Source organism: Kitasatospora sp. NPDC056181, from assembly GCF_042266225.1.
Classification (GTDB): Bacteria; Actinomycetota; Actinomycetes; order Streptomycetales; family Streptomycetaceae; genus Kitasatospora.
The window spans coordinates 1-85911 of the sequence record NZ_JBHJUK010000022.1; the positions used below are offsets into that span (position 1 = coordinate 1).

An 85911-nucleotide genomic window follows, 5' to 3' on the forward strand; every position below is an offset into this window, starting at 1 on the left:
CGAAGAGCCGGGTGGAGTGGTTCAGGTAGACGCCGTCGGAGGCGGCCAGCAGGTCCGCCACGCCGACGGGCGTCCCGGCGGGGATGCGAGGACGTCCAGGCCGAGGCCCGGGTCGGCGTCCTCCGGGAGGCTGACGGAGATGCGGGTGACCAGGCCGGCGTACCGGCGGTGGATCTCGCGGGCGACCTCGTCCACCGGGCCGGTGACCGCGAAGGCGTCCAGCACCTCGTCGTCGACCAGCGCGGCCATCTCCTGCCACCGGCCCCGTACCGACAGGTGGTGCAGCTGCTCCTGGAGGTCCTCCCAGCCGTGCCGGGCCAGCACGGGGCGGTAGGCGGGCGTGGAGGCGTAGAAGGCCAGCCGCTCGCGCACGGCGGCCAGGTTGGCGGTCAGCTCCTCCTCCGTCCGGCCGGTGGCGGTGAGCACGTTGGCGGTGGTCTCGAAGGGGCGGTCGGTCCAGGCGGCGCCCTGCGCCTCGGCATTGGCCCGGGCCTCGGTCAGGCCGGGCAGCACCTGTTCGGTGAGGTAGGCGACCGAGGTGAACGGGTGGCTGAGGAACCCGTCGGCCACCGCCCCGGCGGTGCGGGTCATGAGCGGGCCGACGCCTGCCAGCAGGATGCGGGGCGGGCCGGAGGGGACCGGGTCGGGGGAGAACACCGGGGTCATCACGGTGTGCGTGTAGAAGTCACCGCGGAAGCGCAGCCGTTCACCGGTCTGCCAGCTGTGCCAGATCGCCCGCACCGCGTGGACGTACTCGCGCATCCGGGCGGCCGGGCGGTCCCAGGGCATCCCGAAGCGCTTCTCGACGTGCGGCTTGACCTGCGAGCCGAGGCCGATGACGGCGCGCCCTCCGGAGGCCGCGTGCAGGCCCCAGGCCTGGTAGGCCAGCGTCATCGGGGTGCGGGCGAAGGCGACCGCGATGCCGGTGGCCAGCTCGATCGTGCTGGTCCGGTCGGCGGCACGGGCCAGCTGGAGGAACGGGTCGTAGGCGGTCTCGGCGACCACCAGCCGGTCCATGCCCCGGAGTTCGGCCCGCTCGGCGGCGTCGAGGATCCCCGCGGGGTGCCCGGACGCCTGGGCGTCGATCCCGAGGGCGGCGCGCGGGCGGTCCGGCAGGCGCCCGGGCACCTGTCCAGGCATCTGTCCGGGCGGGTGCTCCGTCGGACGGGTCGGCGCGTGGTCCGGTGACTGGTTCGGCGGGCGGTTCACGGCGGGTACTCCTGGCGCGGGCGGGCGGTGCCTGCGTAGCCTCCCACGTCCCGGCCGGTGCGGGCATCGGGCGGGACGCGGGAGGCGCGGACGGGACGGCCGGCGTGTGCGCCGTCACCCGAAAGGGTTGAGTCGGCGGCCGGGACGCCCGGCGGGGGCGGAAGTGGTGTCCGAACGGTGCGGATCCCGGTGGAGGATGGCGGCAGCGCAGGTGAAGCCGCGACCGAGGCGAGTGCGAGGGCGGGCCCATGGAGAAGCCGCAGGACCACTGGGAACTCCGGCTGTTCGACGGGTTCGAGCTGCGGTCCGGGGCCGAGCGGCTGGTGCTGCCGCTGAACAGCCAACGCCTCATCGCGCTGCTGGCACTGCGCGTGACCACCACCCGGGGGCAGGCCGGCGGGATCCTCTGGCCGGAGGCGCCCGAGCGGCAGGCGGGCGGGCGGCTGCGGACCACCCTCTGGCGGGTCCGGAGCACCGGGCCGGCGATCGTGGAGCGTCGCGGCGGCCAGCTGTCGCTCGCCGCCGGGGTGGACGTCGACGTCCGCACCTGGCTGCGCAGTGCCCGGCGGGCGCTCGACGGGCAGGCGCTCGACGGGCAGGCGCTCGACGGGCAGGGTCCGGCCGGCCCCCTGGACGCCCGGACGGTGCCGCTGGTGGGCGACCTGCTGCCGGGGTGGTACGAGGACTGGGTGCTGGTGGAGCGCGAACGGCTGCGCCAGCTCCAGCTGCACGCCCTGGAGGAGGTGTCCGCGCAGCTGCTCGGGCAGGGGCGGCACGCCGCGGCGCTGGAGGCGGCGCTGAGCGTCCTGCACCTCGATCCGATCAGGGAGAGCGCGCACCGGGCGGTGATCGCCGTCCACCTGGCGGAGGGCAACCTCGGGGAGGCCCGGCGCCAGTCCGAGGCGTGCCGGGCGATCCTGCTGCGCGAGCTCGGGGTGGGGCCGTCGCCGCTGCTGCGGGCCCTGCTGGACGGCGCGGAGGACGCGGGGCACCGGCAGGCGGGCGCGGCGCCGCAGGCGGGTGCGTTGTCCCCGGCGGGTGCGGTGACCCCGTCGGGCGCGTTGTCCCCGTCGGGCGCGGTCGGGACCGGCGTGCCGGGTGGCGTGCCCGCGGCGCGTTCGCCGGAGCGGCCTCGGGCGGACCGCTGAGCGGGTGCCGCAGGTCCGCAGCTGGCCACCCTCCGGCACCGTCCGGCCTCGTCCGGCACCGTCTGGGCTCGTCCGGTCTCGTTCCGGGTCGCCGCAGGCAGATCGCCGGCGTCCTCAGGCTGCTGGTGTCCTCGGCTCTCCGGCGTCCTCCGCCGGTGGGAATCGACTGATCGAGTGGTTTGAGCGGGGCGGCACCCTTGCCGCGGTCAGTGGTGACGGCTCGGTGACACCCCGGTGACGGGAAGTCTGTGACCGTACGACCGTCTGCTGCGAGAGGGGGCGGTCATGGCTGCCGAGCTGAAGTATCCCGGGGTGTACGTCGAGGAGATCCCGAGCGGAGTGCGCACCATCACCGGCGTCGCCACGTCGGTGACCGCGTTCGTCGGGCGGGCTTCGCGCGGGCCGGTGCACGAGCCCGTCGTCGTCTTCGGCTTCGAGGAGTTCGCCCGGCGGTTCGGCGGGCTCTGGCGCGACAGCACCCTCGGCTACGCCGTGCAGGACTTCTTCGCCAACGGCGGCGGTCAGGCGGTCGTCGTCCGGCTGGCCGACAGCACGACGACGCCCGCGCGGTTCGGGGTCGGCGGGCTGCCCCTGGTCGCGGTCGACCCCGGCACCTGGGGCGTCTCCCTCCGGGCGGTGGTCGACAAGAACGACACCGACCAGCAGGTCGCCGACGAGCTGAAGGTGCCCAAGGACTCGCTGTTCAACCTGACCGTCCGGGAGTCGGCCCCGGGCGGGCGCACCGAGACCTTCCACAACCTCTCCACCGGGCAGAACGCCCGCAACGTCGTCAGCGTGCTGGCGGCGCAGTCCGCGCTGGTCAGGGTCGACGGGAACCTGCCCGGCGGAACACCGTCCGCGGACCAGGACCGGCTGGGCAAGGCCGAGGCGGACGTCGGCCGGGCGCGGGCCGGTTACCAGCAGGGGACGGTCACCAAGGACGTGCTGGACGCCGCGGAACAGGCCCTGCGCAAGGCCGTCGACGACGCACTCGCCGCCGTGAGTGACGGAGCGGCGCTGACCGCGGCGGACTTCCTGCCGCAGCACGGCGAGGCCGAGCACACCGGCCTGTACGCCCTCGACCACGCGGACCTCTTCAACCTGCTCTGCATCCCGCCGCACAAGCGGGAGAACGGCGACATCGAGCCGGGGCTGCTCTCGGCCGCGCTGGCCTACTGCAAGAAGCGTCGCGCGGTGCTCCTGGTCGACCCGCGGGACGACTGGAAGGACCCGATCCAGCAGCCCGAGACGTGGCTCGCCCCGATCGATGGCCCGCGCGAGAACGCCGCGGCCTACTTCCCCCGGCTGCGCCGGGCCGATCCCGAACAGAGCGGCCGGATCCTCGACTTCGCGCCGTGTGGTGCGGTGGCGGGGGTGTTGGCGCGGACGGATGCGGTGCGTGGGGTGTGGAAGGCGGGGGCGGGGTTGGAGGCGGGTTTGGTGGGGGTGCCGGATTTGGCGGTGCGGTTGTCGGACGGGGAGAACGGGTTGCTGAATCCGTTGGGGGTGAATTGTCTGCGGTCGTTTCCGGTGGTGGGTCGGGTGGTGTGGGGGGCGCGGACGTTGGCGGGGGCGGATGTGTTGGCGTCGGAGTGGAAGTATCTGCCGGTTCGGCGGTTGGCGTTGTTCATTGAGGAGAGTTTGTTCCGGGGGACTCAGTGGGTGGTGTTCGAGCCGAATGGTGAGGCGTTGTGGGCGCAGGTTCGGTTGAACGTGGGGTCGTTCATGCAGGAGTTGTTCCGGCAGGGGGCGTTGCAGGGGAGTTCGCCGCGGGAGGCGTATTTCGTGAAGTGTGATGCGGAGACGACGACGCAGGCGGACCGGGATCTGGGGGTGGTGAACATCCGGGTGGGTTTCGCGCCGTTGAAGCCGGCGGAGTTCGTGGTGGTGCAGGTGCAGCAGTTGTCGGAGCAACTCCCGTCCTGACCGGGCCGGGGACGATCAGGAGGCGCAGGACACATGGCCCAGTTCACTGTCAACACCCAGCGGTTCGACCCCTACAAGAACTTCAAGTTCCGTGTGCGCTGGGACGGCCGGTACGTCCTCGGGGTCAGCAAGGTGAGCTCCCTGAAGCGCACCACCGAGGTGGTCAGGCACCGGGAGGGCGGCGACCCGTCCAGCAGCCGCAAGTCGCCCGGCCGGACGGAGTTCGAGGCGATCACGCTCGAACGCGGCGTCACCCACGACCCGGAGTTCGAGCAGTGGGCCAACAAGGTCTGGAACTACGGAACGGTGGGAGCCGAGTCCGCGCTGAAAAGCTTCCGCAAGGACATCATCATCGAGCTCTACAACGAGTCCGGGCAGCTCGTCATCGCCTACAAGGTCTACCGCTGCTGGGTCTCCGAGTACCAGGCGCTCCCGGACCTCGACGCCAACGCCAACGCCGTCGCCATCCAGCACCTCAAGCTGGAGAACGAGGGCTGGGAACGTGACGCCGAGGTCACCGAACCCACCGAGCTGGGGTGAGGCCGTGACCACGCCGGGTACCGCGCGTCGGGCCGTTCCCGCACGACGGGGGGCGGTTCCCGAACTGCGCCCCATGACGGACGGAGCACTGCTCAACCTCTGGGAGTCGGCGAGTGCGGTGGCCCCGGTCGGCCGCCCGCTCGCGCTCCTCACCGCGGCCTTCCCGCACTGCCGGATCGAGGACCTGGCCGCCGAGCCGCTCGGGCGCTGCGACGCGCTGCTCGCCGAGCTGCGCGCCTCGCTGGTCGGGGACGGTGTCGAGGCGGTCGCGGGCTGCCCGTCCTGCGGCGGCCTGGTGGAAACCGCCTTCTCGCTGGACGCCCTGGGCGGCGACGGCGGGCCGGACACCGAGGCGGTGCTGACCACGACCGTGGCGGGGTACGAAGTGCGCTGCCGGCCGGTGACGCTGGGCGACCTGATCGCGGTGTGCGGGCTGGCCGATGCCGAGTCATCCCTGATCGCCCGTTGCGCCGAGATCCGCCGGGCCGGGGCGGCGGTACCACCGGAGCACCTTCCGCAGGAGGTCCGGGTGGCGGTGGAGGAGGCCATGGCGGCGGTCGACCCGCGCGCCGAGACCCTGCTCGGCCTGAGCTGCCCGGCCTGCGACACGCAGTGGTGGGCCGCTTTCGACCTCGCGGCGTTCCTCTGGACGGAGGTCGAGCGGCTGGCGCAGTGCCTGCTCGTCGAGGTGGACACACTGGCACGGGCGTACGGCTGGCGGGAGTCGGACATCCTGGCCCTCGGGGCGCTCCGGCGCCGCCGCTACCTGGACCTGGTGACGTCGTGAACGCGCAGACGGGCGGGCCGGCCGGGCCCGTCCAGCCGTCTCCGCCCACCGCCGGCGGTTTCCTGGGCCGGCTCGCCGTGCGGGCCGGCGGTGGTGGCGAGCCGGGCCGGCTAAAGCCGAGGCCGCTCTCGCGCTTCGAGCCGGTGCGGAACGACCGCACGCCCGGCGAGGACGGGGATTCCCCGTCCCGGACCGGGTCGGTGGGCGGAAGTGGGGGCAGCCCGAGGGCAGGTTCGGCGTCGGCGCCGACAGCGGTGGCCGAGGCGTTCGGTGTCGGCCGTGGGCGGCCCGCGGCGGAGTGGGCGCGGTCCGTCCGCCCGGGGGCCGTCCCCGGCGGGGTACGCGGTGCGTCGTCCGCGCGGGTGCTGGCAGCCGGTGCGGGTCCGGGGCCGGGGGAGGGACCGGCCGGTTCCCCGCCGGGACAGGCCGCCGAGACGGCGGACGGGAGTTGGGCCGGTGAGCGGGCACCGGCTGACGGACCCGCAGCCGGTCCGGTGTCAGCAGCTCAGGCGTCTGCAGCTCTGGTGGCAGCAGCTCAGGTGGCGTCTGCGGCGGGCGAGGCGGTCGGCGTGGCAAGCGGAACGCACCGGTCGCACGGTGGGCCCCGTCTGCCCGTGGACCACGGCCCTTCCGCCCGGCGGCCCGGGCCCGGGCCTGGAGCCACCCGCCCGGGCGAGGGCGAGGTCGGGCCTGCGGAGCCGGTGAGGCTGCCGGAGGCCGGCGGGGGCCTGCCGGCCGATGACCGCTCCCGGGCCGAGGTCGATAGCCGGGCACCGGACCGTGCCTGGGCCGACCGGGCGCGGGCGGCGGCGGGCCGCCACCCCGCACCCGCGCCCGCGCCGACCCCGGTGGTCAACGTCTCCATCGGCCGGATCGAGGTGCGTGCCGTTCCGAGCACGTCCGCGGCCGACCGGCGGGACCGCTCCGAGGAGCCCGCCGTCACCACGCTGGACCAGTACCTGCGCCGCCGCTCCGGGGGCCGGACATGAACGGGCCCGCCTGCCGCCGGCAGGCCGCACGCGAACCCGTCCGGGGCGGGAAGGCCGTCCGCGGGCCGGCCCGGCGAGGCCACACCGGGCACGGGGCGATCCGGTGCGCGGTGCTCTGGTCCGCGTCGATGCGGCCCGCGGTGGCGAGGCCCGCGCTGCCCCGGTTCGTGCCGCTTCCGTGTGGGGCGCGTCGGCGCGGCTCCCGTTCGAGGAGGAGGTGGGGCGGGTGAGCACAGGACGCGCGATCGAAGCGGTCACCCAGGCGCTGCGCGCCGGGCTCGCGTCGCTCGCGCCGGTCACGGCGCGCCCGCTCGACCGGGCCAGGACCGGCGCCGCCAACGGCCCTCAGCTCAACCTCTACCTCTACGACGTCGCGCCGAACGCCGCCTGGCGCAACCTCGAACCCCCGACCCAGGCCGGCGGTGGCGCCGGCCTGCACCCGCCGCTCGCCCTCGATCTGCGGTACCTGCTGACGGCCTACGGCGACGGCGACGACGAGATCGCCGCCCACAGGCTGCTGGGCGAGGCCATGCAGGTGCTGCACCACGGGGCCGTCCTCGCGCGGGCCGGCCTCAAGGGCGTGCTGGCCGAGGCGGGGGTCCACCTCCAGCCGGACCGGGTCCGGCTGACGCCCGTCCATCTGGGCACCGACGAGCAGTCCCGGCTCTGGACGGCCTTCCAGACCAACTACCGGATCTCGGTGGCCTATCAGGTGTCCGTGGTCCTGATCGACACCCTCGACCCGCCGGCCGCCCCGCTGCCGGTCCTCAAGCGCGGACGTGCGCCGGTCGACGAGCAGGGGCGGGACGAGGGCGTGCCGGCCGGCGCGTCGGCGGGCCCCCGGCTGGACCGGGTCACGGTGGAGGCCTGGCGCGGGAACGACTCCGTCCCGGCCCGGACCGGCGACCGGCTCGTGGTCGAGGGCGCGGGGCTGACGGGCGGTCCGGTGCGCGCGCGGTTCGCCCACCCCCGGCTGGCGCAGCCGATCTGGGCGGACGCGGCACCCGGCTCCACCGCCGAGCGCGTACTGCTGTCGGTCCCGGCCGCGCTCCCGGCCGGCTTCGCCACCCTCGTGCTGGCGGTCGGCCCGCCGGAGGGGCCGCGGATCACCAGCAACGCCCTGCCGTTGCCGGTCGCGGTCCGGCTCGGCCGTCCGTCCGTGCTGCCGGTCCCCGGTCGGCCGGGGACGGTCCGGGTCACCGTGCCGTCCGACCGTCTGCTCGTCGACGACCAGGCGGTGCTGCTGTTGGCCGGTGGGCGGCAGACCGCACCCAACACGCGGGTCCGGGCGGGCGCCGTCCTCTCGTTCGACCTCCCGCACCCAGGGGCGGCCGGAGCGGTCGTCACGCTGCGGCTCAGGGTCGACGGGGTCGACTCCGTGCCGCTGCCCGAGCCGGACCCGGCGAAGCCTCTGCCCACCCGGTTCGACCCCGTCCAACAGGTGGTGCTGCCGTGACCGGTACTACCGAAACGAGCGGCTCCACCACGTCCTCGGGTTCCACCATGCCGTCGGGCTTGACGGCACCGACCGGTGCCACGACACAGCCCGGTGCCGCCGTGGCGGTTGGTGCCACCACGGCGACCTGGGAGGAGCGGAACAACGCGTACCTTGGTGCGGCCCTGCACTGGCTTCGCGAGCGCCTCCGGGCTCTGGCCGAGGAGGTGCACGGCCCGGGCGGTATTCCGGAGGCCGCCCCGGCCCCGACCGGCGCGGGAACGGCGGCCGAGGCAGGGGCGGTCGAGGCAAGTACGGCCGAGGCATGGGCGGCCGAGGAAACGGCAGCGGCGGGTATCGCCGCCGGGGGTACTGCCGCACCTGCGGGGGGCTCGGAAGGCCACATCCGGGGGTTGTTCCACCGCCGCTCGAAGAGAGCCCGCCCGGCGGCACCCCACCCGAAGGCCACCCGTCGGACGGCAGCCCGCTCCGGGACCGCCCACCCGGCGGCCGACACCCCTCATGCCCCGGCCGTTCCTGGCCCACCGGCCGCAGTCGGCGACGGCTCACCCGGTTCGCCCGATCCATCCGACCCGTCCGGCTCGCCCGGCCGGGATGACCCGGCGAGCGCGCTCGCGCGGGCGGCGCTGGCCCGTGACGAGGCGGCCGCCGCCGTGGTCTCGGCCCACGACCAGCTCGCCGAGCTGCTCGGCCTGACGCCGTTCGAGCGGGATGTCGTCCTGCTCGCGGCCGCCCGTGAACTCGATCCGGCGGTGGACTGGTTGAGCGCCGTGGCCGGAGCCGGTGGCCAACTGCCCGGCCCGACCTTCGGCCTGGCCCTGCGCCTGTTCGACCACGCGGCCTGGGACGCGCTCTCGCCCGAGCGGCCGCTGCGCCGCCTGCGGCTCGTCCGGCTGGAGGGCTCCGGAGGGCTGACCGCGTGCTCGCTCCGGGCGGACGAACGCGTCGTCAACTACCTGAAGGGGCTGGACCACCTCGACGAGCGGCTCGCCGACACGGTCGTCCCGCTGGAGGACGGCGGCGGGTCCGTCGAGCCGTCGCCGTCCCAGCGGGAGACGGCGCGGGCGCTGCGCGCCGGAATGCGTGCGATGGCCGCCGACGGCCGCCCGCCGGTGGTGAACCTGGTGGGCCCCGACGGGCCGAGCAAGCAGCTGGTGGCGCGCGAGGTCGCGGCGGCGCTCGGCCGGAGGCTGCTCAGGGTGCCGCTGCCGGCCCTCGCGGCTTCGGCGACGGCGGCCACGGCAGCCGGGGCGGCCGGCGCGACCGCGAGGCTCTGGGAGCGGGAGGTCCTGCTCTCCCCGGTGGCCCTCTACCTGGACGCGGGGGACGAGGCCGGCGACCACGGTCCCGAGGCCGTCGCGGAAGCGGTCCGGCTGATGACGCGACTGCCGGGGCCGGTGTTCCTGGACAGCCGCGAGGTCTGGCCGCACCTGGGCCCCGGTGCCCTGGCGGTGGACGTCGCCGGGCCCACCACGGCCGAGCAGCGCGCGGTCTGGACGGAGGCCCTCGGGCCGGGCGGGGCGCAGCTCGCGGGCGAGCTCGCCGCCCAGTTCGACCTCGACCCGGTCGCCCTGGCCGGGGTTGCGGGGTCCGTCGCCGGCGGACCGCCGGGCGAGTCCGTGCAGCAGCGCGGGCACCGGGTGTGGGGCGCCTGCCTCGCGGTGTCCCGGCCGCGCCTGGACCTGCTGGCGCAGCGGCTGGAGCTGCGGGCGCGGCGCGAGGACCTTGTCCTCCCCGAGGACGTGACGGAGCAGCTGGACCGGATCCGCGACCAGGTGCGCCGGCGCACGCTGGTCCACGAGGACTGGGGGGTGGCGGGCCGGACCAGCCGCGGCCTCGGAATCACCGCGCTGTTCGCGGGCGAGAGCGGCACCGGCAAGACCATGACCGCCGAGGTGCTGGCCCGCGAGCTCGCCCTCGACCTCTACCGGATCGATCTCTCCGCGGTGGTGAGCAAGTACATCGGCGAGACCGAGAAGAACCTGCGCCGGCTCTTCGACGCGGCCGAGCACGGTGGCGCGATCCTCCTGTTCGACGAGGCCGATGCGCTGTTCGGCCGCCGCAGCGAGGTGCGGGACAGCCATGACCGGTACGCCAACATCGAGGTCAACTACCTGCTCCAGCGCATGGAGTCGTACCGGGGCCTGGCGGTTCTGGCGACCAACATGAAGGGCGCACTGGACCACGCCTTCAGCCGCCGACTCCGGTTCGTACTGGACTTCCCGTTCCCCGGGCCGGTGGAGCGCGAGGCGATCTGGCAGCGGGCCTTCGCCCCGGGGGTGCGCTGCGAGCTCGACCACGCCCGGCTGGCCCGGTTCGGGCTGACCGGCGGCAGCATCCACAACATCGCGCTCAACGCCACCTTCGCGGCCGCGGCCACGTCCGAACAGGTGGCCACCATGCCGCTGGTGCTGGCCGCGGTCCGGATGGAGTGCCGGAAGCTCGGTTTCGTCGTGGACGAGCGCGAGTTCGCGTGGGACGGGCCCGCGCCCGTCGCCGCGGCATCGTCCCTGAACAGGGTGGGCGGGACGCTGGACGGCTCACCGGGCACGACGCCGGACGGTACGGCGGTGGTCGCGGCGACGTGGGGCACAGCGACGTGGGAGGCGGCGGCACGGGAGGCGGCGGCACCGGGGACGGCGCTCCCGGGGACGGCGACGGAGGAGACGGCGGACGAGGGGAGCGGACCGTGGACGTGACCGTGCGGATCGAGCGACTGGTTCTGGAGGGCTTGGAGCCGGCACCGGGAGCGGCCGACCGGCTGCGGACGGCACTGGAGCAGGCACTGGCCGAGCGGCTCACCGAGGCGCTGGCGGCGGGCGGGCGCGTCGGCCGGCCCGAGGTCGACGCGGCCCTGACGACCGGGCCGGTGGCGGTGACGGTGACCGTGCCGGGGCCGCCGGGCGGGGCGCTGAGCCCTGGGGCGGCCGCCGCCCTGGGCGGGCACACCGGCCGCGCGCTGGCGGCCGGGCTCACCGGAACAGGAGGGGCGCCATGACCGGATTCCCGCGCTCGCCGCGGCTGATGCGCGGCGGCATCGTCGAACTCGACCCGGGGTCGGGCTCGGTGCTGCGGATCATCGCGCTGCAGTACAACCCCGACAGCCTGACCCGCAGCTTCCAGGTGCAGGACACCGGTGAGGAGAAGCACCAGCGGTCCCAGCCGCTCCGCTTCAAGGCCCCGCCCGTGGAGACCGTCAAGGTGGAGGCGGAGCTGGACGCGGCCGACCAGCTGGAGTTCCCGGACCGGTTCCCGGACGCGGGCCAGGTCGGGGTGCACCCCCAACTCGCCGCCCTGGAGCTGCTGGTCTACCCGACGGTGGGGCAGCTCGTCGGGGCGGACCAGTCGGCCGCGGCCGGCTCGCTGGAGATCCTGCCGATGGAGGCGCCGGTGACCGTCTTCGTCTGGAGCCCGAGCCGGATCATGCCGGTCCGGATCACCGAGCTGTCCGTGACCGAGGAGGCCTTCGATCCGGCCCTCAACCCGCTCCGGGCCAAGGTGCAGCTGGGCATGCGGGTGCTCTCGGTGAACGACGTCGGCTTCGACCACCGGGCCGGCGGGCTGTACCTGGCCCACCAGCGCCGGCTGGAGGCCCTGGCCGCCCGGGCCGGCGGCGGCAGCTTCGCGGCACTCGGCATCGGAGGGCTGACATGACGACACCCCCCTTCCAACCGTCGGGCGTCCCCGGTCTCCCGCCGCCGGGCGCACCGGCCGGCCCGCCGCAGCCGCCCGAGGCGCCCGCCTTCCCGGCAGGCAGCCGCTACGCCGGGCTGCCACTGGCCGTCGCCGAGCTGGACGGGCGTCAGGTGCGCTACGTCACCCGCCGGTTCGTGCCGCAGCCGGACCGCTTCGCGCTGCTGCGCGAGCACACCGTCGCCGAGGGGGAGCGCCCCGACACCGTGGCGGCGGCCGAGCTCGGCGATCCGGAGCGGTCCTGGCTGCTCTGCGACGCCAACGGGGTCCTCGACCCGGCGGAGCTGACGGCCACCGTCGGCCGCCGGCTGCGCATCACGCTGCCCGAGGGCGTGCCGGGGGTGGCCGATGCTTAGCGGACCGGTCCACCTCACCCTGCTGGCCGGTCCCGCGGTGCCGGTGCCGGTGCCCCGCTTCGTCCTGGACTCGCTCACCGGGGTGACGGTCCGCAGCACGGCCGAGCCGGGCCGGCAGAGCGCCTTCGAGCTCACCTTCGAGCTGGAGAAGAACTCGCCGGTGCCCACGGTCTTCCTGCTGGTGGGCGGGAGCCTGCCGCCGGTGCTCCGGGTCGTGGTCGCGGTGACCGTGGGCGGCACGCCCGACGTGCTGATCGACGGGGTCGTCACCTCCACCGGCCTGGTACCGGGAGCGGACGGCGGCCCGTCCGTGCTCACCGTCCACGGTATGGACCTGACCGCGCTGATGGAACGGATCGACGGTACCGGGACGCCCTTCCCGGCGCTGCCGGTGGCCGCCCGGGTGCTCACGGTGCTGGCCAAGTACGCCGCGCTCGGCGTCGTTCCGGCGGTCGTCCCGAGCCTGGTCGCCGACGTGCCCAACCCGCTGGAGCGGATCCCCGTCCAGCACGGCACGGACCTCGCCTACCTGCGGAGGATGGCCGCCCGCTCCGGCTACGTCTTCACCCACATCCCCGGGCCCGTCCCGGGCGCCAGCATCGCCTACTGGGGCCCGCAGGCCAAGATCGGCCTGCCGCAGCCCGCGCTCACCGTCGACTCGGACGTGCAGACCAACGTCGAGTCGCTCAGCTTCAGTTACGACGCGGAGAGTGCCACGCTTCCGGTGATCTTCATCCAGAACCAGCAGACCAAGGCGGTCGTCCCGGTCCCGATCCCGGACGTCTCGCCGCTCAACCCGCCGCTGGGGCTGGTCCCGCCCCCGCCCACCCGGCTCCGCTACATCCGGGAGACCGCCAAGCTCGGCGTCGCCGAGGCCGTGCTGCTCGGCATGGCAAAGGCCGCCACCTCGGCGGACGCGGTCAAGGCCGAGGGCAGCCTGGACGTCCAGCGGTACGGGCAGGTCCTCAAGCCCCGGTCGCTGGTCGGCGTCCGGGGTGCCGGGACGGCGTTCGACGGGCTCTACTTCGTCCAGTCGGTGGACCACCGGCTCCGACGCGGGTCCTTCACCCAGCAGTTCAGCCTCGTCCGCAACGGACTCGTTTCGACCCTTCCGGTGGTGCCGGTATGACCATGTCCGACGACAGCGACCTCGTCGTCCCGGCCGGCGGCGCCGACGACTCCGCAGGGAGTGGGGGCACCCGGTTCTACGGCAAGTACCGCGGGACCGTCGTCGGCAACGTCGACCCGCTCGGGATCGGCCGGATCCAGGCCCTGGTACCGGACGTCTCCGCCGTCCTCCCGTCCTCCTGGGCGATGCCCTGCGTCCCCGTCGCCGGCCCGCAGAGCGGCGTCTTCGTGCTGCCGCCGATCGGCGCCGGGGTCTGGGTGGAGTTCGAGCAGGGCGACCCGGACTACCCGGTCTGGACCGGCGGGTTCTGGGGCAGCCCAGCCGAGACGCCCGCGCTCGCCCGGGCCGGAAATCCGGCGAGCCCGAGCATCGTCCTGCAGACCGTCGGCCAGAACACGATCTCCGTCTCCGACGCGCCCGGCGCGGCCGGCGGGATCCTCCTCAAGTCCGGCCTCGCCTCGATCATGGTCAACCAGCAGGGCATCACCATCCAGAACGGCCAGGGGGCCAGCCTCGTGCTCACCGGCCCGCAGGTCAACGTCAACCTCGGCGCACTCACCGTGCAGTGACCCGGGTCCGGAGGGGAGACACCCATGCCAGGAGCGATCCTGCACCAGGGCGCGGTCGTCCAGTGTCCGCACGGCGGACGCGCGAACCCGCCGAGCGCCGACCCGCGCGTGTGCGTCGGCGGCCTGCCGGTCTGGCTGCAACCGGTACCGGCCCTCGTCGTCGGCTGCGCCCTGCCACCGCCGCCCGCCGCCAACGGCCCCTGCGTGACCGCTCCCTGGTCGACGGGATCGCTGCGGGTCCACGCCGACGGGGTGCCCCTGCTGCTCCTCGACAGCCAGGCCACCACCGTGCCGAGCGGCACACCGCTGATCCCGGTCTCGGCGCAGCAGCGGGTGATCGCCGTATGAGCTCTCCCACGCCCGGCCGGGTCGACGTGGCGTTCCCGTTCCGCTTCGACGAGCGCGGCCGCACCGCCGCGCCCGCCGACGACGACCGGCACGTCCGCGACCTTCTCGAACAGCTCCTCTTCACCGCCCCCGGCGAACGGGTCAACCGGCCGGACTTCGGCTGTGGGCTGAACCAGCTCCTCTTCGGCCCCAACAGCCCCGAACTGGCCGCCACCGTCGAGTACACCGCCCGGGCGGCGGTCCAGCGCTGGCTCGGCGACGTGCTCGACCTGGTCGAACTGCGCGCCACCGCCGTCGAGTCGGTGCTCACCGTCGAGGTCCGCTACGTGGTGCGCCGCACCCGGCAGGCGGCCGAGGCCCGCTTCGCCCGGGAGGTCCCGCGATGACCGGCCACCCGGGAACGAACCGCCCGGAAGCGACCGGCCCGGAAGCGACCGGCCCGGAAGCGACCGGTCCCGCAGCGAACCACCCGGCGTCGAACCACCCGGCGTCGAACCACCCGGCGTCGAACCGCACGGCAAGGAACAGCCCGGCAAGGAACAGCCCGGCAAGGAACAGCCTGGCAACGAACGCCACGGCAACGAACCGCCCGGCCGGGACCACCGGTCCGCCCGCCGCGAACGGCCCCGCCACCGTGCCCGGGACGGACTGCGCCGTGGAGTGCACCGTCGACCACCGCCGCGAGCTGGTGATCGCCCACGGTCTCAACGGGATCGACGGGATCGAGGTCGCCGACCCCAACCCCGTCGACGGCACGGTGGCGCTCTGCGTCGGTCTGCTCGGCCCGGTCCCGGACGACCTGACGGTGGCCAACCTGCGGATCGACGCCGAGCCGGGCGCCCGGCGGGTGCGGGTGCTCGGCGTCCGCGCCCGGCCACCGCACGCGGAGGACGAGGACGGCTGCCTGGAGGTCACCCTCGACCGGCCCGGCGACACCAGCACCTACCACCTCGCCGTCGTCGAACCGGGGCCGCACGGCCACCCCGGCCGGCAGCCCCGGCACGGCTTCGACCTCCGCCACCACCGCGCGCCGTTCGGCTTCTGCGCGGGCCGCGCCGCCGAGGCCGCCTGCCCCACCGGGCCCGCCTGCCCGCCCGTCCCGGTGACCCCTGCCGCGCTCGACTACCTCGCCAAGGACTACGCCTCCTTCCGCCGTCTCGTCCTCGACCGGCTCGGGCTGCTCGTCCCGGGTTGGCGGGAGCGCCACGTCCCCGACCTCGGCGTCACCCTGGCCGAGCTGATCGCCTACGCCGCCGACCGGCTCAGCTACTACCAGGACGCCGTCGCCACCGAGGCCTACCTGGGCACCGCCCGGCGCCGCATCTCCGTGCGCCGCCACGCCCGACTGGTCGACTACCGGCTGCACGAGGGCTGCAACGCACGGGCCTTCGTCACCGTCGAGGTCGGACGCGAGCCCTCCCCGCCCTGGCGTGCCGACCAGGTCGCCCTGCTCACCGGCTACCCGGGGGCCCCGCCCCCCGGCCTCCCGCTGCGCTGGGAGGACCTGCCCCCGCAGGCCCTCGACGGCGGCCACGTCTTCGAACCGCTGGCCGCCGACCCCGCCGCCCCGCTGCGGCTCTTCCCCGGGCACGGCCGGATCCGCATCCACGACTGGGGCGACGGCCAGTGCTGCCTGCCGGCCAGCGCCACCTCCGTGACCCTGGTCGACCGGACCCCGGCCGGCCCGCTGCGCCTGGCCGCCGGGGACTTCCTGGTGCTGGAGGAGGTCCTCGGTCCCCGCACCGGCCGCCCGGGCGATGCCGACCCGGCCCACCGGCACGTCGTCCGGCTCGCCTGGGTGCGGCGCGCGCACGACGAGGTGCTCGACACCCCGCTCCTGGAGGCGGGCTGGGCCACGGCGGACGCCCTGCCGTTCCCGCTCTGCGTCTCCGCCCTCGGGCCCGCCCCGGACTGCCGGCCGCTGGGCGACGTCAGCGTCGCCCGCGGCAACGTCCTCCTGGTCGACCACGGAACCCGGACGGAGGAGCCGCTCGGCCCGGTGCCGGGCACGACCGAACCCCCGCGCTGCGCGGGGGAGTGCCGCCCGGCCGAGGAGCCGCCCGCCCCGGCCCGCTTCCGCCCCCGGCTCGGTCGGCCGGGCGTCACCCACGCCGAACCGCTGCCCGGCCCGTCGGGCTGCGGCTGCCCGGCCACCGCCGCCGAGCTGCTGCGCCGAGACCCACGCCGCGCAGCGCCCGCGGTCGCGCTCACCGAGACCGTCGGGCAGGCCGGCTGGCAGCCGGTGCCCGACCTCCTCGCGGCCGGGCCGGACGACCGGGTGTTCTCCGTCGAGACGGACGACGAGCGGGTCTCCTGGCTGCGCTTCGGCGACGACCGCACCGGCCGCCGGCCCGGGCCCGGCAGCTCCTTCACCGCCCGCTACCGGGTGGGCGGCGGGCCGGAGGGCAACGTCGGGGCGGAGACGATCGTGCACCTGGCGCTGCGCCCCGGCGTGGGCGGGCAGGACATCGTCACCCGGCCGCGGAACCCGCTGCCCGCGGTCGGCGGCGCCGCTCCCGAAACGCCGGCCGAGGCCCGGGCGGCCATCCCGGTCGCCTTCCGCGCCATCCGCGAACGGGCCGTCATCGCCGACGACTACGCCGAGCTGGCCCGGCGGGCGGGCGGCGACCGGCTCCAGGGCGCGGCCGCCGAGCTGGTCTGGACGGGCAGCTGGTACGAGGCCGACGTCGCGCTCGACCCGCGCGCCGGCGGCGGCCCCGCGGACTGCGGGTGCGGAGCGCCGCCGGGCTGCGACGACGTGGCCTGCACCGTGCACGAGGCCACCGAGGCCCTGGAACGGGCCCGCCGGCTCGGCCACGAGCTGCGGGTCACCTTGGCCACCGAGGTGCCCGTCGAGATCGAACTCACCGTCTGCGTCCAGCCCTTCCACGTCCGGGCACAGGTCGCGCAGGCATTGCGTGAGGAGTTCTCGGCCGACGTCCTGCCGGACGGCCGGCCCGCCTTCTTCCACCCGGACCGGTGGGGCTTCGGCGACGGCGTCCACGTCAGCCGGGTCCTCGCCGCCGCCCAGGCGGTGCCCGGGGTCGCCTCCGCCGAGGTCACCCGGCTGCTCCGGCAGGGCGAGCCGGACCAGGGCGCCCTAGCCCGGGGCGTCCTTGCGGTCGGCCCGCACGAGGTCGTCGTCGTGGACAACACCCGGCCGCGCAGCGGCCGGTTCACCGTCGTCGCGGGAGGCGGCCGGTGAACGGGCGGACCACCACGTGGTGCGCCGAGGCCGAGCCCGGAGAGGGGTGCGCATGAGTACCTGTACCTGTGGCTGCTGCGCCGGCGGCGCGGCAGCGCCCCCGTCCGTGGCCAACCCACCCGGGCAGGCCGCGCTGCGGCTGCGCACGGGCACCCACGCCACCTTCCTGGCCGCCATGCTCGGCCGGCTCTCGGCCGCCGACCTGCCCGGCCTCGCCGGGCTCACCACCCGTGACCCGGGCGACCCGGCGATCGCGCTCTGCGACGCCGGCGCGGCCGTCTGCGACGTGCTGACCTTCTACCAGGAGCGCATCGGCAACGAGGGCTACCTGCGGACCGCGACCGAGGCCCGCTCGGTGCACGAGCTGACCGCACTCGTCGGCTACCGCGCCCGCCCCGGCGTCGCCGCCGGCACCCACCTCGCCTTCACCCTGGAGGCCGGCCACCGCGAGGTGATCCCGGCCGGGACCAGGGCGCAGAGCCTGCCCGGCCCGGGTGAGCTGCCCCAGGCCTACGAGACCGGCGCACCACTGCCCGCCCTGGCGGACGCCAACCGGCTGCCGGTCCGGACGACCCGGCCGCAGCCGGTCACCGCCGCCGACGTCCACCGGCTGCCGGAACTCTGGCTCGCCGGCACCGCCACCCGGCTGGGGCCGAACGACCTGCTGCTCATCGGGATCGGACCTCCCGGCCGGGTCAAGCACTTCGTGCGGTCGGTCGACGGCGTCGAGGAGGACCTCGAACACCGGCGGACCAGGGTCCTGCTCGCCGGGGGCCGGCCGACGGAACCCCCGGAGTGGGAGCAGGTCGACGGCTTGGGCGGGCTGATCGACCTGCTCACCGCACCGCCGTCGGAGCCGGCGCCCGACGTCCCCGTCCCCGACGCCTCGGCGGCCGACGCCCGCCTCAGGCGCGAGGAACTGCTGCACCCCGGGCTGTCCGGGCTGCTCCACGGCGCGTGGGCGGGTGCCACCGTCAGCGGGCGGCCGACCGTGCAGGTCTACGCCCTGCGGGTGGCCGCGCCGCTGTTCGGCCACAACGCCGGCCGCAAGCCCGCGTTCGGCGAGGACGGAAGGCCGCTGCCGATGGAGCAGTGGTCCGAGTGGAGGGTGGCGGAGGACGAGGCGGCCGTCTACCTCGACAACCCGTACCCGTCCATCCGCAGCGGCACCGTCGCGGTGATCGCCCTGGCGGCCGACCTCGCCGCTGACGATGCGCCGACGGGCGGGCGCGGGCGGGCGCGGGCAGCGTCCGAGCGCTTCCGCATCATCGGCGACCGCCGCGGGCGCCCCCTCGCCGTGTCGCCGGTCTCCCGGGCGGAGTACGGCCTCTCGACCCGGACCACCAGGATCGACCTCGGCGGGAAGCCGGTCTGGGAGGTGCCGGGGAGCATGGACGAACTGCGCCGGATCACCGTCCACGCCGCCCCCGAACCGCTGCCCCTCGCCGAACTCCCCATCACCGATCCGGTGCAGGGCGCGGTGCTCGAACTCGACGGCGTACTCGACGGGCTGGAGTCCGGGCGGCTGCTGGTGGTCTCCGGGGAGCGCGCCGACCTCCCCGGCGTCGCGGGTGTCGCCGCCGCCGAACTCGTCAAGGTCGCCGAGGTCCGCCAGGGTACGGTCACCCGGCCCGCCCCCACCCGGGAGCCCGCGACGGCCGGGCCGGCGACGGCCGAGCCCGCCGCCCCAGCCGTCTCCGCCCCAGCCGTCTCCGCCACCCCCTCCACCGCCACCGTGGTGCCGGGCGAGCACAACCACAGCTTCCTGATCCTCGAAGCCCCGCTGCTGCACAGCTACAAGCGCGACACCGTCACGGTCTACGGCAACGTCGTCCACGCCACCCACGGCGAGACCCGCGTCGACGTCCTGGGCAGCGGCGACGCCTCCGCCGCGCACCAGACCTTCCCCCTGCGCGGCGCCCCGCTGACCTACGTCTCCGCGCCCACCCCCACCGGCGTCGAGAGCACCCTCGACGTCACCGTCGACGCCGTCCGCTGGCCCGAACGCCCGTGGTTCGCCGGCCTCGGACCGGACGACCGCGGCTACGTCACCAGCACCGACGAGACCGGAACCACCTCCGTCACGTTCCCCGACGGCACCTCGGGGCACCGGCCGGCCACCGGCAGCGAGAACATCAGGGCCCGCTACCGGACCGGGACCGGCACGGCCGGCAACACCGACGCCGGCCGGATCACCCTGCTCGCCGCCAAGCCGCTGTCCGTGCGCGAGGTCGTCAACCCGCTGCCCGCCACCGGCGGCGCCGACCCCGAACGCCCCGACCAGGCCCGGACCGGCGCGCCGCTGCCGCTGAAGACCCTGGACCGACTGGTCTCCCTGCCGGACTACGCCGACTTCGCCCGGGCCTTCGCCGGAGTCGGCAAGGCCACCGCGGACCGGCTCTCGGACGGCCGCGGCGGCGTCGTCGTGGTCACCGTCGCGGGCGCGGACGGCACCCTGCTGTCCCGCGAGTCCGACGTCGTCCGGAACCTGCGCACCGCGCTGCGCCGCTTCGGCGACCCGGCCGTCCGGATCCGGGTGCTGCCGGCCGAGCGGCTGGTGCTCTCCGTGGACGCGGAGGTCCGCCTGCTCCCCGACCGGCAGTGGGCGGCGGTGGAGCCCCTGCTCAGGGCGGCCCTGCTGGACGCCTTCGGGCCGGTCCGCCGCGACCTGGCCCAGGGCGTGCCGGGCTCCGAGGTGGTGGCGCTCCTGCAGTCCGTGCCGGGCGTGCACTCGGTGCGCGGCCTCGCGCTGACGTCGGTACCGGAAGGAGCGGAGCCACCGCCGGGGCAGCACCCGGGCCCGTGGCTGCCCGCCCTCGGTGCCCGCCGTGTCGGGAACGACATCGTCGAGGCCCAACACCTCTGCACAGCGGCCGAGTTGCCCGAACTCATCAAACTCAGGGAGGGCGTCGCATGACGCAGCCCGACCGGCTCTTCGACCTGCTCCCGCTGGTCCACCGGATGCGCGACGCGGAGGCCGGGCACCCCCTGCGCGACCTGCTGCGGGTCATCACCGAGCAGCTCCAGGTGGTCGAGGACGACATCACGCGCGGCTACGACAACTGGTTCGTGGAGACCGCCGAGGACTGGGTGGTGCCCTACCTCGCCGACCTGGTGGGCTGGTCGCCCGTCCCCGACGCCGGCTGGACGGCCGCCGGGACGGCCGGCCGCGACCTGGCCCGCCGCTCGGCGCTCGCGCCCCGCCAGGACGTCGCCAACACCCTGCGCCACCGGCGCCGCAAGGGCACCAGAGCACTGCTCGAAGACCTCGCCCGGGACGTCGCCGGACTCCCCGGGCACGCCGTCGAGGGATTCCGGCTGCTCGCCCGGCACCAGCAACTGAACCACCTCCGTCCGGGCCGCTCCGGCACCGCAGACCTGCGCGACGGCGAACTGCTCGGCCGGCTCGGGGGGCCGTTCGACGAGGAGGCGCACACCGTCGACGTCCGCCGGCCCGGCTCGCACCGCACGAGCGGCCTGCACAACATCCCGGACGTCGGTCTCTTCGTCTGGCGGCTGCACGCCTACCCGGTGACCGGCACCCGGGCCGGGCAGGTCGAACGGGTCGGGCGGTGGGCGTTCACCTTCGACCCGGTGGGCTTCGACGTCCAGCTGTTCGGCCGGGGCGCGGACGGCGACCGCGGGCTCCACCCGCAGGGACCCGCCGACGTGCCCGCGCCGATCGGCCGCCGTGCATTCGCCGCGCCCGGGACCGCATCCCCGCCGCAGCACGCGCCCCTGCCGTCCCCGCCGGTCCACGCCTCTCCGCCGTCCCATGCCGCGCCGCCGTCCCATGCCTCGCCGCTGTACTACGGGGAGGGGCGCTCGATGGTGATCCACGCGCCCGGCTGGCCCGCCCGCGGGCAGGGCGCCCCCGTCCCCGCCGAGCGGGTGATCCCGGCCGACCTGAGCGACTGGGAGTCCTACCGTCCGCTGCCCGGCACCGTCGCGGTGGACCCGGTGCTCGGCCGGATGCTGTTCCCGCGCCGCAACCCGCCGCAGCGGGTCCGGGTGAGCTACCACTACGGCTTCGGCGCCGACCTGGGCGGCGGAGAGTACCGGCGCCCGATGCCCGAGCCCCCGGAGGCCGACACCCACCGCTGCCGGGCGCAGGACCTGACCGACCCCGACGCCCTGCGCCACGCCGTCCTGACCGGGCAGGGGCCGGCCGCGTCGCTGGTCCTGCGGCACTGGCCGGGCGGCGCACCCGGCCCCGGCGGCGGCACCGACGACGAACTGGTCGAGGCGCTCGACGGGGCGCTCCTGGACGAGGACCTCTACGCGCTCGCCCGGCCCGGCCGACCGGTCCCGGCGGGGGTTCCGCGGCTGGTCGCGAACCGGCAGTACCTGGAGACGCTCTGGCCGGACTGGATCAGGCCCGCCCGTTGGTACCGGGCGGTGCGCTCCGCCGCCGAGTTCCGGCAGGCACTGCACGGCTGGGAGCACGACCGGCCCCGCTACGCCGTCATCGAGATCACCGGCAGCGAGGTGCTCGGCGTCACCGCCGACCTCACCCTGGAGCCCTGGCAGACCCTGCTCGTCCGGGCCGCCGAGCGCACCCGCCCGGTGCTCTGGCTCGCCGACCGCCGGGCGGACGGCCCCGACGCGTTCGCCGTCGCCCTCTCCGGCGGCAGCCGGCTCATCCTGGACGGCCTGGTGATCGGCGGCCGGGCCGTCCACCTCTCCGGCGCACCCGTGGACGCCGGCCCGGAGCCGGGTGACGAGGCCTGCAACGACGATGACCCGCAGGGTGGGGGCCCCGACGGCGACGAGCCGCAGGGTGGGGTCCCGAACGGTGACGACTCGCAGGGCGGGGCCCCGAACGGCGACGAGAGCCAGGGCGGGGACGACCGCGCCCCGGCCCCCGGGGCCGCCCGCCACACCGCCCACGGTTGCCGCCCACCCGCCCGCGTCGTCATCCGGCACTGCACCCTGGTGCCCGGCTGGGGACCCCACCACGTCTGCGGCCCCGAGCGGCCGGCGCCGCCCTCACTGGAACTGGCCGCCCTGCCCGGCGCCGAGGTGGAGATCAGCCACTCGATCGTGGGGCCGGTCCGGATCGAGGCCGCCGCGCGGGGCGGCGTACCGCTGCGGCTGGCCGTGAACGACAGCATCCTCGACGCCACCCACCCGGATCTCGAAGCCGTCGGCGGGGGAGGCCCCGGCGTCGCCCCGGCGGTCCTGGAGGTCGCCCGGACGACCGTCCTGGGCAGCCTCCAGGTGCACGCGATCGAGCACGGCGAGAACACGGTCTTCCTCGGTGAGGTCCTGGCCGCCCGGCGCTCGACCGGCTGTCTGCGGTTCTGCTGGGTGCCCACCGGCTCCCGCACGCCGCGCCGCTTCCACTGCCAGCCGGACACCGCCCTGGCGGCCCTCGGCGACGCGCCGTCACCCGACCTGGCCGCCGCCGTCGAACGCAGGCTCCGCCCCCGGTTCACCTCCGTCCGCCACCCCGACGCGGGGTACGCCCAGCTCGCCCCCGACTGCCCGGACGAGATCCGCACGGGAGCGGACGACGGCTCCGAACTCGGCGCCTTCCACGACCTCTTCCTGCCCCAGCGGCTGGCCGCCCTGCGCGCCCGGGCGGCCGAGTACACCCCGGCGGGCGTGGACACCGGAGTCGTCCCCGTGAACTGACACCCCGCCCGACGACCGACCACCGCGACCAGCACGAGAACAGGTGAGGACCAGCATGCACGCCGACGTCGAGCGGTTCAGCTTCGATCAGGGCAAGCACTTCCTGCGGGTGATCCAGCAGCAGGGCCGGGTGACCCTGCCGGCCGACGGCAACGAGCAGGTCGCCATCCTGTTGCACCACCTCCAGGCCCTCGCCGAGGACGTCATCGGCCCGTACGGCACGCCGTCCCCCCGCACGGGCGGGATCGGCCCCGGCTTCCGGATCGAGGCGCCCCCGGCCGGGCAGGAGGCCGGGGTCTTCAGGATCGGCCAGGGCCGCTACTGGGTGCGCGGCCGGGCCTGCGAGAACGACACCGACGGCCTGCTCTACACCGCTCAGCCCGACCTCCCCGGTCCGGCCACCCCGGCGACCGGAACCTGGCTCGCCTACCTCGACGTCTGGGAGCGCCACCTCTCCGCCGCCGAGGACGACTCCATCCGCGAGGTCGCGCTCGGCGGCCCCGACACCTGCACCCGCACCCGCCTGGTCTGGCAGGTCCGGCTGACGGACACCGCCCCACCCGGCCGCCAGTTCGACAAGGACGACATCCGCGCCCACTGGGACGCCTGGGAGGCCTTCCTCCAGCCCGCCGGGCGCGGGCTGCTCGCCGCCCGGGCCCGGCGGGGCAAGGGTCCGCTGGAGCCCTGCGTCGCCGATCCGGCGGCCGGCTACCTCGGCCCCGAGAACCAGCTCTACCGCGTCCAGATCCACCGCGGTTCCGGTGAGGAGGGCGGCCCCACCTTCACCTGGTCCAGGGACAACGGTTCGGTCGTCCACCCGCTGCTGCGGCTCAACGGGACGGCGGCCGTCCTGCGCGACCCGCCCCGGGACCGGCGCACCGCGCTGCCCGTCGGCACCCTGGTCGAGGTGGTCGACGACCGGAGCACCCTGCTCGGCCGGCCCGGCACCCTCGCCCGGGTCAAGGACGTCGACGACGAGGGCGACGACTACACCGTCGTCCTCGACACCGACGCCGGGACCATCCAGGCCGACCGCCACCCCCTGCTCCGCCGCTGGGACCACCCCGACGTCGAGGGCGGGGGAGACCTGCCCCGCCGCGCCGCCGACGGCGCGCTGCTCCTGACCGCGCAGGACCCCACCGGCTGGTTCACCCTGGAAGACGGCATCCAGATCCGCTTCCAGCCGCCGGACACCGCCGACGTCCACTACCGCACCGGCGACTACTGGACCTTCCCCGCCCGTACCGCAACCGGGGAGATCACCTGGCCCGCAGACCCGTCCGGCGGTCCCGCCGACCTCCCCCCGCAGGGCGTCGAGCACTTCTACGCCCCGCTGGCCCTGCTCTCCCTCGTCCCCGGCCAGCCCGCGGCCGTCACCGCCGATCTGCGCACCGGCTTCCATCCCGTCCGGGTGGAGTGAGCCGTCGGCGGCCCCGGCAGGACGGTCCCGTCACCGCGACCGGTCCGCCGCCGCGACCGGTCCGCTGCCGCGACCCGAGGAGCCCGCCGTTCCAACCGGAAACCGGAAACCGGAAACCGGAAACCGGAAACCGGAAACCGGAAACCGGATCCGAGGAGCCCGCCGTTCCAACCGGAAAGGAGCGTGGGATGCACGACCGGTCCCGCAGCCACTCGAAGCCCGCGCCCGCGCCCACGCCCTCGCCCCCGGTGCCCGGCGGTGCCCGGGCCGGCCACGACCGTCCCGACACCGCCGACCTCCAGCAGCCCGCCACCCCGTCGGCGGGGCAGCCGGACCTGAGCCACGTCCCGCTACGGGGGCACGCAGAGGGAGAAGAAGGGGAGACGACCGGTGAAGCGGCCGACAGGGGATCCGGTCGAGCGTCCGCCACGGCGGGCGAGGGCGCCGAGCGGCAGGCCGACGCGGCGGCCACGGTCGGCGGCGCGGTCCTCAGCACGCCGGCGCCGGTGGAGCCGGGCGAGGCGTCGCACGTCCAGCACCTGGTGCCGCGTTCCCCTGGAGCGCCGCTCGACGCCGGGACCGGGCAGGAGATGAGCGCGCGCTTCGGGCACGACTTCAGCGGGGTGCGGGTGCACACCGATGCGCAGGCGGCCGGCCTGGCCGCGGGGCAGCATGCCAAGGCCTACACGGTCGGGAACGACATCGTCTTCGGCGCCGGCCGTTACGCCCCGCAGAGCGAGGCCGGGCAGGGCCTGCTCGCCCACGAGCTCGGCCACGTGGTGCAGCAGTCGGCGGCCGGCGGGCTCGCCGTCCAGTGCGACGACCTGGACAACCCGGACAGGACCGGTCCCGCTGCGCCCGCCGATCCCGAGGCGGTGCTCGGACAGCGGCTGGCCAAGGACTTCCCGGCGGGCGTGGCGCTCGCCTTCTACGCCCCGATGCCGTCCCCCAAGGACCGTGAGGAGGCGCGGAACGCCGCCCGGAAGTGGGCCAGGCGGGAGAAGGCTCTGGCTCTCACGGGCAAGAAGGCCACCGCCTCGAACGTCGTGTTCGGCGAGGCGATGTCGGATGCGGACCACCCGCTGACCGCCACCGTCCGGGCGCTCGGTGCCCTGCTCCCCGCAGCCGTGGCGAAGGCGCCGACCCCCGAGGGACCGGTGCCCCCGGGGACCGGCCCGAACACCGTGCGGACCCTCGCCGTGTTCGCCCACGGGGCCAGCAACTGGTGCGGCCTCGGCTCGATCAGCAGTTCCACGGCGGCGTCGGTCATCAAGCAGATCGCCCCCGCGCTGGCACCGAACGTGACCGTCGTCCTGTACTCCTGCAACGGGGGGCGCGAACCGGACGCGAGCGAGGACTGGGTGAAGGGCACGATGGAGCCGGGCGGAAGGCACTCGCTGGCGGCCGTCGTCCGCGACTCGCTCATCGCGGAGGGCAAGGGGGGCTCCGTCTGGGGCCACACGACGACGGGCCACGTCTCGGAGAACTTCGCCCTCCGCGAGTTCGACACGGTGTCCGGCAAGGGCAGCGAGGGCGCCTCGTTCGTCACCCGGTACGTCTTCTCACCCGCGGACAAGCTCACCGGCGCAGGCCAACTGCTCGACGGCGCGGTGGCCGAGGGGTACGAGGTCGGCCCGAAGGGTGCGGCCCGCGCCGACCAGGCCGTGGAACACGAGATGTACGCCTGCTACGCGGAGGCCAACCGCGAACTGAACCTCGGCGGTGGCAAATTGGCGGAGGTTGCGCCGGTGCACCCGGTCGAGGTGGGCCGACTGGTCCACGACTACTGGCTGACGACCTACTGGCCTCGCCGGAAGGACGCGGCCGTCGCCGCGCTCGTCAAGCAGCTGGTCTCGTCCGGACTGGCCAAGAAGACGGGAACGAGGTAGCACGTGGGCGGGTTCGAGGCGGGCGCAGCAGGTCCGGGGAGAAGCCCGGGACCGGTTCCGAGGGCCGCGGCGCCCGCCCGGCAGCCGTCGCGGGCGCCGTCCGCGGTCCCCCCGATCGTCCACGAGGTGCTCCGCTCGCCGGGGCAGCCGCTCGACACCGGCGCCCGGAGGACGATGGAGAGCAGGTTCGGGGCCGACTTCAGCGGTGTCCGCGTGCACGCCGACGGCCGGGCCGCCAGGTCGGCGGCGGCGGTGGGCGCCCAGGCCTACACCAGCGGGCCGGACCTGGTCTTCGGCGAGGGCGCGTACGTGCCGCACAGCCCGCGGGGACTCGGGCTGATCGCCCACGAGTTGGCGCACTCGCTCCAGCAGTCGGGGTCGCCGCCGCGGACCGGCGAACTCTCGCTCGGGGGCGTCGGCGACGCCCGCGAGGCCGAGGCCGACCAGTGCTCCCGGGCGCCGCACGAGCCGGCCCGCACGGCCGGCGCCGGACGTCCCCGCGCGGGGCAGGACAGCAGCAGGGTGATCCGGCGCAGCGTCGGGGACTGGCTGCGCAGCCACGACCCGCGTCCGTTCCTCCGGGATGCGTACGCGTCGATCGAGGAGTCCCCGCAGCACGTCATGGAGTTCTTCGAGGACGAGGTCTGGGAGGCCATCAAGGCGCACTGGGTCCGGATCACGCTGATCACGGGTGCGTTCCTCGCGGCCGAGGCCGTGATCGGGGCGGCGGAGGCGGCGCCGACCGGGATCACCCAGGTCGTCGGGGCGATCCTCCAGGTGATCACGCTCGCCGTGCTGGGCTACTTCGCGGCCGTCGAGACGAAGGACGCGGTGGCGGAGGCCCTGCGCTGGTGGTCGCTGTGCCGCGCCGCGCACGGGGACAAGGCGCGGATCACGGAGGCGTCCCGGTCCTTCGTCCGGGTGATCTGGCACCTCGTCATGGCGGTCCTCGCGGTCGCCGGTGCCCGGGCGAGGCTTCGCGGGCTCGGGGCCGCCGGTCGCGGAGCCGCGGCGGGTGCCGGGGCCGGGGCTGGTGCGGGCGCCGGTGCTGGTGCCGGTGCTGGTGTCGGGGTGGCCGCGGGTGGCGGCGAGGTCGTCGACATCGCCTCGCACCCGGGATTCCGGCCCAAGGTGCAGCCGTCGTCGGGTGGTGGCTCCGGAGGCACGGTGGCCTCGGGCTTCGACGGCAACGCGGCGGTCGACCTCGCCCCGGCGGAGCCGCTGCCGGTGCCGGAACCGCCCGCCCCCGCCCCGGCGCCCGTGCCCGCCCCACGGCCGGCCGCCGGCCAGGCCGCCTCTCCCGGTACGGGCACGTCGCCCGCCACGGAGGCCGCCAGGGCCGGGGCGCTCGCCGCGAGCCCGAAACGGGACGGCGGCGAGAAGAAGGACCCGTCGCTCGTCTACCGCAGCATGATCGAGCAGGGCGGGTCCCCCAAGCCCGAGCCCACCGCCCGCGGACTCGGGGTCCGGGTAGGGGGCGCGAACCCCGACGTGGAGGTCGTCGGCGGGCTCGCCCAGCCCGGCGGCGGCATGTCGGTGGCCCCGGACACGCCGCTGAACCTCCTGCCGCACCGCCGGCCGCCGGAGTGGGGCAAGGACGGCACGGGCAAGGACGGCACGGGAAAGGACCCGGTCTGGGCCATCAGCCCCACGGTCTTCGCCGGGGTGCTGCACTACGTCAGGGACAAGAGGACGCACGGCTACGTCGGCCCCCGGGCCCCCGTTCCGGTGGACGAGCTCCAGGCGGCGCTCGCCCGGACCAGGCCGCTCTGGGTGAAGGCCACGCCGCCGGGAGAGAAGGAAGGACCGTGACATGGCCTGGATCTTCAGCCTGAGCGCCGAGTGCGGGCCGTCGCAGGCGGACGCGCTGGCGGTGGCCGGCCACTTCGCCGCCCGGCAGGGCACCGGGCAGGACGTCGGGCAGGACGTCGGGCAGGGTGCTGGGCAGAGCACCGGGCAGGACACCGGGTGGGCCGCGGGGTGGGTTGCCGACGTGGTCCGCGACGACCGGGGCAACTGGTGGGCGTGGGCCGTCCCCGGAGGGCTGAGCCGGACGGGGAGCGGCTCCGACGCGGACGCCCGTGCGATGACCGAGGCCGGCCACCACCTCTACGCGTGCCTGCGCTCGGCGCCCGCCCGGTACCGGTACGCCCTGGCCGGGGTCGAGGCCGACATGTTCCGCTTCTTCGACGAGTTGACGGCGGACGAGGACCTCGGCGCGTTCCCGGGCCTGGTCCTCGCCGACGGCGTCTGGGAACTGGTCGGCCGCCCGCCGGGGTTCACCACCTTCTCCCCGGGCTACCGCTGGCTGCCCTACCCGGGGGAGGGCCACCCGGCATAGCGGGCCCGGTCCGGTGCCGGCCGGGCGTCGGGGGCTACCCGATCTCGACGACCCGCGCCCACGCGGGCGGCGAGTCGGGCACGTGGTCGGGATCGTCCTCGTTCCACGACCGTGCCGGCCGCCTCCGGGGGAACAGGCCGACCACCGTCCGGCACGGTGGCCGGCTGCTCGGCCACGGAGTCTGGCCGTCGGTCAGGACCACGACGACGTCCGGCCGGGGCCGGGCCCGGAGCGCCCTCGCGAAGCCCGTGCGCAGATCCGTGCCCCCGCCGCCCACCAGCGGGATTCCCCCGGCCTGGCAGAGCGGGTGCACGATCCGGGCCGCCGCGTCGCAGCACAGCACGGTGACCAGGTCGCGGCGGCCGCCCACCGCACGGGTGATCGCGGCGACCTCCAGGAGCGCACTGCCCAGCTCGGTGTCACTGACCGACCCGGAGGTGTCGATGACCACGGAGACCCGGGGCGGCCTGCGCCGCAGGCTCGGCAACACGGCACCGGGCACCCCGGCTGAGCGCCGCGACGGCCGCCCGTAGCTGTAGTCCTCGCCCGCACCGGGGGCGGAGGCCGCCGAGCGGACCGCCGCCCCCAGCAGGTCCCGCCAGGGCTGCGGCGGGTGGAACGCCTCCTCCGCCCACCGCTGCCACCCCTTCGGGGCGTTCCCGGGGCGGCCGGTGATGCCCTGCGCCACCCGGAACCGGACGGCGTCCCGCTCCTGGGCACTGAGGCCGTGCGCGCCGTCCGGCCCTTCGTCCCACGCCCGGTCCAGCCCGTCGGCGCCACTGCCGCAGTCCAGCCACGCCAGGGCCTCGGTGAACGGTCCGAGCCTGAACTGCCGCAGGTAGTCCTCCATGAGCTCGCCCTCGGGCAGCCCCAGCGTGCCTGGGCCGACAGCGCCTTCGGGCCGGACCAGCCCGTCACCGAACACGTCGTCGTTGATCTCGCAGTCCGCCGCGATGTTCATCCGCAGCCGTTCCCCCGGGCCGGTCAGGCCACGCTCCCGCGCGACCCGGTCGCTGCGCCCGTGATGGTCGCGCAGCAGGTGCGACACCTCGTGCACCCAGACACCGGCCAGTTCCTCCACCGGCGTCCGGGCGACGAACGCCGGTGAGACGTAGCACCGCCAGTGCCGGTCGACGGCCATCGTGGGCACCAGCCGTGACTCCACGGGGTGGAGGGCGAACAGCGCCGTCGCCAGGTAGGGCCGTGCCCGGGCGGCCTGCAGCCGGGAGGCGAACAGCTTGTCGAAGTCCAGTTCCGGCTCCGGTCGCCCGGCGTCCATGGCCCCGGGTGTGCCCGTGGCCACGGGTGTGCCCGTGACCCTCGGCGCGCCCGTCACCCTCGGGTTGCCCGGGCCCTGCGGGCCCTGCCGGGTGTCCGGGGCCCGCGGGATGCCCGGGGCCCGCGGGGCGTCGGCGGTCACCGGCCGGCCTTCGTGGCGACCGTGGCGACCCGCGCCGCCGCCCGGTCGGCGGCCCGGTCCGCGCGCCGGGAGAGCGACACCGCGCCCGCGAGCCGCTCGATGGCCGCGGGGACGTCCCAGTCCTCCTGGCGCAGCGAGGCGAGCGTGGTCGCCGGGACGACCACCAGGTCCGGGGCCCCGGTCTCCAACGCCCGGACCAGCAGCGCCCAGGCGGCGTCCCAGCGGGCCCGGTCCGGGCGCGCACGGACCGCCGCCACCACGCCGTCGAGCACGGCCTGGCGCAGGTCCCCCCGTTCGGGCAGCGCGGCACCCGCCGGGTCGGCGAGGAGCAGTTCGGGGTCGGGGAGGTCCATCCGGTCCAGGCTCGCCAGCAGCTCAAGCCCGGGGCCGTCCCCCACGGTGCCCCGCACCAGGAGGGAGAGCACCTCCCGGGAGGAGCCGGCCGCGGTCGCGAAGGCGATCAGGTGCAGCGTCATCTCCCAGCTCCGCGGCGAGGGCCAGGCGCCTCCCCGGCGGGTCTCGCTGCCGGGCAGCCGGTGCACGAGTCCGGGGCGGGCGGCCAGGAGCCCGCACACCGCACGGCGGGCGAAGGCGACGGCCTCCGGCAGCGCCTCGGGGGCGAGCCGTGGCAGGGTGGCGCGGGGCCACGTTCCGCCGAGGCCGCGCACCACGACCTCGGTGTCGTGGGTCCACTGGAGGTGGACGAACCGGTTGGCCAGCGGCGGGCTCAGCTCCCAGCCGTCGGCCGCCGAGGAGCGGGGGTTGGCCGCGGCCACGATCCTGACCCCGGGGGGTAGTTGGAGGGTGCCGATGCGCCGCTCCAGCACCAGGCGGAGCAGGGCGGCCTGCACGGCCGGCGGTGCGGTGGACAGCTCGTCGAGGAAGAGCAGCCCCCGGCCGGCCCGGACCAGCCGGACCGCCCAGTCCGGCGGGGCCATCGGGACGCCCTGCTGGGCGGGATCGTCCCCGAGGATGGGCAGGCCCGAGAAGTCGGAGGGTTCGTGCACGCTGGCGATCACCGTGGTCAGCGGGAGGTCCAGCGCCTCGGCGAGCTGTGTCAGGGCCGCGGTCTTGCCGATCCCGGGCTCGCCCCAGAGGAGTACGGGCAGGTCGGCGGCGACGGCCAGGGTCAGCGCCTCCAGCTGGATGTCGGGGCGGGGTTCGGTCGTGGTGGTCCGCAGCAGGGTCAGCAACTCGCCGGCCACGTCGAGCCGGCGGACGTCGTGCCGGGGGGCGTCGTGCAGGGGACCGTCGTGCAGGGGGGCGTCGAGGTGGAGGAGGTCGTGGTGGGAGGTGCGGGTGGCCGGGTTCGGCAGGGCGTGCGTGGGCGTGTCTGATGGCATGTTCGATCACCTGTGGGTTCGTGCGCCGGGACGGTTCGCGTACGGGACAGCTCGTGTACGGGACGGTTCGCGTACGGGGCGGCCCGTGTGGAGGGCGGTTCGGGTGGGTGGCGGTTCGCGTGCCGGGATGGCGCGCGTGAGGCGGTGGTGCGCGTAAGGGACGGCAGGTGTGACGGTTCGGGGCCGGTTCGGGGCCGGTCCGGGACCGGGTCGGAGGTCCGGGTCGGAGGCCGGGTCAGCAGGAGGCGGCGAGGCGCGGGCGCGAGCGGCGGTCGCGGCGAGGGCTGCGCTGCGGATGCGGCCGGCCGTCGGCCAGGCCGGCCCGGAACATCCCGTAGGCGATCCGGCGCAGGGCGGCCGCCTCCAGTTCGTCCCGCAGCGGGCCGGTGCGCAGCAGTGCCTCGGGGCCGAGCAGGCCCTCGACGACGGCCAGTGCACCGGCGGTGTCGCCGTGGTCGAGGCGTTCCCGGACGCCGGTGAGGCAGTCCGGCCGGCGGTGCGCCTCGTCGATCGCTCGGAGGCAGGGGAGCGGGGTGCCGGTCAGGGCGACCAGCAGCTCCTCGCGGCGGATCTCGGCCGGGTCGTGGTCCAGCGGGGCGAGTACCCCGTCGACCAGGCCGATCCGGTGCCGGGCGCCCCGGCACTCCACGATGCGCGGCTCTCCCGGCCGGTCCGGACTCCGGAGCGGGCCGGCCGGCCGGCGGCCCGGAACCAGCGCCCTGGCCACCAACGGGTGCAGCCCGTCGGGCCCGATCAGCCCGGCGCGCAGCAGTTCCAGGTCGGGTGGCACCCAGACCGCCGCGTCGGGCAGGACCGGCAGTCCGGGGGCCCCGCCGGTGGGTGCCCCCGAGATGCCGAGTTCGTTCCCGTCCGCGTCCAGGCGCAGGAGGAGCCGTTGGCGGCCACCGAGCCGCACCATGACGGCACTGGCGGCCCGGCCCTCGGCGCGGATCAGCAACCCCGCCTCGGCCGCCCACCGGTCGACGGCGCAGCGTTGCCCCAGGAGGAGGTCCCACCGTGGCACCGTCCCGGGGTCGGTCCCCGGCGGCGGGCCTTCGGCGGCCGGCCGGTCGGCCCCGGACCGGATGCGCAGCTCGTCCGTCCTGCGGGCGTCCCACAGGTGCCGGTGCAGGTCGAGCCGGAAGCGTCTGCTGGGGTGGGGGTGCGGGTGACGGCGGTCGCCGTCCGCGCTGCGGGAACCGTCCCACAGCGCGAGGCTGATCCGCTGGCCGGCATCCGCCCAGGCCGGCGGGGTGCGCACCACCAGGTGCAGCAGGCCCGCGCGATCGCGCCCGGTCCCGTTGCGCCCGGTGCCGTTGGGCCCGGTGCCGTTGGGCCCGGTGCCGTTGGGCCCGGTGCCGTTGGGCCCGGTGCCGTTGGGTCCTGAGCCGTTGGGTCCTGTGCCGTCGGGTGCCGTGTCGTCGGGTGCCGTGTCGTCGGGTCCTGTGCCGTCCCGCCCGGCCGTGTCGTACCGGGCCAGGGTGACGGTCAGCCCGGGGCGCAGCAGGCCGTCGGGGGCGATCCGGGGCAGGTGCCAGCGCAGCAGGTCGGGTGCCAGATGGCGCAGATCGTCGCGGACGCGGGCCACGAGGTCGTGCCCGTGACTGTGTGCCAGGGACCGCAGGTCGACATCGACGTCGACACCTGCGGCGGCGCACGCTCCTGCCCAGTCCCCGGCGCACCGGCGGCTGGTCGCGGTCTCGATCATGGAGGGTGGCACGGCGTACTCGCGCACGCGCAGCCAGAGAGAAAGGCGCCGGGAGATCAGGCGCGGGTCCTCGTTCGCGGTTCCAGTGAGCATCAGCACTCACCTTGCGCGGACGAGTCCCCCAATCTGTGGCGGGAGTTGTTCATCATCGGGGTGAGCGTAGCGTCCGTCAGGATGATCGGCCAGGCCTTTTCGTCCGGGGCACCGCCGGGGCACCGCCGGGGCGCGAACCCGCGGCCGGCCACGGCGGTCCCCGTCGTGGCCGGCCGCTCCTTCCCTGGTGGCTGCCGGGAGCTGGAGGGATCGCCGGCCGGTCCTTTGCTGCTCCTGAAACCGTGTCGGCAGCAGACGACACGATCCCGTCGGAGGAGGTGCTCCCGGAAGCGGGCGAGCCCCTGGGCAGGGCTCACGCCGCTCCGGTCGCGGCGCCGCGGGGCGGTCGCCGGTTGCCGGGCGGTCCTGCACCGGGCCGGTTCGTCCCGGCCGGGCCGGTGCAGTGGGTCCGCGGAACCGGCCGACGTGTCCGCCGACCGACGTGTCCGCGGAACCGGCCGACGTGTCCGCCGACCGACGTGTCCGCGGAACCGACCGACGTGCCAACCGACCGACGTGTCCGCGGGGTTGAGCGGTCTAGGGGTGGATCGCGGGGTCCGTCGGCCCGGGCGTCCGGCGGTGCGTGCTGTGGCGCGCCCGGAACGGCAGTCGGCGCAGGGCGGCGTCGAGGGCCGCGGCCGGATCCTCGGGCCCGGTGGTCGTCCGGCCGGTGGTGGTCGGGCCGGTGGTGGTCGGATCGGTGCTCGTCGGTTCGGTGGAGCGCCAGGCGATGTGGCCGTCGGGGCGGACGAGGACGGCACCGCCCGTGGCGGTACCGGCGAGGGCGGCGAACTCGGGCCCGGGGTCGGCGTGGCGCAGGCCGGCGGTGTCGGCGGGCAGACGCCAGGCAGGCGGGCCGAGGAGGATCCAGTCTCCGGCGGGGAGGTCGAGGGTGGAGCGCGACCGGGCGGGGTCGGTCCAGGCGTGTGGGAGGCGGGTGCCGGGGCCGCCGTCGAGGTCGTCGGCGACGGGGTCCGTCGGGTCCCCCGTGTCGGAGAGGACGGCGGCGGAACGGTAGCGGTCGCCGAGGCCGTGGGCGGCAGGGGTGGTCCAGTCGGGATCGGGGGAGGAACTGCCGGGGGTCATGGCCCGGGCGTTGGCGCCGGAGGCGGCAACGGCGTGGACGGCGGCGGGGTGGCGTTCGTCCTGGTAGGTGTCCAGCAGGGTCTCGTCCGCCCGCCCGCCGAGGACGGCGCCGAGCTTCCAGACGAGGTTGTGGACGTCGGCGATGCCGGTACTGGCGCCGCGGGCGCCGGCCGGGGGCATCTGGTGGGCCGCGTCGCCGGCGAAGAACACCCGGCCCGCGCGCAGGCGGTCGAGCGTGCGCTCGCGGGCCTCCCAGGACAGCACGCTGACCACCTCGGGCTCGGCGCCGGGCACCCCGAGGACGTCCCGCAGGATCTGTTCGCACCGCTCGGGCGGGTAGTCGGCGGGGCTCTCGACGGCCGGGTCGTAGCGCAGGTGGAAGGCCCAGCGGGTGCGGGCGTCGATGGCGGTGAGCATGCCGCGCACACCTGCGCGCGCGATCAGGACGACGCTGAACTCCCTTCCCCGGACGAACTGTTCGAGGTCGGCGCGGAACAGGATGTTGAGCTGGTGCCCGTGGCTGGTGCCGTACGTCGAGGAGACGCCCAGTTCGTGGCGCAGCGCGCCGCCCGCGCCGTCGGCGGCGATCAGGTAGTCGGCGGTGACGGTCTCGGTGACGCCGGTGGCCACGTCCGTCAGGTCGACGGTGAGGTGGTCGTCGCCGTGCCGGAGGCCGGTGCGCAGGGTGCCGAAGCGGATCTCGGCCGGTCGGCGGCGGGCCGCTGCCAGCAGGACGGGTTCGACGGCGTCGAGGGTCGCGCGGCGGCCGGTGGTCGGGCTCCAGCGGGCCATCGCGGCGGGGGCGAAGATGCTCTCGGGCCGGTCGCCGGGATCCGGCCGTCGCGGGACGTCGGCGAGGGCGGTGGCGAGGTCGGAGCCGCGGTGCAGTCCCTCGGCCCGGGCCAGTGGGGCACCGGCCTCGCGGACGGCGTCCGCCACGCCGAGTTCGCGGTAGATCTCCATGGCGCGGGCGTTGAGGCTGCGGGCGCGCGGGTGGTCGTGGGTGCCGGGGTGGGCCTCGACCAGGAGCGAGGGAACCCCGTGGTGGGAGAGGGCGAGGGAGGCGGTCAGGCCGACGATGCCGCCGCCGACGACGAGGACGGGGTAGTGCTTGCCGGTGTGCAAGGGATGTTCTCCGAAGGGTGTTGATGATACGTCAAGAACGATTACTGGTAGGGCTGTTGATCCCGCCGTTCCCGGCGGCTTTCCGGCTTCCGGGCAGGAGCAGGGAGGTGAGCGCGCCCAGCAGGCTGAGCGCCGCGGCGGCGAGCAGCGCCGCTCGGGAGCCGTGCAGGAGGGCGGCGGCGGCACCGGTGGCAGCGGAGGCGGTGTCCGCAGCCGGGCCGGTGGCGGACTGGGCGATGGCGCCGAGCAGGGCGAGGCCGAGGGCGCCGCCCAGTTGGCGGGAGGTGTTGAGCAGGCCCGAGGCGAGGCCGGCCTCGGCGGGCGGGACGGCAGCGGTGGCCGCCGTGGTGGCGGACATCAGCATCAGACCGAGGCCGGACCCGATCAGCAGCAGCGGGCCGAGCAGGTCGGCCGCGTAGCGGGCGTCGGTCGGCAGGGCGGCGAGCCAGAGCAGCCCGGCCGCCGCCACGGTGCCCCCGTACAGCGGCAGCCGGCGCGCCCCGGCATCCAGCAGCCGCCGGGAGACCAGTGCGGCCACGGCCAGGCACACGCCCATCGGCAGCATCGCCAGGCCCGCCTGCTGGGCGGAGTAGCCGAGGACCTGCTGCATCAGCTGGGAGACGAGGAACAACGACGCCGTCAGGCTCGAACCGAGCAACAGCACGACGAGGTTCCCGGCCGGTACGCCGGGCAGCCGGAACACCGGAAGGCGGACCAGCGGGTTCGCGCTGCGTGCCTCGACGCGTACGAAGGCGGTGAGCAGCAGGGCCGCCGCGGCGAGGGTGACGAGCGTGGTGGGGGACGTCCAGCCGTTCTCGCCGCCGCGGGTGACACCGAACAGGAGCAGGCCGACGCCGGTGGTCGAGACGAAGGCCCCGGGCAGGTCCAGGCGGCGGAGGGAGCCGCGGACGTCGGAGGGCTCCAGGCAGAGGCGGACGGCGACCATCAGGGCGAGGCCGACGGGCACGTTGACGTACATCACCCAGCGCCAGCCGGCGTGTTCGGTGAGGATGCCGCCGAGCAGCACGCCGAGTGCCGCGGCCGACGAACTCGAAGCGGCCCAGGCGGACATGGCGCGCCGGCGCAGCTCGGGCCGGTCGGCGGTGACGGCGAGGACGACGCCGAGGGTCGAGGTCGCGAGCGCCGAGGCCCCCAGTCCCTGGGCGGCGCGGGCCGCGATCAGGGCCGGGCCGCTGCCGGCCAGGCCGCCGACGGCACTGGCGGCGGTGAACAGCACCAGACCTGCCCGGAGGGTGGCCCGGCGGCCGAAGAGGTCGCCGGCACGGGCCGCGAGCAGCGTGAAGCCGCCCAGCACCAGCAGGTAGGCGTCCACCACCCAGCGGGCGGCGGCGGATCCGAGTCCGAGGTCGGCGCTCATCGCGGGCAGGGCCACGTTCACGATGGCGCCGTCCGTGACGACCATGAACGACGCGGTGCAGGCGATCGCCACCGCTGCCGCGACGGGCAGGCCGGGCCGCAGCAGGCGCGGCGGTCCGGGCGGCGGCGGGTCGGTGGACGGCGGCGTGGTGGTGGGCGGTGGCGTGGCGGTGATGGCGGGCGCGGCGGGCGGTGGCGTGGTGGCCGGAGGGGGCGCGGCGGGGTTGCACGCGGAGGAGGGCATGGACATGTCTGCTCCAAACCTGAACGGTGTTCTAGTAGAACAGTGTTCAAGTTAGGGTAGGCTCAACGGTGTGTCAACGCGGGTGCCCAGGGCCATGAAGGCGGCCCAACCCGCCCGCCAAGCAAGGAGATCCGCGTGCGCCTGCACCGCGAGGACGTGCTCGCCGGAGCGCTCGGCCTGCTGGACCAGGACGGCCTGGACGGGCTCACCATGCGCCGCCTCGCCACGTCCCTGGGCGTCGGCCCCAGTGCCCTGTACTGGCACTACCGCGACAAGCAGGCCCTGCTGGAGGCCATCGCCGAGGAGATCATGAGCGGCGTCGCCGACGTCGACGTCGCACTCCCGCCGCGCGAGCGGACCGCCGAACTCGCCCGACGGCTGCGGCGCGCCCTGCTCACCCGCCGGGACGGCGCCCGGGTCCTGTCCGGGACGTACGTCCGCCGGCCCAACACCCTCGGCTTCGGCGAGGCCGCGGTCCAGGCCCTCGCCGCCGCCGGAGTGCCGGCGACGGAGACCGCACTGGCCTTCTTCACCATCCAGGACTACGTCCTCGGCCACGTCATCGAGGAACAGAGCCGGGAACACCAACTCGCCACCACCGACCGCACCCCGACGCCGGACGCCGCCGACACCAGCGACTACCCGGCCATCGGCACGGCCATCCGCCACTGGGCCGACCGCACCCCGGACCACCGGTTCGAATACGGCCTGCGACTCCTGCTCGACGGCCTGGACCGCCGTACCGGCTCCTGATCGCCGCACCGGCTCCTGCCCGTCGCACCGGCTCCTGGCCGTCGCACCGGATCCTGTCTGTCGCGCGCTCCTGACCGCCGGTCACCCGCCTGGGAGCCGCCGTCCCGCCTGGGCCCGCCCCGGCCTGTGCCTATGCTGCTTCGAGTCTCATGATCGCGTGAGCAGGCGGGACAGAGGGAGGACGCAATGGACTACCGAGTGGAGCGCATCGGCCCCGGGGACTGGGAGCGGATGCGCGAGGTGCGGCTCGCGCAGTTGCTGGACACGCCGATGGCCTTCATGGAGACGTACGAGACGGCGCTCGGCCACGGCGAGGACGAGTGGCGCTCGCGGGTGGCCCGGGTCAGCGCGGAGGGGAGCGCGGGGTTCGCGGCGGTGGCCCCGGACGGCCGGTGGGTCGGCACGATGATCTCCTTCACGCCCGAGCCGAAGGCGGCGGTGCTGGTCGGCGTCTGGACCGATCCGGCCTACCGGGGCAGGCAACTCGGCGTGACGGACGCCATGCTGGACGCGATCCTCGACTGGGCCCGCACCGAGGCCGGGGCGGAGCGCCTCCTGCTGAGGGTGCACGAGGACAACCCGAGGGCGACGGCCTTCTACCGCCGCCGCGGCTTTGACCTGACCGGTCTCGACGAGCCCTACGAGCTGGACCCGGCGAGCCGGCTGCTGGAGATGGCCCTGCCGCTGAGCTGATGCCGCCCGGGCCTCAGCTCACCAGCCCGGGCGCGAAGTAGTCGCGCAGATGGGCGATCCTCCCGTCGCGGACGCGGAAGATCTGGACCAGCGAGACGGCCACGTCCCCGCCGTCCCCGTCGTCTCCGTCGTCTCCGTCGAAGACCGTGTCGATCTCGGCAATGAACACGTCGGGATCGGAGGTGGTGTGCAGCACGTACGCGGACTTCTCGAAGTTCGGCACACGGGCGTCCGTCGTCGGCCGCTCGTAGTGCGCCGCCATCGCACGACGGATCTCCTCGCGGCCCACCAGCCTCCTGGGGAATTCGGCGCCGGCGGGGACGAGCGGCGCCTCGAACACGCCGTCCTCGGTGAAGCTCTCGGCAAGGGCGTCGGCATCGCGGGTCATCGGGCCGGCATGGACGTAACGCTCGAAGATCTCCTGCGGGGTTCGGGACACGGCGACCTCCCTGGGTCCGGGCACGGAAGTCCACACAATCACGGCGGCGCTCCCGGGGACCACGCTTTCCGGGAACGGACACACGGCCCGCCACACCCTCGGCCACCGCCGTGCGCGGCGCACGGCCCGCCGGCCGCACGCCGTCGGCGGACGTGCGGAACCCGCCCGTCCGCGCAAGGGGCGAGCGTAGGTTGCTGCTCGGACTCTCGGACTCTCGGACTCCCGGGGACGACGCCGACGGGAAGGGGCGGGCGATGGTGGCCGACGGCACGTGGTTCGTGCTGGTCCAGGAGGACTACGAGAACCACCCGGAGGAGGGCGGGGCGCACTGGCGGCTGGACGTCGAGCAGGCGGCGCGCTCGCTGAAGGAGGCCCGGGAGACCGCCGAACACCTGGCTCGCACGTACCGGCCCGGGCGTTCGTGGGGCTTCGCCCGCTGGAGCGAGCAGCCCCGGCGCAGCATCTACCGGCTCGCGGACGGCTCCTTCCTGGTGTCGCTCCACGACGGGCTCCAGAAGGCCTCGTTCCGGGTCTCCCTGGGCGAGTTGGTCGAGGAGATCACGTGCACCGGGCCGGTGTCGCCCCCGAACTGGAGCGAGGGCCGGTTCTTCGGCCGCGGATGACCCGGCGGAGGCGTTCACGGACCGGCAGGCCGACGCGGCTGGCAGGCGCGGCTGGCAGGCGCGGCCTGCCCCCAGGGCCGCGCTGCGCTGCGCTCCCGTGCCGGGGCGTCGTCAAGGCCTCGCGTCAGGACGACGTCAGGACGGGGCGAGGACGCAGAACTCGTGACCCTCCGGGTCGGCCATGCACGTCCACGGGACGTCGCCCTGGCCGACGTCGAGGTCGGTGGCGCCGAGAGCCCGCAGCCGGGCCACCTCCGCCTCCTTGTCGTCACCGGGGTACGGCAGCAGGTCGAGATGGACGCGGTCCGGCACGGTCTTCACACCGGGCGTGCGGAGGAACTCGAGATACGGGCCGCCACCCTTCGCCGAGCGGAACACCGCCTGATCGTCGGTCACCGCGTGCAGGGTCCAGCCCATCGCCTCGCCCCAGAACCGGGCCATGGCCCGCGGGTCCGCGCAGTCGACCACGATGGCGGCGATCGGCCCGGTGTCCCGGTAGACCTCCCGGGGCTCCAGCACGCAGAACTCGTTGCCCTCGGGGTCGGCGAGGACCGTCCACGGCACGTCGCCCTGGCCCACGTCGGCGGGCGTCGCACCGAGATCCCGCAGGCGCGCGACCAACTCCGTTTGGTGGGCCCCAGACGTGGTGGCGAGATCGAGGTGCACACGGTTCTTCGTCGCGGTCTTGGGTTCCGGGACGGGAATGACGTCGACGCAGACGAAGACCGGGTCCGGCCACACGGGGCCGCCCGCCGGTCCGACGTAGGTGACCACGCCGGGACTGTAGGCACTCCAGCCGAGCGCCTCTGCCCAGAACCGGCCGACCGCCGACGCGTCAAGGGCCTTGATGTTCACATGAACGGGTCGCAGTGCCATGCCGGCGATCCTATGCGCGTCACCTGCGTCGGGAGCCGGTCCTTGCCCTCGCGGTCACGTGTCGCATCGACGTCGTCGATCTGCCACGTGACCTCCGGGCAGGCGTGCGCGCAGCTCGTCATCACCCGGTGGCCGTAGGTGGACCGACGTCGGCTGCGCTGCTCGCGGAGGGCCTCCGTCGTAGCGGTTGTCCGGGTCTGGACCGGCGCCGCGCGTGAGGTCGCCCGCGCGGTGATGTGGCCGGTTCCGAGCGCGGTGAGCGCAGTGAGGACACCGACCCACAGTCCGCCGTTCGCCACACCCGCGGAGCCTGCCGGCCAGGACTGCCGCTCGGACAGGCCGCGCGTCAACCACTGGCCGGAGCCGGTGACGGTCAGGCGGTACTCCCGCCAACTGCCGCTTCCAGCCGCCGACTACGACTTCCGGCCACACGCGCGGGTGGTGCGGCGCAGGGGTGCGAAGAAAACAAGCAGGCATGATTGCTTTTTCTTCGTGCCGGTGCCACGCTGCTGCGCGACGGCAAGGATTGTGGCCACCGGTAGGGGAGGCGTGCCTGTGGGGTCGCGTGCTGTGTTGCGGGTCGGAAATGCGTCGGGGTTCTACGGGGACCGCTTCTCGGCGGTCCGGGAGATGCTGACGGACGGGCCGCTGGATGTGCTGACCGGGGACTACCTGGCGGAGCTCACCATGCTGATCCTGGCCAGGGACAGGCTCAGGGACCCGTCCCTCGGGTATGCGAAGACGTTCCTGCGCCAGATGGAGGAGTGCCTCGGTCTGGCGCTGGAACGCGGGGTGCGGATCGTGGTCAACGCGGGAGGGCTGAACCCGGCCCGACTCGCTGAGGCCATCAGGGAGTTGGCCAAGCGACAGGGGCTGGAGGCCGCCGTCGCGCACGTCAAGGGCGACGACCTGCTGCCGCGCCGGGCCGAACTCGGCCTGCCCGAGGGTCTGCTGGCCGCCAACGCCTATCTCGGCGCCTTCGGGATCGCCGAGTGCCTCAAGGGCGGGGCGGACGTGGTCGTCACCGGGCGGGTGACCGACGCGGCGCTGGTCGCCGGGCCCGCCATCGCCCACTTCGGCTGGGATGCGAGCGAGTTGGACTCTCTCGCCGGGGCCGTCGTGGCCGGGCACGTGCTGGAGTGCGGCGCGCAGGCGACCGGTGGCAACTACGCGTTCTTCCGCGAGCACGACGTCGTCCGGCCGGGCTTCCCGATCGCCGAACTGCACGCCGACGGCTCCAGCGTGATCACCAAGCACCCGGGCACCGGCGGGGCGGTCACCACGGGCACCGTCACCGCCCAACTCCTGTACGAGACCGGCGGGGCGCGCTACCTGGGCCCGGACGTGACGGCCCGGCTGGACACCGTCCGGCTCACGCAGGAGGGGCCGGACCGGGTCAGGATCGACGGGGTGCGCGGGGAGGCGCCGCCGCCGACCCTCAAGGTCGGCCTGAACCGGCTCGGCGGACACCGCAACGAGGTGGTCTTCGTCCTCACCGGGCTCGACATCGAGGCCAAGGCCGCCCTGGTGCAACGGCAGTTGGAGGAGGCCCTGCCGCCGGACGCGCGCCCGGCCGAGCTGCGCTGGACGCTGGCCCGGACCGACCAGCACGACGCCGCCACCGAGGAGACCGCCTCGGCACTGCTCCGACTCACCGCGCGGGACCGTGACCCGGCCAAGGTGGGACGCGAACTCGGCAAGGCCGCCGTCGAATTGGGCCTGGCCGGATACCCCGGATTTCACCTCACCGCCCCGCCCGGACCGGGCGCCCCGTACGGGGTGTTCACGGCCGCCCACGTCGATGCCGGGAAGGTCGAGCAGACGGCAGTACTGCCGGACGGCCGCCGGATCGCCGTCCCTCCTGCGCCGGCCGCCGAGCAACTGGCGGCTGGACAACTGGACGCCGAACAACCCGTCGCCCGGCGGCCGGTGGCCGAACCCACGGCCCCCGCCCCCCTGGCCGACCAGGGCCCGACCCGCCGCGCCCCGCTCGGGCTGGTGGCCGGTGCCCGCAGCGGCGACAAGGGCGGTGACGCCAACCTCGGCGTCTGGGCCCGCGACGAGGCCGGCTGGCGCTGGCTCGCGCACACCCTCACCACCGAGCGGCTTCGCCACCTCCTCCCCGAGACCGCAGACTTGACCATCACCCGGCACCTGCTGCCCAACCTCCGCGCGGTCAACTTCACCCTCGAAGGCCTGCTCGGTGAGGGCGTCGCCGCCCAGCACCGGTTCGACCCGCAGGCCAAGGCGCTGGGCGAGTGGCTGCGCTCCCGCCACCTCGACATCCCGGAGGCGCTGCTGTGACCGTCCTGCCCACCCGCCTCGACCTGGCCGGCGCCGACCACGCCGAGCACCGCGCCGCGATGCTCGACAAGCTCGGCGCGCTGGCCGAGGAGCACGCCAAGGCGCTGGCCGGCGGCGGCCCGAAGTACGTCGAACGGCACCGGAGCCGCGGCAAGTTGCTGCCGCGCGAGCGGATCGAGCTGCTGATCGACCAGGACTCGCCGTTCCTCGAACTCTCCCCGCTCGCCGCCTGGGGCAGCGACTACCCGGTGGGAGCGGCCCTGGTCACCGGCATCGGCGTGGTCGAGGGCGTGGAGTGCGTGATCACCGCCAACGACCCCACCGTCCGCGGCGGCGCCAGCAACCCCTGGACGCTGCGCAAGGCCCTGCGTGCCAACGAGATCGCCCTCACCAACCGCCTCCCGCTGGTCAACCTGGTCGAGTCGGGCGGCGCCGACCTGCCCAGCCAGAAGGAGATCTTCATCCCCGGCGGCGCCCTCTTCCGCGACCTCACCCGCCTCTCCGCGGCCGGAATCCCCACCGTCGCGGTCGTGTTCGGCAACTCCACCGCCGGTGGCGCGTACGTGCCGGGGATGTCCGACCACACCGTGATGGTGAAGGAGCGGGCCAAGGTCTTCCTCGGCGGGCCTCCGCTGGTGAAGATGGCCACCGGCGAGGAGTCCGACGACGAGTCGCTGGGCGGCGCCGGCATGCACGCCCGCACCTCCGGCCTGGCCGACCACTTCGCCGTGGACGAGCCGGACGCGCTGCGCCTGGCCCGCCGGATCGTCGCCCGGCTCGACCACCGCAAGCCCGGACCCGGCCCGGACGCGGCCGCCGCACCGCCGAAGTACGACGAGGAGGAGCTCCTCGGCATCGTCCCCGGCGACCTCAAGGTGCCGTTCGACCCGCGCGAGGTGATCGCCCGGATCGTCGACGGCTCGGACTTCGACGAGTTCAAGCCGCTCTACGGCACCAGCCTCGCCACCGGCTGGGCCCGGCTGCACGGCTACCCGGTCGGCGTCCTCGCCAACGCGCAGGGCGTGCTGTTCAGCCAGGAGTCCCAGAAGGCCGCCCAGTTCATCCAGTTGGCCAACCAGCGCGACATCCCGCTGCTGTTCCTGCACAACACCACCGGCTACATGGTCGGCAAGGACTACGAGCAGGGCGGCATCATCAAGCACGGCGCGATGATGATCAACGCCGTCGCCAACTCCCGCGTGCCGCACATCTCCGTCCTCATGGGCGCCTCCTACGGCGCCGGCCACTACGGCATGTGCGGGCGGGCGTACGAGCCGCGGTTCCTGTTCGCCTGGCCGAGCGCCAAGTCGGCGGTGATGGGCCCGCAGCAACTCGCGGGCGTGCTGTCCATCGTGGCCCGGCAGTCCGCCGCCGCGAAGGGGCAGCCCTACGACGAGGACGCGGACGCCGCGATCCGGGCGATGGTCGAGCAGCAGATCGAGGCGGAGTCGCTGCCGGTCTTCCTCTCCGGCCGCCTCTACGACGACGGGGTGATCGACCCGCGCGACACCCGGACGGTGCTCGGACTCTGCCTCTCCGCGATCCACAACGCGCCCGTCGAAGGCGCGCGCGGCTACGGCGTCTTCCGGATGTGAGGAACCCAGACATGGCCACAGAACGACCGATCACCCACCTGCTGGTCGCCAACCGGGGCGAGATCGCCCGCCGGGTCTTCCGCACCTGCCGGAGCCTGGGCATCGCGACCACCGCCGTCCACTCCGACCCGGACGCGGACGCCCCGCACGTCCGTGAGGCGGACACCGCCGTGCGCCTGCCCGGCGCGGCGCCCGCCGACACCTACCTGCGCGCCGACCTGGTCGTCCAGGCGGCGCTCGCCGCCGGCGCCGACGCCGTCCACCCCGGCTACGGCTTCCTCTCCGAGAACGCCGGCTTCGCGCAGGCCGTTCTGGACGCCGGCCTCACCTGGATCGGCCCGCCACCGGCGGCGATCGCCGCGATGGGCTCAAAGACCGAGGCCAAGCGGCTGATGGCCGCCGCCGGAGTGCCGGTCCTGGACGCCGTCACCGACCCCGTCGAGGCCGACCTGCCGCTGCTGGTCAAGGCGGCCGCGGGCGGCGGCGGGCGCGGCATGCGGGTGGTCCGCCGGCTGGACGAGGTGGCCGGGCAGCTCGCCGCCGCCCGCGCCGAGGCGGCCAGGAGCTTCGGCTCCGACGAGGTCTTCTGCGAGCGCTACCTGCCCACCGGCCGGCACGTCGAGGTCCAGCTGCTCGCCGACGCGTACGGCACCGTCTGGGCGGTCGGCGACCGTGACTGCTCCCTGCAACGGCGGCACCAGAAGGTGGTCGAGGAGGCGCCCGCGCCGGGGCTCCCGGAGCGGGTGCGGGAGGAGCTGCACGCCGCCGCGGTCAAGGCCGCGCAAGCGATCGGGTACGTCGGCGCGGGGACGGCGGAGTTCCTGCTGGCCGAGGACGGCCGGTTCTACTTCCTGGAGATGAACACCCGCCTCCAGGTCGAGCACCCGGTGACCGAGGCCGTCACCGGCGTCGACCTGGTCGCGCTCCAACTCGCCGTCGCCGAGGGCGGGAAGCTCGTCGGGCCGGCGCCCGAGCCGGTCGGCTGTGCGATCGAGGCCCGGCTCTACGCGGAGGATCCGGGCAGCGACTGGCGGCCTGCGACGGGCACCGTCCACCGCCTCGAACTCCCGCTGTCGCACACAGAGTTCGGCGGTGACGGGCCGACCGGCCTGCGGCTGGACTCCGGTGTCGGGAACGGCGACGAGGTCACCGTGCACTACGACGCGATGCTGGCGAAGGTGATCGCCTGGGCACCGACCCGGTCGGCCGCCGCCCGGCGGCTGGCCGACGCGCTCGCCCGGGCCCGCATCCACGGGCCCGCCACCAACCGGGAGTTGCTGGTGCGGACGCTGCGGCACCCGGCGTTCCTGGCCGAGCGGCTGCACACCGGATTCCTGGCCGAGCACGCGGCCGAACTCACCGCCCGGGACGGCGCGCACACCGCGCTCGCCGCCCTGGCCGCCGCCCTCGGCGATGCGGCGGCCCACCGCACCCCGTTGCCGTCGGGGTGGCGCAACCTCCCCTCCCAGCCGCAGGTCAAGCGCTACCGCGCCGACGACGGAACCGAGTTCGAGGTCCGCTACCGGATCACCCGCGACGGACTGGCGGCCGAGGGCCACCCGGACACGGCCCTGCTCGCGTCCTCCGCGGAGCGGGTCACACTGCGGACCGGCCTGCTCCGCCACACCTTCGACCTGGCCCGCCACGGCGACCGGGTGTTCGTCGACAGCCCCGGCGGCTCCACCGTGCTCACCGTCCTGGACCGCTTCCCCGACCCCGCCGCCGACACCGACCCGGGTGCGCTGCTCGCCCCGATGCCCGGCACCGTCGTCCGGACGGCCGCCGCCGTCGGCGACACCGTCACCGCCGGCCAGCCACTGCTCTGGTTGGAGGCGATGAAGATGGAGCACCGCGTCACCGCCCCCACCGACGGCGTCCTCGCCGAACTGCGCGCCGTCCCCGGCCAGCAGGTCGAACTCGGCACCCTGCTCGCCGTCGTGCAGCCGAAGTCGTAGGCACGCGCCGGGGGGAGCCCGTGCGTGCGGCAGAACCCAGGCGCACCGCCGCCCGGACGCACCGCCGCACCCGGACGCACCGCCGAAGCCGTCAGCACTGCCGCACCCGTGAGCACGCGCCCGAACCCGTACCTGCCGCCGGACCCACGCCGGCCGCCCGAACCCACGCCTGCCGCCCGAACCCGCACCTGCGGCCGGGAGCCGCAGTCACCCGCCCCGTCAGCCGACCCCGCCCGGAAGGACCGGAACATGTCCGCACCGCGCACCACCCCCGGAAGCCCGTTGATCGAGAGCCCCGAACGCCAGGACCTGCGCCGCGCCGTGGCCGGCCTCGGCAACCGCTACGGCTCCGCGTACTACCTCGCAAAGGCTCGCGCCGGCGAGGCCGCCGAGGAGCTCTGGGCCGAGGCCGGCAAGGCCGGCTACCTCGGCGTCAACCTGCCCGTCGAGTACGGCGGCGGGGGCGGCGGCATCACCGACCTCGCCATCGTCCTGGAGGAACTCGGCACTGCGGGCTGCCCGTTGCTGCTGCTGATCGTCTCGCCGGCGATCTGCGGCACGGTCATCGCCCGCTACGGCACCGAGGAGCAGAAGCGGCAGTGGCTGCCCGGGCTCGCCGACGGCACCCGGAAGATGGCCTTCGGCATCACCGAGCCCGACGCCGGCTCGAACTCCCACCGCATCACCACCATCGCCCGCCGCGACGGCGACGACTGGCTGCTCACCGGGCGCAAGGTGTTCGTCTCCGGCATCGACCACTGCGACGCCGTGCTGTTCGTCGCCCGTACCGAGGACGCCCGCACCGGCAAGCTCAAGCCGGCCCTCTTCGTCGTCCCGCGCGAGACCCCCGGCTTCGAGTACCGGCCCATACCGATGGAACTCGTCGCGCCGGAGAAGCAGTTCCAGGTCTTCCTGGACGACGTCCGGCTGCCCGCCGAGGCGCTGGTCGGTGACGAGAACGCCGGGCTGCTCCAGCTCTTCGCGGGCCTCAACCCCGAGCGGATCATGACGGCCGCCTTCTCGCTCGGCCTCGCCCGCCAGGCCCTGGGCAAGGCCGTCGGGTACGCCAAGGAGCGCACCGTCTGGTCGACCCCGATCGGCGCCCACCAGGGCCTCGCCCACCCGTTGGCCCAGTGCGCGGTGGAGATCGAACTGGCCCGGCTGATGACCCAGAAGGCCGGGCTGCTCTACGACGCGGGCGACGACCACGCGGCCGGCGAGGCGGCCAACATGGCCAAGTACGCGGCCGGCGAGGCCGCCGCCCGGACCGTCGACCAGGCCGTGCAGACCCTCGGGGGCAACGGCCTCACCCAGGAGTACGGGCTGGCCACCCTGCTGGCCGCCACCCGGGTCGGCCGGGTGGCGCCGGTCAGCCGGGAGATGGTCCTCAACTACGTGGCCCAGCACACCCTCGGCCTGCCCAAGTCCTACTGACGGGCCGCCGGGCGGACCCTCCACCCGACCCCTCGGGCAGGCCGTCACGCAGGCCGTCACGCGGCTGTCACGCCGACTGTCACGCCGGCCGTCACGCCGACTGTCACGCCGGCCGGCGCCGCCGGCCACCGGGACTCCCTCAGCGGACGGAGGAGAGATGGGCGAAGACCACGGTGTTGGACTCGTAACCGGTCTTGCGGTCGAACTTGCCGCCGCAGGTGATCACCCGCAGTTCGGGACGGTCGGTCGCGCCGTAGACCAGGGCGTCCGGGAAGTCCTTCTTGGCGAACACCCGCACGTCGTCGATGGTGAACACCGCTGTCCGCCGGTCCTGGCGGAGCACCTCGACGGTGTCGCCCGGGCGCAGCAGGCCCAGCCGGTAGAAGACGGCCGGCCCGGTGCGGTTGTCGGCGTGCCCGATGGTGAGCGCGTTGCCGGCCGCCCCGGGGGTGACGCCGTCGCGGTACCAGCCGGCCAGGTTGCGCTGCTCCATCGGCGGGGTGGCCAGGTGTTGGGCGGAGTCGAGGCCGAGGCCCACCAGCGGGGCGTCCACCTTGATGGCCGGGATCCTGATCCGGGTGGGCGTCGACGCGGGCAGCGGCGCCGGCGCGGGCTTGGCGGGCCCCGGGAGCGAACCCGGGGAGGGCACCGGGGCCGTGCCCGGGAGCGGACCGGGGGAGGGCGCCGGGGCGGCGGCCGGAGCGGGAGGCAGCGGCGGGCCTCCGCTGCCCGCGCTCCCGTCCTGCACGAGCCACGCCCCGGCGGCCACCGTGACGGCGACGGCCCCGGCCGTCAGACGGCCGGGGCCCAGCGCCGCGGCGCGGCGGTGCCGGGCGTCAGGACTCGGCATTGCGTCCGGCGCGCCGGCGCAGCGAGCGGACGCCGAACCACGCCGCCGTGGCGATCAGCGCCGAGCCGCCGAGCATCTCGGCGGTGTTCGGCCCGGAGGTGCCGCCACCACCGGTGCCGACCCCGCCGTGCGGTCCGCCGTGCGACGGGGAGGGGCTGGACGAGGGGGAGGGGCTGTGCGAGGGGGAGGAGCTGGAGGAGGGGCCGCCGTGGCCGCCCACCGACGGGGACGGCGAGGGGCTCGCCGACGGCCGGGGCGATCCGGACGGCCTGGGCGACCCGGACGGCGATCCGGACGGTGATCCCGAGGGCGAGGGCGACCCGGACGGCGACGGCGAGGAGGTGGCGCACTGAACGTCGAACACCTTGTGCTTGGCGCTGCCGTTCTCGCCGACGAAGGTCCAGTTGAGCCGGTAGTGCCCGTTCGGGAGGCTGTAGGTGGACGTCGTCCCGCTGCCGTTGGTCAGTACCACCGACCCGGCCAGGACCAGCGCGTTGCCGGTGGGCGGCTGCTGCTCGATGGTCCAGTTGACGAGCGTGACGGTGTCGAAGTCGAAGGCGTCGAGGTAGAACTGGCAGACCTTCGGGTCCTCGCTCCGGCTGTCCGGCGCGGTGACGCTGTCGTGGACCTTGACGTCGCCGTTGTCGCCCGGTGCGGCCACCGCGAGCGGCGCGGCGCCGAACGTCAGTGCGGCCGCCGCCGCGGTGGCGGCGAGCAGCGGACGAGGGGACGGCAGAAGGGCAGTGGTTCTCACGGTGGGGTGCTCCCTGGTCGGGGACCGCCCTCGGGGGCGGGCGGGCCATGGGCCGAGGGTGGTCCGGGCCGCTGGGGGCGGCAAGCACGCCACGCGCGCTTCCCCCGCCCTTCGTCACAATGGCGCATCACGCCGCCACTGTCCGTATGCTCCTGTCCGCGCATGCGGCCCGCCGGCCCTCCGGGACCACCCGTGCGAGGTCGGACTGTGCGTCAACTACCCATGAGGAGGCACGCCTTGGTGTTCCACAGCGAGTTCCCGGACGTCGGCGTCGTGGACCTGCCGATCCACGACGCGGTGCTCGGCGACGCCGACCGGTACGGTGACCGCCCGGCCCTGGTCGACGGCGTCACGGGGGAGACGGTCAGTTACGCCCGGCTCGCCACGGCCGTGCGCCGGGTGGCCGCCGGACTGGCCGAGGCGGGGGTGCGCCGGGGCGACGTGGTGGCCCTGTTCAGCCCCAACACGATCGGCTACCCGATGGCCCTCTACGGCGCCACCCGGGCCGGTGCCACCGTCACCACCGTCTCCTCCCTCGCCACCCCGGGCGAGCTGGCCGGCCAGCTCGCCGACAGCGGCGCCCGCTGGCTGATCACCGTCTCGCCGTTCCTGTCCACCGCCCGGCAGGCCGCGGAGAAGCTCGCCGCCGAGGGCCGCTCGCTGGCCGAGCTGATGGTGCTGGACGGCGCCGAGGGCCACCGTTCGCTGGCCGACCTGCTCGCCTCCACCGGCCCCGACCCCGAGCCCGCCATCGACCCCGGCAGCGACATCGCCGTGCTGCCCTACTCCAGCGGCACCACCGGCCTGCCCAAGGGTGTGATGCTCACCCACCGCTCGATCGCCACCAACCTGGCCCAGACCGACGCGCTGTTCCACCCGGGGGAGGGCGAACGGATCCTCGCCGTCCTGCCCTTCTTCCACATCTACGGTCTTTCCGCCCTGCTGAACCAGCCGCTGCGGTGCGGCGCCACCGTCGTGGTGCTGCCCCGCTTCGACCTGGAGCAGTTCTGCCGCACCATCGAGGAGCAGCGCGTGCAGGCCCTCATCGTGGCCCCGCCGATCGCCCTCGCCCTCGCCAAGCACCCGGTCGTCGACCGCTTCGACCTCTCCTCGGTCGAGTACCTGCTCTGCGCGGCCGCCCCGCTGGACAACGAGCTGGCCGCCACCTGCGCCCGCCGGCTCGGGCTTCCGCACGTCCTCCAGGGCTACGGCATGACGGAGCTGTCGCCCGTCTCCCACCTCGTCTCCCCGGCGGAGACCGACCCCTCGCCCGGCTCGGTCGGCCGGATGGTGCCCTCCACCGAGCTGCGGGTCGCCGCCCTCGACGGCACCGACGGGGACCTGGGCCCCGGCGAGCGGGGCGAGCTGCTGATCCGCGGCCCGCAGGTGATGAAGGGCTACTTCGGCAGGCCCTCCGACACCGCCGCCACCGTCGACGCCGACGGCTGGCTGCACACCGGCGACGTCGGGTACGTGGACGAGCGCGGCTACCTGTACATCGTCGACCGGGTCAAGGAACTGATCAAGTACAAGGGGTACCAGGTCGCACCCGCCGAGCTGGAGGCCCTGCTGCTCGGCCACCCCGGGATCGCCGACGCCGCGGTGATCGGCGTCACCGACGCGGAGGGCACCGAGAGCCCGAAGGCCTTCGTGGTCCGCGCCCCGGGCAGCACGCTGACCGAGGAGGAGGTCACCGCCTTCGTGGCCGGTCGGGTCGCCCCGTACAAGAAGGTGCGCGCCGTGGAGTTCGTGGACGCCGTGCCGAAGTCGCCCGCCGGCAAGATCCTCCGCCGCGAGCTGCGCGCCCGCGAGGCGGCCGGCGAGGCGGCCCGCTGACCCCGCACGCTGACCCGGCCCGCTGACGCCGCCCGCCACCGTCCACGCCGCAATGCCCCGCCGGCCCCCCGCCGGGCCCCGCCCGCCGTGCCGGGCCCGGCCGTGGGGAGGCACCCGAAGATCTGCGAGGATCGACCCCGCCGAGCCGCCGCACGAACAGGACCAGCCGCCGCCGATGACCACCCACCCCGCCGCCCGGACCCCGCAGCAGGACCGCAGCCGCGCCACCCGGCAGCGGCTGCTCGCGGCGGCCGTCGACTGCCTCGCCGAGGTCGGCTGGAACGGCTCCACCGTCGGCGTCGTCGCCGAGCGCGCCGGCGTCTCCCGCGGCGCGGCCCAGCACCACTTCCCGACCCGCGAGGACCTGTTCACCGCGGCCGTCGAGCACGTCACCGTCGAGCGGCTGGCGGCCGTCCGCGCCCACGCGGACGAGCTGCCCGCCCCCGGGCCCGCCCGTACCGAGGCCGTCGTCGACATGATCGTGCGCCTCTACACCGGTCCTCAGTTCCGCGCCGCCCTGCACCTGTGGGTCGCGGCCGCCACCGAGGAGCCGTTGCGCGAGCGGATCATCGCGCTGGAGGGCCACGTCGGCCGGGAGGCCCACCGGGCCGCCGTCGAGTTCCTCGGAGCCGACGAAACCGTGCCCGGAGTGCGCGAAACGGTCCAGGCCACCCTCGACATGGCGCGCGGCCTCGGACTGGCCAACCTGCTGACCGACGACAGTGCCAGACGATCCGGAGTGATCAGGCAGTGGGCAAGCGTTCTTGAGGGTACGCTGCGGCCGGTACGCCCATGACGCCCGTACACCTGGACGACCGGAACCTCCCCTGACCAAGGGGTCGCCGGGCGGCCGATGTCCGTGCAGTCTGGAGAAGAACCCGGCCGGCACGGACCGCGATGCCCGCCCGGCCGGGCACGAGCCGAACCGGGGTGCTGCCTGATCATGCACGGACACGAGTGGGATGCGACCGACGCCGCCGGCCCCGCACCGGGTGGAGCCCCCGCACGCCTGGACGGCCATCGACTCGTCCCGCTCGCCACCGCCCTGCTCCAGGACGACGGCCTGATCCTGCACTGGAGCGAGGACGCCGAGGCGCTGCTCGGCTACCCCGCCGACGAGGCCGTCGGCAGCTACGCGGCCCGGCTCTTCACCGACCGGACCGACCGCCCCGAGGTGCTCGCCCTGTTCGAGCGCATCCTGAGCGGCAAGGGCTGGTCGGGGGTCTTCCAGGTCCGCCACCGCGACGGCCACCTGGTCGAGCTGGAGCTGCGCACCTACCCGATCGCCGGCCCCGGCGGCACCCTGCTGCTGCTCGCCACCGCCTCCGACACCGAGGCGCTGCACCGCGTCGAGGCCGACCTCGCCGTCCTCGACGGCATCTTCGGCCAGTCCCCGATAGGCATGGCCGTCTACGACACCGACCTGCGCTACGTGCGGCTCAACGAGGCGCTCGCCCGGATGAACGGCGTCCCCGTCGAGGATCACCTCGGCCGCCGGATCAGCGCCGTCCTGCCCGGCATCAACAGCGCCGAGATCGAGCAGACCATGAGACAGGTGCTCATCACGGGCCGGCCCGTGGTCGACGCCCGTTCGCACGGCCGCGTCCCCGGCGACCCGCGCCGCGACCGCGCCTGGTCCGCGTCCTACTTCCGGCTGGAGGACTCCACCGGCCGGGTCTTCGGCGTCTGCTCCTCGATCATCGACGTCACCGAACGCTTCCAGGCCGAGGCCCGCGCCTCCCGGGCACAGGAACGCCTCGCCACCATCGCCGAGGCCACCGCCCGGATCGGCACCACCCTCGACCTCCAGCGCACCGCGGAGGAGCTGATCGAGGCCGTCGTCCCGCGGTTCGCCGACTTCGCCACCGTCGACCTGCTCGAACCCGTCCTGCGCGGCGCCGAGCCGACGCCCATCCCGGACGACCGCTCCGTCCAGCTGCGGGCCGTCGCCGTCGGCGAGTCCTACGAGTCCGGCCTCGTGCACGCCGTCGACACGGTCGGCGAGGTGACCGAGTACGCGCCCCAGCGCAGCTACACCCAGTGCCTGCGCAGCGGCCGCCCCCTGGTGCGCGCCCACGTGGACGAGGAGGTGCTGCGCGGCCTGGTCGCCACCCCCGAGCGGGTCGGGCCGGGCATCGAGGCCGGCATCCACTCGTACCTGATGGTGCCGATGGCCGCGCGCGGCATGGTGCTGGGCGGCGCCGAGTTCATCCGCATGCGCAACCCCGAGCCGTTCACCGCCGCCGACGTCGCCCTCGCCGAGGAGCTGGTCGCCCGCACCGCGCTCGCCATCGACAACGCCCGGCTCTACCGGCGCGAGCGCGAGACCGCGCTCACCCTGCAGCGCAGCCTGCTGCCGCAGGAGATCCACCGCACGCTCGGCCTGGAGATCGCCTACCGCTACCTGCCGAGCAGCGTGGTCAGCGAGGTCGGCGGCGACTGGTTCGACGTCGTCCCGCTCTCCTGCGGCCGGGTGGCGCTGGTGGTCGGCGACGTGATGGGCCACGGCATCCGGGCGGCCGCCACGATGGGCCAGCTGCGCACCGTCGCCCGTACGCTCGCCACCCTGGACATGCCGCCCGAACAGGTGCTCACCCGGCTGGACGAGACCGCCTCCGGCATCGGCGAGGGCCAGTTCGCCACCTGCATCTGCGCCGTCTACGACCCGCTGGAGCGCACCGTGCAGGTCGCCTCGGCCGGCCACCTTCCGCCCGTCTGGGTCGGCCCCGACGGCACCGCCCGGAGGGTGGAGGTCCCGCCGGGCGTGCCGCTCGGCGTCGGCGGCGTCGCCTTCGAGTCGATCGAGTTCGCCCTCCCCGAGGGCGGCATGGTCACCCTCTACACCGACGGCCTGGTCGAGCGGCGCGGCCAGGACCTCGACGACGGCATCGACCTGCTGGCCCGCACCCTCTCCGGCCCCGGCCGCACCCTGGAGGAGAGCTGCGACGCCGTCCTCGGGGCGCTGGTCACCGACGGCACCGAGGACGACATCGCGATGATCATGGCGCGGGTGCTGCCGCTGCCCGCCGACCGGATCGCCACCCTCCCGCTCACCGGCGGTGGCCGGCTCCCCGGAAAGGCCCGCCGCTTCACCCGTGCCACGCTCGACGGCTGGGGCCTGTCGGCGCTCTCCGACTACGCGGAGCTGCTGGTCAGCGAGCTGGTCACCAACGCCCTGCTGCACGCCGACGCCCCGCGCCGGCTCCGCCTCTTCCGTGACCGGGTGCTCACCGTCGAGGTCGCCGACGCCGGCGGGCAGACGCCCCAGCTGCGGCCGTTCGCCGAGCAGGACGAGGGCGGCCGCGGGATGTTCCTGGTCAGCGAGCTCGCGCAGCGCTGGGGCAGCCGGCTCACCCGGGACGGCAAGGTGGTCTGGGCGGAGCTCGAACTGCCCTTCGGAACGGTCTGAGGGCGGTCCGGCGCGGCCCGGCTCGGCCCGGCTCGGGCCGACCCGGGCCGACCGGAGCCGACGCCCCCGGCCGTGTCACACCCCGGCCGTCACACCCCGGCCGTCACACCCCGGCCGTCACACCCCGGCCGTCACACCCCGGCCGTCACACCCCGGCCTTCTCCGGGACGGGGGTCTCCTGCGGCGCGGCGTCCGCGGTGTCCGCGGTGGCGCGCGCCAGGCCGCGCAGCAGGCGCCAGGCCAGGGCCGACGCGGCCAGCAGCAGCGCACCGGCCAGGACCGCCGCCACGTTCATGCCGTGCACGAAGGCGTCGCGGGCGCTCGCCAGCAGCGGGCCGGCCAGCGTCTCCGGCAGGCCGTGCGCCGCCTCGACCGCCCCGCCCAGCGACTCGCCCGCCCGGACGGCCGCCTCGGGGTCGGTGCCGGCCGGCACGGCCAGCCCGCCCGCGTACAGCGAGCCGACCACCGATCCGACCAGCGCGATGCCGAGTGCGGTGCCCAGCTCGTACGCGGTCTCGGAGACCGCGGAGGCGGCGCCGGCCTTGTCTGCGGGCGAGGCGCTCAGCACGAGGTCGGCGCCGAGCGTGTAGACCACGCCCTCGGCGGTGCCGACGATCAGGAAGGCGGCGGCCAGCAGCAGGTACGTGGTGTCCTGGTGCACCCAGCCGATCAGACCGATGCCGGAGCCCATGGCCAGCAGGCTGACGGTCAGGGCGGCCCGGGCGCCGGTGCGACGCGCCAGCCGGGCGGTGAGCAGCCCGCCGACCACGGCGCCGGCGAAGGCCGGCAGCTCCGCCAGGCCCGCCCGGAGCGGGTCGTACCCACGGACCAGCTGCAGGTACTGGGAGGTCACGAAGACCACGCCCGAGAGCCCGATCAGCGCGGTGAGCGAGGCGAGCACGGCCGCGGTGAACCGGCGGTCGGCGAAGAGCCGGACGTCGAGCAGCGGGGTGGGCAGCCGCAGCTGGCGGCGGACGAAGACGGTCAGCGCGGTGGCGCCGAGCACGGCCGCGACCGGCACGTCCCAGCGGGCCACGCCGTGCGCGGCGGCCTCCTTGATCGCGTAGACCACGCCGATCACGCCGGCCAGCGACAGCAGCACGCTCAGCACGTCCCAGCGGCCCGGCTTCGGGTCCCTGGACTCGGGCAGCAGCCAGGCGCCGAGGACCAGCAGCAGCACCAGCACCGGGATGTTCAGCAGGAACACCGAGCCCCACCAGAAGTGCTCCAGCAGCACCCCGCCGACCACCGGGCCGAGTGCGGCGCCGGCGGTGGCGGCCGCGCCCCAGATGCCGATCGCGGTGGCCCGCTCGCGGTCGTCCGGGAAGAGGCTGCGGATCAGCGACAGGGTGGACGGCATGATGGTCGCCCCGGCCACGCCGAGCAGCGCCCGGGCCAGGATCAGCCAGCCGGCGCTGGGCGAGTAGGCGGCCAGCAGCGAGGCGGCACCGAACGCGGTGGACCCGGCCAGCAGCAGCTTCTTGCGGCCGATCCGGTCGCTCAGCGAACCCATGCTGACCAGCAGGCCGGCCAGCACGAACGAGTAGGCGTCGCCGATCCAGAGCAGCTGGGTGCCGCTGGGGCGCAGCGTCTCGCTGATCGAGGGTATGGCGAGGGAGAGGACGGTCGCGTCGACGGCGACCAGGGTGACGGCCAGGACGAGGACGGCGAGGCCGGTCCAGCGCTGGCGGGGGCTGGCGAGGACGGTACTGCTCATGGGTATCGGTTTCCGGCCGCGGTTCCGTGGCCTGTGATCCGAGGTGCTGTGAGGGTGGGTGGGAGCGGTGGAGCGGTGGAGCGGTGGAGCGGTGGAGCGGTGGGGTACGGGGCCGGCGCGGCTACGGGCGGCGCAGTGCGCCGCCGAGGAAGAGCTCGGCGAGCGAGAACGCGGCGTCGCGCGGGGCGAGTCGGCCGTCCTGGATGGCCCAGCCGATGCCGGCGACGAGGTCGAAGAAGGCCTCGCTGAGCCAGCCGGCGGAGAGCTCGACGCGGAAGACGCCCTGCTGCTGGCCGCGCAGGAAGAGCGCGTGCAGCCGGGAGATCTGCGACTCCCAGAGCTCGTTGATCTCGTCGTCGTCGTAGAGCTGGTTCTCGCCGGCCAGGAAGGCGCAGAGCGCGGCGTCCGGGACGGTGACGTCGACCAGACGGCGCAGCGCGGTGTGCGCGTCGCCGTCCTCGACCGCGGCGGCGTCCAGCGCGGCCCCGAACCGCTGCAGCCCGAGCAGGCCGACCTCGCGGATCAGCGCCTCCCGGCCGGGGAAGAGCCGGTGCAGGGTGGCGCGGCTGATGCCCGCGGCGCGGGCGATCTCGTCGAGGTGGGCGGTGGGTCGGCGGGAGAGCACGCCCACGGCGGCTTCGAGGACGGAGTCGCGGTCGGTGGCCATAGAACGACTGTACATCAATTGAGACATGGATGTCTCAATCATTTCGCAGATGACTCACCTGAGGCAGGTGGGTCCGGTGGGCCCGGTGGGTTCGGTGTGCCCTGTGAGCCCGGTGAGCCCTGTGAGCCCGGTGAGCCCGGTGCGAAGGCGGCGATCAGGTCCGGCGTGAAGGCAGCAAAAAACCGGGGACGGCGGTGGGCCGTCCCCGGTCGTGCGCGCTGCGGCGCCCCGTCCCGGTGGTGCTCAGCTCTGGTTGTAGAAGCCGGTGTCGTCCAGCGGGCGGTCGATCACCATCACCTCGACGTCCGCCGGGGTGAGCAGGAAGACCCGGCGGGCGATCCGCTCGATGCCCCCGCGGGTGCCGAAGATCAGGCCGGAGGCGAAGTCGACCATGCGCTTGGCCTCGGCCTCCTCCATCTCGGTGAGGTCCATGACCACCGGCGTGCTGGCCCGGATGTGCTCGCCGACCGTCCGGGCGGCCTCGAAGCCCGTCGGCCGCAGGGAGACGATCTTCGTGGGAGCGGGGGAGGACGACACCGTCTCCTGCTCGATCCACTCGTCGTCGTACACCGCGGCCGGGTAGTTCCCGGAGGGCATCAGCCACCCGTTGTGGTGCTCGTCGCGAAGTGCTCCCATGCCGCGCCTCCCTGCCTCGTTCCGTTCAGGTCCCCCGGTGCGCGTGTCCTTTTGACACGTCATCCACTCGTCGGAACTGTCCGAGTATCGCACTGATCACCGGTCCCGTGCCCGCTCGCGACCCCCGTACGAGTCGTGCCGCGCCGGAAACCCGGGCGAACCCGGGCAACTGTTGCGACGCAGCGGAACGGCGGACGGTTGCGCGCGTAGACCATATCGGTCTCGGTCACCCCTTAATTGACCTTCTGTCAACAATGCGGAAACGATTTCACTCGCCGGTTGCGCCGTCCACCAGCTCCCGCAGCAGATCGGCGTGGCCGTTGTGCCGGGCGTACTCCTCGATCATGTGCACCAGGATCCAGCGGAGCGTCACCTGCTCGCCCCGGCGGTCGCGCTTGCCCACGGTCTCCAGCGGCAGGCCCTCGCAGGCGGCGCGGGCGGCCGTGATCTGGTCCTGCCAGGCGGCGAAGTCCGCCTCGGCGTCCGCGGTGTCGACCAGGTCGAAGTCGCCGTCCGGATGCTGCTCGCTCCAGTAGAGGCCGCCGGGGCCGGTCTCCTCGCCGAGCAGGATGGCGCGGAACCAGAAGCGCTCCACCTCGGCCATGTGCCGGACGAGGCCGAGCAGGGAGAGCGAGGACGGCGGGACGGAGCGCAGCCGCAGCTGGTCGGCGGTCAGGCCCTCGCACTTGACGGCGAGGGTCGCGCGGTGGAAGTCCAGCCAGGCGGTCAGCATGGCGGTCTCGTCCGCGGCGAACGGGGGTTCGGACCGGGTGGTGGCGGTCGTCACAGGGCTTGTCATGGCGGTCATCCTGGCGCAGGGGTGCCGCGGAAGCCACCGAATAGCCGGCGTGCGCCGGGGTGCGGCGGGCGCGGGCGGCGCTCAGACGGCGGCCGAGCGCCGCCGGGCCGTGGCCCGCCAGAGCGAGACCAGGCTCCCCACGACGAGGACGCCGATCGCCCCGGCCGACACCAGGAACGCCGCGGACCCCGGCTCGCCCGCGCTGGCCGCCGCCGTCACGTAGACCGCCGTGGTCGGGACCACGCCGAGCGCGGTGGCCAGCAGGAACGGCAGGAACCGCACGCCGGAGAAGGCCGCGCCGTAGTTGCCGGCCTGGAACGGCAGCCCGGGCAGCAGGCGCAGCAGCAGCACGCTGCGGAACCCCTGCTCGGTGAACCGCCGGTCGAGCGCGGTCAGCATCCGCCCGCGCAGGTACGGGCGGAGCGCCTCGCGCCCGAGCAGTCGTCCGAGGGCGAAGGCCATCGCGGCCCCGAGTGTCGTGCCGAGCACGGCCAGCAGCACGCCCTGCTGGATGCCGAGCAGCAGCCCCGCCGCCGCGTTGAGGGCCGGCCGCGGTACGAAGGCGAGCGTTCCCACGGCGTAGACCGCGGTGAACGCGGGGGCCAGCCAGTACGCCGGCACCCCGGCGGGCAGTCCGCCGGAGAGCAGCGCCGTCGGGCTCCACAGCAGCAGTGAACCGGCGGCCGCCGCGAGGATCACGATCAGCAGGGCGAACCGCAGCCACGTCGAGCGCGAGCGCGGGCCGGGTGACGGGACCGGCGACGGCGACGGCACGGTCGACGGGGCGGGCGGCGCGGGCCGGGCGGGTGGCGTGGAGTCGGGCACCGCCCGAGCCTAACCGCTGCCCGGGTGGGCCCGGGCCGGCGTGGAGGCCGGCTCCCGGGCACCTCCGCGGCGCCGCGGGCGGCTACGGGGGCGGCTACCGGGGGGGTCCGGCCCCGGGCGGGGCGCGGCTCAGCTCGGCAGGGACGGCCGGCCGGGGCCGGCCAGGAAGGCGAGCAGACGGTGCCAGGAGTCCGAGGCCGCGTCGGCGTGCCCGGCGGCGCCGAGCTCGAAGAAGTTGTGCGGGGCGTGGGGGTAGACCACGAACCGGTGCGGGCAGCCGGCCGCACCGAGGGCCTCCTCGAAGGCGCGGACCGTCTCGGGGGCGATCGACTCGTCGGCACCGCCCCAGAGTGCGAGGACCGGCGCGGTCAGCCCGGGGGCGAGCTGGGTCGGGCCGGGGGCGCCGTTGAGGGTGTCGGGGTAGCCGTAGAAGCCGACCGCGCCGGCCAGGCCGAAGCGGGGCGCCGCCGTCCGGAACGCCTGGCGGCCGCCGAAGCAGAAGCCGAGCGCGACCACCTCGCCGGCGCCGTCCTCGCGCAGCCGGTCGATCCCGGCGTGGATGTCCGCGTCGAGGCCGTCCGGGGTGAGGGCCAGCAGATGGGGCAGCAGGCCGGGCAGCTCGCCGAATTCCCGGGGGCGCTTTTCCGGGTCGGGGCCGGCGGTGCGCCCGAAATAGTCGATCGCCAGTGCCGGATGGCCCTGTTCGGCGAGCCGGACGGCGGTCTTCCGGTAGAAACCGGAAAGTCCCCGGTTGTCCGGCAGGACGAGGACGGCCGGGCCTGCGGGATTCTCCGGTCGGGCCAGGAAGGCGCCGAATCCGGTGCCGTCCCCGGCGGTCAGGGTGAGTGCGGTGGCCTCGGCGATCGCGCTGGTCGGGGGAGTGAAGGCGGGGGGTGCGGCGTCGGCGTCGTAACACACGGGGGGAATTCCTTCGCTGGTCGCTGGTCGCTGGTCGCGGAACGCGGAACCGCCGGGCGGGTGTGCCCGGCGGTTCCCGATATTAGCGAGGAATTCCCTGTGAAACGGCCATCATATCAATCCGAGATTGTTTCCGGAAGGCCTTTCCGGTGTCATTGTGATGACATTCTTCCGGTCCGCGGGCCGCCTTTTCCGTCATCGGCGCGACGGGTCGGCCGGCGGCTCGGCCCGCCGCTTCGCTTCCGAGGGCGCTCCGCCCGCCGCGTCCGGCTCGGCGAGGCGGAGTGCGCCCGCGCTCGGCACCAGGGCGAAGGCGAGGGCGGTGACCACGCCGAAGGAGACGGTGAGCGAGGTGGCCTGGGCGAGCCCGCCGACGATGGCGGGGGCCACCAGGCCGGAGGTGTAGGTGACCGTGGCGACGCCGGCGATGGCCTGGCTGGGGTTGGTGCCGATCCGGCCGGCGGCGGCGAAGGCGAGCGGCACGATCACCGCGATCCCGATGCCGATCAGCGCGAAGCCGGGGATGGCAAGCCCCGGGCTGTCGGCGCCGACCACCAGCAGGCCGCCCGCGGTGGCGACGGCCCCGCCGAGCCTGGTCGCCCGGACGGCGCCGAGGCGGCGGATCACCGCGTCGCCGACCAGCCGGCTGACCGCCATGGTGAGCGAGAACGCCGTGTAGGAGGCGGCCGCGAGGGTGGCCGAGGCGCCGGTGACGTCCTTGAGGTAGACGCCGCTCCAGTCCATCGACGCGCCCTCGGCGAAGACGGCGCAGAAGCCGACCAGTCCGATCACCAGGGAGCTGCGCGGCGGCAGTGCGAACCGCGGCGGGGCCTCGGCCTCCTCGGCCGCCCGGAAGTCGGGCAGGCTGCGGCAGACCGGCTGGGCGAGGGCGGCCAGGACCAGGGCGGTGACGAGCAGCTGGAGCCGGGCGTCGAGGTCCTGGTGGGCGGCGAGGATGCCGAAGCCGGAGGCCAGCAGGCCGCCGACGCTCCACATCCCGTGCAGTCCGGACATGATCGAGCGGCCGAGCCGCTGCTCGACCTCGACGCCCTGCGCGTTCATCGCGACGTCCGCCATGCCGGCCGTCGCGCCGTAGACGAACAGCACCCCGCAGAGGGCCGCGAGCGAGGGGGCGAGGGCGGGCAGGGCCAGCGCGAGGCACCAGACGGTGAGCAGTCCGCGCACCGCGGCCCGCCCGCCGAAGCGGTGGACGAACCGGCCGGCCAGCGGCATCGCGAGGAACGAGCCGATCGCGGGCATCACCAGGGCCAGGCCGAGCTGGCCGGGGGAGAGGCCGAGGCGGTCCTGGATCCACGGGATCCGGGTGACGAAGGTGCCGCCGACGGCGCCGTGCACGGCGAACACCAGGGCGACGGCCGTCCTGGCGCGACGCGGCCGCTCCAGGGTGTCGGGGGCGGCCGGGCCGCGGGGTGGTGCTGCGGTCGGTGTGTCGGTCATCCGGTGTTCCCTCCCGGTCGCGCCGAGGCGCAACGGTGCCCTGTGGGTGGTTCATGCCCCTTTGGGGCGCCGCGGGGCCGTTCGCGTCCCCGCGGCGTCGTTCGATAAATTATCAGGAAGGGACCCTGATAGAAACACTCTGGAAGGATGCACTCCCATGACCACCGCGCGTACGGCCACGCCGAGCACCGCCCGGGCGATCAACGACCGGCTGGCGCTCAACCTGCTGCTCGAACAGGGACCACTGACCGCGACCGAACTGCGCGGCCTCACCGGTCTCTCCCGGCCCACCGTCGCCGACCTGCTGGAACGCCTCCAGCGGACCGGCCTGGTGGCCGTGGTCGGCGAACGCGGGGAACAGCGGCGCGGTCCCAACGCCCGGCTCTACGCCCTCGTGTCCTCCCGGGCCCACATCGGCGCCATCGATGTCCGCGCCGGCGGCGTCAGCCTGGTCGTCGCCGACTTCGCCGGCCAGACCCTGGCCGCCGCGGAGCTGGCCGTCGAGGGGCGCGGCGAGAGCGGCACGGCGGCCCGGATCGTCCAGGCCCTGCTCGACACCACCCGCCGGGCCGGCGTCGAGCAGCTGCACACCGTCGCCGTCGGCGCCCCCGGCCTGGTCGACCCCGCGACCGGCCGGCTCCACAGCACCGGAGCGCTGCCCCCCTGGCACGCCGAACTGCTCACCGCCCTGCGCGAGGTGCCCGGCACCGACGTGATCCTGGAGAACGAGGTCAACCTGGCCGGCCGCGCCGAGTACCGGATCGGTGCTGCCCGGGGCCAGGACACCTTCGTCCTGGTCTGGCTCGGCCACAGCGTCGGCGCCGCCGTGATCATCGACGGGCGGCTGCGGCGAGGAGCCTCCGGCGGCACCGGCGAGATCTGCTTCCTGCCCGTACCGGGCACCGTCGCGCTGCCCAGCGCCACCGACTGCGAGGGCGGCTTCCACGGGCTGGTCGGCAGCGCCGCCGTCTGCGACCTGGCCCGCGCCCACGGCCTGCCGGCCGACCCGGCCGACGACGCGTCCGCCGCCGAGGCCGCCGTCCGGGCCGCGCTCGACGCGCTCGGCGACGGCGGACCGGGCGGGCCGTTCCTGGACGAGCTGGCCGGGCGGATCGCCGTGGGCACCGCCGCCGTCTGCGTGGTCCTCGACCCGGGCTGCGTCGTGCTCGGCGGCGAGATCGGCCGGGCCGGCGGCGCCGAACTCGCCCGTCGCGTGGAGCACCGCCTCGCCGCCCTCTCGCCGCTGCGCACCGAGGTCCGGGCCGGGACGGCCGGCGGCGGGGCGGTGCTCGGCGGCGCCGTCCTCACCGCGGGCGACGCCGTCCGGCGGGACCTCTTCGGCGAGCCGTAGCGGGCGCCGCCGCAAGGCGACCGGCGGCCCTGTGGGGCGGCGGGGCCGGGCGGTGCGGGGTGCTGCGGGGCGCCGTCGGGCGGTGGGGCGAGCCCCGGCGTGCCCCGGGCCGGCCGGGGCGGGAGCGGCTCCGCTTGGCCGGGCGGGCCCCCGGTGCGGCAGGATGGCGGCGACGGCCGGAGCAGTGCCGCCGTCGGTCCCCGTGACACCGAAGTGCCGTCCACGTGACACGAACGCTGCCGTGCCACCGAACCACCGTCAGGAGTCGTACATGGGCCAGCCCGAGGCGCCGGTCAACCCGTACCGGATCGGCGAGGCGGCGGCGATGCTCGGCGTCAGCGCCGACACGATGCGGCGCTGGGTCGACGCGGGCCGGCTCGCCGCCGAGCGGGACGAGCACGGTCACCGGATCATCCCCGGCGCCGAGCTGGCCGCCTTCGCCCGGGAGCTGGCCCGCCCCGAGAACGCCGACGCGGAGGGGCGGCCGTCCTCGGCCCGCAACCGCTTCCCGGGCATCGTCACGCACGTGGTGCTCGGTGACGTCGCCGCGCAGGTCGAGATCCAGGCCGGTCCGTTCCGGGTGGTCTCGCTGATCAGCAGGGAGTCGGCGGAGGAGCTCAACCTGGTGCCCGGCGCGCCCGCGACGGCGGTCATCAAGTCGACCAATGTGATGATCGAACGGCGCTGAGTCCCCGGGCGCAGGGACCTGCCACCGCCGAGACCGCCACCGCAGAGACCCGCCGACGCGCCGCGCGGGCCGCAGTCTTCTGCACCGAGACCAGCCGCCACCCCGGCACCCGCCGACGCACCGCACAGACCCGCCGACGAGAGGACCGCCACCCGATGCCCCGTCCGCCGCTGCCGTCCACCCAGAGTGCCGTGTTCGCGGTCGAGGCGATGGCCGCCCGGCACGGCCGTGAGGTCCGTGCCTCCCACGACATCGGCCGCGACCAGACCTTCGCCGGCCTGGTCGGTGCCGACGGCGCGGGCGCCGGGGGTGGCGGTGCACTCGACGCGGTACCCCACGAGGCGCTGCTGGAGATCGCCGGCCGGCCCGCGATCACCGTCCGGCTCTTCGTCCACGACGAGGCGGTGGTCACCGTCGAGGACATCGCCTTCGACGTGCCGCGCGACAGCGTGCCGGCCTTCCTCGACTCGGTCTGGAGCGGCCTGGTCCACGTCCGGCAGCGGACCTTCCCGCCGTCCTGCACGCTGATCGTCACCGTGCCCGGTGACGCCCCCTACCGCGAGGCCGTCACCTACCACCAGCTGTCCCCGTGGCTCGCCGGGCTGATGCGTTGACCGCCGCCGCTCGGCCGTCCCGCTCGCCGGGCACCGCGCCGGACACCCGGCCGACCCGCTCGCCGGCCACTTTCCCGGACACTCCGAAGAACCTCCCGTCGCCCATCCCGCCGAAGGCCCCGAGGACCGCCACCGCCGTGAACGCACCGACCCCCGCCGACCGCCGCCCCGTTCTCGCCGTCGCCCACCGCGGCGACCCGTTCCGGTACCGCGAGAACACCCTGCCCTCCGTCGAGTCCGCGCTCGCCGCCGGCGCCGACGCCGTCGAGGTCGACGTCCGGCTCACCCGCGACGGCGTGCCCGTCCTGCTCCACGACGAGACCCTCGAACGCCTCTGGGGCGACCCGCGCCCGCTGCGCCGGGTCACCCTCGACCAGCTGGACGGACTGCGGGACGGCGACCTCGCCGTCCCGACCCTGGCCGAGGCGGTCAAGACCGTCGCCGCCACCCCGGCCGCCCGGCTGCTGATCGACCTGGACGACCCGCACCCGGTGGCCGCCACCTGGCAGGCCGTCACCGGTCTCGGCGCCGAGCACCGGGTCGCGTTCTGCGGCCCCGCCACCGCGATGCTCGCCGTCCGCGCCCTCGCCCCGCACGCCGAGATCGCGCTGACCTGGAAGCAGCCGCGGCTGCCCGTCCGCGCCCTGCTGGACGACCTGCGCCCGCAGTACCTCAACCCGCCGTTCGGCCTGGTCAACCCCGACTTCACCGCCGCGGCCCACGACGCCGGACTCGCCGTCTCCACCTGGACCGCCGACCTGCGCCGCACCATGCGCAGGCTCCGCGCGGCCGGCGTGGACTCGATCACCACCAACCGGATCGGCGTCCTGCGCTCCGTCCTGGACGGCAGGCGGTGACCGGTACGGACGTGCTGACCACCCGCGCGCTCGGCCGCGCCCTGCTGGCCCGTCAGCACCTGCTCACCCGGGCCACCGTGACGGCCGCCGAGATGGTCCGCCACCTCGGCGGGCTCCAGGCCCAGGCCGCGCCGCAGCCGCCCTACCTCGGCCTGCTCGCCCGGCTGGACGGCTTCGCCCCCGAGGAGCTGACCGGGCTGATCGAACAGCGCCGGGTCGTCCGGATCGCCCTCCAGCGCGGCACCATCCACCTGGTCACCGCCGACGACTGCCTGTCCCTGCGTCCGCTCGTCCAGCCCGTGCTCGACCAGGGCCTGCGCAGCACCTACGGCAAGCGGCTGGCCGGCCTCGACCTCGACGCGCTCGCCGACGAGGCCCGCGCCCTGGTCGAGGAGGAGCCGCGCACCTTCCAGCAGCTCGGCCCGCTGCTCGCCGCCTCCCGCCCCGGCCGCGACCCGGCGGCGCTCGCGCAGGCCGCGCGATGCCTGCTGCCGCTGGTCCAGGTGCCGCCGCGGGGCCTCTGGGGCCGGGGCGGCGCCGCCGCGCACACCACGGCCGAGCACTGGCTCGGCCGCCCGCTCGACCCGGCCCCCTCGCTGGACGGCCTGGCCCTGCGCTACCTCGCCGCCTTCGGCCCGGCGACCGCCGCCGACCTGCAGAAGTGGTGCGGCCTCACCCGCCTCGGCCCGGTGCTGAAGCGACTCGCCCCCGGCCTGGTCACCTTCCGCGACGAACACGGCCGGCTGCTCTACGACCTGCCGGACGCGCCCCGGCCGGACCCGTCCGTGCCGGCGCCGGTCCGCCTGGTCGCACCCTTCGACAACCTGGTGCTCTCGCACGCCGACCGCTCCCGCGTCCTGCCCGAGGAGTACCGACCGCGACTGATGACCCAGAACGGCCTCGTGTCCGGCATCCTGCTGGTCGACGGCCTGGTCGCCGGTGACTGGCAGTTGGAGGAGGGCGGCCGGGGCGAGGCACGCGCCGTGGTGATCCACCCGTACACGGCGCTGCGGCGGGCCGACCGCCAGGCGGCGGAGAGCGAGGCGGAGCGGGTGCTGGCCTTCGCGGGCGGTGGCGGGGCGGTCCGCTTCGAGGAGCCGGTGTAGCGCGGGCGTTCGAGGTGGTCCGCTTCGGGGTCCGGCGTAGCGCGGGCGGTGGCGGGGCGGCTCGCTTCGGGGGGCCGGTGTGGCGCGGACGTTCGGGGCTCGGGCGGGTGTGCTGGCGCGGGATCCCGATGGGGTGAGTCTCCGGCGGTTCCTCCGTGTACGGCCTGGTCGGAGCCGGTTGAATCGACCCGCCCAGTAGTCGGTGGCGCCCGCGCGGCGCCGCCCGCCAGAGTGGAGTCGACCGTGGCACTCGTACCGAACGGCATCTTCGGCATCCGCAAGCCGAACGAGCAGTTGCTCACGCTGCCGGGGGCCAAGGAGCCCCTGGTCCTCATCCCGCCGGCCGACGGCGAGGTGGAGGCGCAGTCGTGGGAGGTGGAGGAACTGGAGAACGGCAACGTCCTGCTCCGCAACCAGCGGCACCGGACCTTCGCGGGCTACGAGGGCTACCCGCAGGAGAACACGGAGGTCGTCGGCTCGTCCGAGCCCCGGGAGTGGCAGCTCCGCCCGGCGGGGCACCCGGACGTCTTCAAGTTCTACGTGGTGGTCCCCGGCGGGCCGGTCGACGGAACGGAACTGGCCCTCGACATCAGCGTGCTGGACATCTTCCCGACCCGGATCGCTCTGCGGCCGCTGGACGTCAGGAACCAGGAGCAGTCCTGGGACTTCCTGATCCACCTGCCCTAGGTGTTCTGGCCCGTGGGCGTTCGGGCCGGCGGCTCGGTGGCCGGTCCGGGCGCCCTCGTGGGGCGGGCACGCCCGGGGGTCAGAAAACGGGCATTCAATCAGACCGTCTGCTGAGATGGGGCAAACGTGGACTGATCGGCCCAGGCGGAGGTGGAGATGTCGGGGGAGCCCCCGTCCGACGGCGGTCCGGGCGAGCGTCGGGCGGACCACCGCAGGCCGTACCTGATGCTGCCGCCCTCGATCCGCGCGGCGAGCGCCTGGTCGGTGGCGGGCATCCTCCTCATCACCGTCGCCTCGCTGGTCGGCTTCGCCCTGGTCGAACTGCGCGCCGCCACCATCCCGGTCGTCCTCGCACTGCTGGGCACCTCGCTGCTCTACCCCGTGATGCCGTGGATGGTCCGGCGCGGGGTCGGCCGCGGCCTGGCCGCCGGACTCACCTGCGCGCTGCTGGTGCTCGCGGTCGGCGGGGTGATCACCCTGCTGGTCAACTCGTTGGTGCACAGCGCCCCGCAGATCGCCACGGCGCTCCAGCAGGCCGGCGACCGGATCGCCGACTGGCTCGGGCCCTTCGGGGAGAAGATCCGCCACGCGCTGGACAACGCCAAGGGCGAGACCAGTTCCCTGGTCACCACCGTCACCAGCGGCGTGCTCTCCGGGCTCGGGTTCGCCACCCAGATCCTCACCGGCGGCGTCCTCGCCCTCGCCCTGGTCTTCTTCTTCCTCCGCGACGGCCACCGCACCGCCGACGCCCTCCGCTCGTACCTCCCGGCCGGCATCGCCGACACGGTCGTCGCCTGCGCCGACCGCGCCTTCGACGCGATGGCCGGCTTCATGCGCGGCACCACGCTGATCGCCCTGATCGACGCCTTCTTCATCACCATCGGCCTGCTGCTGCTCGGTGTCCCCGGAGCCCCGGGGCTCGGCGCGCTGGTCTTCATGGGCGCCTACATCCCGTTCATCGGGGCGTTCCTCTCCGGCACGGTCGCCGTCCTGGTCGCGCTCGCCGAGGGCGGGCTCGGCACGGCGCTGTGGGCGCTCGGCGTGGTGCTCGCCGTCCAGGCGATCGAGGGCAACATCCTCCAGCCGCTGATCCAGAGCCGCACCGTCGAACTGCACCCGGCCACCATCATGGTCGCCGTGATGGCGGGTTCGGGCCTGGCCGGCATCCTCGGCGCCCTGCTGGCCGTCCCGTTCTGCGCCGCCGGCGTCGGTGTCATCTCCGTCCTGCGCGGCGACACCGGCGAACCGCGCCGTGGCAGCCGCCGCGGTGTGAAGGGCGAGCGGGCGCCCGTCCGGGAGTAGCCGGGCCTCAGGAGTGGCCGGGCCTCGGGGGCCGCTCCGTGCGCCCGGGTGTGCGCAGGGGGTGTGCCCGGAGGCCGCTGCCGGCGGGGCCGGTGGCGCTTGTCGTGCGGGCGGGGAGTGTGCGAGAGTGCTAATGCGACGCCAGTCGCAATAGTGAAGGGGTGGGGGAACGGATGACTTTCGAGCGGGTCCCGGTGTCGGACGGCCGGGCCGGGCCGTACGGGGTCGCGATCGGGCCGGACGGCGCGGTCTGGTTCACGCTGGTGCACGCCGGGGAGATCGGGCGGCTGGCGGCGGACGGGTCGGTGCGGCGCTTCGGGCTGGGGGCGCCCGGGTGCGGGCCGTCGGTGATCACGGCGGGGCCGGACGGCGCGCTCTGGTTCACCCGCATGCGGGACCACCGGATCGGGCGGATCGGGGTCGACGGGCGGGAGCGGTCGTTCGGGCTGCCGACGGAGGACGCCGGGCCGTTCGGGATCGCCGCCGGGGCCGACGGGGCGCTCTGGTTCACGGAGCTGAACGCCGGTCGGATCGGGCGGATCACCGTGGACGGCGAGGTGACGGAGTACCCGCTGCCGGTGGACGGCGCCTTCCCGTCGATGATCACCGCGGGGCCGGACGGCGCGCTCTGGTTCACGCTCAACCAGGCCCACGCCGTCGGCCGGATCACCGTCGACGGGCGGATCACGGTGCATCCGCTGCCCACCGAGGGGGCCGCGCCCGTCGGCATCGCCGCGGGCGGCGACGGCGCGCTCTGGTGCGTCGAGATCGGCGCCGGCCAGGTCGCGAGGGTCGCCGTCGACGGCACGGCGGCCGAGTACCCGCTGCCCGACCGGGCCGCCCGCCCGCACGCCGTCGCGGCCGGCCCGGACGGGCGCCTCTGGTTCACGGAGTGGGGCGGCAACCGGATCGGCTCGCTCACCCCGGACGGCGGCTACCAGGGGTACGAGCTGCCGGTCGCGGGCGCGGAGCCGCACGGCATCGCCGTCGGGCCGGACGGTTCCGTGTACGCGGCGCTGGAGATCGGCGAGATCGCGCGCCTGACGCCGTGACGCCGTGACACCGTGACGTCCTGAGGTCCTGACGCCCAGCGGCCCTGACGTCCTGAGGCCCCGACGCCCTGAGCGCCCCTGAACGCGCGGGCCGGTCCGGGCGGCACGCAGGGGGCGCCGCACCCTCGCCGGAGGCGTTCAGGGCCGGCCGCCGCCCGCGAGGTCGCCCTCACCGTCGGCCCCCGCCTCGCGCGGGGCCCCGGGCAGGGCCTGGGCCCCGTACCGGTCGGCGAGCTCGCGGACGGTCGCCGCGAGGCGGGCCCGCAGGGCGGGCGGTTCCAGGACCTCCACGTCGGCGCCCAGTTTCAGGAACTCGCCGTGGGCGTGGTCGACCGACTCGATCGGCACGGCCGCCCTGGTCCAGCCGTCCGCCTCCACCACCCCGCCGGCCGCGACCGCCTGCCCGGCCGCGTGGCCCAGCTGCTCGCGGACCCGGGCGGTGCCGCGCGGCGACAGCCGGACCACCGCCTCCGCGGTGTGCAGCCGCGCGTGGAAGTCGGCGAGCCGGTCCCGCCAGTGGGCCGCCAGGTCGAAGCCCGCCGGTGGCTCGAACTGCTCCTCCAGGGAGCGCAGTTCGACGATCTGGTCGACCCGGTAGGTGCGCGCGTCGCCGCCGTCCGCGGCGGCGACCAGGTACCAGCGGCCGGCCTTGAGGACCAGCCCGTACGGCTCCAGCCGCCGTTCGACCTCGGTGGGCGCCGTCCACCGCCGGTAGCGCACCCACACCGCGTGCCGGCCCCAGACGGCGGCGGCCACGGCCGCGAGGTGCCGGGTGTCGTCCGCCTTCCCGTACCAGCCGGGCGCGTCGAGGTGGAAGCGCTGCTGGATCCGCTCCGCCTGCTCCCGCAGCTCCGCCGGGAGGGCGGCCCGCAGCTTGAGCTGGGCGGCCACCAGCTGCTCGCCGAGGCCCAGCTCGGCCGCCGGGCCCGGCAGCCCGGTCAGGAAGACCGCCTGCGCCTCCTCGGCCGTCAGCCCCGTGAGTCGGGTGCGGTAGCCGTCGAGCAGCCGGTAGCCGCCGCCGTGCCCGGCGTCCCCGTACAGCGGGATGCCCGCCGCCGCGAGCGCCTCGACGTCCCGGTAGACCGTCCGGACCGAGACCTCCAGCTCGTCGGCGAGCTGATGGGCGGTCATCCGCCCCCGGTTCTGCAGGAGCAGGAGCAACGAGATCAGTCGGCCGGCGCGCACGGCTCCCAGTATCCACTGACAGGAGGTGGCAGTGGACCGGCCCTAGCCTCCGGGCCATGAACGACTTCGACTTCCTTCACGGCTCCTGGGACGTGGCCAACCGCAGGCTGACCGGGCCTCTGACCGGCGGCGACAGCTGGGAGGAGTTCCCCGGCCACGCCGTCGTCCGCCCGCTGTTCGGCGGGAACGGCAACATCGACGAGATCACCTTTCCGACCCTGGGGCGCCAGGGCGTGACCCTCCGCCTCTTCGACCGGGAACGGAAGGAGTGGTCCATCCACTGGGCCGACAGCCGCACCGGCCGGCTCGACCCGCCCGTCGTCGGCGGCTTCACCGGCGACCGTGGCGACTTCCACGGCGAGGACACCTACCGCGGCCTGCCGATCCGCGTCCACTTCGTCTGGTGGCGGCTGACCGCCGACTCGGCTCGCTGGGAGCAGGAGTTCTCGGCGGACGGCGGGCGGAGCTGGGAGCTCAACTGGGTCATGGAGCTGACCCGGACCCGGTCCGAGGACGCCTCGTGACCATCGTCGAACTCCGGCAGTACACCCTGCGCCCGGGCGCCCGCGACACCCTGATCGAGCTCTTCGAGCGGGAGTTCGTGACCGGTCAGGAGGCCGCCGGCATCACCGTCGGCGGCCGGTTCCGGGACCTCGACGACCCGGACCGCTTCGTCTGGCTGCGAAGCTTTCCGGACATGACGGAACGGGCGAGGGCGCTGCGGGCCTTCTACTACGGCCCGGTCTGGCAGGCCCACCGCGACGCGGCCAACGCCACCATGCTGGACTCGGACGACGTCCTGCTGCTGCGCGGTCCGGGCTTCACCGTTCCGGACGGTGCCGGGCAGGTCGTCGCGACCGTCTGCCACCCGTGGGACACCACCGCCTTCGCCGGCCACGTCGAGCGGCGGCTGCGCCCGGAGGCCGTCGCCGGGACGCCGCCGCTCGCCCTTCACCGCACCGAGCACGCGGAGAACGACTTCCCCGCCCTGCCCGTGCGGACGGGCGAGGACGTCCTGGTGTGGTTCACCGTGGGGGACGCGCCACCGCTTCCGGACCTCTCCGCGCACCTGAAGGCTGCGCCGCAGCGGTTGCACCTGTCGCCGGTCTCCTGACGCCCGCCGCGCTCGCCGTGGACGGCGGCCCGCGCGCCCACGGCCGGCCCGCGCCCCGGGACCGCACGGCGGTTCCGGGGCGCGGGAGGTTCAGCGCCTGGCGACCAGCAGCTGGGTGGCCACCGCGGGCCGGCCGTTCATGGTGCGCACCGGCAGCTCGCGCTCGGCGACCGGTTCGAACGCGCCGAGCAGTTCGTCCAGCCACTCCCGGGTGTGGTGGCGGCAGACCGCGCCGTCACCGGTCTCGAACACCCCGTACCGGCCGTACCGTTCGGCGAACTCCGCGTACCGGTCGCGGTTGCGGGCGTCGGGCTGGAGGCAGAGGTCGCTGACGTAGAGCAGGCCGCCCGGCCGCAGTACCCGGTGCAGTTCGGCGACCAGTTCACGCTGCCCGTCGTCGCCCGGCACACAGGTGAGGACGGCGAACAGCAGCGCCGCGTCGAGGGTGCCGTCGGGGTGGGCCAGCCGGGGCGGGTCGGTCAGCACGGTGAACCGGGCGGCGGGCTGCTCGGCCCGGGCGCGGGCGACGAGCTCGGGCGCGATGTCCACGCCCTCGACGTCGGTGAAGCCGAGTACGGCCAGTTCTCCGGCGAGCCGGCCGTAGCCGCAGCCGTAGTCGAGGACGGCCGCCGCACGGTCGAGCCGCGCCAGCCACTCCGGGTGGAGCGGGTGCCCGAAGGTCTTCGCCGTGCCGGTGGAGTTCCAGTAGTCCGACTGGTTGTCGAGAGCAGGCATGATCCGATCCTCGCACACCGCTCACGGGGCGGGGCAGGACAGGGCGGCCGGGGGTCATGGGGCCGTTCGGCCCTTGTCCGGTTCGGAGCGGCGGAGGGATCGTGATCGCGCGCCGGTGTGTGCGCCGGGCGCGCCGGGGGCAGACGTGGCAGGACGTGAAAGTACGGAAGTCCGAGTGGCGGGACGGGAGAGGCCGGAGATGGGTGAGTTGATCACGGTGCAGGTGTGCGAGGGGATGCCGGGAGGCGTGGCGGCCGACGCCAGGGCCCGGATCGCGGCCGTGGTGAACGGGGCCGACGCCTTGGTGGAGGCGCTGCGGGTTCGGGTGGGCGCGGTCGGCACGGGGGGAGCGGTCGGCACGGGGGGAGCGACCGGCGCCGCGGGCGCGGCGACGGTGCTGGCACAGGTCAACGCCGAGGTGGACGGCCGGCGGATCAGGGTCCAGGAGAGCGCCGCCGACCTCGGCGAGGCGCTGGACCGGCTGGCGGACGGCCTGCGCGGCCGGATCGCCACCGCCGCCTCCGGCTGGGCGCCCCGGCCCTGGTCCCGCCGGACGCGTGCCCGGGGGCCGTTCGCCGGCGTCACCGGGCAGGTCGCGCCCCGGAGCGGACGCGGGCTCGTACGGGCCGGCGCGGGGCTGCTCGGGGCCGACCCCTGCACCGAAGTGCCGTACGGCGCACGGCCGGAGCGGATCGTCCGCCGCAAGCGCGCCGCCCTGGTGTGGTGTTCGCCGGACGCGGCGGCCCGGACCATGGACGCGATGGACTTCGACATCCACCTGTTCACCGACCCGGCCACCGAGACCGACGCGGTCGTCTACCGGGTCGGCCCCACCGGCTACCGGCTGGCCCGCACGACGGCCGCCGCCCCACCGACAAGGCCGGCCGTCCCGCTCACGGTGAGCCCCTGTGGCGCACCGGAGTTGACGGAGGAGCGGGCGGTGGAGCGGCTCTCCGGGGCGGACCTCCCGTTCCTCTTCTTCGCCCAGCCCGGCACCCGGCGCGGGCGCGTGCTCTACCGGCGCCACGACGGCGGGCTCGGCCTGATAGCGGCCACCCCGTGAGCGGCGAGGCCGGGCGGGCCGGACTGCTGCTGGCCGCCGAGGTGCCGCCGCGCCACCTGGTGCCGGTCGAACGCGCAGAGGCACTACGGCTGTTGGGCGGCGCACCGTTCGGGCGGATCGTGTTCACCGCACGGGCGCTGCCGGCCATCAGGCCCGTCAACCACCTGCTCGTCGACGACGAGATCGTGATCCGCACCCACGACGGCGCGGCGCTGACCATGGAGGCGCTGGGGGCGGACGCGGCCGGTGTCGTGGTCGCCTACGAGGCGGACGCCATCGACCCGTTGACCCGTCTGGGCTGGAGCGTGGTCGTCACCGGCTACGCCCGGCCGGTCACCGATCCCGGGCAACTCGCACGCTACCGTGCGCTGTTGAGCCCGTGGGTGGCGTCCGCGATGGACCACACGGTGGCGATCCGGCCCGACCTGGTCACCGGCTACCGGCTCACCGAGGACCCGCCCGGCGTCGCGTAGCGGTCCGGGACAGCACCGGTGCCGGCGGGGGAGTGCGTACCGACTCCCCGGCCGGCACCGGTGTTTCGGCATGCCCGGCGGCGGTGCGGCGGTGCGGCGGGGCGGGGCGGGGCGGGGCGGGGCGGGGCGGTGGAGCGGTGAAGCGGTGAAGCGGCGGGACGGTGGAGCGGTGGGGCGCGTGCGTGTGGTGCGCGTCGTGGGTATGGGCGGCCGGCGCGGTCGGCGCCGTGGCGGAAGTCCCGGTCGGCGGCCCCGGAGGGAGGCCCACCGGCCCGGGACGGCTGGGTCCAACGGCCCTGGGGCGCGGCGGTTCCGAGCTTCGATCATGGATCGCCACCATCCGCAGAGGTTTTCGAAGGAGTGCGTCCTTGAGTGCCATAGAGGCAAGGGGCGACAGCGCGCCGCAGCCGTCCGCAGCACGGCCGGGAGGGGGACCGGTCCGTCGGCCCGGATCCGCCCTGGTGAGGTTGCTGACGACCACCGACCACAAGACGATCGGCTCGATGTACCTGGTGTCGGCGTTCGGGTTCTTCCTGATCGGCGGCGTCCTCGCGCTGGTCATGCGCGCCGAACTCGCCCGGCCGGGGACGCAGATCCTCTCCAACGAGCAGTTCAACCAGGCCTTCACCATGCACGGTTCGGTGATGCTGCTGCTCTTCGCGATGCCGCTGTTCACGGGCTTCGCCAACTGGATCATGCCGCTCCAGATCGGCGCCCCGGACGTCGCCTTCCCGCGGCTGAACATGCTGGCCTACTGGCTGTTCATGTTCGGCTCGCTGATCGCCGCGGCCGGCTTCGCCACCCCGCAGGGCGCCGCCGACTTCGGCTGGTTCCTCTACGCGCCGCTCTCCGACGCGATCCACTCGCCCGGCGTGGGCGCCGACATGTGGATCATGGGCGTCACGCTCTCCGGCTTCGGCAGCATCCTCGGTGCGGTCAACTTCATCACCACGATCATCTGCATGCGCGCCCCGGGCCTGACCATGTTCCGGATGTCCATCTTCTGCTGGAACGTGCTGCTGACCGCGGTCCTCGTCCTGATGGTCTTCCCGGTGCTCGCCGCCGCGCTGCTGGCGCTGGAGTGCGACCGCAAGTTCGGCTCGCACGTCTTCGACCCGGCCAACGGCGGCGCGATGCTCTGGCAGCACCTGTTCTGGTTCTTCGGCCATCCCGAGGTGTACATCCTCGCCCTGCCGTTCTTCGGGATCGTGTCGGAGGTCATCCCGGTCTTCTCCCGCAAGCCGATGTTCGGCTACGCGGGCCTGATCGCCGCCACCGTCGCCATCGCGGGCCTCTCGGTCACGGTCTGGGCGCACCACATGTACGTGACGGGCCAGGTACTGCTGCCCTTCTTCTCCTTCATGACCTTCCTGATCGCCGTGCCGACCGGCGTCAAGTTCTTCAACTGGGTCGGGACGATGTGGAAGGGCTCGCTGAGCTTCGAGACCCCGATGCTCTGGACCGTCGGCTTCCTCGTCACCTTCCTGTTCGGCGGCCTGACGGGCGTGCTGCTGGCCGCGCCGCCGATCGACTTCCACGTCTCCGACTCGTACTTCGTCGTCGCGCACTTCCACTACACGCTGTTCGGAACCGTGGTGTACGCGATGATGGCGGGCTTCCACTTCTGGTGGCCCAAGATGACCGGGAAGATGCTGGACGAGCGGCTCGGGCGGATCAGCTTCTGGACGCTCACCATCGGCTTCCACACCACCTTCCTGGTCCAGCACTGGCTGGGCGCCGAGGGCATGCCGCGCCGCTACGCCGACTACCTGGCCTCGGACGGCTTCACCGCCCTCAACACGGTCTCCACCCTCGGCTCGTTCCTGCTGGGCCTGTCGATCCTGCCGTTCCTCTACAACGTCTGGAAGACCGCCAAGTACGGCGAGAAGGTCACCGTGGACGACCCCTGGGGATACGGCCGTTCGCTGGAGTGGGCCACCTCCTGCCCGCCGCCGCGGCACAACTTCGTCACCCTGCCGCGCATCCGTTCCGAGTCCCCGGCCTTCGACCTGCACCACCCGGAGATCGCCGCCCGCGACCACCTGGAGAACAACGGCGAGCCGGCGAAGCACCTGGCCGGCGTGGTCCCCGCGAACTACGACGTCCCGGCGCCGCGCCGCCGGGCACTGAAGACACCGTCGGACTGACCGACGGCCCCGAACGCCGTCCCCGCCCGCACCGATGCCCCCGGGCGGGCGGGGACGGCCCCCGGGGAGCGTCCCTCCCCGGAGTCGAACCCACCGGCTGAGGAGTGCCCACCATGCACCACACCGTTCTGGCGATCGGCACCGCCGCCGTGACCGCGTCCGGCTGCGTCTGGTACCTGCCCGCCATCGCCGACCTCCAGGCGGGTGACGACCGCCCCCGGTCCGCCCGCACCGCCGCCGCGGCCTGCGTCCTCTGGTGGGCCGCCCTGGCCATGGCCGGCGGACTCCTGCTGGTGGTGCCGGGGTGGGAGCCCGCCGCCCGGCTCGCCCTGGCGGGCCTGGTGGCCGGCGTCATCCTGCGGATCCGCGCCCACCGGCAGCGCCGCGCCGAGCTGCGCGAGGACGGCCTCCGCTGGGCGATGCTCGACGCCGGCCCCGCACCGCGCATCCCGCGCCCCGGCCGGGGGCCCGGCGCCCGCGTGCTGCTGGGCTGGCTGCTCGTCGGCCTCGCGGTCTCCTCGCTCGGCGCCGTCTCCATCCTGCTGTCCGGCGGCGGCCCGCTCGCACCGCGCCTCGCCACCGCGGCGGGCAGCGCGGCCGTGGTCTGCGCGGCCTTCCTGCTGATCGGCGTGGGCAACGTGCGCCGCCACCACTCCTGAACACCGCCGGACGGCGGCGCGCCGGGACGTGCGGATGCATCAGGTCGCCAGCCCTAGCCCCAGCCCTAGCCCCAGCCCCAGCCCCAGCACCGGTCCCCGGTCGTCGGTCCCCGGGCCGAATGGGGTCCTTGGGCCCTGGGGCGGCGCGGCCCGGTCGGGGATGATGCGGAGGGCCCGCAGCTGGTGCGTGCCGCGGACGAGGAAGGCGGAGCCGCACGATGGCGAGCGAGACGACCGGCACCGGGGAGCCCGCACCGGTCAGGGTGTTCCTGCTGGACGACCACGAGGTGGTGCGCCGGGGAGTCCACGACCTGCTGGACGGCGAGCCGGACCTGGAGGTGATCGGCGAGGCGGCCACCGCGGAGCAGGCTCTCGTCAGGGTGCCCGCGCTGCGCCCCGACGTCGCCGTCCTGGACGTGCGGCTCGGCGACGGTGACGGCGTGGCCGTCTGCCGCGAACTGCGTTCCCGCATGCCCGACCTCGCCTGTCTGATGCTCACCTCCTTCGACGACGAGGAGGCGCTGCTCGACGCCGTGATGGCCGGCGCCGCCGGGTACGTCCTCAAGCAGATCAGCGGCACCGACCTGGTCGCGGCCGTGCGCACCGTCGCCTCCGGCCGCTCGATGCTCGATCCCGGCGCCGCGACGCGCCTGCTCAACCGGCTGCGCAACGACGCCGGACCGGCGCAGCCGGCCTCGCACGGGCCGGAGCTGACCGTGCGCGAGCAGGAGGTGCTGGCGCTGATCGGCGAGGGGCTGACCAATCGCCAGATCGGCGAGCGGCTCTACCTCGCCGAGAAGACGGTGAAGAACCACGTCTCGCGGCTGCTGGCCAAGCTGGGGGTGGAGCGGCGCGTCCAGGCCGCACTGATCGCCACCGAGGTGCGCCGGGCCGGCGAGGCCGCGCAGCCGGCCCGACTGCGGACGCCCGGAGGCCTGCGCGGCTGAACCCGCCGGACCGGACCGGGCCGCCGCCGCCCGTCCCGGTCCGGCGGTCGGCCGTCGGTCTGCCCTTAGGGGCAGTCACGGCCGGGCCTGTTTTGTCGGACGACCCCCCATCCGGGATATTGGATCTTGGTCCCGCCGGGATCTGATCTTCCAGGTGACGAGATGTCAGGGTGGTTTCTGATGGCACGGGTTGGAATCCTGCGTTCGCTGGCCGTGGCCGCGGCCGGTGTGGTGGTCGTGGCCACGGGAGCGACGGGTGCGGTGGCGGCGCCGGCGGCGGCGACCGCGGCAGTGCCGGACACCGCCGGGGTGCGTGCGGCGCTGCAGGCCGCGGTGAACGCGGGAGCGCCGGGTGCGTTCGCGGTGATCAGGGATCACGGCGCGGCCGAGGGCAAGGTCTCGCTGACGGTCGGCAAGGCCGATCTGGACGGGACGCCGATGAACGCCGACTGGCGGTTCCGGGTCGGCAGCAACAGCAAGATGTTCACCGCGGTGCTGGTCATGCAGCTCGTCGAGCAGGGCAGGATCGACCTGGACAAGCCGCTGCGCGACTACCTCCCGGCCGGCACGCTGCCCGAGGGCTGGACGATGACCGGCCGCCAGGTGATGGAGCACCGCGCCGGCATCTACGACCACACCAACGACCTCCTGGAGCAGGCCGGGGAGGAGACCACCAGCGCCTTCGAGGCGCGCATCCGCCACAACGTCTACGACCCCGCGAAGCTGGTGTCGATGTCGGTCGCGCACGGTGTGCAGTACACGCCGGGATCGCGCTACTCGTACTCGAACACCGACTTCGTGCTGATGGGCCTGGCGGTGGAGCACATCACCGGCCGCCCGTACGCCGACGTGCTGCGCGACGAGGTCATCGACCCGTTGGCCCTGAGCCGGACGTCCTTCGAGGTGCCGGCGGAGGGGATCGAGGGGCGGCACGTCACCGGCTACCTGACCAACGACGACCGCTCCAAGCCGCTGCTGGACTCCACCGAGCAGACCGGCTCCTGGGTATGGAGCGCCGGCGCGGTCGTGTCCTCCGCCCGTGACATGGACCGCTTCCTCACCACGCTGATGGCCGGCAGCGCCGGCGGGCTGGTCTCGGACGACTCGCTGAAGCAGATGACCAGCGTGCTGCCCACCCCCACCGCCAAGGTCAGCTACGGGCTGGGGCTGCGGCAGATCGCGCTGTCCTGCGGCAACGTGTTCGGCCACGGCGGGATCGTCCAGGGCTTCCAGACCCAGTCGTTCACGACCCCGGACGGCCGCCGCAGTGTCGTCGTCTTCGCCAACGCCTCCAACAACGGCACCGTGACCCAGGGCCTGATGAACGCGCTGGAGCCCGCCTTCTGCGGCAAGCAGCCCGCCCCCGCCGCCGCGCCCCGCACGCTGACCTCGCAGGGGGCCGACGACGGGCGGCAGGGCGGCGCGGCGCCCCGCGACCTCGTCCCCGTCGTGGAGGACACCCGCATCTGACCCGCCGGGCCCGGTCGGCCGTGCAGGGCCGGCCGGGCCTGACCGGTCGCCCCTGCCCGGCCGGGCCGATCCGGGCTGATCGCCGGGCACGACCCGCCGGGTACGGCCCGACCCGGCTCACGGCGGTGGCACGCGGGGCGGGAGTACGCCCCGCGCGCCACGGCCGGCCGGTGCTGTCGACGGCCGGTCCGACGGATCGTCGCCGCCACCGCCGGACGGCACTACCGCGGCACTACTGCGGCACTACCGCGGGCCCAGCGGTGCCGACCACACCAACCGGGTGCCGCCGTCCTCGCCCGCCCGGAGCTCGAAGTCGCCGCCCGCCCTCTCCGCCCGCTCGGCGAGGTTGCGCAGGCCGCTGCGCCGCCCGCCCTCCGGCACCCCGACCCCGTCGTCCGTGACGGTGAGCCGCACCCGGTCGTCGGCCACCCGGAGGTCCACCTCGACCCGGCCCGCCCGGGCGTGCCGGGCCGCGTTGCTGAGCGCCTCACCGAGGACGGCCAGCACGTGGTCGGCCAGTTCCTGCGGCACGTCGGTGTCGAGCAGCCCCTCCATGGCGAGCCGCGGCGCGAAGCCCAGCGTCGTCCGTGCCTCGCCGACGATCCGGGTCGCGTGGGCCCGCAGGCCCCGGTCCGGCTCGTTGTGGGCGCGCAGCCCGAAGATGGTCGAGCGGATGATCTTGATCGTCTCGTCCAGGTCGGCGACCGCCCGGCCGACCCGGTCCGCCGCGCCCGGGCTCTCGATCAGCCGGCCCGCGCTCTGCAGGGTCATTCCGGTGGCGAAGAGCCGCTGGATGGCCAGGTCGTGCAAGTCCCGGGCGATCCGGTCGCGGTCCTCCAGCAGCGCCAACTGCTCGGCGTCACGCCGTCGTTCGGCCAGCTCCAGGGCGAGCGCGGCCTGGTCGGCGAAGCCCAGCAGCGGGCCCGTCTCCTCCGCCGTGAACGGTGGCCGCCCGATCGCCCGGGCCAGCAGCAGCACTCCCCGGCCGAACCCCGCGCCGGTACCCAGCGGCACCGCCACCGCCGGCCCGAGGCCGTCGAACCGCCCGGGCGGCCCGGCCGGGAACCGGGCGTCGCCGGCCAGCCCGTCACTGGTCACCGGCGAGCCGCAGGCGTACGCGGCGCCGGAGAGCGTGCCGTCCACCGGCACCGTCACCCCGAGCCGGACGCCCGGGTCGCCGCCCAGCGCCACCTCCACCGTCAGCTCCTCGGCCCGCTCGTCGGGCCCGGCCACGGCGACCGAGACGTCGGCCAGCTCGGCCCCGGCGATCTCCCGCGCCCGGCTGGCGATCAGCTCCACCACCTCCAGCCGCGGCGCGCCCGACAGCAGGCTGCGGGTGATCTCCGCGCTCGCCCGGAGCCAGCGCTGGCGCCGCTGCGCCTCCTCGTACAGGCGGGCGTTGTCGATGGCCACCCCGGCCGCGACCGCGAGCGTGGCGATGACCGCCTCGTCGTCGGCGTCGAAGTCCAGCCCGCCGCGCTTGTCGGTGAGGTACAGGTTGCCGAACACCTCGCCGCGCACCCGCACCGGCACCCCGAGGAAGGTGTGCATCGGCGGGTGGTTGGCCGGGAAGCCGACGGACGCCGGGTGCTCGGACAGCACCGGGCAGCGCAGCGGCTGCGGGTGGCTGATCAGCTCGCCCAGGATGCCGCGCCCCGACGGCAGCGGCCCGATCGCCGTGATCTCCTCCGGCGTCAGACCGACCGTCAGGAACTGCGAGAGCGTGTGCCCGTCCGAGCCGATCACACCGAGCGCGGCGTAGCGGGCGTCGACCAGGTCGGCGGCGGCCTCGACGATCCGGTGCAGCGCCTGGGCGAGGTCCAGCTCCCGGCCGACCGCCAGCACCGCCTCCAGCAGGCTGTGCACCCGGTCCCGGGTGCCGCGTGCCGCGTCGATCCGCCACTGGAGCTCCTCCAGCAGCTCGTCGAGGCGCAGCTGCGGCATCCGCGCGGCGCCGCCGTCCGCCCTGCCGGTCCCCGGGGTACGGCCGGTGTCCGGGTTGCGGCCGGTGCGCGGGGTGTGGCCGGTGTCCGGGGTGTGGCCGGTGTCCGGGGGTTGGCCGGTGCTCCGGGCAGGGCCGGTGCCGTCGGCTGCGGGGCAGCCGGGCCCCGCCGGAGCGCCGGTGTCCGTCCGCGTGCCGTCCGTGTCCGCCCGCGTACCGTCCGCGCCGCCCACCGGCGTCCTCCTCGTCACTCTGCCCCGTTGGTGTCCGGACTGCCCCCGGGTCGCCCGACCAGGAGGATTGTCGGATTCACGGTAGTGCCCGTGCCCACCCGGCCGGTAGGGCGGGGTACGCCCGGCGAGCCGCTGCCGCCCGCGCCGCACGGGACCAACGACCCTGCCGCCGGGGGCCCTGCGGCACTGGGCCGCACCCCGCCCCGGCGGCCAGAGTAGAGGTGTCGGACGGTGCGTCAGGACGCGCCGCCCGGCCCTGGTGGCCCGCAGCGGAAGGAATCCCCTCATGACGCCCCCCGTTCTGGTCGGAGTCGACGGCTCGTCCGAGAGCACCGCAGCCGCCCACTGGGCTGCCGAGGAGGCGGTCCGCCGCGGCGCCCCGCTGCGCCTGGTGCACGCCTGGCCGTGGCTGACCGACGGCCGGTCCGCCTTCGTCGAGGAGGACTCGCCGCCCGCCGTCGCCCGGCGGATGCTGGACGACACCGCGGCGGCCGTGCGCGACCGCCACCCCGGCCTGTCCGTGAACACCGACGTGATCCTCGACGCCGCGGTGGACGGCCTGGTGGGCGCCGCCGGGAACGCCGGTCTGCTGGTGCTCGGCTCGCGCGGCCTCGGCGGCTTCGCCGAGCTGCTGGTCGGTTCGGTCAGCATGGCGACCGCCGCCCGCAGTGCCGCGCCGGTGGTGCTGGTCCGGCCGGTGCGGGAGCGCCCCGAGAGGGTGCCCGGCGAGTGCGGGGAGGTCCTCGTCGGCATCGACACCCAGGATCCGGACGACTCCGTGCTCGCCTTCGCCTTCCGGGAGGCCGGACTGCGCGGCGCCAGGCTCCGGGCCGTCCACGGCTGGGACCTGCCGCCGGCGTTCGCAACCGTGGGCTTCATCCCGTCGCAGGCCGACCTGGGCGAGATCGAGGCGCTGGAGGCCAAGGGACTCGCCCTCGCCCTCGCCGGGTGGCGCGAGCGTCACCCCGAGACGGAGGTGGTCGAGGAGGTGCGGCTCGGCGCCGCCCGCGCGCTGGTCGAGGCCTCCGCGACGGCCGACCTGGTAGTGGTCGGCCGGCGGCGCCGTCCGCACGACCTGGGCGCGAGGCTCGGCCGGGTGGCGCATGCGGTGATCCACCACGCGTACGCGCCGGTGGCGGTGGTCCCGCACGACTGAGCGGACCGCCGGGTCCCCGGCGCCCACGGCTGAGCGGCCGGGCCTCGTGAGGGGCCCGGCCGCTCAGCCGTGCTCTGCTGCCCGGCCGTCTTCGGCCACCCGGGGGGCTCGGGCTACCCGGGCGTGCCCGGCCGGTGGGCCGCTGTGCCCGTCCCGCCCAGGCGCTGTGCCCGCCCCCGGCTCAGCCGCTGCGCCTGCCGCCCGGCGGGACGACCTCGGCCCGCACCTTCAGGTCGGGGCTGTGACGGAAGCTCAGGGTGAACTCCACCCACTGCCCGGCCCGCAGTGCCGGCGGACTGGTGATCATCAGGTCCGCGTCCTCCGGTGACATCGCCAGCTCGCCGCGCTCCGGCACCGGCAGCGCCGCGACCGGCTCCCAGCGGCCGGACGCGCCCTGGTGCCGGTGTCGCTTGAGTGTGATGCGCCCGCCGAACTCCCAGCTGGCACCGGTCAGTTCGTCGGGCACATCGCCCGGGTTGCGAATCGTGAAGAACGCCGCGGTGGCGGTCGATCCGCCGGCCGTCGGCAGCAGCAGCCACCCCGGTCCGGCCTCCACCGGGTGCTGCCGCCCGGCGCCTCCGGCCGCCGTCCAGCCGGAGAGCAGCGCCAGCGCCACCCCGGCCGCCGCGACCGGCGGTCCGACCGCCCGGATCCGCTCCGACGCCCGGACCCGCTCCGACGCCCGGCCGGACAACAGCGCCCTCACCGGCCCGCCCCCGGCCGCCGCCCGTGCCCGGCCCTGCCACCAGGACCCCGGGCGCCCGAGCGACCCTGGCTACCCGAGCGACCCGGCCCGCCCGAGCCACCCCGGCCACCCCGCCCCGGCTGCCAGGTGCGCAGCCGCAGGCTGTTCCCCACCACCAGCAGCGAGCTGAGCGACATCGCCACCGCCGCCAGCATCGGGTTCAGCACGCCGACCGCCGCCAGCGGGATCAGCACCACGTTGTACCCGAACGCCCACAGCAGGTTGACCCGGATCGTGGCCAGGGTCCGTCGGGCCAGCCGCACGGCGTCCACCACCGCCTCGATGTCGCCGCGGACCAGGGTCAGCCCGGCGGCGCCGATCGCGGCGTCACTGCCGGAGGCCAGCGCCACCCCGAGGTCGGCGGAGGCGAGTGCGACCGCGTCGTTGACGCCGTCACCGACCACCGCCGTCGTCCGCCCCGCGGCCCTCAGCCCGGCGACCACCTCGGCCTTGCGCTCGGGCGAGGCCGAGGCGTGCACCTGCTCGATGCCCAGCTCGCCGGCGACCGCCCGGGCCGCGCCGGGGCCGTCCCCGGTCAGCAGGACCGGCTCCAGGCCCATCCCGCGCAGCCGGTGGACCGCCCGCCAGCTGCCGGAGCGCAGGGTGTCGCCGACTGCGAGGACGGCGACCGGCCGTCCGTCCAGCTCCGCCACCACGGGCGTCCGCCCGGCCTCCCCGGCGCGCGCCAGTGCCTGGGCCAGCGCGGCCGGCAGCGGCGCCGTGGCGTCGTCCGGCCGGAGCACCCGCACCAGCCGGCCCTCGACCGTGCCGGACACCCCGACTCCGGCGGTGGCCGTGAAACCGGCCACCGCCGGGAGGGGCCCGGAGCCGCACCGGTCCCGGGCCGCCCCCACGACGGCCCTCCCGATGGGGTGCTCCGAACGGTGCTCGACGGCTCCCACCAGCCGCAGCACCTGGTCCTCGTCCACCCCGGGCACGGCGGTCAGTTCGGCGAGCTCCATCCGTCCGGTGGTCAGCGTGCCGGTCTTGTCCAGTACCACGGTGTCGATTTTGCGCAGGCTCTCCAACACCTCCGGGCCACGGACCAGGACGCCCAGTTCGGCGCCCCGCCCGGTCGCCGCCAGCAGCGCGGTCGGCGTGGCCAGGCCCAGCGCGCACGGGCAGGCCACCACCAGGACGGCGACCGCCGCCGTCACCGCCGCCTGGGGGTCGGTCCCCGCGCCGAGCCAGAAGCCCAGCACGCAGACCGCCACCGCCAGCACGCAGGGCACGAACACCCCGGCCACCGCGTCCGCCAGCCGCTGCGCCCGGGCCTTGCCCGCCTGGGCGTCCGCGACCAGCGCGGTGATCCGGGCCAGCTGGGTGTCGGCGCCGACCGCGGTCGCCCGGACCACCAGCGCGCCGCCGACGTTGACCGTCGCGCCCGCCACCCTGTCCCCGGGGCCGACCTCCACGGGCACGCTCTCGCCGGTCAGCATGCTCAGGTCGAGCGCGGAGCCGCCCTCGACCACCACGCCGTCGGTGGCCACCCGATCGCCCGGCCGCACCACGAACTCCCGTCCGGGCAGGAGCTGTTCGATCGGCAGCAGTCGCTCCTCGCCGGACTCCGGGTCGCGGACGCACACCTCCTTCGCCCCCAGCTCGGCCAGCGCCCGCAGGGCCGAACCGCTGCGCCGTCGCACCCGGCCCTCCAGCAGCCGCCCGGCCAGCACGAAGAGCGGCACCCCGACGGCCGCCTCCAGGTAGACGTGCGCCGCGCCGCCGCCGTCCGCGGTCAGCGAGAACGGCATCCGCATGCCGATCGCCCCGGCCCCGCCGAACAGCAGCGCGTACGCGGACCAGCCGAACGACGCCACCACTCCCAGGCTGACCAGCGTGTCCATGGTCGCCGCGGCGTGCCGCAGCCCCTGCCACGCCCGCCGGTGGAACCCGGCCGAGCCCCACGTCACCACCGGCACCGCCAGCCCGAAGCAGACCCACTGCCAGGCCGGGAACTGCAGGGACGGCACCATTGACAGCACCACCACCGGGACGGCCAGCAGCGCCGTCACCAGCAGCCGCCACCGCTGCCCGGGCTCCTCCTCCCGGTCCGCCGGGGCCTGCCCGGCCACGGCCAACTCGGCGGTGTACCCGGCCCGTTCGACGGCCGCGACCAGCTCCTCGACGCCCACCCCGGCCGGGTGCAGCACGCGCGCCCGCCCGGTCGCCAGGTTGACGCCGGCCGTGACGCCCTCGATCCGCGCCAGCCGTTTCTCCACCCGGCCGACGCAGGCCGCACAGGTCATCCCGCCGACCGCGAGATCGGTGCTGACCAGCGCACCGGCCTCGGTGTCCGCGACCGCGCTCACCGGCCCGCCCCCATGTCGTGCCCGCTCATCCCGGGTTTCCCGCCGCCCCCGCTCCCGGGCGTCAGCCCCGGCGACACCGGCCCGGCCGCCCGCCCCACGGCGAAGGCGACCCCGAACACCACCACCAACAGCAGGGCGAACCCCGCCAACACACTCAACGGCCGGCCACCCGGCGACATCGCACTCACGCCCCACCAGTCGGCCCGCCACCTCCGTTGGTTCCCGTACGGTCGACATGGCCCTGGTCACACCGCCGGCCAAGGGTGTCCCGTACGGTCGCGCCGCGCGGCGGCTCCGCGCTCACCGCCCACTCGCCAATCCCGGCGATGCCGGTCCTCGCGTCGGGGGTCCACCCGCCGGCGTTGCTGTGGTGACGGCCCCGGACCAGGAGGTGCCGGCCCCTGGGGGGGGGGCCGGCCCCGGGGGGGGTGGCGTGGGTGGGGGGGGTCGATACGGGGGGCCGGGGGGGCGGGGCGGCGCCAAGACAACGAGGGCCC

The 85911-nt window shown here is 75.1% G+C and carries 71 protein-coding genes; 48 read left to right on the forward strand and 23 right to left on the reverse strand.

Translation table 11 applies throughout. The features are described from left to right. Positions 1-21: 21 nt before the first annotated feature. A complete protein-coding gene (locus ACFC1F_RS11725) occupies positions 22-1128 on the reverse strand; it encodes a TIGR03617 family F420-dependent LLM class oxidoreductase (RefSeq protein ID WP_376157401.1) in 1107 nt (368 codons plus the stop codon). A gap of 329 nt (positions 1129-1457) precedes the next feature. Between ACFC1F_RS11725 and ACFC1F_RS11730 the strand changes: the two genes are divergently transcribed. From ACFC1F_RS11730 to ACFC1F_RS11830, 21 genes are all read left to right on the forward strand, one after another. Beyond that, positions 1458-2357 (forward strand): BTAD domain-containing putative transcriptional regulator, encoded by a 900-nt coding sequence (locus ACFC1F_RS11730; protein WP_376157402.1) that lies wholly within the window; start codon positions 1458-1460, stop codon positions 2355-2357. A gap of 285 nt (positions 2358-2642) precedes the next feature. Then, complete coding sequence (locus ACFC1F_RS11735) at positions 2643-4283, forward strand: phage tail sheath family protein (protein WP_376157404.1); 1641 nt, start codon at positions 2643-2645, stop codon at positions 4281-4283. Between the two features lie 33 nt (positions 4284-4316). Beyond that, positions 4317-4823, forward strand: coding sequence for a phage tail protein (locus ACFC1F_RS11740; RefSeq protein WP_148646752.1), 507 nt, complete (start codon positions 4317-4319; stop codon positions 4821-4823). Between the two features lie 73 nt (positions 4824-4896). After that, positions 4897-5610, forward strand: coding sequence for a hypothetical protein (locus ACFC1F_RS11745; RefSeq protein ID WP_376157406.1), 714 nt, complete (start codon positions 4897-4899; stop codon positions 5608-5610). 701 nt (positions 5611-6311) lie between these two features. After that, complete coding sequence (locus tag ACFC1F_RS11750; protein ID WP_376157408.1) at positions 6312-6599, forward strand: hypothetical protein; 288 nt, start codon at positions 6312-6314, stop codon at positions 6597-6599. A gap of 226 nt (positions 6600-6825) precedes the next feature. Continuing rightward, positions 6826-8055 (forward strand): DUF4255 domain-containing protein, encoded by a 1230-nt coding sequence (locus ACFC1F_RS11755; protein ID WP_376157409.1) that lies wholly within the window; start codon positions 6826-6828, stop codon positions 8053-8055. Positions 8056-8708: 653 nt separating this feature from the next. Further along, positions 8709-10754 (forward strand): ATP-binding protein, encoded by a 2046-nt coding sequence (locus tag ACFC1F_RS11760; protein WP_376157410.1) that lies wholly within the window; start codon positions 8709-8711, stop codon positions 10752-10754. Further along, positions 10745-11053, forward strand: coding sequence for a hypothetical protein (locus tag ACFC1F_RS11765; RefSeq protein ID WP_376157411.1), 309 nt, complete (start codon positions 10745-10747; stop codon positions 11051-11053). Before ACFC1F_RS11760 ends, ACFC1F_RS11765 begins: the two co-directional genes overlap by 10 nt. Next, positions 11050-11709, forward strand: a complete 660-nt coding sequence (locus ACFC1F_RS11770; protein ID WP_376157412.1) for a hypothetical protein — start codon at positions 11050-11052, stop codon at positions 11707-11709. Before ACFC1F_RS11765 ends, ACFC1F_RS11770 begins: the two co-directional genes overlap by 4 nt. Beyond that, positions 11706-12104 carry a LysM domain-containing protein gene (locus ACFC1F_RS11775; protein WP_376157413.1) on the forward strand — a complete coding sequence of 133 codons (399 nt, stop codon included), beginning with the start codon at positions 11706-11708 and terminating at the stop codon, positions 12102-12104. Before ACFC1F_RS11770 ends, ACFC1F_RS11775 begins: the two co-directional genes overlap by 4 nt. Beyond that, a complete protein-coding gene (locus ACFC1F_RS11780; protein WP_376157414.1) occupies positions 12097-13233 on the forward strand; it encodes a hypothetical protein in 1137 nt (378 codons plus the stop codon). Before ACFC1F_RS11775 ends, ACFC1F_RS11780 begins: the two co-directional genes overlap by 8 nt. Further along, positions 13230-13802, forward strand: coding sequence for a phage baseplate assembly protein V (locus ACFC1F_RS11785; RefSeq protein ID WP_376157415.1), 573 nt, complete (start codon positions 13230-13232; stop codon positions 13800-13802). Before ACFC1F_RS11780 ends, ACFC1F_RS11785 begins: the two co-directional genes overlap by 4 nt. A 24-nt stretch (positions 13803-13826) precedes the next feature. Beyond that, complete coding sequence (locus ACFC1F_RS11790) at positions 13827-14150, forward strand: hypothetical protein (protein WP_376157417.1); 324 nt, start codon at positions 13827-13829, stop codon at positions 14148-14150. After that, entirely contained in the window at positions 14147-14536 is a 390-nt protein-coding gene (locus ACFC1F_RS11795) for a GPW/gp25 family protein (protein WP_376157419.1), read from the forward strand. The genes ACFC1F_RS11790 and ACFC1F_RS11795 overlap by 4 nt, the downstream gene beginning before the upstream one ends. A 269-nt stretch (positions 14537-14805) precedes the next feature. Further along, on the forward strand, positions 14806-17355 hold the full coding sequence (locus ACFC1F_RS11800; protein WP_376157421.1) for a putative baseplate assembly protein: 2550 nt from the start codon (positions 14806-14808) through the stop codon (positions 17353-17355). 52 nt (positions 17356-17407) lie between these two features. After that, complete coding sequence (locus tag ACFC1F_RS11805) at positions 17408-20272, forward strand: putative baseplate assembly protein (RefSeq protein WP_376157423.1); 2865 nt, start codon at positions 17408-17410, stop codon at positions 20270-20272. Beyond that, positions 20269-22992 (forward strand): hypothetical protein, encoded by a 2724-nt coding sequence (locus ACFC1F_RS11810; RefSeq protein WP_376157424.1) that lies wholly within the window; start codon positions 20269-20271, stop codon positions 22990-22992. The genes ACFC1F_RS11805 and ACFC1F_RS11810 overlap by 4 nt, the downstream gene beginning before the upstream one ends. A 55-nt stretch (positions 22993-23047) precedes the next feature. Further along, positions 23048-24412 (forward strand): DUF6519 domain-containing protein, encoded by a 1365-nt coding sequence (locus ACFC1F_RS11815; protein WP_376157426.1) that lies wholly within the window; start codon positions 23048-23050, stop codon positions 24410-24412. A gap of 188 nt (positions 24413-24600) precedes the next feature. Continuing rightward, positions 24601-26301 (forward strand): DUF4157 domain-containing protein, encoded by a 1701-nt coding sequence (locus ACFC1F_RS11820; protein WP_376157427.1) that lies wholly within the window; start codon positions 24601-24603, stop codon positions 26299-26301. A gap of 126 nt (positions 26302-26427) precedes the next feature. Continuing rightward, positions 26428-28113: a DUF4157 domain-containing protein gene (locus tag ACFC1F_RS11825; protein WP_376157429.1), complete on the forward strand. Its 1686-nt coding sequence runs from the start codon at positions 26428-26430 to the stop codon at positions 28111-28113. A gap of 1 nt (position 28114) precedes the next feature. Next, entirely contained in the window at positions 28115-28642 is a 528-nt protein-coding gene (locus ACFC1F_RS11830; RefSeq protein WP_376157430.1) for a hypothetical protein, read from the forward strand. A 34-nt stretch (positions 28643-28676) separates the two neighbouring features. Here the strand turns inward: ACFC1F_RS11830 and ACFC1F_RS11835 are convergent, their stop codons facing one another. From ACFC1F_RS11835 to ACFC1F_RS11855, 5 genes are all read right to left on the reverse strand, one after another. Further along, on the reverse strand, positions 28677-29921 hold the full coding sequence (locus ACFC1F_RS11835) for a VWA-like domain-containing protein (RefSeq protein ID WP_376157432.1): 1245 nt from the start codon (positions 29919-29921) through the stop codon (positions 28677-28679). A 137-nt stretch (positions 29922-30058) separates the two neighbouring features. Beyond that, positions 30059-31405 carry an AAA family ATPase gene (locus ACFC1F_RS11840; RefSeq protein ID WP_376157434.1) on the reverse strand — a complete coding sequence of 449 codons (1347 nt, stop codon included), beginning with the start codon at positions 31403-31405 and terminating at the stop codon, positions 30059-30061. Between the two features lie 235 nt (positions 31406-31640). Further along, positions 31641-33206: a hypothetical protein gene (locus ACFC1F_RS11845; RefSeq protein WP_376157436.1), complete on the reverse strand. Its 1566-nt coding sequence runs from the start codon at positions 33204-33206 to the stop codon at positions 31641-31643. A gap of 537 nt (positions 33207-33743) precedes the next feature. After that, positions 33744-35417 carry an FAD-dependent monooxygenase gene (locus ACFC1F_RS11850; RefSeq protein WP_376157437.1) on the reverse strand — a complete coding sequence of 558 codons (1674 nt, stop codon included), beginning with the start codon at positions 35415-35417 and terminating at the stop codon, positions 33744-33746. A 31-nt stretch (positions 35418-35448) separates the two neighbouring features. Next, positions 35449-37044, reverse strand: a complete 1596-nt coding sequence (locus tag ACFC1F_RS11855; RefSeq protein WP_376157439.1) for a DHA2 family efflux MFS transporter permease subunit — start codon at positions 37042-37044, stop codon at positions 35449-35451. Positions 37045-37173: 129 nt separating this feature from the next. Between ACFC1F_RS11855 and ACFC1F_RS11860 the strand changes: the two genes are divergently transcribed. Beyond that, positions 37174-37791, forward strand: a complete 618-nt coding sequence (locus ACFC1F_RS11860) for a TetR/AcrR family transcriptional regulator C-terminal domain-containing protein (RefSeq protein WP_376157441.1) — start codon at positions 37174-37176, stop codon at positions 37789-37791. Between the two features lie 186 nt (positions 37792-37977). Further along, positions 37978-38484 carry an N-acetyltransferase gene (locus tag ACFC1F_RS11865; protein WP_209414157.1) on the forward strand — a complete coding sequence of 169 codons (507 nt, stop codon included), beginning with the start codon at positions 37978-37980 and terminating at the stop codon, positions 38482-38484. A gap of 13 nt (positions 38485-38497) precedes the next feature. On the opposite strand, the gene ACFC1F_RS11870 is transcribed toward ACFC1F_RS11865, so the two are convergent. After that, on the reverse strand, positions 38498-38923 hold the full coding sequence (locus ACFC1F_RS11870) for a nuclear transport factor 2 family protein (protein WP_376157443.1): 426 nt from the start codon (positions 38921-38923) through the stop codon (positions 38498-38500). A gap of 254 nt (positions 38924-39177) precedes the next feature. Here ACFC1F_RS11870 and ACFC1F_RS11875 point away from each other — a divergent pair, with 254 nt between their 5' ends. After that, on the forward strand, positions 39178-39546 hold the full coding sequence (locus ACFC1F_RS11875) for a hypothetical protein (RefSeq protein ID WP_376157445.1): 369 nt from the start codon (positions 39178-39180) through the stop codon (positions 39544-39546). A 135-nt stretch (positions 39547-39681) separates the two neighbouring features. Here ACFC1F_RS11875 and ACFC1F_RS11880 read toward each other — a convergent pair whose 3' ends face one another. Continuing rightward, a complete protein-coding gene (locus ACFC1F_RS11880; RefSeq protein ID WP_376157447.1) occupies positions 39682-40422 on the reverse strand; it encodes a VOC family protein in 741 nt (246 codons plus the stop codon). Then, positions 40398-40721 carry a hypothetical protein gene (locus ACFC1F_RS11885; RefSeq protein WP_376157449.1) on the reverse strand — a complete coding sequence of 108 codons (324 nt, stop codon included), beginning with the start codon at positions 40719-40721 and terminating at the stop codon, positions 40398-40400. Before ACFC1F_RS11885 ends, ACFC1F_RS11880 begins: the two co-directional genes overlap by 25 nt. A 250-nt stretch (positions 40722-40971) precedes the next feature. Here ACFC1F_RS11885 and ACFC1F_RS11890 point away from each other — a divergent pair, with 250 nt between their 5' ends. From ACFC1F_RS11890 to ACFC1F_RS11905, 4 genes are all read left to right on the forward strand, one after another. Beyond that, a complete protein-coding gene (locus ACFC1F_RS11890; protein WP_376157450.1) occupies positions 40972-42726 on the forward strand; it encodes an acyclic terpene utilization AtuA family protein in 1755 nt (584 codons plus the stop codon). Beyond that, entirely contained in the window at positions 42723-44321 is a 1599-nt protein-coding gene (locus ACFC1F_RS11895; protein ID WP_376157452.1) for an acyl-CoA carboxylase subunit beta, read from the forward strand. Before ACFC1F_RS11890 ends, ACFC1F_RS11895 begins: the two co-directional genes overlap by 4 nt. An 11-nt stretch (positions 44322-44332) precedes the next feature. Beyond that, entirely contained in the window at positions 44333-46276 is a 1944-nt protein-coding gene (locus tag ACFC1F_RS11900; protein WP_376157454.1) for an acetyl/propionyl/methylcrotonyl-CoA carboxylase subunit alpha, read from the forward strand. 249 nt (positions 46277-46525) lie between these two features. After that, positions 46526-47710 (forward strand): acyl-CoA dehydrogenase family protein, encoded by a 1185-nt coding sequence (locus tag ACFC1F_RS11905; RefSeq protein WP_376157456.1) that lies wholly within the window; start codon positions 46526-46528, stop codon positions 47708-47710. A gap of 139 nt (positions 47711-47849) precedes the next feature. On the opposite strand, the gene ACFC1F_RS11910 is transcribed toward ACFC1F_RS11905, so the two are convergent. Together ACFC1F_RS11910 and ACFC1F_RS11915 are read right to left on the reverse strand one after the other, a co-directional pair. Next, complete coding sequence (locus ACFC1F_RS11910; RefSeq protein WP_376157457.1) at positions 47850-48560, reverse strand: class F sortase; 711 nt, start codon at positions 48558-48560, stop codon at positions 47850-47852. Next, positions 48547-49314 carry a hypothetical protein gene (locus ACFC1F_RS11915; protein WP_376157459.1) on the reverse strand — a complete coding sequence of 256 codons (768 nt, stop codon included), beginning with the start codon at positions 49312-49314 and terminating at the stop codon, positions 48547-48549. Before ACFC1F_RS11915 ends, ACFC1F_RS11910 begins: the two co-directional genes overlap by 14 nt. A gap of 237 nt (positions 49315-49551) precedes the next feature. On the opposite strand from ACFC1F_RS11915, the gene ACFC1F_RS11920 reads away from it, so the two are divergent. From ACFC1F_RS11920 to ACFC1F_RS11930, 3 genes are all read left to right on the forward strand, one after another. Then, on the forward strand, positions 49552-51150 hold the full coding sequence (locus ACFC1F_RS11920; protein ID WP_376157461.1) for a 4-coumarate--CoA ligase family protein: 1599 nt from the start codon (positions 49552-49554) through the stop codon (positions 51148-51150). Positions 51151-51325: 175 nt separating this feature from the next. After that, entirely contained in the window at positions 51326-51946 is a 621-nt protein-coding gene (locus ACFC1F_RS11925) for a TetR/AcrR family transcriptional regulator (RefSeq protein WP_209414165.1), read from the forward strand. Positions 51947-52093: 147 nt separating this feature from the next. After that, positions 52094-54559 (forward strand): SpoIIE family protein phosphatase, encoded by a 2466-nt coding sequence (locus tag ACFC1F_RS11930; protein WP_376157462.1) that lies wholly within the window; start codon positions 52094-52096, stop codon positions 54557-54559. 145 nt (positions 54560-54704) lie between these two features. Here the strand turns inward: ACFC1F_RS11930 and ACFC1F_RS11935 are convergent, their stop codons facing one another. The 7 genes from ACFC1F_RS11935 to ACFC1F_RS11965 form a co-directional block, all read right to left on the reverse strand. Then, positions 54705-56276 (reverse strand): MFS transporter, encoded by a 1572-nt coding sequence (locus ACFC1F_RS11935; protein WP_376157463.1) that lies wholly within the window; start codon positions 56274-56276, stop codon positions 54705-54707. Between the two features lie 121 nt (positions 56277-56397). Continuing rightward, positions 56398-56943 (reverse strand): TetR/AcrR family transcriptional regulator, encoded by a 546-nt coding sequence (locus tag ACFC1F_RS11940; protein ID WP_245205308.1) that lies wholly within the window; start codon positions 56941-56943, stop codon positions 56398-56400. A 243-nt stretch (positions 56944-57186) separates the two neighbouring features. After that, positions 57187-57579 carry a cell division protein SepF gene (locus tag ACFC1F_RS11945; RefSeq protein WP_209414169.1) on the reverse strand — a complete coding sequence of 131 codons (393 nt, stop codon included), beginning with the start codon at positions 57577-57579 and terminating at the stop codon, positions 57187-57189. Positions 57580-57847: 268 nt separating this feature from the next. Next, positions 57848-58387 carry a DinB family protein gene (locus tag ACFC1F_RS11950; protein WP_376157465.1) on the reverse strand — a complete coding sequence of 180 codons (540 nt, stop codon included), beginning with the start codon at positions 58385-58387 and terminating at the stop codon, positions 57848-57850. A gap of 72 nt (positions 58388-58459) precedes the next feature. Next, entirely contained in the window at positions 58460-59203 is a 744-nt protein-coding gene (locus ACFC1F_RS11955) for a TVP38/TMEM64 family protein (protein WP_376157466.1), read from the reverse strand. 129 nt (positions 59204-59332) lie between these two features. Then, positions 59333-60121, reverse strand: coding sequence for a dienelactone hydrolase family protein (locus tag ACFC1F_RS11960; protein ID WP_376157467.1), 789 nt, complete (start codon positions 60119-60121; stop codon positions 59333-59335). 195 nt (positions 60122-60316) lie between these two features. After that, positions 60317-61579, reverse strand: a complete 1263-nt coding sequence (locus ACFC1F_RS11965) for an MFS transporter (RefSeq protein WP_376157468.1) — start codon at positions 61577-61579, stop codon at positions 60317-60319. Positions 61580-61736: 157 nt separating this feature from the next. Between ACFC1F_RS11965 and ACFC1F_RS11970 the strand changes: the two genes are divergently transcribed. The 8 genes from ACFC1F_RS11970 (at position 61737) to ACFC1F_RS12005 (ending at position 69236) form a co-directional block, all read left to right on the forward strand. Beyond that, complete coding sequence (locus ACFC1F_RS11970; RefSeq protein WP_376157470.1) at positions 61737-62930, forward strand: ROK family transcriptional regulator; 1194 nt, start codon at positions 61737-61739, stop codon at positions 62928-62930. 271 nt (positions 62931-63201) lie between these two features. Then, the gene (locus ACFC1F_RS11975; RefSeq protein WP_174315807.1) at positions 63202-63618 is read left to right on the forward strand and encodes a molybdopterin-binding protein; all 417 of its coding nucleotides are present in this window, start codon (positions 63202-63204) and stop codon (positions 63616-63618) included. Between the two features lie 155 nt (positions 63619-63773). Next, complete coding sequence (locus ACFC1F_RS11980; RefSeq protein WP_376157472.1) at positions 63774-64232, forward strand: hypothetical protein; 459 nt, start codon at positions 63774-63776, stop codon at positions 64230-64232. A gap of 137 nt (positions 64233-64369) precedes the next feature. Beyond that, positions 64370-65089 (forward strand): glycerophosphodiester phosphodiesterase, encoded by a 720-nt coding sequence (locus ACFC1F_RS11985; RefSeq protein ID WP_376157473.1) that lies wholly within the window; start codon positions 64370-64372, stop codon positions 65087-65089. Next, positions 65086-66195: a winged helix DNA-binding domain-containing protein gene (locus ACFC1F_RS11990; protein ID WP_376157475.1), complete on the forward strand. Its 1110-nt coding sequence runs from the start codon at positions 65086-65088 to the stop codon at positions 66193-66195. Before ACFC1F_RS11985 ends, ACFC1F_RS11990 begins: the two co-directional genes overlap by 4 nt. Positions 66196-66438: 243 nt before the next feature. Beyond that, the gene (locus tag ACFC1F_RS11995) at positions 66439-66882 is read left to right on the forward strand and encodes a hypothetical protein (protein WP_209414178.1); all 444 of its coding nucleotides are present in this window, start codon (positions 66439-66441) and stop codon (positions 66880-66882) included. A 156-nt stretch (positions 66883-67038) separates the two neighbouring features. Further along, the gene (locus ACFC1F_RS12000) at positions 67039-68184 is read left to right on the forward strand and encodes an AI-2E family transporter (protein ID WP_376157476.1); all 1146 of its coding nucleotides are present in this window, start codon (positions 67039-67041) and stop codon (positions 68182-68184) included. Between the two features lie 173 nt (positions 68185-68357). Beyond that, the gene (locus tag ACFC1F_RS12005; protein ID WP_376157477.1) at positions 68358-69236 is read left to right on the forward strand and encodes a virginiamycin B lyase; all 879 of its coding nucleotides are present in this window, start codon (positions 68358-68360) and stop codon (positions 69234-69236) included. 138 nt (positions 69237-69374) lie between these two features. Here ACFC1F_RS12005 and ACFC1F_RS12010 read toward each other — a convergent pair whose 3' ends face one another. Beyond that, positions 69375-70421 (reverse strand): helix-turn-helix transcriptional regulator, encoded by a 1047-nt coding sequence (locus ACFC1F_RS12010; RefSeq protein WP_376157479.1) that lies wholly within the window; start codon positions 70419-70421, stop codon positions 69375-69377. 56 nt (positions 70422-70477) lie between these two features. Here ACFC1F_RS12010 and ACFC1F_RS12015 point away from each other — a divergent pair, with 56 nt between their 5' ends. Next, positions 70478-70945: a hypothetical protein gene (locus tag ACFC1F_RS12015; RefSeq protein ID WP_209414181.1), complete on the forward strand. Its 468-nt coding sequence runs from the start codon at positions 70478-70480 to the stop codon at positions 70943-70945. Then, complete coding sequence (locus tag ACFC1F_RS12020; RefSeq protein WP_376157481.1) at positions 70942-71535, forward strand: NIPSNAP family protein; 594 nt, start codon at positions 70942-70944, stop codon at positions 71533-71535. The genes ACFC1F_RS12015 and ACFC1F_RS12020 overlap by 4 nt, the downstream gene beginning before the upstream one ends. A gap of 90 nt (positions 71536-71625) precedes the next feature. On the opposite strand, the gene ACFC1F_RS12025 is transcribed toward ACFC1F_RS12020, so the two are convergent. Next, positions 71626-72270 carry a methyltransferase domain-containing protein gene (locus tag ACFC1F_RS12025; RefSeq protein WP_376157483.1) on the reverse strand — a complete coding sequence of 215 codons (645 nt, stop codon included), beginning with the start codon at positions 72268-72270 and terminating at the stop codon, positions 71626-71628. 199 nt (positions 72271-72469) lie between these two features. On the opposite strand from ACFC1F_RS12025, the gene ACFC1F_RS12030 reads away from it, so the two are divergent. The 6 genes from ACFC1F_RS12030 (at position 72470) to ACFC1F_RS12055 (ending at position 79029) form a co-directional block, all read left to right on the forward strand. Beyond that, a complete protein-coding gene (locus ACFC1F_RS12030; RefSeq protein WP_376157484.1) occupies positions 72470-73333 on the forward strand; it encodes a sigma 54 modulation/S30EA ribosomal C-terminal domain-containing protein in 864 nt (287 codons plus the stop codon). 23 nt (positions 73334-73356) lie between these two features. Then, positions 73357-73806 (forward strand): pyridoxamine 5'-phosphate oxidase family protein, encoded by a 450-nt coding sequence (locus tag ACFC1F_RS12035; RefSeq protein WP_209414278.1) that lies wholly within the window; start codon positions 73357-73359, stop codon positions 73804-73806. Positions 73807-74267: 461 nt separating this feature from the next. After that, a complete protein-coding gene (gene ctaD / locus ACFC1F_RS12040) occupies positions 74268-75953 on the forward strand; it encodes a cytochrome c oxidase subunit I (RefSeq protein WP_376157485.1) in 1686 nt (561 codons plus the stop codon). 113 nt (positions 75954-76066) lie between these two features. Next, the gene (locus tag ACFC1F_RS12045; RefSeq protein WP_376157486.1) at positions 76067-76612 is read left to right on the forward strand and encodes a hypothetical protein; all 546 of its coding nucleotides are present in this window, start codon (positions 76067-76069) and stop codon (positions 76610-76612) included. Between the two features lie 218 nt (positions 76613-76830). After that, positions 76831-77559 (forward strand): response regulator transcription factor, encoded by a 729-nt coding sequence (locus ACFC1F_RS12050; protein ID WP_209414187.1) that lies wholly within the window; start codon positions 76831-76833, stop codon positions 77557-77559. 180 nt (positions 77560-77739) lie between these two features. Then, the gene (locus tag ACFC1F_RS12055) at positions 77740-79029 is read left to right on the forward strand and encodes a serine hydrolase domain-containing protein (protein WP_376157487.1); all 1290 of its coding nucleotides are present in this window, start codon (positions 77740-77742) and stop codon (positions 79027-79029) included. Positions 79030-79272: 243 nt separating this feature from the next. Here the strand turns inward: ACFC1F_RS12055 and ACFC1F_RS12060 are convergent, their stop codons facing one another. Next, entirely contained in the window at positions 79273-80973 is a 1701-nt protein-coding gene (locus ACFC1F_RS12060; protein ID WP_376157492.1) for a GAF domain-containing protein, read from the reverse strand. Positions 80974-81490: 517 nt separating this feature from the next. Between ACFC1F_RS12060 and ACFC1F_RS12065 the strand changes: the two genes are divergently transcribed. Next, positions 81491-82360: a universal stress protein gene (locus tag ACFC1F_RS12065; RefSeq protein WP_376157488.1), complete on the forward strand. Its 870-nt coding sequence runs from the start codon at positions 81491-81493 to the stop codon at positions 82358-82360. Positions 82361-82541: 181 nt separating this feature from the next. Here the strand turns inward: ACFC1F_RS12065 and ACFC1F_RS12070 are convergent, their stop codons facing one another. Then, positions 82542-83066 (reverse strand): copper chaperone PCu(A)C, encoded by a 525-nt coding sequence (locus tag ACFC1F_RS12070; RefSeq protein WP_376157489.1) that lies wholly within the window; start codon positions 83064-83066, stop codon positions 82542-82544. Continuing rightward, entirely contained in the window at positions 83063-85414 is a 2352-nt protein-coding gene (locus ACFC1F_RS12075; protein WP_376157490.1) for a heavy metal translocating P-type ATPase, read from the reverse strand. The genes ACFC1F_RS12070 and ACFC1F_RS12075 overlap by 4 nt, the downstream gene beginning before the upstream one ends. Between the last annotated feature and the right edge of the window lie 497 nt (positions 85415-85911).

What these genes read in the sequence shown, in the direction of transcription:
- ACFC1F_RS11785 (WP_376157415.1), top strand. Translation starts at nt 13,230, where the DNA reads ATGACCATGTCCGACGACAGCGACCTCGTCGTCCCGGCCGGCGGCGCC.
- ACFC1F_RS12025 (WP_376157483.1), bottom strand. Translation starts at nt 72,270, where the DNA reads ATGCCTGCTCTCGACAACCAGTCGGACTACTGGAACTCCACCGGCACG.
- ACFC1F_RS11810 (WP_376157424.1), top strand. Translation starts at nt 20,269, where the DNA reads ATGACGCAGCCCGACCGGCTCTTCGACCTGCTCCCGCTGGTCCACCGG.
- ACFC1F_RS11935 (WP_376157463.1), bottom strand. Translation starts at nt 56,276, where the DNA reads ATGAGCAGTACCGTCCTCGCCAGCCCCCGCCAGCGCTGGACCGGCCTC.
- ACFC1F_RS12045 (WP_376157486.1), top strand. Translation starts at nt 76,067, where the DNA reads ATGCACCACACCGTTCTGGCGATCGGCACCGCCGCCGTGACCGCGTCC.
- ACFC1F_RS11730 (WP_376157402.1), top strand. Translation starts at nt 1,458, where the DNA reads ATGGAGAAGCCGCAGGACCACTGGGAACTCCGGCTGTTCGACGGGTTC.
- ACFC1F_RS11830 (WP_376157430.1), top strand. Translation starts at nt 28,115, where the DNA reads ATGGCCTGGATCTTCAGCCTGAGCGCCGAGTGCGGGCCGTCGCAGGCG.
- ACFC1F_RS11930 (WP_376157462.1), top strand. Translation starts at nt 52,094, where the DNA reads ATGCACGGACACGAGTGGGATGCGACCGACGCCGCCGGCCCCGCACCG.
- ACFC1F_RS12030 (WP_376157484.1), top strand. Translation starts at nt 72,470, where the DNA reads ATGGGTGAGTTGATCACGGTGCAGGTGTGCGAGGGGATGCCGGGAGGC.
- ACFC1F_RS12060 (WP_376157492.1), bottom strand. Translation starts at nt 80,973, where the DNA reads ATGCCGCAGCTGCGCCTCGACGAGCTGCTGGAGGAGCTCCAGTGGCGG.
- ACFC1F_RS11820 (WP_376157427.1), top strand. Translation starts at nt 24,601, where the DNA reads ATGCACGACCGGTCCCGCAGCCACTCGAAGCCCGCGCCCGCGCCCACG.
- ACFC1F_RS11745 (WP_376157406.1), top strand. Translation starts at nt 4,897, where the DNA reads ATGACGGACGGAGCACTGCTCAACCTCTGGGAGTCGGCGAGTGCGGTG.
- ACFC1F_RS11840 (WP_376157434.1), bottom strand. Translation starts at nt 31,405, where the DNA reads ATGCCATCAGACACGCCCACGCACGCCCTGCCGAACCCGGCCACCCGC.
- ACFC1F_RS11950 (WP_376157465.1), bottom strand. Translation starts at nt 58,387, where the DNA reads ATGACCGCCATGACAAGCCCTGTGACGACCGCCACCACCCGGTCCGAA.
- ACFC1F_RS11880 (WP_376157447.1), bottom strand. Translation starts at nt 40,422, where the DNA reads ATGGCACTGCGACCCGTTCATGTGAACATCAAGGCCCTTGACGCGTCG.
- ACFC1F_RS12000 (WP_376157476.1), top strand. Translation starts at nt 67,039, where the DNA reads ATGTCGGGGGAGCCCCCGTCCGACGGCGGTCCGGGCGAGCGTCGGGCG.
- ACFC1F_RS12015 (WP_209414181.1), top strand. Translation starts at nt 70,478, where the DNA reads ATGAACGACTTCGACTTCCTTCACGGCTCCTGGGACGTGGCCAACCGC.
- ACFC1F_RS11905 (WP_376157456.1), top strand. Translation starts at nt 46,526, where the DNA reads ATGTCCGCACCGCGCACCACCCCCGGAAGCCCGTTGATCGAGAGCCCC.
- ACFC1F_RS11815 (WP_376157426.1), top strand. Translation starts at nt 23,048, where the DNA reads ATGCACGCCGACGTCGAGCGGTTCAGCTTCGATCAGGGCAAGCACTTC.
- ACFC1F_RS11875 (WP_376157445.1), top strand. Translation starts at nt 39,178, where the DNA reads ATGGTGGCCGACGGCACGTGGTTCGTGCTGGTCCAGGAGGACTACGAG.
- ACFC1F_RS11945 (WP_209414169.1), bottom strand. Translation starts at nt 57,579, where the DNA reads ATGGGAGCACTTCGCGACGAGCACCACAACGGGTGGCTGATGCCCTCC.
- ACFC1F_RS11795 (WP_376157419.1), top strand. Translation starts at nt 14,147, where the DNA reads ATGAGCTCTCCCACGCCCGGCCGGGTCGACGTGGCGTTCCCGTTCCGC.
- ACFC1F_RS11845 (WP_376157436.1), bottom strand. Translation starts at nt 33,206, where the DNA reads ATGCTCACTGGAACCGCGAACGAGGACCCGCGCCTGATCTCCCGGCGC.
- ACFC1F_RS12065 (WP_376157488.1), top strand. Translation starts at nt 81,491, where the DNA reads ATGACGCCCCCCGTTCTGGTCGGAGTCGACGGCTCGTCCGAGAGCACC.
- ACFC1F_RS11775 (WP_376157413.1), top strand. Translation starts at nt 11,706, where the DNA reads ATGACGACACCCCCCTTCCAACCGTCGGGCGTCCCCGGTCTCCCGCCG.
- ACFC1F_RS11965 (WP_376157468.1), bottom strand. Translation starts at nt 61,579, where the DNA reads ATGACCGACACACCGACCGCAGCACCACCCCGCGGCCCGGCCGCCCCC.
- ACFC1F_RS12055 (WP_376157487.1), top strand. Translation starts at nt 77,740, where the DNA reads ATGGCACGGGTTGGAATCCTGCGTTCGCTGGCCGTGGCCGCGGCCGGT.
- ACFC1F_RS11925 (WP_209414165.1), top strand. Translation starts at nt 51,326, where the DNA reads ATGACCACCCACCCCGCCGCCCGGACCCCGCAGCAGGACCGCAGCCGC.
- ACFC1F_RS11975 (WP_174315807.1), top strand. Translation starts at nt 63,202, where the DNA reads ATGGGCCAGCCCGAGGCGCCGGTCAACCCGTACCGGATCGGCGAGGCG.
- ACFC1F_RS11780 (WP_376157414.1), top strand. Translation starts at nt 12,097, where the DNA reads ATGCTTAGCGGACCGGTCCACCTCACCCTGCTGGCCGGTCCCGCGGTG.
- ACFC1F_RS11835 (WP_376157432.1), bottom strand. Translation starts at nt 29,921, where the DNA reads ATGGACGCCGGGCGACCGGAGCCGGAACTGGACTTCGACAAGCTGTTC.
- ACFC1F_RS12005 (WP_376157477.1), top strand. Translation starts at nt 68,358, where the DNA reads ATGACTTTCGAGCGGGTCCCGGTGTCGGACGGCCGGGCCGGGCCGTAC.
- ACFC1F_RS11855 (WP_376157439.1), bottom strand. Translation starts at nt 37,044, where the DNA reads ATGTCCATGCCCTCCTCCGCGTGCAACCCCGCCGCGCCCCCTCCGGCC.
- ACFC1F_RS11940 (WP_245205308.1), bottom strand. Translation starts at nt 56,943, where the DNA reads ATGGCCACCGACCGCGACTCCGTCCTCGAAGCCGCCGTGGGCGTGCTC.
- ACFC1F_RS11805 (WP_376157423.1), top strand. Translation starts at nt 17,408, where the DNA reads ATGAGTACCTGTACCTGTGGCTGCTGCGCCGGCGGCGCGGCAGCGCCC.
- ACFC1F_RS11900 (WP_376157454.1), top strand. Translation starts at nt 44,333, where the DNA reads ATGGCCACAGAACGACCGATCACCCACCTGCTGGTCGCCAACCGGGGC.
- ACFC1F_RS11970 (WP_376157470.1), top strand. Translation starts at nt 61,737, where the DNA reads ATGACCACCGCGCGTACGGCCACGCCGAGCACCGCCCGGGCGATCAAC.
- ACFC1F_RS11770 (WP_376157412.1), top strand. Translation starts at nt 11,050, where the DNA reads ATGACCGGATTCCCGCGCTCGCCGCGGCTGATGCGCGGCGGCATCGTC.
- ACFC1F_RS11790 (WP_376157417.1), top strand. Translation starts at nt 13,827, where the DNA reads ATGCCAGGAGCGATCCTGCACCAGGGCGCGGTCGTCCAGTGTCCGCAC.
- ACFC1F_RS12050 (WP_209414187.1), top strand. Translation starts at nt 76,831, where the DNA reads ATGGCGAGCGAGACGACCGGCACCGGGGAGCCCGCACCGGTCAGGGTG.
- ACFC1F_RS11980 (WP_376157472.1), top strand. Translation starts at nt 63,774, where the DNA reads ATGCCCCGTCCGCCGCTGCCGTCCACCCAGAGTGCCGTGTTCGCGGTC.
- ACFC1F_RS11865 (WP_209414157.1), top strand. Translation starts at nt 37,978, where the DNA reads ATGGACTACCGAGTGGAGCGCATCGGCCCCGGGGACTGGGAGCGGATG.
- ACFC1F_RS11740 (WP_148646752.1), top strand. Translation starts at nt 4,317, where the DNA reads ATGGCCCAGTTCACTGTCAACACCCAGCGGTTCGACCCCTACAAGAAC.
- ACFC1F_RS11735 (WP_376157404.1), top strand. Translation starts at nt 2,643, where the DNA reads ATGGCTGCCGAGCTGAAGTATCCCGGGGTGTACGTCGAGGAGATCCCG.
- ACFC1F_RS11910 (WP_376157457.1), bottom strand. Translation starts at nt 48,560, where the DNA reads ATGCCGAGTCCTGACGCCCGGCACCGCCGCGCCGCGGCGCTGGGCCCC.